Here is a 115,343-nt window from a genome sequence, read left to right on the forward strand (position 1 = left end):
GACAAGTCATTCCCTACGGCGTCGCATGTGGTGCCCGAGGTGGTGAAGACCAAGGCCGCCGACGGCCTCGAAATCAGCAACACGCTCTTCCTGCCAAAGAACCTCAAGCCCGGTGACAAGCGACCAGCCATTGTGTTCGTGCATGGCGGACCGCGGCGGCAGATGTTGCCAGCCTATCACTACATGCAGTTCTACCACTGGTCCTATGCCGTGAACCAGTGGCTCGCTGATCAAGGGTATGTGGTGCTCAGCATCAACTATCGAAGCGGCGTGGGCTATGGCAAGAGTTTCCGGGACGCACCAAACACTCAGGGGCGTGGAAACTCGGAGTATCAGGATGTGCTGGCAGGCGCGAAGTACCTGCAGGCACGCGCCGATGTCGATCCGGCACGTGTTGGCATATGGGGGCTGTCGTACGGCGGTCTGCTCACGTCACAGGCGCTGGCACGCAACAGCGACATTTTTGTGGCGGGCGCCGATCTCGCCGGTGTGCACCTCTACGGCAATGTGATCGACTCCACCAATCTGGCTTTCAAATCCTCCGCCGTTGGCGCCATCGATGGCTGGAAGTCACCGGTGTTCCTCGTGCACGGCGATGACGACCGCAATGTGGACTTTGCGCAAACGGTGGGGCTCGTGCAGCTCCTGCGAGCGCGGAACATCTACCACGAGCTCATCGTCGTGCCCGATGATCTGCATGAGTCGATGATTCATGCAAACTGGATCGATACGTTCGATCGCATGGGCGTGTTCCTGAAGCGATTCGTGTGGGACAAGCGATAGCCGGTGGCGGGTCGCGGAGCTCTCCGCGACCCGCCATCGTGTCAGCGCACTGCCCCCGCTACACCCGCGCGCCGCGGATCCGCTCCCGCGGTCACACTCTTGCCGTCGATGCGAATCGCCGCGCCGTATCCTTCGCGCAACTCACCGCGCGCCGATACGAATGACAGGTCGTAGCCCAACCCCCGCAACCGCTGCACCACCTGCGGGGCAAAGCCGTCTTCGAGCTGGATGTTGTAGGGCGGATTGGAAGCGCCCGCTGGCGCACCGCCGCCGGGCAGAAACCGCGGCAGCTCGAGCGCAGCTTGTGGTCCGAGATTGTAGTCGAGCGCGCCGAGCAGTGTCTGGTACACCGCGGACGTGATCCAGGCATTGCCGGCTGCACCCACCGCAAACACCGGACGATTGCCTTTGTAGGCAATGGTGGGCGCGAGTGTGCTGCCATGGCGGGCGAAGGGCAAGCGCGATCCGTACTGCGTCGGATCGGTGCCGTAGCTGGTCAGTTTGTCGTTGCTGAGGAAGCCGAGGCCGGGTGTCACGTAGAAGTTGCCACCCCAGGTGCCCAGGGTCTGCGTCACGGCGACCACATTCCCGTCGGCGTCGGCCACCGTGTAAGCTGTCGTGCCCGCCGCGTGGCACACGTCCATCTCGGCCGCGTGGTCGTCTCCACATGGCGAATCGGTGTCGAGCGACGTGGCGAACGCGTTGTTCGACGCATCACGTGTGGCATCACTCGTCGCATCGCCGGCCCCCGACGAGGTGGTCTTCGCCGCGGAGGCCTTGAGGCAGGGCAGAGTATCACCACGCACACTTTGTGGTGTGAGTGCCCGCGTGGCATCGAAACACTGCCAGCGCACCCGTGCCGTGTCCTTGTCCACGATGGTGGCGATGTCGATGGGCCAGAGTGCCGGGTCAGCGATCTTGCCACGCGACGATGGGGTGAGGAACCACGCCGACAGGGTGGCGTGCAACGTGCCCGCGTCATCCGTGTAGCGCTTGGGAGCGCGGTACTGCTCCAGCAGGTTGAGGCGTGCCACCAGATCGGCCCCACCGCTCACCGGCGGCGAGCTCGAACACACGCGGAACGTGCGATAGGTGCCGCACACCGGTTCCCGCTCATTGGCAAAGTAGCGGGCCAGATCACTGGTCTTCATCGCGTTGCCTTTGCCGCGCAGATCCTTCACCCAACGCTCGGCCACTTCGCCCTTGTAGAAGCCGTCCGCGCCTTTGCTGGCGATCTGTTCGAGCACCCACGCCAGATCCGGATTCCGCACCGTGTCGCCGGCGACCAGCGGCTTGCCATCGCGGAAGAACAAGGCGCGGCTGCCTTCGTACTTCGTGAAGTGTTCCCGCTCGGTGGCCAACGTGGTGGCGAGACCATCACTCACCGCATAGCCATCGCGTGCGGCGCGAATGGCCGGGGCGAGCAACTGCGCCCACGTGAGCTTCCGGCTGCCATAGCGCTGCCACGCGAGATACATCCCGGCCACCGTGCCAGGCACATTCACCAGCACCGGCCCATCGCTCGGATAGCGGCCATTCACGAGCAGGGACGTGTTGTTCAGTCCACCTTCTTCGGGCACACGGCTCATGAACTCGATGAGAGTGGGGTTGGCCTGTCCCTTGAGATTGATGACCATCTCTCCGTACCCGCCGATCCCACTGGCGTCCGGCTCCACCACACCCAAGGCAAAGCTCACCGCCACGGCGGCATCGATGACATTGCCACCCTGCCGGAACATCTCGAGGCCGGCTTCGGTGGCGGTGGGGTGCGCACTCGACACCGCGGCTCGGCCTGTGGCTTCACGACGCAACGCCGGACGTTGCTGCAAGGCAGCGTGCAGCACCTGCTGCAAGGCACTATCCGACGGCGCGGCCACAGCGAGTGGACGCCAGCGGTCGCGCACGCCGTGCCACGTGCTGCGTCCCGTCTCATTGGCCGAGCCGCTGAAGTAGAGTCGTGCGCTGCGATCCCACATGCGGTCGAACGCCGCAGCGTTGGTCGTCGCACGATCGGGCAATGCGGAGGCGGCGACTGTGGCGCGATCACTGTCCACCACACGCGGCGCGGTCACCTGATACACCCCGGGCAATGCACCACCAGAAAGCACTTGTCGTTCGTGCGCCGAACGGTCCACGCCCCGATCCGGATCGCCGTTGTAACTCACCACCACATCGCGCTGTTCGGCGATGGTGATGGTTGTGCCATTGGCTGACCAGTCGATGTCGCCATGGCTGCGAGAAGCCAGATTGAGATACGTGCTGCCGGTGACGGGCACCACGTACACGCCATTGCGGGTGGAGAGGGCGATCTGCGTCGTACCACCCCAGGCGAGATCTTCCAGTGTGGCATCCGTGCTCACGGTCGACTCACCACTGCCATCGATCGACAGTGCCACGGCCTTTCGTCCGGTTTCGGTCAGTGCGAGCAGGGCCACGCGTCGGCCATCGCTGGACATCCGAGGGCGGCGTTCGGTGCGCTCGGTCGTGCTCAGACGACGTTCGCGCCCATCGGCTTCACGCACCCATGCACGCGATTCGCCACCCAGTCCGCGCTGAAAGACGATCACGCCGTTGGTGCCCGCGCTCGGCGATACGTCGTGTGCCGACGAGGTGGTCAGACGGGTGGCGGCACCGCTGGGACGATCCCGCCCGTCGAGCGGAAGGCGCCAGATGTCATAGTGCCCCGCGGAGTCCGACGCGAAGTACAGGGCGCCGGACGTGAAGCTGGCGTCACGATGATACGCGGTGCCCGCGCTCACACGCGTGGTGGTGCCGTCTGCAAACCGGAAGTAGAGGTGGCCGTCCTGTTCAAACGCGAGGGTGCCGAGCGACGAGACGGCAGGGCGTCGAACCGGCGACTGGCGTTCGGTCACCGCGGTGCTGGCCGATTGCGCGTGTCCGATGGTCAATGGCACAAGAAGCGCCGACACGATGCTCGTGCAATACAGTACCGAGAGACGTGATCTCATCGACGGGCTCCCGATCGCCCCGCTCCCGCGGACGCGCGCTGGATGGTGATGGATTCGATCACATTGCCTTCCTGGATGCGATCGATGACATCGAGTCCGGAGATCGTTTCGGCAAACACCGTGTAGTCGTTGTCCAGGCGGACATTGTCTACGAGGTTGATGAACATCTGTCCATCGCCCGTATCGCGGCCTCTGGTGGAAATGCCGAAGGTGCCGCGACGGTGACTGCCGCCGATTTCATCGCGCATGAAAGAGGACGTGGCGGGATCGTATTCATCCGCTCCCGGACTGCCGCCCTGCAGCACGAAGCTCGAGACCACCCGGTGCAGTGTTCTTCCGTTGAAGTCACCGCGTTCGGCCAGCGTGACGAACGTGTGCACCGTGGCTGGTGCGTCTTCGGTGAGCAGGCGAATGCGGATAGTGCCGAGTCCACGCATGCGGATGGTCGCCGTGGCATCGCGCAGTGCACTGAGCGTCGCCTCACCGGGAAATGGCGCCGGGGAATAGCGCAGGGTGAGTGGACGTGTGGTGGAGAGGGCCTCCAGCCGCTTGGCTGCCGCGCCAGCGATCGCCGTATCAGCGTCGGTCAATAGCGAGGACATCCACGGCACATACTCGGTTGGACCGACGGCCGCAGCATTCAGCAGTGCCATGCGTGCGTCACGCCAGGTGGCCGGCTTGGTGCGCGTGATCCGATCGAATGCCGCGATGACCTGCTTCAAGACCTGATCGCGTTCAACACCTGGGACGCGCAGCGCCGAGTCGCGTAGCACATTGCCTGCCCGCATCAACAGGCCCGCGTGGTCGCGTGAGAGTGCGTGGTAGGCCTGGGCCGGTGTGGTCAGCGCCGCGATGGCCACGTTGGGGTCGCGGTCACTCGCCAGGCGACCCAAGACCACGGTATCGCGCAGGATACGCGCGGCTTGTGCAGCCCAGGCCCGTGCCTGCCACACCGGTGAGGCGGCCAGGGCCTGCGTGGGGCCCGCCGCGCGATCCGGCGCCACTTTGGCGAGGGCGACGGTCGCATGCGCTCGCTGCAGCCACGGTGCGTTGGCCTGCACCAGCGGCAGAAGCAACGCAGCATCACACTTCTTGTCTCCCAGCAGATCTATGGCAAGCAATGCCACATGCTGACTGCTGTCTCGCACCAGCGCTGCGGCCCGTGTGCAATCACCAGCGACACGCAGTGCCTGCCATCGCACCATGGGCGAGGTGTCGTCGGTCCACACACCGCCCAGCGCCACCGATAGACGGCGTACCTGCTCATCGCGATCCGCCAGTCCGGTGCGCACCACCACCGAATCGCGAAGGCCCATCGCCGTCATGGCCGGCAACAGAAACCGCCGCACTTCGACATCTGGGGAGTCGAGAAAGGCCTGCCGCATGGGGGAGAGCGCATCGGCAGACACCTTGTAGGCGCGGGCCGTACGGCGCGACCAGACTTCCAGTCCGCGTGCGACGCCCCGTCGTGCGACGAGGGACGTGTCACGCAGGCCTTCGATCAGCACTCGTTCTGCGGCCGCGTCGCCCGGTGCCGTCCGACCGTAGGCGGCGTAGGCCAGGGCACGTAATTCGGCATCGCGAAAACGGGTGAGCGGTCCCTTGCTCAGCAGCGAATACGGCGGTGCGGCAAAGGCGAGTACCCGCATGGCTTCGCGTTGCACGGCCAGTGGTGCCGAGTCGAGGGCCGCTGCGGCTTCCGTGGTGAATCGCGCTGGCTCCGAACGCATCACCGAACGAAACGCCAGCAGCCGAATCGAGGGATCGTCGGCTCGTAGCGCGGCAGCGAGTACCGGCCGCCCCTGCTCACGTTGGTACTCGGCGACCAGAATGTCGTATGGCGTGATCGTTCTGGACGGCGCGACGATGCGGGCGGGCTGGGCAGACGCAGCGCTGGCTCCCTGAAGCAGCGCAAAGACAAGAGGCCACATGGCGATTCGCAGGCGAGAGTGGGAAAGTCCGGTGGATATGCGGAGCCGTCCGGAATGCCGTAACTTGCATGGATCCCGCCTTCTGCAACATCACTTTCCGGAGAAACTCATGCGGCTCGTCTGCTCTCGGTGGCCCATCGCGGCCACCGGTGCGCTGCTCGCGTCGTCCCTCGTGTCCGTGGCCCAGGCCCAGGGCACCAACCGTTACGGCAACCCCGCGCGCGTGGCGCCGGCGCCGACCAAGGCTGCCATCGACGTGCGTGACCTGCAGATCCGCCTCTACCAGTTTGCCGACGACTCCATGCAGGGGCGTCAGGTGGGGCGGGCCGGCAACAAGAAGGGCACCGATTACCTCGCTGCTGAAGTGAAGCGCCTGGGGTTGGTGCCCGCTGGGGACAATGGTACCTACTTCCAGAACCTGCCGTTTCACCTCCGCAAATTCACCGACCATTCGCGGCTGACCGTCGACGGCAATCCACTGCTGTGGAATGCCGACTTCGTGGCCGTGCCCGGTCAGCGCGCGCCGCGATTCATCACGGATGCCGAGGTGGTGTACGGCGGCATTCAGGGTGACACGAGCACGCAGATTTCATCCGCGGCTGCGGCTGGCAAATTTGTCGTGCTGCTGCCGCCAGCCGGTGGCGCGCGGGCGTCGCAAGGTCAGGCCTTTGCCGTGCGTCCCGGATTTGCGCCGGCCCCGACACGTTTTGCCGACGCGGTGGCCGTGGCCACGGTGGATCTCGACGCGCTCACCCCTGCGCAGCGTGTTGCGATCAACGAACCCACCGCCGCATCGCAGATAGCCCCGCCGCGGGCTCCGCGTGCGGGCGCACCTGGCGCGCCTGCCACCACCGGGCCTGTGGACTCGCTCGTGTTGCTGAAACAGCAGCTCGCGGCACTGCAGCCGTCGGCCACCATCCGTCTCACGCGCGACGCGGCCTCACGGCTCTTTCACGGCGCCAGCGTAGAAGGACTCTCACCGGGCGCCAAGGGCGGCACGGTGTCGGCGGCGCTCGACTTCGTGGAGCTACCCACTGAGTGGGCCCGCAATGTGATTGCGGTGATCCCGGGCAGCGATCCGAAGCTCAAGCATCAGTACGTGGCCATCGGCGCTCACAATGATCATGTGGGCTTTGCGACGCCGGTGGACAAGGATTCCATCAAGGTCTTCAACGACGCGCGCATCAAGCTGCAGATCGCAAACGAAATGCGCGGACTCGGCCCCGAGCAGCTCTCGTCGATCAAGGTGAACATGGACAGCATCCGTCGTGTGCATCCCAAGCCGCGTCTCGACTCCATCAACAATGGCGCTGATGACGACGGCTCCGGTTCGATGGCGGTACTGGAAATCGCCGAAGCCATCCAGGCCATGCCGGTGAAGCCCAAGCGCTCCACCATCTTCATCTGGCACGCCGGTGAAGAAGCCGGGTTGTTGGGCTCTGCCTACTTCGTGCGCAATCCCACCGTGCCGATCGACAGCATCGTGGCGCAGCTCAACGTGGACATGATCGGGCGTGGCCGCACCGAAGATCTGCCTGGTGGCAGTGATGACTATCTCGGTGTGGTGGGCTCGTGGTTCGATTCCAAGGACCTGGGTGAACAGGTGCAGGCGGTGAACAAGAAACTCGCCAAGCCACTCGCCTTCGACTACAAGTTCGACGATCCGATCGCGTGGGCCGGTTACAACAACATCTACGGTCGCAGCGATCACTACAACTACGCTGTGCAGGGTATCCCGATCGCGTTCTTCTTCACGGGACTGCATGGTGACTATCACCAGCGCAGCGACGAAGCCGAATTCATCGACTATCCGCACTATGCGCGCATCGCGAACTATATCCGCGACCTGACGGTGGAAGTGGCCAACGGACCGCGCCCGCGGCTCAATGGCACCAAGCCGGCCAAGCCGAAGAATATCGTGCCGTAAATGAACATGTGGGGCGCCTCTATGAGGCGCCCCACATTGCTTTCACGCGATGGTCGCCTATCGGGAGCGGAGGCGCACCGTGATCAAATGCGAATTGAGCCCCGGATTGGCATCACCGAAGCTCGCATTGGACAGGTGATGCAGGGCATATCCCACGGCCAGTGCCCGCGACTTCGACAGCGGAATCTGCAGGGCTGCGCCCGGTGCGACCGTGAAATTGGCCTGCGTCGCGCGTCCGTAGGGCACCACTTTGTTGAACCACGCACCGCCGGCGGTGGTGTTCAGCAGAACATGCACGCGTGGAGAGAGCGGGATCTCTACTTCGGCGCCGAAGGGCGACACGCCAAATCCGTACACATCCCGCGTGGCATACCGCGCCATGCGCACCGGATCGAGTGCCTCTTCTCGGCTGCTTTGCAGGGTGGGCACCCGATTGGCTGGCGCGCCGGCTTTCACCAGCATCGCTGGCAGCGCCTCGCCCAGCCATGACACGGTGAGTGGCTGACCGCGCCAGGTCGTGCGAAATGCCGCGCGTGTGAACTGCACCGACAGTGCGCGCAGATCACCTTTCACCGCTTCGTTGTGCGAGGCCGTGCGCAGTGCCACGGCATCGGAGAACGCAAAATCCACCTGCACCGGGGCCCGACGCAACCACTGCGCTGCCCCCGGAGTCGGGAGCAGCGCAGTGGCGAGCAGCATCAGGATCACACGCAAGCGTGGATCGATCCGCATTACATGGCCGTGTTCTTGGTGCCGGCGTTCTTCACGTACTTGTCGAGCCAGGCCACCCAACGCGCCCACTGATCGAGCACCGTTTCCTTGGCGATCGGCCCGTGATCTTCGTACGGGTACATGTACAGCGAGGTGGTCTTGCCCAGCCCCATCAGCGCATGGTACAGGCGCGTGGAGTTGATCGGGTCGGTGCCCACGTTCTGGTCTTCGGTGCTGTGGTACATGAGCAGCGCACCGTTGAGCTGATCGGCGTACAGCATCGGCGACATCTCGAGGTACGTCTGACGGCCCTGCCACAGGTCACGACGCTCGCTCTGGAAGCCGTTTGGCGTGAGTGTGCGGTTGTACGCACCATCACCCGCGATGCCGGCCTTGAAGAACGGCGTGTGCACCATGGCGTTCACCGTGCTGAACGCGCCGTAGCTGTGGCCACCAAGACCCAAACGATGACGGTCGATGATCTGCAGCGTGTCGAGCGCATCGATGATGGCGGCCAGGTTGTTGCGCAGGTCCGCGACATAGTTGTCGTTCGGCAGTTGTCCGTCGCTGGCGAAGATCGGCGCATCCGGCTCCACTACGGCATAACCCTGCGTCACCAGGAACTGGAGCGAGCGTGGGCCAAAGCTCGGGAAGCGACGATCTGCCGCCGCACCCTGTGACAGTGTGCGATCGTAGGCCGCCTGATTGTCGTACTCGCGCGGATAGAACCAGAACATCGCTGGCAGACGTGTGCCGTCCTTGTAGTCGGCAGGCAGGGTGACGTTCACGTTGAAGCTGAAGCCGTCGGCGCGACGGGCCACCACCTTCTTCTTGACCGCCTTGCTGAGCTCGGGCATCACGTCGACGTTGTTCGTGAGCTGCTTCGCGTCCTTCGACGCGAGAGTCAACGCGAACGACTGCGGCACCATGGTCGGCGATTCACGCTGCACGATGGCCTTGGTGAAGTCGTCGTCGAGTGGTGCGGAGATGGTTTCCACCACATCACCGGTGCTCTCGTAGATCCGCGTACGGGCGCCTGTACGGATATCGATCTTCTCCACGTTGGCCTTCGGCGTACGCGCGGTGTCCTGCGGCGCGCCGATGGTGAACACCGACTTGCCGTCGGTGGACACCACCACCACCGCGTCTCCCTTGCTGCCTGGGCGTGTCACCAAACCGCCGGCCGCGGCGCGGCCAAATCCACCCGCCGCCGGGGCGGGGGCTGCCGCGCTGTCACCACGACCACGCGGACGCGGCGCGATCACGGTGAACTTGGCATTGTTTTCGTTGAGGAAGATCGCCTGTTCGTAGGTGCCGGCCGTTGCCGTCTCCGTCACGAACAGGATGGTGCCGGCATCGTTGAACCGTGCGGCGGTGATGCGGTTGGGCGTTTCGTACAGCACCGCGGCACCATTGGCGTCGAACGGTGCCTTCCACTGCATGAGGCGATCGGCACGACGCGCCGCGGCACTGTCCGTGCGGGCGGCAGCCGCATTGCCACCGGCCGCCGGCGCTGGTGCCAACTGCGCGTACAGCAGCGCGCCCGACGGAGCCCACGCAATGTTGCGCTTGCCCGTGTCCACCGGCACGCGGCCCGCCAGACGGCTCGGGTTCATCGGATCGACCGGATCCGTGGGATCGTCTGATTCACGCAGCGGCTTGTTCACGATCTCGCGAATCACCGCGCCCGTGCCATCCACGATCACGTCCCGTGTGCCGAACGACGACACCGGCAACACATACGAGAAGGGCTTCTCGACGTAGGTCACGCGGAAGTACTTGCCATCGGGCGACGCATCGAGCGCGCGGATCATGCCCGGCGCGCCGATCTTGCGGGCCGCGCGTGTCTTGGCATTGATGACGGCCAACTGGCCCGTGATGTGGTACGCCAGCAAGTCCTTCTCGTACGGCGTCATCACGAGATCGGCGTACGTACGTGTCTTGAGCTTGTTGCTTTCGTTGAGACGCACCATCGGGCCCGCCGCGAGCGCGGGTTCCTTGGGTTCGGCCGCCCGCGCGTCGGGCGTCAACACCACCACGAGTGACTGCCCATCGGCGCTCCATGCCGGTGTGGTGACCGTGGTGGCCAACACGTTGCGACCCGACACCGGCGTGGCCTTGCCGGTAGCCGCATCGGCGACGTAGAGCTGGGTGGCGTCATCGAAGAGCGCGAGAAACGCGATACGCGTACCATCGGGCGACCACACCGGCTGCGTGGTGCGCGCGCCGGCCGGCAGGGCGACCGGAATTTTGCGTCCCGTTTCCCACTCCAGAATTTCGAGGCCCGCATTGCTGCGCATGGTGATGCCACGCTCGCGATTGCCGGCCTGATCGATCTGGAAGCCGCCGAGATTGTGGTGTGCCTTGCCCACGTTCTTGAGCGAAGGGAGGCCATCGCTCACCGTGCGGGCGAAGTACTTCCGATTGCCGGGGCTCGGGGCGCTGAACGATGCGTTGCCTTCACGCGGCGCGGTCACCAGCCGGGCGATGGCTTCGGGCGGCGCGATGTATCCCTCATCGGCCAGCGGGTCGGCGGGCTTGGCAGCCGACGCCGCAGGTGCCGCGTTGGCACCGGGGCGGTTCTGGGCCGTCACCAAGGACGGCACAACGAGGAGCCCGACAGCGAGTGCCATCCTGCGGGCCAGAGTGGGCGACCACGTCAACGGACGACCGTCGACCAGGACGAGGGGAGAGCGCAACGAGGAGCGCATGGGCGTGGAGGCCTCAGGCAACGGGGAAACCGGACAGGGCGACAAAGTCCCTCGTTCCCTAACGCAACGGCCCCGTGAAACGCTTGTCCAGACACATTCGGATGCGATTTCGTCCGAATCGTCCTCGTCCGGGCCTCAGGGAGCGGCCTCTGGACACCTCGCACGCTCCCACCACTCGGCCTCCGCCACTCGCCCTCCCCTGCCGGTCAGCGCGGCCGGCCGATGTGGTTGAGCAGGATCCACACCGTGCCATTGTTCTCACTCGCCCGCCGGGCCGGATGCGCGATCCACTGCTGCAACCAAAGGACGTCCAGGCGCTTGGTGGCACTGAGCGGGATGCCCGTACCGAACGAGAACCGGTTCTGGTCGACTGCGAGTCCCCGGTCCGTGTGGTGGATGCCCACGAACACATCGTTCTGCAGCACCGCCGTCACGTCGCGCGTGCGGTACTTGAGGCCGGGCACGGGATAGGCGGCCCGCAACAGATACCGGGCCCGCTGCTGGTACCGATTCGCCCCCCGCGAACGGTCACCGTCCTCGTCGGTGAAGATGTCCGACAGCCAACGATGTTCGTACCGGTACCGATGCATCAGGTCGAACTTGCCCGGCCGCTGGTTCATCTGCGCGAACAGGAAGAGCTGATGGTCCCGCACCGGGCGGGCGGAGGGCAGTTCCCCATAGGGGGCCGTGGCTCCGTAGTTCACACCGCCACCCAGCCGCAGGCCGTCGGCCAGCTTGTACGTGAGGGTATTGCGGAACATGAACTGCTGCGGCTTGGAAAGCCCGTCGGTGCGACGCCACTGGATATCGCCCAGCACTGCCCAGCGCGGGCTGACCGGCTGGTCGTAGGTGACCGCCAGCCAGATGTGGTCATTCTGCCGCACAGTACGCCACGGCTCCTGCGCCTGAGCGCCGAGCTGGTGGGGGAGAACGATGGCCACGGCGGTCAGGGCCACGGCAAACACGCGGTTGGTGAGGCGGGAGAAGTGCATAGATTCCAATCTCGTCGATGAATTGTAACGACGCTACTACTTGCCCCACGCTCATGTCCGAATCAGCTCCCGAGACCAATTCCGCGCCCGAGTCGGTGGACGCCATTCCCGCGACCCCCGAACAGCGGCAGCGCCTCGATCGGGTGCGCGATGACCTGCTGCGCGTGCACCGGGCACTCCTGCACGTGGAACGCGAGCGCTACGAGAAGGTGAAGGGGCGGCTGGCCAACAACAGCGCGTTCCTCCAGCTCGTGATCAACGATCCGTGGTTCGACTGGTTGCGTCCCATGGCCCAGTTGGTGCTGCTCATTGACGAGCGCCTGGCCGACAAGAAGCAGTTGCTGGGCGCCGGAGAGGCCAAGGCCCTGTTCGACCGGTCGCGATTGCTGCTCCAGGCCGATTCGGAGGGTGACGCCTTCCAGCGGTTGTACTACCAGGCCGTGCAGCATTCGCCGGATCTGGCCGTGCTGGCCCGGCAAGTGGCGTTGGGGCTCGCCAGCGGGCTCGACGGCGGAAAGGCGTAACGCCTTTTGTCCCAACAGGCTGGACCCTGCGCGGTCCGGCCTGCATCGTTCTGGTATGCAATGCGCAGGGCGGTTTCGGGCCGCGCTGGCGCTGGCGGGTTTTGCGCTCGCTGTAGGTTGCGGGCGTCCTACCACACCTGCCCGTCCAGTCGCGCCGAATGTGGCGCCGCGAGCGGCGTTCATCGATCAGTTTGACGCGTTGTGGACGCGCTTCGACGACGTGTATCCGTCGTTTGCGTACAAGCGCGTCGACTGGAATGCGCAACGGGCGCGCTATCGCCCACGCGCGGAGCGTGCGCGTTCGCAAGATGAATTGGTGGCCGTGCTCATCGAGATGCTGGCACCATTGCACGACCGTCACGTGTGGTTGGTTGATCCACGGGGGCAGGCCGTGCCCACCTACCGCGCCAACGCCCTCACGAACTTCGATCGTGCGCGTTGGGAAGCCGCTATGCGTGACGCAAGCATCGTACGGCGCAACGAGATCGGTGAAGGGCTGGTGGGCGGCTATGCCTACCTCTACATCGGAACATGGCGAGCACCGGTCGACATCGACGCGCTCGACCTGGCGCTGGAGCGCGCCCGCGATGCGCAGGGACTGATCATCGATCTGCGCACCAACGCGGGCGGCAGCGACGGCACGGCAATGGCCTTTGCCGGACGGTTCACGCGCCGTGCGTTCCCCGCGTCCTACGTGGAGATCCGCACCGACCCGCGAGTCACCGATGTGGAGATGCCGTTGGCGCGCACGATCGCCCCGCGCGGCCCGTGGCAGTTCACACGCCCCGTCGTGCTCATCACCGGGCGTGGTGGACTCAGCGCCACCGAGAGTTTTGCGGCCGCCATGCGCACCTTGCCCCAGGTCACCGTCATCGGCGACACCACGGGTGGTGCGTCTGGAAATCCCGCCACCTTCGCCCTCGGCAATGGCTGGCAATTCACTGTGCCCCGCTGGCTCGAATACGGCCCTGATCGGCAACCCATCGAAGGGCGTGGCGTGGCACCGCATTTGGCCATGGCGTGGGACCCGGCCAGCTACGATTCGATGCGGGATCCGCTGATCGATGCGGCGGTCGGATTGCTAGGAGAGCGGACTGGAGTGTACCGTATCGCGCCGAGTGGCTCGGCAGATCCGCCGAGTCGACAACTGGACGTGCGCGATCGCCATTGAATGGTGGCGCCGCGCGCCCCGTGCCGGTGCCCTCCGCGACGCGAGCGCCTCATGAGTAAATCCAATATCCCCGTCTGGGATGACGGTCGCTGGACCCCGCTGCCCGCCTTGAATGGCGATGTCAGTGCGGACAGTTGTGTGATCGGCCTGGGCGGCACCGGCCTGACTCTCATCGAAGAACTCCTGCGCCGGGATGAACGCGTGGTGGGGCTCGATGCGGGCGATGTCGGCGCAGGGGCCGCCGGTCGCAATGGCGGCTTTCTGCTGGCCGGCGCCTATGACTTTTATCACGATGCGGTGCGCAAACACGGTCATGATCGCGCTCGTGCGATCTATGCGGCCACGCTGGCAGAACTGCCGCGCATTGCATCGGCCGCACCAGGAACCGTGCGGTTCACGGGTTCGCGTCGGCTCGTGGCCGACGACTGGGAACTCGAAGATTGCCGCGCGCAGCAGGCGATGATGCAAGCCGATGGTCTGGCCTGCGAGTGGGTGGAGGATGCACTGGGGGTGGGGCTGTTCCTCCCATCCGATGCGTCATTCAATCCGCTGGCGCGTTGCCGGGCACTGGCCCTGCGGGCCCGTGACGATGGTGCGCGATTGTTTGCGCGCACGCCGGTGCAGCAGATCGACGGGACGCGAGTGATCACGGCTCAGGGGTCGGTGCATTGTGCGCGGGTGTTCGTTGCCGTGGATGGTCGCCTGGAGTTGTTGCTGCCGGAACTCGCTGGACGGGTTCGTACCGCGCGCCTGCAGATGCTGGCCACTGCCCCAACGGCGGAGCGCACCATTCCATGTCCGATGTACTACCGCGAGGGATACGAGTACTGGCAACAGTTGCCAGATGGTTCGGTGGCGTTCGGGGGATTTCGCGATCGGGCGGGTGAGAGCGAGTGGAGCACCGATGCCACGCCCACGGCGGCGGTGCAGGACATGCTCGAATCGTTTTTGCGTTCCCACATCGGCGTCACGGCACCCATCACGCATCGCTGGGCGGCGTGCGCCGGATACACCGACACGGGACTGCCGGTCATCGAACAGGTGCGCGAACGGGTCTGGGCGCTGGGCGGATATTCCGGCACCGGCAACGTGATCGGTGCGCTGGCGGCGCGGGGCGTGGCGGCGGCTGCCCTCGACGGGGATCCATCGGGCATTCGCACCTTGCTCGGCGATCAATGGTCGACCGCCGTCACACATGGTGCGCTGCGTGATGACAGTTCCGGGGTAGGCCCTACGGCGTAGTTCTTCGCATTCACTTGGATCCATGACAACATCGCTGATCATCCGTCCGGCCACCGCGCAGGACGTATCCGTCATTCGTGAGCTCATCGAAGGGCTGGCCGACTACGAGCGCCTGCGGCATGAGTGCGTGGCGACCGACGCGTTGCTCACGCAGGCCCTGTTCGGCCCGCGTCCGTATGCCGAGGTGCTCATCGCGGAGTGGGAAGGTGCCGTCGCTGGTTTTGCACTCTTCTTCCACAACTTCTCCACGTTCCTTGCGCGACCGGGCATCTACCTCGAAGATCTGTTTGTCCGACCGGCGTTCCGTGGCAAAGGGATTGGCAAAGCCCTGCTGGTGCGACTGGCTGCGCTGGCGGTGGAACGGGACTGTGGCCGCCTCGAGTGGTCGGTGCTCGACTGGAACGTGGATGCCATCGGTTTCTACGAAAAACTCGGCGCGCGGCCGCAGGATGAATGGACTGTCTATCGCGTCACAGGCGACGCACTTTCGCAGCTCGCGACAGGAGGACCGGAGACATGAACGAACAGAGCGACGACGTGCGGAACAACGATCCGCAGAACGATGGCATGCACGATGATGCCGTGCGGGCATCGGACGCGCTTTCGCGTCGTGCGATGTTGGGTGCGCTCGCCGGCGGGGTGGTGGGCGGTGCGATCGGTGTGCGTGCACTGTGGCCACGCACGGCGATGGCTGCCGAGCCGCATGCGCTCGACGCGCGCCATACGCGCATCGACCGCATCGGATTGCAGTTGTATACCGTGCGTCGTGCGATGGCCACCGATCTTGAAGGCACCATCGCGGCGGTGGCGCGCGCCGGAGTTACCGAGCTCGAGTTCGCGGGCTACTACAACAAGGATGCGGCGTGGTGGAAGGCACTCCTCAAGCAGCATGGTCTCACCGCGCCCGCCACGCATGAAGCGCTACCGGCCACCGACGACGGGTGGGGCGCGGTGTTTGATCGCGCCAATGCGATGGGACATCGCTATGTGATCGTGCCGTCGGTCAACAATGAGTATCGTGGTTCGCGCGCCAACTGGCAGCGTCTGGCCGAGCGGCTGAACACCGGTGCCACCCGGGCGAAGGCCGCGGGATTGTCGTTCGCCTATCACAATCACGACTACGAGTTCACGCCCGTCGATGGCACCACGGGCTACGAGATTCTCACCACGCAGACCGATCCTGCGGTGATGAAGCTTGAGCTCGATCTGTATTGGGCCGTAAAGGCAGGGCACGATCCGCTGGCTATCATCGCACGTTGGCCTGGTCGCGTGGTTGCGTGTCATGTGAAGGACGCCGGACCGCCGCCTGAGCGTGTCATGATGGATGTCGGTGCCGGCACCATCGACTTCAAGAGCATTCTGACCAAGGGGCGCGCGTCGGGGTTGGCCCACTGGTTCATCGAACACGACAATCCCACGGATCCGCTCGCGTCGGTGAAAGCGAGCGCCGCCGCCCTCAAGGCGTTGTAGTCGCCACCGTCACGCTGTTTCCTCCCACACTCCCCACCTTCTGATGCAGATCCAGCCCCGCCGCCCCGAATACGATGTCTGCATTGTTGGCTCCGGCGCCGGCGGCGCCATGGCCGCATATGAACTCACACGGCAGGGCGCGCGTGTGGTGATGCTCGAAGCCGGACCATGGTGGGACAACACCAAGGATTCGTCGATGCTCAAGATGCCGTACGATACGGCACGTCGCGGCGGCAGCACGCCGGAGCGGCAATTTGGCGAGCACGATGCCTGTCTGGGTGGGTGGGATATTCCCGGCGAACCGTACACGGTCGCCGAAGGCTCGCAGAATTTCCGTTGGTGGCGCGGACGCATGCTGGGCGGACGCACCAATCACTGGGGGCGCATCTCATTGCGTTTCGGGCCGCATGACTTCAAGGCCAAGAGTCGTGATGGCCTTGGTGACGACTGGCCGATCGGGTACGACGACATCAAGCCATACTACGATCGTGTGGACCGGCTGGTGGGCATCTTCGGCAGCAATGAAGGGCTGGAGAACCATCCCGATGGTGAATTCATGCCACCGCCGGAACCCCGCTGCTACGAGAAGCTGGTGCAGCGTGCCTCCAAGAAACTCAATGTGACCTGCATTCCGGCTCGGCTCTCGATCATCACCAAGCCGCTCGGCATGCGCGCGCCGTGTCATTACTGCGGGCAGTGCAACCGCGGATGCATGACGAACTCCAACTTCACCGCGCCGAATGTGTTGCTGTTCCCGGCGCAGAAAACAGGGCGTCTCACCATTCTGAGCAATGCGATGGCGCGTGAGGTGACGGTGAACGACGCCGGCCTCGCCACCGGGGTGAGTTACATCGACAAGAAGACCGGGCGGGATGAACATGTGCGCGCCAAGGTGGTGGTGCTGGCCGCATCGAGTCTCGAGTCGAGTCGCATCATGCTCAACTCGAAGTCTTCACGATTCCCTGATGGCATCGGCAATTCCAGCGGCGTGGTGGGACGCTACATCACCGATTCCACCGGCACCGATGTGGCTGGGTATATCCCTGCGCTGGAAGGCATGCCCCGGCACAACTGCGATGGGGTGGGCGGTGGCCATGTGTACATGCCGTGGTGGCTGGACAACAAGAAGCTCGACTTCCCGCGGGGGTACCACATCGAAGTGTGGGGCGGGTACGGCATGCCGAGCTACGGGTTCATGGGCGGCATTCAGCGCTATCCGGACGGTGGTGGTTACGGTGCCTCCCTCAAGGAGAGCTATCGCAAGTACTGGGGCACGACCATCGGGTTTTCGGGACGTGGCGAAATGATCCCCAACGAGAAGTCGTATGCCGAACTCGATCCCGAACGGCGTGATCAGTGGGGCATCCCGGTGCTGCGGTTCCATTGGCAGTGGACGGATCATGAGTACAACCAGGTGAAGCACATGCAGGAGACGTTTCGGGCGTTGATCGCCGAAATGGGCGGCACCGTGTTCAATGCCATGCCGAGCAAGGAGCAGGGCTACGGTATCGCGACGGGTGGATCGATCATCCACGAACTGGGCACGGTGCGCATGGGTAGCGATGCAAAGGTGTCGGCGCTCAACAGTCAGTGTCAGGCGTGGGATTGCAAGAATCTCTTTGTCGCGGACGGTGGGTCATTCGTGTCGCAGTGCGACAAGAACCCTACCTGGACCATTCTTGCACTTTCGATGCGGGCATCAGAGTACATCACCCAGCAGCGCAAGGCGGGGGCCCTCTGATGGAACGCCGCGAGATGATGAAGCTGTTGGCCACCATGCCGATGGGTGCCTGGGCGCTTTCGCATAGTGATGTGGCCGATGCCGCCTTGCATACACACACCGTGCTCGATGAGCTGGAGCAGGCACAGCCACGGGCCGCGTTTGTGCCGAAGTTCTTTCAGCCGCTCGAGTGGCGCACCGTGCGCGTGCTGGCCGATATGGTGATCCCGCGTGATGCGCGATCGGGCAGTGCGACGGAAGCCGGTGTGCCCGAGTTCATGGACTTCGTGATGATGACGTACACGGGCAATCAGGCCCGTATGCGCGACGGATTGGGATGGCTCAACGCCGAATCGCGGGCGCGTTTTGGCAAGGCGTTCCCGGATCTCGCCGCGGCGCAGCGCACCGCGATTGTCGATGACATCGCCTGGCCCGCCAAGGCCAAGCCGGAGCACCAGGCGGGCGTCCGATTCTTCAATGCGTTCCGCGATCTGTGCGCGAATGGGTTTTTCACCAGCCGCATTGGTGTGAAAGACATCGGGTACATGGGCAATGTGCCCGTCTCTGCCTGGGCGGGTTGCCCTGCGCCGGCCAATCGCAAAGCGCTGGGGGGCGCGTGAGTCAGCGTGGGATGATGGGTCATCGTATCGCCGCCGCTCTGGCATTTGTGGCGGCGATGGTGGGTTCCGGTGTGAGTGCGCAGCGCGCGCCCATAGGTCCCGCCACCCGGTCGTATGTGCGGGTGGATACCGCTGTGGTCGCACTCACCAATGTGCGTGTCATCGACGGCACGGGCGCCGCACCGCGTGATGGGCAGACGGTGGTCATCCGCGATGGTCGCATTGCGTCCATCGGGCCGGCCGCGAGTGCCTCGATACCAGCGGGCGCGGTGACGATGGATCTGGCCGGCAAGACGGTGATCCCGGGTCTCGTGATGGTGCATGAACATCTCTACTACCCGGTGGGTGCCGGCACGTACGGCAACCTGACGGAGAGTTTCACGCGACTGTATCTGGCCGGCGGTGTGACCAGCATGCGCACCGGCGGCAACATGAACGGGATCTCGGAAATCCTGATCGGCAAATCCATCGCACGTGGCGACAAAGCCGGTCCGTGGATTGACGCCACCGCGCCGTATCTGGAAGGCCCCGGTATGGGCTTCAATCAGGTGCAGATCCTTCGTGATACGACCGACGCGCGCAAGCTCGTGGAGTATTGGGCCGATTTGGGCGCCACGTCGTTCAAGGCGTACATGAACATCTCGCGCGCCGCGCTCAAGGTCGCGGTCGATGCGGCACACAAGCGGGGACTCAAGGTCACGGGCCACCTGTGCTCCGTGACCTATCGCGAAGCGGCCGACGCGGGAATCGACGATCTGGAACACGCGTTCTTCGCGATGAATGACTTCGTGCCCAACAAGCCGGTCGATACCTGCGTGGGGCGGGGTGGTGCCGCGCAAAACACCATGGCCGCGCTCGACCCGGCCAGTCCGGAGGTGCAGGCGCTGTTCAAGTATCTGATCGACCGGAACGTGGCAGTCACCAGCACGCTCACGATCTTCGAGACGTTCACCCCTGGCCGTCCGCTGCCGCGCGGGCTCGATGTGTTGCTGCCACAATTGCGCGATGAGTATCAGCGGCGGCATGACGCCACGCAGCGCAACACGCAGTCGCCGTATCTCAAGTCGTTTGCCAAAGGTATGGCGATGGAGCGCGCGTTTGCGAAAGCCGGTGGTACGGTCATCGTGGGCACCGATCCCACGGGTGGTGGTGGGTTGGTGGCCGGATTCTCCAACCAGCGTGCCGTGGAGCTTCTGGTGGAAAGTGGCTTCTCCCCTCTCGAAGCCATTCGGATCTCCACGCTGAATGGGGCCACGTATCTCGGACGCGGTGATGTGACCGGTTCGTTGGTCCCGGGCAAGCTCGCGGACCTCGTGGTGCTCGATGGCAACCCGGTGCAGGACATCACGGCCATCCGCAATGTGGAGCTGGTATTCAAGCAGGGCGTGGGCTTCGATCCCAAGGCGCTGATCGAATCGGTGCGCGGCAAAGCGGGGCTTTGGTAGTCTCCTTTCCAGGAGTCGCACGATGAGTATGGCGCGCAGCATCCCGCGTCGCATGCTGTTGGCTGCTCTGCTGTGTTGGCCGATCGCCGCCGCGCACGCGCAACGCCGCTTTACCAACACGCAACGCTGCAGCGAGACACAACGTGCTGCAGGCTGTCTGATCGTGCTGGGTTCAGGGATGCCGGTTCCAGACCCCGATCGCGCGGGGCCCGCCTATGCGGTGGTGTTTGGTGATCGGGTGCTGTTGTTCGACGCTGGTGCCGGTGTGATGCGCCGTGCGGCGGCGGCCGGACTGCCGATCGACGGATTCACCCATGTCTTCCTGACGCATCTGCATTCCGATCACACACTTGGCTTGCCCGATGTGCTGCTCACGCCATGGGTCATGGGACGGCGAACGCCGCAGCGACTCAGTGGACCACCGGGCACGATGCGCATGGTTGACCGTATCGTCGATGCCTGGCGTGAGGATGTCGATGTGCGCGTGAGTGGACAGGAGCGCCTGCCACGTGTGCCTGGTGGAGATGTGCGCGAAATCACCGGCGGAGTGGTGTATGACAGCGCGGGCCTGAAGGTGACCGCCGTCCGTGTGCCACACGGCGCATGGTCCACAGCTTTGGCCTACGTCATCACCACCCCTACGCGCCGCCTGGTGCTGTCTGGTGACACCGGTCCCAGCCCCGAATTGCAGGCTGCCGCGCGCGATGCGGACGTGCTGGTGCACGAGACCTATCCGGAAGTGCGGCTCAAGCCCGAAGACCGTCCGGGCGGAGAAGAATGGCCGGCCTATATGCGCACCGTACACACCAGTGATCGTGAGGTGGGAGCCTTGGCCGCGGCGGCACGCGTGAAGCAGGTGGTGTTGTCGCATATCGTGCGCATGGGCGGCACAGATGACGAATTGCTCGAGGGTGTGAGGCGTGGTGGCTACAACGGCCCTGTCGCCATCGCCGCCGACCTGTCCGTGTGGTAGTTTCGAAATACCTACCTGACCAACTCTCCCGCACATCATGTCTGCCAAACGACTCGGTATCGGTTTCGTCGGCTCGGGGTTCAACGCCCGCTTCCACATGCAGGGACTGCGCTTCGTGCGTGATGCCGACGTGCTCGGCGTGTGGAGCCCGAACCAGAAGAATGCCGCGTCAGCGGCCCGCTACGCCCGTGAACTCGATGTGGGTGAGGCCAAGGCGTACAAGACCATCACCGACATGGTGGCCGATCCGGCTATCGATGCCATTTGGCTCAATGGGCCGAATCAGGCGCGCATCGAAAATGTCGAGGAGATCTGTGACGCGGTGACGTCGGGGAAGGGCACACTCAAAGGCATCGCCTGCGAGAAGCCGCTTGCCCGCACCGTGGCCGAAGCGAAGCAGGTGATCAAGCTGGTGGAGGGCGCCGGCATCATGCACGGTTACCTCGAGAACCAGTACTTCGCACCGCAGGTGGCCGTGGGACACGATCTGCTGTGGCGCCGCGGTGCGGCTACCACCGGTGCGCCGTACCTGGCACGTGCGGCAGAAGAACATGGCGGACCGCACGCACCGTGGTTCTGGAACGGTGCGCAGCAGGGCGGTGGTGTGCTGAACGACATGATGTGCCACTCCGCGCTCGTCGTACGCCAGTTGCTCACGCCACCGGGCAAGCCGCTGTCGTCATTGGCCGTGAAACGCGTCACCGGACGTATCGCGTCACTCAAGTGGTCGCGGGCCCCCTATGCGGCGCAGCTCAAGAAGTCGAGCGGCGTGGACTACACCAAGACGCCCAGTGAAGACTTTGCCAGCGTGACCATCGAGTTCGAAACGCCGGATGGCCATACGGCCATCGGTGAGGCAACCACGAGCTGGAGTTTTGTCGGACCGGGACTGCGACTCAGCGCCGAGTTGCTTGGCCCGGAGTATTCGATGCGCTGGAATACGCTCGACAGCGGACTCGATCTGTTTTTCTCACGCGCCGTGAAAGGCAAGACGGGCGAAGATATCGTGGAAAAGCAGAACGCCGAGATCGGGCAGATGCCGGTGGTGGTGAACGAAGCGATCGCGTACGGCTACGAAGCCGAAGATCGCCATTTTGTGCGCGCGTTCCTCGGCAAGGAGAAACCGCTGCTCACCTTCCAGGATGGGCTCGATGTCGTGCGCATTCTCATGCACGCCTACAAGAGTGCGGAGCTGGGCAAGACGCTGGAGTACAGCGAACGCGGTGTCGACAAATTTGTGCCGCAGGTGGCGCAGGGGACCTGGAATCCGCGCTGAGCGGTTTCGCTATGGTAGCCGTCGGTAGTTCACGTCCATCGCATCGAGCCGTGCCAGATGCGATGGCAGGCGGCGCAGGAAGTCGTTGAAGTTCCGGCGTTCCTTCCGGCTCCAGACCACCTCCGACAACGCCGAGAGCCGCGGGAACGCCATATACTCGGCGTGTTTGGGGTTGGGGATGTACTCACTCCACAGTTGGCCTTGTGCACCGAGCACATGTTTCGCTTCCGCAGCGCTGAGCTCCGAAGGAACGGGCTCGAACGCGTACGCCGAATCGAGTGGTGTGAACCCACCAATGGACAGCGGCTCCCTGGCATCCCGTGATTGCCGGTGGTCGAAGTAGGTGTAGCCGGCCGGCGCCATCACCACATCGTGGCCGGCCTTGGCTGCGGCGATGCCACCGGATGTGCCACGCCAGCTCATCACCGTGGCCTGTTCAGCCAGCCCACCTTCGAGAATCTCATCCCAGCCGATCATCCGGCGCCCCTGCGCGCTCAGGAACGTGTCCATCTGGCGGACGAACCAGCTTTGCATCTCGTGTTCGTCTTTCAGGCCGAGTGATTTGATGCGCGCCTGAATGGCGGGACTGGCTTTCCACTGCTTTTTGTCTGCCTCGTCGCCACCAATGTGAATCCATGGCGATGGAAACAGGGTGAGGACTTCGCGCAGCACATCCTGCATGAAGGCCACGGCACTGTCACTGGGAGCGAGGATGAAATCACTCACGCCAAACACCTGCATCACACCCGGTGTGGTGTCGGGTCGGCTGGAGAGAAACGGATAGGCGGTGATGGCGGCCTGTACGTGACCAGGCATCTCCACTTCCGGCACCACCGTGATCATGCGTTCGGCCGCGTAGGCCACGATTTCCCGAACGTCGTCCTGCGTGTAGAAACCGCAATGCCGACGGCCATCGAACACGCGCTTGGCCGGATCGGTGTTGTGCGAGCCGACCACCGTGGCCTCACGACAAGAGGCCACTTCCGTGAGACGCGGATACTTTTTCACCTCGAGACGCCACCCCTGATCATCGGTGAGATGCCAGTGGAATCGATTGAGCTTGTGGCGTGCCAAGAGGTCGATGTACTTGCGCACGAACTCTTTGGGCATGAAGTGCCGCGCTCCATCGAGATGCGCCCCGCGCCAGGAGAAACGTGGTGCGTCTTCAATGGACACCGCAGGAATGGCCCACACGGTGCCCGGCACCGGCGCGCGGCGATACACCGCCGGTGGCAACAACTGCTTCACCGTCTCGAGCGCGTAGAAGGCGCCAGCCGGCGCACTCGCGTGGATGATCACCTGTGATGGCGAAACCTCGAGCCGATACCCTTCAGCGGGCAGCGAGGACTGCAGGCGCAGGTGGATGCCGGCTGCGGACGTGGCCGAGCGCGTGGACACGGCTGGTTCGAAACCGAATGGGTCGGCGACATCACGGGCGAAGCGGCGAGCCACCGCGGCGAAGACCGGCGCCGCGTGCACCACGGTGGCTCGTGTGATGACATGGCGGCCTGTGCGCGCCACAAGCTGTGCCGGCTTCGGCACCAGCCCCAGCATCGACGCACCGTCCGAGGAAGCCGCAGACGATTGAGCGTGTGTGGCACGGGGCGTGGTCAGAACCAGCAACAGGGTCAACGCCAGCGCCTCAAACACACGCGATCGCCACGCCGGAGCTGATGTCACGCGCCCTCCAGGGCAAGAACGACATCCCGTACGATGGTGGGGTCGGTGGACCGTGCGTGTACCTCCGCCACACCCGTGTCGGCTACGATGTCCTGCACGTTGTCGCCGCGTACTCCACCGCCGGCCAGAATCACCAGGCGGTCGCCAGCCAATGCACGGAGTGAGCGCAACGTCGCAGCACCGGCCAATGCGGTCGGCGCATGACCGGCCGTGAGTACCAGGCCCACACCGGCCTCCAGAAGCGTGGCGAGGGCATCGGTGGCATCGGGGGTGCGATCGAACGCCCGATGAAACGCCACACGCATGGGGCCTGCCGCAGACACCAGTGCCTGCAACTGCTCGCGCTGGATATGGCCATCAGCACGCAGCGGTCCCACGACGATGCCGTCCATACCTGCCGCGCGCGCCGCCTCGATATCACGCACCATCACCGTGATATCGTCTTCGTCGTACACGAAGCTGTGCGTGTGAGGGCGGACCATCACATGGATCGGTACGCGCACCGCATCACGGCATCGCGTCATCAGACCCAGGGATGGCGTCGTGCCCCCATCCCCCGGCCCGCAGAGCTCGATGCGATCGGCACCGAATCCAACCGCCGCCGTGGCGGTGGGCACGGAATCACAGCAGGCTTCCACCAGCACTCGTCGCGTGCTGGTGGTGGGCGATGGCGCGGTCACGAGGTGGCGGTGCGCGAAGTCGAGGACGTGGGGCGGAACAGCAACAGGAATACGATGAACACCGCCAGAGCGAAGTAGGCCGCGTACTGCCAGATCGCGAGCCAATCATGCTTGAGCGCGCCGGCGGTTGGTTCGAGCACGTATTGGCTGACCACCTTGCCCGACACGGCAGCACCGATGAAGTACCCCACACCGTTGGTGATCAGATTGAGAAAGCCCTGAGCCGCCGCCCGCACTTTCGGACCCGCCCGCTCGTCGGTGTAGATCTGACCGGCCACGAAAAAGAAGTCGTAACACACGCCATGCAACAGGATGCCCAGGTAGACCAGCGGCATGACGGGCCCGCCGGCGCCATAGCCAAACGCGAAGTACCGCAGTGCCCAGGCCAACATGCCCACCAACATGATCCACTTGATGCCGAGCGAGCGCAGGGCGATCGGCAGGAGCAGCATGAAGCCGATTTCGCTCATCTGTCCGAACGTCTGGATGAACGCCGGCTCCGGTGCACCGATCTCGTTCAGGTACGGGTTGGCGAACGCGTAGTAGAACTGCAGCGGAATACACAGGAAGAACGACCCCAGCACGAAGATCACGAAGTCACGATGGCGGAGCAGTTGCAGCGCATCGAGTCCGATCGCGTCACGCAGGCTGAACGGCGCACCGGCCGCCCTGGGTGGTGTGTGTGGCAACGCCAGTGCGTACAGTCCGAGCACGATGGAGCCACCAGCCGAGAGCAGCATCGGGGTGTTGAGCGCATCCGCCTTGAGCACCTTGCCCACGACGATGCCGGCCACGATCCAGCCGATGGTACCGAGCACGCGCACGATGGGGAAATCACGCGCAGCATCGGTGATGTGGTGGAACGAGATGGAGTTGGTCAGCGACAACGTGGGCATATAGCAGAACGCATACGCGAGCAGCAGGGCATAAAAGCCCGGCCACTCGGTCTGCTGTGCCATGAAGTACATCAACACACCACCGACCAGGTGCAGGATGGCCAGCAGTTTTTCGCTCGCGAAGAAGCGGTCGGCCACGATGCCGATGAAAAACGGCGATACGATGGCCGCGATGGCGGTGGCTCCGTAGGCGGCCCCGATATTGGTGTCGGAGAAGCCGCGGGTGGAGCCGAGATACGTGCCCATCGTGACGAACCACGACCCCCAGACGAAGTACTGGAGGAACATCATGATCGACAGCCGGCCGCGCGTGCCCATTATGGCAGCTCCCGGATGCGGAGGTTGCGGAAGGCCACCCGGTCACCGTGGTCCTGCAGCGCGATGTATCCGCGGGCGGCGCGACCATACCCCGTCCAGGTGGCGAACTTGCTGGCCTGCCGGCGCGTTTCCCAATCGGGTGAGCCGAGCTCGTATTCCACAGCCTTGATGCCGTTGAGCCAATGTTCGACGTGATTGCCGTTCACGATGAGGCGGATGGCATTCCATTCGCCCACCGGCTTCACGATGCCTGCCGGCGGCGCGTGCAGCGCGTAGTTGGCGCCTGCGGACGTGAGCGGATTTTTGCCGTCGGGATGTTTGGTATCGTCGAGGATCTGCATCTCCGGTCCGCTGGTATACGAAACCTCGGACGCCGGGTCGATGCGATAGATGATGCCGCTGTTACCACCGGCTTCCACCTTCCACTCGAGTTCGAGTTCGAAGTTGGTGTACTGTTTGTCGGTGGTGAGGTCGCCGCCGGGACCTGAGCGGACCAGCTCTCCATTGATCGCGCTCCATCCAACCACCGGCGCGCCCGGCGTTTTGTAGTTGTGCCAGCCGCTGATGGCTTGACCATTGAACAGCGATACCCACGCCCCAGGCGTTGCGGTTTGTGCTGTTTGTGCTGTTTGCGCGGGCGCGGCACCGGCCCGTACCCCACCGCCTATGGCGCCACGAATGGCTGACGCATCGCCGCTGGAGGATCGGGCACCACCACCGCCACAGGCGATAAGCAGGAGGGCGGCGGACGAAATGACGAGCGGGCGTATAGGCATCGGCCGGATCTGGTGTTGAGAAAGCGGCGGGGACGGAGCGTCTCGCATCGGGATGAACCGGGAAGAGTCCCTATGCTATGGTCGGCGCTGGCCGTGCGGAAGACACGGCCACAGCTTAGAGGGCCGTCCGTCACCGTCGACGATCCCTGTCCTCAGCCATTGTCCCGTTTCCGATGACCATCGCTTCTTCTGCGACCGACGCACAGCGCTATCCGATTGGCCGGTTCGAGCGGCCGTCCGATTTTACGGCGGACCAACGTGCCGCCTTCGTGGCGCGCATCGCCGCGCTGCCCGGCAATCTGGCCGCGGCATTGGCGGGTATCAGCGACGGCGCACTCAACGCCCCCTATCGGCCCGATGGTTGGACGATCCGGCAACTGGTGCATCATGTGGCCGACAGTCACCTGAACGCCTATATCCGGCTCAAGCTGACGCTCACCGAGCATGAGCCCACGATCAAGCCGTACGATCAGGATGCCTGGGTGGAACTGGCCGACATCGACTCGGTATCGCCACAGGTCTCATTGACCATGCTCACGGCCGTGCATGAACGCTGGGTGGCCACCATGCGCGGCATGAGTGATGCCCAGTTCGAGCGTGCGTTATATCATCCCGAAAATGGCCGCATGACGCTGGATCAGATGCTCGCGCTCTATGCATGGCATGGCGACCATCATGTGGCGCATGTCGTGAACGCCCTGCGTGCGTAACGGTGGGTCGTGGGGGCCCACCGTTCCCTACGGTCGGCCTTCCCAGATCCGTCCACCATCGCCCACCGCCACCACGGCGTCGTCTCCGGGCACACCAGACAGCGCATACAGCAGATGGCGCATCGGCGTTGTGAGGGTGCGCCATGCGCTGCCGTCGTAGCGCAGCACGGCACCGCTGTCGCCGGCCGCATACACCTCGGTGCCACTGCGCCCCCACAGGGCACGCAGATCACGTGGGGTGGGCTTGCTCAGTGCGCGCCAGGCGACACCATCGTAGCGCAGTGTGGTGCCCGAATCGCCCACCGCGAAGATGTCTGTCCGGCTCGTGCCCCACACGGCGCGCAGGCGACTGGTGGTGGGCACCGGCATGGGCGTCCAGCGGCCACCGTCGAAGTGCAGTACTGTGCCTGAATCACCGACCGCGTAGAGGTCGCTGGCGTCCGGCCCCCAGACCGCGCGCAGGAAGCGCTGCGTGCCACTCGCCTGTGGACTCCACCCGGCACCATTCGAGCGGAAAATGCTGCCACGCTCACCGACGATGACATGTTGTCCGTTGCCACTCCAGACGGCGCGCAACACGTACAACGTGGGGGGGGCATCCTTACGCCAGGTCGCGCCATCGTAGCGCAGGATGGAGCCCGTGTCGCCCACCGCCACGATATCCGACGGACCGTTGCCGCTGATGCCATAGAGATCGTGCGCCGGTGGCACCGGTTCGAGTGCCCACATCTGTCCCTGTCGACGGAACACGGTGCCACCCAATCCCACGGCAAACGTCGCTCCGCCGGTGGCACCCCAGGTTGCCAGCAGCGGCGGGTCCGTGAGTTCCGTGGTCGCCGTGGCCAGCAGGCCCGGACCACGCAAACGCACCATCGTGCCATACCAGCCGGTGATGCGGAGATCGCCGTTGCCGCGACGGGTGATCGCTCGCAGGTTCTGCCCATTGCCGATGGTCAAAGCGCGCCAGGTCGTACCATCGAAATGGTAGGTCGCGCCGTTGTTGCCCACCGCGTACACATCGTTGAATTCCCGGCCGCGAATCGCAAACAGATTGGCCGCGCCCGGCGTGCTCATCGCCGTCCAGCCTGACCCATCGTAGCGCACGATGGAACCACCGACGCCCACCGCAAACACGTTGTTCTCGCTGGTGCCCCACACATCGAAGTAGGGCATGCCGTCGGGAGAGGCCATGCGGCGCCACGCGAAACCATCGTAACGCAGCAGCGTGCCATTGTTGCCCACGGCATACAGCGCGTTGGTGCTCGCGCCCCAGATGCCCCACAGCTCGTCGCCCACACCACTGACCATCGGCTCGAGGGTGGCCCCGTTCCAGCGGAGGATGGTGCCACGGTCGCCGGTGATGTACACCTCGTTCGACGACAGCCCCCACACCTCGAGCAGGGTACCGGTGACGTTGCTGGTGATCCGGCGGAAGGTGTTGCCGTCACCGCGCATGATCAGGCCACCGGATCCCACCAGCCAGATGTCGGTGGGGGCGGCGCCCCAGACACCCACCACCGTCTCATTGTGCCCCAGCGAGACGTATTCCCACGGGCCGTCATTGCGCGAGCGCAGCAGGCCGCCGTTTTGCCCCACGGCATACGTACTGCCCGCGCCATCGTCCCAGATGCCGAGGAACGTCACGTCGGTCAGGCCAGGTCGCGCGGCACGCCACTGGGCGAGGCCGGGCGTGGCCGCGCTGATCGTCACCGGCACCGACGCGGCAACGGATCCGGTGGTCGCGGCGGCGGTGAGCTGGGCGTTGCCGGGTGAGACACCGCGAACGGTCCCACGTGCATCCACCGTGGCAACGGTGGGCGCGTCGGTACGCCAACTCACCACGGGATTCGCGATGAGCTGGCCGACGCTGTCACGTGCCTCCACCGTCAGCGTGCGCTCCTGGCCGGCCTGTAAGTTCACGGAGGCGGGGCTCACGATCAAAGACGCGATGCGCGCATGCGAGGGCTCCACGATCGGAGCCACACCTTTGTCATCGCGGCAGGCGCTCAGCATCAACGCGCCCAGTACCATCGGCCACAGCGCGCGCCGCACGGGCCGTATGGCGGATTCGGTACGGGACCGCAGCCCGGTGCCCTGGAGAAGGAAACTGGTCATTGAGCGGAGCCTAGTCCCCCAAACCCTGTCCCCGCAACGCCCACGTCGTACCTTGGAAGCCATCGCGTCTTTCACATTCTCATCCGTGACGTTGCCCATGTCCCGTGCTGCGGTTGAAAAGTCAGGTGTGCGAGTCGGTCGGCGCCCTTCGGCGCTCCGCCACACCTCGGCCCTCACGTGCTTCGCCACACTGGCGGCGACGTGGGTTGTTGCCGCCAGTGCCGTGGCCGAGCCGCTGAAGGCCCAGCCAGGCATACCCCGCACCTCCACACCGGCCCCCGAGGCGGAGGTGTATCTGGTGCCGCTCACTGTGCGCGGCGACACCATCCGCATCGGCGTGCCGGCCAACCTCACCCGGCGTGCGGGCTACGACAACCAGCCGGCCTTCGCCGCTGACAGCCGCTCCCTGTTCTACACATCGAACCGGGGCGATGGTCACACCGACATCTATCGCACCGACCTCTCCACCGGACTCTCGGTACCTGTCCGGCGCACGATGCCCGAGAGTGAGTATTCGGCCATGCCCACCGGCGACGGCAAGGCCATCACGGTGATCCGGGTGGAAGCCGACTCCACGCAGCGACTCTGGCAGTTGCCTCTCGATGGCGGCGAGGCCCGTGTGCTGTTTCCGGAGATCAAGCCGGTGGGGTATTTCGCGCAGCCCAATGACTCCACGTGGGCGCTCTTTGTGCTTGGTACGCCTGCTACGCTGCAACTCGCCCATCATGGTCGCGGCACCGGCGAGGTGCTGGCGCGAGACATCGGTCGCTCACTGCACCGCATTCCGGGTACCAACGCGGTGAGCTTCGTGCAAAAGGGCAGCACGCCATGGCGCGTGATGCGTCTCGATCCCGACACACGCCGTATCGAACCACTGGTGGAGCTACCGACGGGCAGTGAAGACGTGACGTGGGTGGACAGCACCACGTTGCTGGTGGGGAGCGACACGCGCCTGCTCAGATGGAGCCGCGGCAGTGGCACGGGCGTAAGTGCATGGCAATCGCTGGGTGACGTGGGCTTTGCACACCTGCATCACATTTCCCGTCTGGCGGTGAGCGCCAACCGACAGTGGTTGGCCATGGTGGCCGAAGCCACGCCACGTTCGGCCGCGTCGGCCAGCCGTTCTCCGGCCGCCACCTATGTGGACCGCATCGACGCGGCGTCCGTGCGCCGGGGAATCAACATCCTCGCGGCCGATTCCATGGAAGGACGCATGACTGGTTCGCGTGGCATGGAGCGCGCAGCCCGCTATCTCGAGAGTGCGTACAAGGCGGCGGGACTGGTGCCGGCCGGCGACTCGGGCACGTACCGGCAGCACATTCCGCTGCGCAAGGCGCAGGGGCCGAACCAGGTATCGGGCAGGGAACGACCAGCGCCCGTCGAATCCTGGGCGCAGTGGAACACGCTGCCCGCTGCTGATCGACTCCGCACGCAGAACATCGCGGGGCTGATTGTGGGCAGCGATCCGGCGCTGCGCGATGAAGTGGTGCTGGTCACCGCACACTACGATCACATCGGCGTGCGCGCGCCCGTGGACGGTGACTCCATCAACAATGGCGCTGACGATGATGCGTCAGGAAACATCGCGCTGATCGAAATCGCCAAGGCGCTGCGCAGTGGACCACGGCCCAAGCGTACCATTCTCTTTGTGGCCATCACCGGCGAAGAGGTGGGCGGCTTTGGCACGCAATGGTACCTGCGCCATCCCATCCGTCCGCTCGACAAAACGGTGGTCGATCTCAACATCGAGATGATCGGCAATGCCGACTCCCTCGCTGGCGGCAAAGGCAAGGCGTGGCTCACGGGTTATGAACGTTCCACCCTGGGAGACCTGCTGGCCGACAACGGCATTCCGCTGGTTCCCGATCCTCGGCCGGGGCAGAGCTTTTTCACGCGCAGTGACAACGCCGCATTCGCCCGCATCGGCATCCCGGCCCATTCGTTGTCGTCGTACAATCTCATCACGCCGTATCACTCTCCCAAGGATGAGCCCTCGGTGATCGACGTGGAGCACATGACGCAGGTGATCGCCGCTACGGCGCGTGCGGTGCGTCTGCTGGCCGATGGAGACCGTCCCATCTGGCATCCCGGTGGGCAACCGGAGGCACGGCGCCGCTGAACGGGGGCGTTGATGGCGGAAACGACGAAGGGCCGTGCGCTATCTGCACGGCCCTTCGTCGTTCACCACTGCACGTGTGAAACGGTCAGGGTTTGGTGACGCCGCGGAATCGCGGTGTGAAGTCGGGGAAGACCACCGACAGGTTCGTATTGCCCAGACGGTTCTGCACGATCTCGGCGAGGATGTCGCGATGGTCGAGCGTGACGCGCAGGTCCTGACCCGATTCGAGATTCTCACGCGCCAAACCGGGCCAGCCGTTGGTCAGCACACGCCCACCGGCGATCTTGCGTCCCATGGCGAAGGCCACATTGCCACGACCGTGATCCGTGCCGCGTGTGCCATTCTCGCGGGCATTGCGGCCGAACTCCGAGATGATCACCACCGTCACGCCCGACGCGGCGTTGCCCTGGATCACATCGGCGTGGAACGCGGCCAGCGCACGCGACAGGTCGAGCATCTTGTTGTGCATAAAACCGCCGTCGAGATCGGCCAGCGGTCCCTGCGTGGCATGTGTGTCCCAGCCGCCGTTGAAGGCGTGCACGGCCTCGACACCCACATCCGCCTTGATCAGCGCCGCGGCCGAACGCAGTGCCTGTCCAAAACCCGACGTGGGGTAGGTGGCACCGTTGGAGGGCGCATACCCCGAGAAATTGATGCGCTGCAGCAGCGCGATCGTGTTCGTGGAATCGAGCGCGTTGTCCGAAACCGGATCTGTGGTGGACGCATAGTTCTGCGCCAACCACTGTGTCCGCGCCGCTGTCGTCGTGCCACTGCCGCCAATGGTGAAATTGGCGGGGTTCGGGATGGGCAACGTCTTGGGGCCACCGACGAGCGTCTGCGGCAACCCGGATGTGAGGCCGAGGGCACGCAATGGCGCATCGGCGCGCAGCGGCGTCGATGTGGCCAAATGACGTCCGAGCCAACCGCCGGTGACGCGCGGATCTTTGGGCTTGCCCACTTCGATGTACCGCTGCGCATCGAAATGCGAGCGCGAATTGTCGACCGACCCCGTGGCATGTGCGACGAGCAGATCACCTGCCGTGTAGGCTGGCATCAGTGGAGCCATGCCGGGCGAGAACCCAAAAAAGTTGTCGAGCGCGACAGCTTTTGCGCCGTTGCCGGCGGCGTCGGGGCGCGGAACGGCAATGGTCGGCCGACCGGTGTAGTAGTCGGGATCACCGAAGGGCACGACCAACGACATGCCGTCGGTGCCACCACTCAGAAAAATCGAGACGATGACATCGCGCGAAGAATTGGCGCTCTGGGCGAGCACCACCTTGGGCAGCCACATCGGAAGCAGCGCGGTCACACCGACACTGCCTGCTACGCTCAGGAAATCACGGCGCGCGAGGGAGTTGTACTCGTTGCACCCGTGATGGTGATGATGGTCGTCGCTCATCGGTTCTGAATGCGGGTGAAGAGTGGAGCCAGAATTCGGCGAGGGTCATGATCGCCGATCGCGCTGCGAACGGTCACAGGAGTCATCAGTACCATTGGAACTCCTGCGCACAGAGTGCCAGAGACAGCGTCTCTCGCACCCGTGCGTCGTTGTAGGTGCCGCCCTTGAGATACGACAGCAACGCGGCACGCAGGCTGGTGGGGAACTCACCACCATAGAGGCGCGCGCCAATCTGAGCCACCACACCTTCCGCCGAATCGGGCGCGCGGAACAACATGGAGTCGACACGCGCCGTGGTGGCACTGTTCAGCACCGACAACGCCTGCGCATACGACCAGCGTGTGATGACCAACCCACTCCACCAATCGATGCGATCGGGGTATCCGTTGGGCTGCTCCCACTGGAAGAGGGGCATGCCCATTTGATCAGCGCGTGTGCGTACCGATCGGATGTTGGGTACCGACGTGAGGTCGGTCCCGAGCGCCCGCAACCCGGATACTGCGTAGTGGAACGGCCGCTTGTACTTGGCAGGCGCTGCCATGAGGTTCTTGCTGCTCAGAATCGTGCGGATCATCGCCGGGATGTCGCCGCCGGTGCGCGTGTACGTGGCCGCTGTGGCATCGACCACGGCAACCGGCGGCTCGTACGCCAGGAGCCAGCGTGCCATCTTCTGCGCGATGTACCTCGCCGTTGCCGGATGATCGAGCAGCATCTGAATGGCCACATCCCCTTCGGCCTGCATCTGCGCATCGGTGGCGGTGGTCGCCATCGCCGGAAACGTGCGACCCAGGAACGTCTTCGCGTTGCGATCGTGATACGACCGGATGAAGCGGAAGACGCCGTTGTTGGTCATGCTCCAGCCGGTCAGAATGCGCGAGAGCTCGGCCACATCGTTCTGTGAATAGCCGCCATCCACGCCGACCGTGTGCAGCTCCATGATTTCGCGCGCGTAATTCTGATTGGGCGTTGGCGTGCGGCTGGTGTTCTGGTCGAGGTAGAAGAGCATCGCGCCGCTGTGCGCGGAGGCCTTGAGCAAATCCGGGAACTTGCCGAGGGCGTACGGCCGGATGACCTCACGATCGTCGATCAGCTTGAGGAACCCGGCCTTGTTGATGCTGATCGTGAAGTGATCGGTCCAGAAATCGATCATGCGTTCACGCAACTGCGCTTTCGAGAACGCCGCGCGATACCACGCCGCGTCGGCCAACTGGGCAGCGACCTCACCACCGTCGGCGGTGCGCAGCATATCGGCTGTCATCTGCATCATGGGCAGACGTGAAGCGATCTGCGATTCCAGCACGGCATCATCCATCGCGGCCGGGCGCAACTGATAGTCGAGATAGCCGTTGTAGCCGAGTTGCCGCGCGAGTGCCACATCGGCCGGTGCAAGGCCCATGGTGATGCGGCGGACCAGTCGCAGCAGCGGATCCTGCCACTGCGCCGACGGATCGGTCCCTGGTGCATTGCCAGCGGGCAGTGGCTGAGGGCGCCCAACGGGTCGCTGCGCTTCTGCCGTGTTGCTGAGCGCGAGGCCGGCCGCAGCCGACGCACCCAGGGCGAAAAAACGACGACGACTGTGGGTCGCCGACGCGTGAGTGTCAGGGCCTTCGTCAGGAACTGACATGACACTCACGGATGACTCGGAATCGCTCGATGCCATGGAGGCGGACCAGGGACGTGGGGCATGCGAGATGGTCGGCGCGCCATGCACGCCTTCGTGTCATGGTGCTACGCCACCGACATCTCACCATATCCATAACTCAACCTTCCAGAGCGGCTGTCAATGAGCCGCGTCACAGAAGTGACAGATTGCTCCATCGGTGGTATGACGACCCGATCGCCATCCGGTTAACGAATTCGCGATGCGATAGATCACAACTCCGAGCATATCACGACGACATCACCAAACACATCACCAAACACATCACCAAACACATCACAGATGGCGTCACATTCGACGTCACAATGTGTGTCACAGTTCATGTCACATAGTGCGTCACACGGCGCGTCCTGCGCGGTGCTACGCGAGCGTGTCAGAGTACGCCGGCGTTCAGACCGTAGATGGCCTGCAGCAGGGCCAACGCCACAAAACCGACGAGGCCGCCAAGACCCAGGATGAGCATCGGCTCGAGCAATGCCACCACACGCGCGAGGGTGCGCTGAGCGTCCGTCTCCGATGCCGTGGCCGCGCGGGCGGCCAAAGGGCCCAAGGCGCTCGCCGCCTCTCCCGCTTCGAGCAACTGGCGAGACAGTGGTGGTAGCTGTGGGCCCAGCGCGCTGGCCAACGAGCCCCCCTCACGCACCTCGCGTTCGGCCGGCTCGAGGGCCGCCGCGAGGGCCACGTTTTGTACAGTGGCCCGTGCCAGCCCCATTGCGCGCAACAGGCTCACGCCGGAACCGAGCGCCAGGGCGAGCGTGCGCAGATATCGGGCGATGTCCAGTTGACGCTCCGCCGCACCAGACACCGGCAGCGTCAGACGCCAGGTGTGCCACTGGCGACGTCCTTCGGCACTTTGCAGCCATTGCCGAAGCCCCACCATCGCCACCACGGCCACCATCGTCAGCAACCACCACCATTGTCCCACCAGGGCGCTGACGCCAACCAGGAGCTTCGTGCTGGTCGGCAGTGGTGCGCCGGTGTCGGTCAGCAGGGCGGCAAACCGTGGCACCACCACGAGCACGATCACCAGAATCGCGATGGCCGACGACGAGGCCAGTAATGTGGGATAGGTGAGCGCCCCACGAACGCGGGCCCGCAGTTCCGCGCCCCGTTCCAGATACTCGGCCAATCCTTCGAAGGCCGAGGCCAGTGAACCGGTGGCTTCGGCCGCCGCCACCGTCGGAGCCATGATGCTCGGCAACGCTGATTCCGCCGCGCAGGCGGTCGACAACGATTCGCCGCGACGGACCGCATTCCTGATGCGGACAAATGGGGCGCGCCAGTGAACGTTTTCGCTCGATGCGGCATGGCTCAGCGCGCGATCGATGGGCACACCGGCCGCGAGCAGCGTCGCCATACTGCGTACCAGCGCGGCCAGCGTTTCGGCGTCCTGCCCGCTCACCCGCGACCACCATGCGCTCAGCACGTCGCCGAACCGGTCGACCATGCGGGGGGGGCGGTCCACGGTCGCCAACGTCGTGGCGTAGTTCACCATGACGGCGGCGTCACCGTGCACATTCGTTGATGTGGTTGTGGCCTGCGGTCGCAGGTCGATCACCCACAACGTGCGTGCCCTGAGTTGCGCCAGCGCATCGTCGGCGTTGGCCGCAGAGAGAACACCCTCCTGCTCGCGGCCCGTGGTATCTGCCGCACGGTAGTGCCAGCGCCCTTCGTTCACGCCGGGATGTCCGCATGCAGCACGTTCACCACGCGCCGCACTTCTTCGGGAGTCGTATGCCCGTCCCGCACGGCGCGCACGCCATCGGCCGCGAGCAACTGCATCCCCTCTGTACGGGCAATGTCGTGCAACGTTCGCGACGTGGCCGACTGCGCGATAGCCTCTCGCATTCGATCGGACACGATGAGCAATTCTGCGATGGCCATGCGTCCGCGATATCCCGTTTGTGCGCAGGCCGCGCAGCCACGGCCTGCAAACACCCGCTCGATGGATCCATCGAGCATCCGCCGCTCCTCGGCGTGCGCCTCCCGCCAGACACCGCAGGCCGGGCACACTCGCCGCACGAGACGCTGGGCCAGGACACCCTGCAGCGTGCCGGTCAGCAGGTACGGTGGCACACCCATGTCCAGCAGGCGCGCCACGGCGCCCACCGCATCGGTCGTGTGCACGGTGCTCAGGACCAGGTGTCCGGTGAGCGCCGCGCGCACGGCGATCTCCGCTGTTTCTGCATCGCGCATCTCGCCCACCAGAATCACGTCGGGGTCATGACGCAGGATGGCCCGCAACGCCTGCGGAAAACCGAATCCGGCGCGGGTGTTGGCCGGCAACTGTACCACGCTGTCGAGGCGGTACTCCACCGGGTCCTCCACCGACACCACCTTCACATCGGGGGTGCTGCGTTCGAGCAGCGAGGCGTGGAGTGACGTGGTTTTCCCCGACCCCGTGGGACCGCTTACGAGCAGCAGGCCGGCGCTGCGGGCCACGAGTGCACGCCAGGGGGCCAGGAGCGACGTATGGAGTCCGAGGCTCTCCAACGAACGCGGAGCGGCCGTATCGTGCCCGCCAGCGTCGAGCAGTCGCAGCACCACACTTTCGCCATGCAGCGCGGGTAGTGTGGACACACGCACATCCAACCATTGCTCCCCAACTCGCACCCGCACGCGACCGTCCTGCGGCAGACGACGCTCGGCGATATCGAGTTCGGCCAGCACTTTGAGGCGGGAAATGACCGCGGCGCGAAAGTCTGGCCCCAGACGCTGCACATCATGCAACACGCCGTCCAGACGCATGCGCACCCGCACACCATCAGCCGTACTTTCGAAATGCAGGTCGCTGGCGCCGGCGCGTGCAGCTTCGGCCAGCAGCGCGTTCACCACTTGTACGACAGGTTCGCGGCTGGCCATCGCCCGCAGATCGTCAGCGGCCACATCGTGATCCGCGGCTTCGGCTGTAGCCGGTGCTTCGGATGGCCGCGGTGCGGCAAGTAAGGCGGCGCGGATTTCCGCGGCTTCGTGCACCACCACCTCGATCTCGGCATCGAGATGCCGGGCCAGCACATCGCGCACGGCAACACTCAGGAAGCCCGTGGCAGCTACGCGAGCCACCCCGTCGGCCAGCGCGAGGGGCAACACCGCGTGTTCATCGAGCCACCGGGCCGGGAAGCGGCGCGCCAGTGGCCCGGCCGCGGCGGCGCGCAGATCGCGTGCGTCGGTCATGAGGGCTGTGGTCCGCTCAACGCGGCGGCGGACGACGGGTGAGCGGCGTGTCATCGAGAGAGCCCGGCGACCGATCTTCCATGCGCTTGCGGATACGCTCCCGAATGCCATCCGCATCGGCGTCCGACCGCACCACATACGGCGTGACAAAGATCGCGAGCTCGGTGCGTTGCCTCGTCGACGATTGGCGTTTGAACAGTGCCCCAAGCCACGGAATGTCCTTGAGAATGGGCAATCCCTGATCCTGCGTCGTGCGGGTTTCGCCAATCAGACCGGCGATGACGGCGGTCTGCCCATCACGCAACACGGCGCGAGTGCTGGCTTCGCGGGTCGAGATCACCGGCGCACTGAGGGCCGCGGCCACCGTCTGCGGCGTGAGTGAACTCACCTCCTGCAGCAACTGCACGCTGATGTACCCCTCGTCATTGATCGTGGGGATGATGGCGAGCTTGGTGCCCACGTCCTGATACTGCACGGCGCGATCGATGGAGATGTCGTTGCCGAGTCGTGTGGACGAGATGAACGGCACCTTGCTGCCGACGAGAATCGAGGCTTCCCGGTTGTTGGCCGCCATGATTTCCGGCGTCGCCAGTACCTGGACTTCGGACTTGGACGCAATCGTGCGCAGCAACGCCCGAACACCGGTACCATCGAGACGCACGACACGCAGCAGCGCCGATGTAGAGCCGGTGTCGGGAATCTCGGGATTTCCGAACTGGGCTTGCACATCACCGCCACGATTCACCGCGGCCCAGTCGATGCCAAATTCGAAGCCACGTCCCAGCGCGATCTCGGCGATGGTCACCTCGAACAGCACCTGCGCCGGCCGGATATCCAAGGCCTCGATCGTTTCCCGCAGCATCGGGAAATTGGGAGGCGCCGTGCGAATCACGAGCGAGTTGGTGGGTGTGTTGGCCACCACCGTGGTGCGACCAACCAACAGACCTGCTGCCGAGTCCCGTGCTACCGTGGCACCCGTCACGGGCGTGGCCGCGCCGGAGGAACTGGTGGTCTGACGCGTCCGAAACGTTTCCTGATCCCGCGCCCGGAAGGTGTCGAGGGCGCGCGAAAGCGAGCGATCGGACAATGATCCCGCGCCGGCGTTGGCGACCTGCACCCCGTACAGCGATCCCACCACGCCGGCCATTTCTTCCGCCGACGCGTATTTGAGATTCACCACGTAGGTACGCAGCCCCGATTCCCCATTGGGCGCGGCATCGAGTGTACGGAGTAGGTCGAGATAGCGCGCCATGTTGGCGCCGCGATCCACCAGGAGCAGCGCATTCGAGCGCGCGACGATTTCCACGCGTGCGCCCTTGGCGAGCACGGCCCGCAGGGCATCCGCTCCTTCGTCGGCCCGAATGGACTGCAGCGGCACCAACTGGGTCACGAGCCCCAGCGGTGGTGGGTCGGGGAAGGGGAACCCGGAACGCAGTGTGCCCGTCATGGGCGCCTTGTCGTTGGGCATCACCTGGGCCACGGTGCCGCTCGACACGAGCATGAGACCGTGAGCCTCCAATACCGACTCCAGCACCCGCTCGAGATCCGATGTGCTGACCGCACTCGGCGTCGCAAAGGTGAGACGCACATCGGGGATGTCACTCAGGATGACCGTACGCCCGAGCATCGTGGCCAACGTGCGGATCACATCGGCCAAACGCGCATTGGCGAAATCGAGCGAACTACCAGGCTGTGCACGCCCGGCCTGGCCGGTGGAGTCGGTCACACGTCCTGTCGCACTGCCAGACACACGTTGCGCCTGCAGTGCCGCCGGATCGGCGATCACCACCACGATGCTCAGGGCCGCCAGCAGGCCAATCAGTCGGCGATGCGATGCGCCCCACGGCGGACGACTGCGAATGCGATCAGGAAGAAGAGACATCACGGGCGCCGGGCGCTGGAGTCGGATGGGAGCTGTCGTTGCAGCCGCAGGGTGCGAACCCCACCGGCTGACGCCAGCACAACGTGATCACGGCCGATACTGCGAACGCGATAGGCGCCGATGCGATCGCCAGGAGCCACGAGGCGTGGCACCGTGGTCGCATCGTGCTCGCCATGCGGCACACGAAGAAGTGCTCGGGGTTCACCGTCACGGATGACGATGCCTTCGAGCAGGACGTCCGACGGGGACACGGCAGCATCGGAAGCCACATCCGATACCGCACGATCATCCGTCGCAGCAACACTGGGATCGTACAGGCCAGGGGCCACAAACGCCACGCGTGGTGCGCGGCGGGTCGCGCTGAACAGATTGCTGTTCACGATCTGCCCCGCCAGATCGCTCCCGCTGCTGCTTGGCACGTCAGACGTGCCCCCCGTCGCCACCGGCGCCGGTATCCTTGGTGAGGCGGGGGGCACATCTGAAGACACCGGCAACACTACCAACAGTGTCGCGCTCACCGTCAGCACGCCGGCCAGTATGTGCAACATCGAGACGGTCGTCGGGCGCTTCATTGGGCGCGTCCTTCGATCACCACCGGCGCGCGCACCGTCATCGTGACCTGCACCACATCGGGCGCGCCTCGCAACGCACTGTTCTGCTGGACGGTGAGTGCCGACGGCACCACCACGCGTGCGCCGTGCGTCAAGGTGCTGAGCAGCGTGGCGAGGCCGCGTACATCACCGTACGCCGAAACGGTGCCGTGCGCGGCGCCGGTGCTGTCGAGCGTGGGTGAGATATCCACGCGGGTCACTACGAGGCCGGCCCCTTCGCTGGCCTCCTGCAACAGGGCTTGCAGCGTATTGGCGGCCAGCGAGGCCGAAGGCGCATGCAATGCGCGTCGCGGTGACTCGGCGAGACGGCGCTCCGCCTCATTGGCCGCCGCGTCGAGAGCCGCGCTCCGTTCGACCAATCCGTGCAACTGTGCGACGCGATCACGCAGCGTTTCTATCTGCTGTTGCCCGTCGCGCCAGCGTCGCACTGCTGGCACGATGCCATAGCTGAGCAGTGCGCTCGCCAGGAGAACGATCACGGCCCCCATGACAACACGACGCTCCCGCCGTTCACGCGGTGCAGGAAGAGCTGGGTTGCGTACGGCGCTCATGGCGTGTGTCCACTCCCGGCACCCATTGGCGCCGAAGGTGTGCCGGAGAAACGGAAGCCAATGGAGAACGAATTGCGTGGCCGTCCGCCGTCCATGAACCGTGTGCTGGGAGCGAGCGATTGCACATCGACGATGGCCGAGTCGGCGTCGAGCAGAGGGACCAGGCGCGCAGCGTCTACCGCGCTGCCGTCGATGCGCCACCGTTCCCCGTTCCATTCGAGTCGTTGCACAAATGCATCCGCCGGTACGATGGCACCGATGCGGGCGAGCGCACCAAGCGGTGATGCGAGTGCATCCGCGTCGCCCGTCGCCGCGTCGAGAATGATCTGCTCCTGCTGCGCAGCGACCATACGCAACTGTGCGGCGCGCGGAGCGCTCGACAGGGCTTCCAGTCGGGCATGTTCAACCCGGAGCGCCGCAATCGTGCGGGCTTGCCGAACCGACAGCGCCCAGGCGAACAACAGTACCCCGGTGGCCACCAACGCCGCGGCGCGCCAGTGCCGTGCACGGCCTTGGCTCACCAGGCGTGCCTTCAATGTCGCGTCCAGCAACTGATCTGTGAGCGACACTCCATCGCGGGTGCCCAACAGGCGCCCGCACGTCGGCACATCGAGTGGCATGGCCGCACCGGTCGTTGCCCCGGAAGCGGTGCTTGCTGCAGCATCGGCACCGGCGCTCGCGATGTGGTCTGCTCTCGCGCTGTTGGTCGTGCGTGATCGCCGCACATCCGTGATGCCGCGTGAGGACACGGTCACCAGGCCCGATTCTCCTGGGCCGCATGGCACGGCCCAAGTGCCGGTGAGCCCACACAACCGAATGGCGGTGGGCAATGCCATCACGGCACGAACCGTCGCGATCGCATTGAATGATTCCCACCAGTCCCGCATGGTGGTGGCTTCACACGCGAAGGCCCACGCGCCATCGACCACCACGGCCAACGGTCCGTCGGTCACGAAAAACCGTTCGTGGTCGGCCAGGAGCATGCGGTGTTGCACATCAGACGCCACAGGAGGCAATGCTGGTTGAGCTGCCTCGAGGAATGCGAGCCCCACGACCAGCACCAGAGATGTGGGGACACCACCACTGTCTTGCAACAGCGACACGACGGCATCGGACACCCACTCGGGATGCTGCGGTTCCCATGCCAGTGTCTGCGCCGCACCGCGGTCGGGTATCACATGCAATTGCGCATGTTCGAGCACCAGGGTGGCCGTGCGCATCAGCGACTTGCCTCCCGCCACCGTACCAGCCGCAGTTCCGCATCCTGCACGGCAAACACCGCCTGGATTTCGCGCGTGAGCGCCGTGCCACGCTGCCAGCCACGGGCAATGACCACCACACGGGTTGGCCGGTCGCTCAATGAGCCACTGGCGGCGGCGAGCACCGAGGGCGAGGCCTGTCGGCGATCGATGGTTCCATCACCATCGATCGTGATCAGGTTGGCGATCGACCCCAGAGCGGCTGCATCCTCGCCGAGGAAGTCCTGCACCTCGTCCAGCGACTCAAAGGGGTGACGCACGCCGCGTCCCATTGACGTGCTGCCTATTGGCGTGCCACTGAACAAGGCGCGCAGGGAATCGCGGGCCCGGAGTGCTTCGTCCTGCGCAGAGGGGAGGCCCACACGCGGTGCACCGGCCTCGGCACCGCGCACCCGCGCGTCCAGGCGCTCGGCGATGCGCCGCGCCGTCGCTGCGTCTGTCGTGGTGCGGAGCAACGTCTCGATACCCTCCACACCGGCGTTGTTCAGATCGAGACGCGCGCTGGCATTCACCGCCGTCACGGCAAAAACGCCATCGTCGAGCGAATCCTGCAGCAGGACACGCCCAACCTCTCCCGTCCCATCGAACAATCCAGCAAACACGGCATCGACCGCCGTGGAGTCGCCGGTCTGTGTGCGCATGGCGTTCCGCAACTGTCCTTCGATTTCGGCCCGCGCCGCCACCACGCCACTTTCCGCCATGAGTCGGGCGACCGTTTGCGCGCGCCGATTGGCGACGATCGACGCGGATCCGCGTGCCCGCTGACTCGCCATCGCCGTGAGTGTCGCAAGGATGGAGATCGCAAAGAGTGTCGCCAACAGCGCCGTTCCTCGTCGCGTTCGGCGATGCGTGGTACCGGCGTGCCTCATGGTGACACCCCGGTGTTGGACAAGGTCTCCAGCGCTACGATCAACGGTGTCACGGTTGGCTCTGGGATCGATCGCCCATGCGGCTGCCATTGCAGCGCGATGGCAGCAGGTCGTGTTTGTGCCAACGGCCAGTCATGACGCCATTGTGCACCGCTGGTGCCCGTTGCCGTCTCCAGTACCTGGATGTCGAGCGCATCGACACCGGGAATGCGTGCGACGAGGTGACCTGGCGAATCTTCAGAGGCTCCGAGCGTGGCACCGGACGCGCCTCGTGCAAGCGGTGTCGCCTGCAGCATCAGGCCGGCACCGTCCTGTCTCACAACAACCTCCCACACCGCGCCGGTACCAAACGGCTCGCGCACGCCTTGCGACAGGAAACGCAGTTCCGGGCCAGTGGTCGTTGCGGTGATGGTCAACAGCGGACGATCAACACGCTCGGCGGGCGGTGCATGGCGCAGCATGTCCGTCAGGAGCGCACGCCACCGTGCGTCGGTTTCGCCATGCATCGCAAAGTTCTGCTGTGCTTCGGCGGTGCGCCGCGCCGCCCAGATGGCGCTCGCAGCCACGCCAGTGCTCACGGCCGTGAGCGACAGGGCGATCACCAGCTCGAGCAATGTGAAACCGGTACGCCGCCGCGTGGGGCTCTTCACCGCTCTGCTCCGGCGGGATGTGCTGTGGGCAATGCGCTCCCCACGATCTGTCCGTGGTCGACCAGCCTGGTGAGTCGCACCAGACGCCCATCCGCATCGCGCACGGATACTTCGATACGCTGCACAGTACTGGCGGCACCATGACCGTACGGAATCCGGTGCACATCCACACGGGCTTCATCGAGGCGGGCATCCTCGCGGCGTGCTGATCCACCTGTGGCAGCGGTTGCCATAACCGCTTCCGCGTGGGACAACGCACGCGATACGGAAGCGGCCCTGTGCTGCAGGGTTGCGGCGCCGTGGGTGCCTTCGAGGCAGGCCACCGCCACGACGGCCAGGATGACCGTGGCCAGCAGCGCCTCCAGCAGCGTCATGACGCACCGTCCGGCGCGCTACCAGGGGAGGCAATCCCCCAACGGCACTGCGTGAGATCAAAGGCGCGACCAGGCGCATCAGATGGCGCGGCGGAAAACGACACAGGCCGGCACGATCCCAGCGGGTCGATTTCGAGCTGAAAGGACGCTGGCAGGTCGGGCGCGTCAGCCGGCAGGCGTGGATCGGACACCAGACGGCCTGTTGCCACGGTGTCGACGGCGGTGGTGCGCTGGGCACCACGCACCACCCACTGGCCGTCGTCGTGCACCTCGAGCAGCAGGTGCTGGCTGCGCGCCACCGCGAGCGTGCGGGCTTTCGCCGTCAGCGCACTCCTCGTGAGTGCGCCCTCGCGGCCCGATGGGTCACCTCGCCACCACGTGACGGTCACCAACGCCGCACCGATGCCCATGATGGCGATCACCACCAGCAGCTCCACGAGGGTGAATCCACGGGAATCCGCACGCACGGCATCACGCTCCGAAGACGAAGTGTGCGCGTGATCACAGGTGGCGGATGGCGTCGAGGGCACATCCGCACAATCTCCGATCGCAACAGGGGAAGTCAACAAACCGGAGCAATTCCCGGTGTGACTTCCCCTCACTCGCACTACTTCTTGATCAGCGTCTTGACGGCGTCAGGAACCGCGAAGGCCGTGTCCGGCACATCGTTCACCGACACTTCACTGATCTTCAGCACGATCTTGCTGGGCCCAACCATCGCTTCGCTGCGCGTCGGAAACTTGCGGCCGGCGAAGTCTTTGTAGTCGCCCAGTACCGTCACCATGGTCGTGCTGCCCATGGCCGATTCCTGGGTCGCTTCCGAACCGATCAGCAGGCCACTGGCCACCGAGAAGTACTGCGTGCTTTCGCGGCCGGAGCCCTTACGGGTGAACTTGACCTGGTACGCCTGTTCTCCCGCGAAGCTCACCACACCCACGGTCTCCATCTTCGAGAACCGGTCGGCAGCCAGCAGCATGTTGCCGTAGAAGTCCGCCGCTTCCCGCGCGTCCACCAACTCCTTTTCCTCGAGGAGTCGCGGACCCTGCATGGGGTTCACCTGCCAGGCCACGTCGCCGTTGGTGCCCGACACGATCTCGCCGATACCAGGAATGCTGGCCTTCATCGACATCTTGTTCGGGGCCGCCGCATAGTTCTCGGCCTGCGCCTGTAGTCCCATCGAGGGCATTTCCATCACGCCGCTCTGCCGGAGGGACGTGATTGACTTGAACGCCTCAGCACCACCGATGGCGGTCAGATGCTTGGCGACGAGTTCCGACGCGGCGGGCAATGCCTGAGCACCCAGTCGATGCGGCGCGGACACGGCCAACGCCGCGAGGGCTGCGGTCATGGCGAGAGAGCGACCCATGGACCGGGCGAAGGGGCGAGCGATCGAAGAACGCAACGTCTGCAGCATATCGTGCTCCATCTGGGAATGGCGAGAATCGGAGAACTGCGAGCCGGTCAGGGGACCGGAGGACGCGACACCTGAGTGGCGGCCCAATGCAGGGCCGCCTGGAGTGCGGGATCGCGCCCCTCAACCAACGCCCGAGCCGTGGGCGGGGTCACATGATCGGGTAGAACACCGGCCCCCTCCACCGGTGTTCCGGTGGGGCCCACAAAGTCGGCGATCGCGTGGTAGAGGATGTCACCGTTGGGAAGGCGCTCGGGGACCGACGGCAACGCCTGACCGGCCGTCCGGGTGCCGAACACGGTGGCGCGACGATGACCCTGCAAGCCGCCGGCAAAAATCTCGGTGGTGCTCGCCGAGAGCTCGTCCACCACCAGCGCCAGCGGACCGGCGAAGGGTTTCACCGCGCGGGCACGGGTGTCCACCCGACGCGGATTCGTGACCATGCGCAGCGTCGCGCCGCGCTGATGCATGGTGCCCAAGGTGAGCACCGTGTCCACAAAATGGCCGGCAAAGCCCATCGACATGCCGCCCACCCCGCCCAGATTGCCCCGCACGTCCAACACGATCGCATCGGCGCTGCGCAGGGAGTCGATGGCGGCGTCGAACTGGGCACTCAGCACTGGCATCCACGTGTTGAAGCGGATGACCCCCACGGTGCGCCCGCCCTGTCGCACCCGCTCCCATTCCAGGTGTGCCACCATCGGGGGCAGGTTGCCGAACTTGGTCACCGTCCCGGGTGCGGCCGCAAAGGTGAGTGTGTGGGTCTGGAGTCGGTGCTTCCCGTCGGTCAGCGACACCGCAATGCGGTCTCCTTCGCCCCCATCGAGCAGGCGACTGGCCAGTTGAAAGGCCCGCAAGGCCACATGACGTGGGTCGGGGTCGTCGGGCAGCGCGGCGAGCCTCGGCGCCAACGGGCATCCATCCACCGCCTGCACCGTCCAGCCGGCCCGCACACCCGCAGCCCAGGCCGGACCGCCGCTGTCCACACCCGTCAGAACCATCGCTCCGTCGAGATAGCGAAAACGCCATCCCAGCGATCCGCCACCGCCTCTGGCGGGCTGCCCGGCGGTGGTGGTGTCTGCCGATCGGTCGTTGTCGGCCAACTCCTGGGGGATGATGGCAAAGTGCGATTGCCGCAGGCGCCCCACCATTTCTGACAGGACCAGGCGGAGTTCACCCCGGGTATGGGCTGCCGCCGCCCGCGGGCGCAGTTCCTCGCGCAGGGCCAGCCAATTCACGCCATTGTACGTGGTATCCCAGTGCGTTCGGCGGATGATGCTCCAGGCGGTGTCGAACGTGGCCACGGGATTCACCACCGGCTCGGCACTGCGGGAACGGGCGACCGGCGCGGCGGCCTGCCCGCAGAGGGACGGACGCGCGGTGTGGGGCTCCAAAGGCTCGACGCGCCGGAATACCGGTGCACAGCCTCCCACCACGACGACGGTCGTGGCAGCCAAGGGCAGGCCGAGTCGGACAAGCCGACCGGACCAGTGAGCTCTCTTGAGGGTCATGAAGGTCAAGTGTATCACGCCAAAGGCGGCGGAAGTGCCCGTGATCGTAGTAAATTTGTCGGAATTGGCGCTGTTTCAGTAACGACACCGGATCCTCTCGACCCGAGGTCGTGCATCCGATTAGGATGCATGGTTGTGTCGCAAAAGCCTGTCGCCTTTCTCCCAGTCATGTCCACACGCCTTCACGCGCTGCACGCCGCCGGCCAGTCGCTCTGGTTGGACTACATCGATCGTGTCATGCTCTCCAACGGAGACCTGACCCGCCGGATCGCCGAAGATGCACTCACCGGGATGACCTCCAACCCGACCATCTTCGAGAAGGCGCTGGCCGAAGGCGCCGCGTACGATGCCCAGCTCGCGACGGTGGACCCGACGCTGAGTGATCGCGACGCGTTCTTCGTGCTGGCAACCACCGACGTGCGGGCGGCCTGTGACGCCTTTCTCGGTGTCTATGAGACGACGGCCGGCGTCGATGGATACGTCTCGCTCGAAGTCTCGCCCGACCTGGCGCGTGATGCGGCCGGCACGGTGGCCGAGGCGCGACGCCTGTGGGCGATCGTCGATCGACCGAATCTCATGATCAAGGTGCCGGGCACGGTGGAGGGCGCGGAAGCCATCCGCACGCTCATCGCGGACGGCATCAACGTGAACGTCACGCTGCTGTTCGCCATCGACGCACACGCTCGGGTGATCGAGGCCTACATCGCGGGGCTCGAAGCACGCGCCGCGGCCGGCTTGCCGATCAACAACGTGGCCTCGGTGGCCAGCTTCTTCATCAGCCGTGTGGACTCGGCCATCGACAAGAAGCTCACGGCGATGGCGGCGTCGTCCAGCGCGCCGGCCGACGTACTGGCGCTCGAAGGCAAAGCCGCCATTGCCAACGCCAAACTCGCGTATCGTTTGTTCAGCGCGTCCTTCTCCGGTGCACGCTGGGAGGCGCTGTCGGCACTCGGCGCACGGGTGCAGCGGCCGCTGTGGGCCAGTACCAGCACCAAGAACCCGGCTTTCCGCGACGTGCTCTACGTGGAAGAGCTGATTGGCGCCGACACGGTGAATACGTTGCCGCCGGCGACACTCGAAGCGTTCCGCGATCATGGTGAGGTACGTCAGTCCGTGACGGAAAATGTCGCAGACGCCGACCGTACGCTGGCCGCGCTCGAAGCCCGTGGTGTGTCTTTGCAGGCCGTGACCGACGTGCTGCTCGCCGAAGGGCTGGCGTCGTTTGAGCAGTCCTTTGTGACGCTGCTGGGCGGTCTCGCCCGCAAACGCGCCACTCTTGCCGCCGGCACGCGCTGATGCCGATCGAACCGATGACCATTCCCCGTACGGGTCCTGAACGTGCCGCGGTTGACGCGCCGATCCCCGAAGTGTCCACGAACTTCCGACGCCCGCATGTGCCGCGCACGAAGATCGTGGGGACGCTTGGACCGGCCAGCAACACGCCCGAGGGCATCCGCGCGCTGATCGATGCCGGTCTCGATGTGGCCCGCATCAACTTTTCGCACGGCACGCACGAAACACACGAGCGCACCATCAAGGCGGTGCGTGAAGTGGCCGCGGCGGCGGGCCGCCCCGTGGCCATTCTCGCGGACTTGCAGGGGCCGCGTATCCGCATCGGTGCGCTGCCAGCGCCGCGTGAGCTCGAAGTGGGTTCGGAAGTGGTGCTGGTACCGGAAGATGTGGCCAGCGGCACCGAGATTCCGATCACGTATGCGGATCTGCATCACGATGTGAACCCCGGCAATCGGGTGCTCATCAACGATGGCCTGTTCGAACTCGTGGTCACGCGCGTGGACAGCCCGCGCGTATGGGCGACTGTGGTGCATGGTGGAACGCTCACCAGCAACAAGGGGATGAATCTCCCCGGCATCGCCGTGTCGGCACCGTCGCTCACCGAGAAGGATCGCGCCGACCTCGCGTTCGCGGTGTCACACGAGCTGGACATGATCGCGCTCAGCTTCGTGCGTCGTGCGCAGGATATCGAAGAGCTCCGCGCGCTGATTCCGCGCACCATGCTCATCGTGGCCAAGATCGAGAAGGACGTGGCCCTCGAGAATATCGAGGAGATCATGCGGGCCACGGATGCCGTCATGGTGGCCCGTGGTGATCTCGGCGTGGAACTGCCGTTCGAAGAAGTGCCGATTGCGCAGAAGAACATCATCGCGACGGCCAATCGCATGGGCCGCCCGGTGATCACGGCCACGCAGATGCTGGAGTCGATGATCGACAATCCGCGCCCCACGCGTGCGGAAGCCAGTGACGTGGCCAACGCCATCATCGATGGTACGGACGCCGTGATGTTGTCGGCCGAAACGGCCGCCGGCCACCATCCGCGGCTGGCCGTGGAAGCGATGCGCCGCATCATCAAGGAAATCGAGATTCATCCGGCCGCTATTCACCCGCGCAAGTTCGAGCGGCGTGTACTGGCCGGTGTGAACACCGAAGAAGCCATCGCGGCGGCCACGGTCGCGGCGGTACGCATGTTGGATGCACCGCTGGTGGTGGTGTTCACGAAGAGCGGCTTCACGGCGCGCATCGTGGCGTCTCACCGTCCCAGTGTACCCATTCTGGCGCTCACCGATGAACCGCGGGTGTGCCGACAGCTCGCGTTGGTGTGGGGTGTGGTACCACGCCTCGTGCCGACGGCGCGTGGCTATGACCACATGGTGGCAATGGCGTTGCGCGAAGCACTCGATCTCAACCTCGTCACGAAGGGCGACCGGGTGTTGGTGACCGCCGGTGTGCCGTTCGACGTGCCCGGGACGACCAATCTGCTCAAGGTCGAAACGGTGTGACCCACACCGCGCGGACTCCGGGGATGCGTCTCATCTTCCTGGGGACCGGGACGAGCTTCGGCGTGCCGCAAATCGGTTGCGGTTGCCCCGTGTGCCGCTCCGAAGACCCGCGCGACAAGCGCACCCGGTGCGGCGCCGTCATCGAAGTGGATGGCGTAGAGGGCCCGGTGCGCCTGCTGATCGATACGCCGCCCGAGTTGCGTCTGCAGCTCGTGGCGGCGGGTGTGTCGTCGGTGGATGCGGTGCTGTATACGCACGAGCATGCAGACCACATCCACGGGATCGATGATCTGCGCGCCATCACCATCCGCCGCACGAGTCCACTGCCGATGTATGGCGAAGCGCACACGCTGACCACGCTGGCGGCGCGCTTTCCCTACGTGGTCGACCCCTCGATGCGCCCACTGCCCGGCACCACGCGGCCCGAGGGCACACCGATTGCCGTCACACCCGGTGTGGCGTTCGATGTGCGTGGCGTGACGGTGTTGCCGTTCACCGTGCCTCACGGCCGCATCACCGTGACCGCCTATCGCGTTGGTGACATTGGCTATGTCACCGATGCGAAGACGCTGCCACCGGACGCGCTGGCCGCACTGACCGGTGTGCGCGTGCTGGTGGTGAATGCACTGCTGCGCCACACTCACCCGTCGCACCTGTCCATCGACGAAGCCATCACGATGGCGCGCCTGGTGGGCGCCGAGCGCACGTACTTCACGCATCTCACGCACGACAATTTTCACGCAGCATTGGCGGCCGAGTTGCCGGCTGGCATCGAGCCGGCGTACGACGGCCTCGTGGTGGATCTCCCCGAACGATCGCACTCATGACACTGACGCTCGATTTCACCAACATGATGGCCGGCGCGCTGCCAAACGGGGCAGGGATCACGGAGGCGCAGTGGCGTGAGGCGGCGGAGGCGTTCCGGTTGGCGCACCGGCAGGTGATGGGCCAGCAGGCGCAGCTCGGATTTCTCCATCTGCCCACCAACGAAGAGTTGCTGCGAGCCAGCGTCGCCGTGGCGCAGGATACACGCGGCCGTTTCGACGATGTGCTGCTGCTGGGTATCGGCGGATCGGCACTCGGACCCATCGCGTTGCGTACCGCCTTGTGCGCGCCGCAGTGGAACGCGCTCACGCTGGAACAGCGTAGTGGCAATCCGCGCCTGCATGTGCTCGACAACGTGGATCCGGCCACCATCGCCGCCACACTCGCCCGTCTCGACTTGTCGCGCACCCGCGTGCTGGTGGTGTCGAAGTCCGGTGGCACGGTGGAGACGATGGCGCAGTATCTGATCGTGCGCGAGGCGCTGGCTCAGGCCGTGGGTGAGGAACAGGCGCGTGCGCATCTGGTGTTTGTCACCGACCCGGAAGTGGGTTCGCTGCGACGCATCGCGCGCGCGGAAGGCATCACCACACTGGATATCCCGGCCAATGTCGGTGGACGTTTCTCGGTATTCTCACCGGTGGGTGTGCTGCCGGCGGCCATCATGGGCATCGATGTGCGTGCCTTGCTGGGCGGTGCGGCGCATGTCACGCTGCTCGCCGAAGGGGAAGATGTCGCCCGCAACCTGCCGGGTGCCTTTGCCGTGCTACAGTGGCTGTCGGACACCCAACATGGTCGACGCATTCAGGTGCTGATGCCGTATGCCGACCCCCTGCGTGATCTGGCGCTGTGGTTCGTGCAGCTCTGGGCTGAGTCTCTGGGCAAGATCCTGCCTGACGGTACGTCGGTGGGGCCCACGCCGCTGCCGGCATTGGGTGCTACAGACCAGCACTCGCAGGTGCAGTTGTTCATGGAGGGGCCGCAGGACAAGACGGTGACCTTCATCGCGGTACGTGGGCGCACGGATGAGGGCCGCATTCCCGCCCGTCACGCCGATATCCCCGAACTCGGCTACCTCGGCGGACACACCCTCGGCGAGCTCATCGACATCGAGCAGCGGGCCACCGCTGGCGCGTTGGCAGCCCGGGGGCGCTTCAACGCCACGTTGCACATCGATGCCATCGATGCCTGGCACCTTGGCGCACTCATGCAGACCTTCGAGCTGGCGACCGCGTATGCCGGCGCCCTGTATGGCGTCGATGCGTTCAACCAGCCGGGCGTCGAGCTGGGCAAACAGTTCGCGTATGCGATGCTGGGGCGCGCCGGCAGTGATGCCGCCCGCACGGAATGGGACGCTTTGCCCAAGCCGGATCCACGCTGGCGGTTGTGAGAGAGGGGTCCGCCGAGCGAGTTTGCGCAGTGGCGGGCTTGCCGCAGGGCTTCGTTTGGTAGGATGTTTGGAAGGTTGGGCACCTTCCTGGCCTGGTGGACAGGTCACCCGTCGCCAACCCTGACACCGCCCGGTGCTCTGCCGGGCAGGACCACTGAACTCCTCCATGACCGATTCGACGACATCCCCGGCTTCGCTGTTTGGCGGCGCCGTGAGCGTGGCCGATGGCCGCGTGCAGGTGCGAGACGCTGCGGCGCTGCAGAGCGCGCATCTCGACGCGCTGGTACAGCAGGCCGTCTTTGGCGCCACCGAAGGTGAGCGTGACTATGCGCGCTGGCTGATCTGGGAGATCGGACAGGCGGTGGGCGTGCGCGCCGCCTCCATCCACGATCTCTACATTGCGCGTGGCGAAGGCAAGTGTGCCGGATTCACGGTGCCGGCCATCAACGTGCGTGCACTGGCCTACGATACGGCCCGCTCCATCTTCCGCACGGCGAAGCAGATGGATGCCGGCGCGTTCCTGCTCGAGATCGCGCGGTCGGAGATTGCCTACACGGAACAGCGTCCCGCCGAATATGTGGCGGTGATGTTGGCCGCCGCCCTGCGGGAAGGTTTCCGTGGCCCGGTGTTCATCCAGGGCGATCACTTCCAGGTGAACCACAAGAAGTACGCCGTCGATCCGGTCACGGAAGTGAACGCGGTGAAGGCCCTCGTCACCGAGGCGGTTGCGGCGGGCTTCTACAACATCGACGTCGATACGTCGACCCTGGTGGATCTGTCGAAGCCCAACCTCGACGAACAGCAGCGCCTCAACTACGAAGTGTGCGTGGATATCACGCGCTTCGTGCGCGATGCGGAGCCGGAAGGCGTGACCATCTCGATCGGTGGTGAGATCGGTGAAGTGGGCACGGAGAACAGCACGCCGGCCGAGCTCGAAGCGTTCATGGACGGCTTCAACCGTACGCTGGCGGCGCAGGCGCCCGGCACGGCGGGATTGTCCAAGATCTCGGTGCAGTCGGGCACGTCGCACGGTGGTGTGGTGCTGGCCGACGGATCCATTGCCGACGTGGCGCTCGATCTCGATACGCTGGGCACGCTGTCCAAGATGGCACGTGATCGGTATCAGATGGCCGGTGCGGTGCAGCACGGTGCGTCCACGTTGCCGGATGGCGCGTTCAACAACTTCCCGCGTGTGGAAACGGCCGAGATTCATCTCGCGACGAACTTCCAGAACATCATGTACGATCACATTCCCGCGTCACTGCGTGAGGAGATCTACGCGTGGCTCGATGTGAACGCGAAGGATGAGCGGAAGGAAAAGGACAGCAACGAGCAGTTCTATTACAAGACGCGCAAGAAAGCGATCGGCCCCTTCAAGAAGAAGTTGTGGGCGTTGCCGGCCGATGTGCGTCAGGCGCTTGGTGCGGCCTATGATGCGAAGTTCACGTTCCTGTTCACGCAACTCGCCATCGGTGGCACGCGTCAGTATGTCGAGCAGTTCGTGAACGCACCGGTATTGCATCGCCCGCTGCCTGATGGCGCCTCGACGATCGTCGCGGCACCGGACGACGCGGATCTTTCGGACTGACGCTCGGTACGCAGTACGGGACACGGGCATCGGCGACTGGGCCGATGTCCGCCCCGGACTGCCGGCGCTGCCGTCACCACCTGGAGGTATTTCAACATGGCCCGTGGATACGACGACGATCGCGTAGTCGTCATCGAGCGTGACGAGAGCAGCAACGGCATTGGGATGTTGCTGCTCGGACTGGCAGTGGGTGCCGGTGCCGCGCTGCTGTTCGCTCCGGCGAGCGGTCAGGAGACGCGTGAACGGATTTCCCGCGAGGCCCGCCGCGCGGGTCGTCGTGTGCGCGACCTCACAGACGAATTCGGCGAAAAGGTTGCCGATTCGGTGGAGCGTGCCCGCTCATCGGTCGATGATCGGGTGACTCGTGCCCGTTCGGCGGTGCAAACGCGCGTCGATGCGGTGAACGAAGCGGTGGACGCCGGCCGTGAAGCCGCCGCGCAGGCTCGGGTGGATCTCGAGCAGGCGGTGGCGGACACCAAGCGTGCGTATACGGACGGCCGTCGCGCGTACAACGATCGGGTGCGGCGCCACGCCGATGACCTGACACCGAATGCGGACCAGCGCGCTGACGAGAATCCGACAGAAGGCTGAGAGCTGGTGGGACATTGCCCGCCGCGTCTGGCAACAGAGCGCGGAGGACAATGTCCCATTCCTCGCGGGTGGGCTGGCATTCAATATCCTGCTCGCGCTGGTCCCGTTTGTCCTGCTGCTCATTGGCGGCCTCTCGTTTCTGCTGGGCAACCAGCCAGCCGAAGCGGTGGACACGGTCACGTCGTTGGTGGGGCGATTACTCCCCAACGGATCCAATGCGGCTGATGCGCTCCTGCGTGGTGTCATCAGCGATGTGCTCGAAACACGCGGCGCCGTCACGTTGTACTCCGCGATCGGCTTTGCGTGGTTCTCCACGCGCCTCTTCGGCTCGTTGCGCAGTGTGCTTGCGCTCACGTTCGACGGCTCCGATCGCAGCATTGTGGCCGGCAAGCTGTTCGACCTGCTGGCCACCGCCGTCGCCACGCTGGCCGTGGTGGTGTACGTCGTATTCAGCGCGTATCTCGATCTCGCCACGACGCGCGGGCTGACGCTGCTGCGGGAAGTGGGATTGCGGGAGTCGGCCATGGGCGGACTGGCCTACCTGATCGGTCGCGCCCTCGCGGTACTGCTGGTCTTCGCCCTGTTTTCCGCGCTGTACCGTGGACTGCCCCGAACCCGGCCGCCGGTGCGGGTGGCTTTCGTGGGCGGCGCGACGGCGGCCGTGTTGTTCGAAATCGCGCGACACCTGTTTGCGATCGTCGTGCGCAATGCCGACCCCAGTTCGCTGTATACCGGCACCATCGCTGCCATCGTGGCCGTCGTGTTCTGGACATACTATGCAGCGTTCCTGTTTCTCATTGGTGGCGAAGTGGCGCAAGCCTACGACCTGCGTCAGCGGGAGCTGACGTTGCTCGAAGAGCCGCCGTTGCACGCCACCGTGAACCGGGTTGCCAGCACGACGCCTGCGATGACGCAGAAAGCCCAGAGCAGCAGCACGACCAAGCCCAAACCCCGTTCCTGATTCTCCGATGTCCCAGTCGTCCTACATGCTCGATCTCCGCAGTGACACCGTCACGCGTCCGACCGCGGCCATGCGCCGCGCCATCGCTGATGCCGAAGTTGGCGATGATGTGCTGGAAGGCGATCCGACGACGGCGCGACTGGAGGCCACGGTCGCGGAACTCCTGGGCAAGGAGCGGGCGCTGTTTTTTCCCAGTGGTACGATGGCCAATCAGGCGGCGGTCTGGGTGCACACGACGCCGGGCACCGAGATTCTGATCGACGCCGAAGCGCATATCGTACAGTGGGAAATCGCCGGCGCGGCCGCGCTGTGTGGTGTGCAGATCCGACCGGTCACCGCACGTGGCGCTGTGATGCAGGCCGACGATCTGCAGGCGGCGGTGCGCATGCCGTCGATTCATGCGCCCGAGGCCTCGCTGGTGTGTCTGGAAAACACGCACAACGGGGCGGGCGGTGTCGTCACATCGCTGGCAGACATGCAAGCGCTCCGCGATGTCGCTCGACGCGCCGGATTGCCCGTGCATCTCGATGGGGCGCGGCTCTGGAACGCGTCGGTGGCCAGTGGCGTCTCATTGGCCGAGCTGGCGAGCTGCGCCGATACGGTGATGGTGTCGTTTTCGAAGGGACTCGGGGCACCCGTGGGCGCCTGTCTGGTCGGACCGGCGGATCTCCTCACGAAGGCACATCGCGTGCGCAAGCGGCTGGGTGGTGGCATGCGGCAGAGTGGTGTGCTCGCCGCTGCGGCCTTGCATGGACTCGAATTCCATCTGGACCGTCTGGCCGACGATCACGCCGCGGCCCGGGAACTGGCCGACATCGTGGATGGTGCCGGGGGCGCGACCGTGGTGGCGCCTGACACCAATATCGTGATGATCGATTTGCCCACTCCGCGTGCGGCCGATGTGGCGGCCCGCGCGGCAGAGCTGGGAGTGCGCATCAGCGTCTGGCACGAGCGCCGCGTGCGCGCGGTGACCCATCTCGACGCGCCGCTCGAGGCCATTCGCGAGCACGGCATCCGACTCATGAAGGCGCTGGAAGACACCACGTCCAGACTGGATTGAGCGGTTTTCGATCGGTCTCTCGAACCTGTTTCAGATCGCTATCGACAATTCAATACGACACTGTCGGGCACGCCTTGTCCATCCATTGCGCTATTTCTGGCGGCGCATCATCGCACCGAAGATCGAAATGCTGTTTCGTGCCAATCTGGACTCGGCACACTGTGTACGCCTCTTCGGGACTTCTGCTGTTGTCGACAAAGATGGTTGCGTCTGCGATGGGGGCTGCCTGTTGCACAGCGAACTGGGTACGCGGAAACCGACTCTCCAGTTTATCAATGTCCACCGCATGACCGCCTTTGGCCACGCGAGCCAGCACTCGTCCGATCGACAAATGATGACTGCTCAACCCGACAAAGATCAGGATCACGAAATAGCCGTGGGTTTGCATGGCCCTGATCAGGTCAATTTTCGAGTCGATTTTGCCATGGGGCTGCACAATCCACTGCGAAAAGACCGTCTCCATCGCAAAGGGCACCGTTCTGGCCAGTGCCTGCGCCACAAAAGCCTCCACGCCCTTTTGCGCCACAACCATCCAATCCGCGTTGCGGTCCCGCAGTGATGTCGCCCAATCTGGCAACGGATCGCCCTCTGCGGCCTTCTCGGGAAGAATCGACATCATCATTCGGTCCGCATTGATCAGCGGAATCTGCAGCAAATCCGCAAGCACACCGTACCACATGGTCGACTTTCCCGAGCCGTTATGGCCGGCGAGTATCACCGCGAGCGGCTTGTTTGCCTGACTCTGAACCTGGAGCAGTGTGTCTATCGCCTGCCCCAGAGATTTCATGGCTTCGCTCGAAAGACGCCGTTCAGAAACTGTCCCGATTCGACCTTGTTGCCAGTTTGGCGAATAACGCGATCGGGGTCTTGCGGGTCGACCCGATACAAAGGGATCCCGGGTGTCTCAGAGATGGTCACGCCCACAGTTCGAATGCCGTCTGCGGCGCGCCGCAAAGCTTGTTGCCCACGCGCCACGTTTTGTCGTCGGACGCTCTCATGCGCGCGTTCGGTAGTGATTGTGACGTCTCCCACTTTGATGCTTACAAGGGAGTCGATGGAGGTTCCCAGTGGAATCGCCTCGGTGTTTGCCGCCGATTTGCTCGGTGTTCCCTTACGCGGTTTCGGCATCTTCATGCTTGAAAATCTAGTATGAGCTGGTAGCCTGTCCATATTCCGCGGAGCACCAGACAAGAAGGGGCAGGGCCGCGATGAGAGTTCCGCAGGCAGTACCAAACCGATCTACCGCTACTTAGCTTCCAAGGGTCCCGGGTCCCGGAGGGCGTCAGACCGCCAACTCCGTCAGGACCCCGAAGGTAGCAGCGGTACGTGGATCCTGTCGTCGCTTCGTCAGGCCCGGGGCACTGCGCGCGGTAAGACTCGCTCGATGAGCGGATCTGCCGCGCGCTTTTTTTTGCCCTCATTTCATCGCCGCGCCGACGGCGCCCGGGGCTGCCGTCGGCTCGCTAGATTGCCAGCATGTCGCTCGCTCTCGCCCGGAAATACCGACCGCGCAACTTCGCCACGGTGGCGGTGCAGAACCACGTGGCCAACACGCTCAAGGGCGCCATTGCCCGCGGTCGCGTCGCGCACGGGTATCTGCTGTGTGGTCCGCGCGGCACCGGCAAGACCACGTTGGCCCGTGTGCTGGCCATGGCGCTCAACTGCGAGCGGCGCGGTGAGCCGGAGTTGCAGGGCGAGCCCTGCGGACATTGTGGTAGCTGCCAGCGTATCTGGAGCGGCTCGGCGTCCCTCGATGTCGTGGAGATCGACGCCGCGTCCAATCGTGGTGTCGATGATGCGCGCGAACTGCGCGAGCGGGCCATGTATGCACCGTCGGGTGACGATCGCTACAAGGTCTACATCGTCGACGAAGCGCACATGCTCACGCGCGAAGCCTGGAACGCGCTGCTCAAGATCCTCGAAGAGCCGCCGCCACGGGTGGTGTTTGTGTTCGCCACCACCGAGCCGCAGAAGATCGCCCAGCAGGCTGCGCCCATTCTTTCGCGGCTGCAGCGCTTCGATCTCAAGCGCATCGGGCCGGCCGAGATTCGCGAGCGCCTGGCAGCGGTGCTGACCGAAGAGCAGGTGGCCTTCGAGGCCGATGCGCTGGGTATGATCGCGCGTGCGGCCGACGGTGGCTTGCGTGATGCGCTCTCGCTCACCGATCAGGTGTTGTCGCTGGGCGAAAGTGCGGCCGTCACGGCTGATCGGGTGCAGACGGCCTTGGGGCTCATTCCCGACGACGAGTATCTCGCGTTGCTCGACATGGTCGCCGAACGGCGAGCGGTCGACGTCTTCGCGACCGTGCAGCGTCTGGCCGATGCCGGCGTGGATTTTGTGCTCGTGCTTTCCGGACTGGGTGACCTGCTGCGTGCGCAACTGGCTATCGCGCTGGGCGGTGTGCCACCGGAATTGCCGGAGCGCATGCGGGCCGCGCTCGATGAGCGCAAGCAACGTCTCGCCGCGAACGACTTGCTGCGCATGTTGCATGCCTTGCTCGAACTCGAGCCCATGTACCGGCGCAGCGGACAGCCGCAGTTGTTGCTCGAAACCTTGCTGGTGCGTTTTGCGCTGCTCGATCGCACGATCGAATTGCAGGAAGTGCTGCAGGGCTTCGGCAGTGGTGGACGGGAAGACCCGCCGTTGCGTCGCGCCGCACATGAGTCTCGTGTGGCGTCGGCGCATGCGTTGCCCCCGGCGCCGCCAGCGGTGATGGCGCCCGCACCCGCCGTGTCATCAACACAAGCGGCCGCTCAGGTGCTCGCGCAGGCAGTGCCCACGCCGCGACCGGCGACGCAGCAGGTGGCCGATGCCGCCGCCGCCGCGCAGCGGGCCGATCGTCAGGCGGCTCCCCGTGTGCCCACCACGCCCCCCACGGTCGAACAAGTCCTCAACCAATGGCGCGCCGTGGCCGACGCCATTCGGGCCAAGGGACGCGGGATGCTCGCACAGGCCGTGGAGCGATTGGTGCCGATCACCATCACACCGAACGGTGGGCTCACGCTGGGGTATGACCCGCTCGACGACACATTTGCCCAGGCAGCGGAAAATTCGCGCGCTGATGTGTTGGCCGCTGTGCAGGGAATCCTGGGCGGTGTGTCGGCGGTGGCCTTCAAGCCCTACACCCCGACCATCAGCGACAAACCGGCGCGTGACACCACCGTGCGTATGACCGCACACGATGTGCAGCGCCAGCGCACCGAACAGATCGCCTCTCGCAGTCCGTTGCTCGATGCCGCCGTGAAGGCGCTCGACCTCGAACTGCTCGACTGATTCCCGTCGTTCGCTCCGAACACGCTCCCCAAACCCATCACCGCTGTTTGTTATGGATCTTTTCAAGATGCTGGGCCAGTTCAAGGACATGCAGGGACGCATGCAGACCATGCAGGAAGAGATGTCGCAGCGCACCTTCAGTGCGCTGGCCGGCGGTGGCTTGGTCACGGCTGACGTCGATGGCAAGATGCAGCTCAAGCGCATCAAGCTCGATGCCTCGGTGGTGAACCCGGGTGATATCGAGATGCTCGAGGATCTCATCGTGGTGGCGGTGGCCGAAGCTCAGAAGAAGGCCGCCGATGCCATGCAGATGGAGCTGCAGAAAGTGACCGGGGGAATCGACCTCCCCTTCAAGCTGCCGTTCTGAGTCGCCGCGTTGCCGTCTTTGGGTTGAGCGGGTAGGCCATGTCGGTCATCGACGAACTCACGAACGAACTGGCGCGTCTGCCGGGCATTGGTCGGAAGACCGCCCTACGGCTGACGTATCATTTGCTGCGGCAGCCGGCGTCCCAATGCCGGAATCTGGCGGACGCATTGGTGGCACTCACCGAGCGTGTGCGTAGCTGTGAGCGGTGCCACAACCTCACCGAGTCCACCCTGTGCCATCTGTGCGCCGATCCGCGCCGGGATGCGGCCACGCTCTGTGTGGTGGAACAGGCCAGTGACATTGCGTCCATCGAGCGGGCCGGGGAATTCCGGGGTCTGTACCACGTGCTGGGCGGGCGCCTGTCGCCATTGGATGGCGTAGGCCCGGACGACCTGCATGTGGCGGACCTGCTGGCTCGCCTCGAGGCCGAGGGGGTACGGGAAGTGATCCTGGCCACCAACCCCTCGCTGGAAGGGGAGGCCACGGCGCTCTATGTGCAGCGTCAACTGGCAGGCTCTGCGTCGAGCCATGCGATCCGGGTGACCCGGATCGCCCGCGGGTTGCCCGTGGGCGGAGACCTTGAATATGCCGATGGTGTGACGATCGCCCAGGCGATCGCGGCCCGGCGGGAGATGTGATGGGGCGTTCCAAGACGGTGGGGTGGGTGCTGGCCAGCGTGGTCATCGGGGCGGCGGTAGGGGTGCTGGGGTGGAGCGTGCAGCTCCACCGGCACCGGCGATCCCTCTTTCACCCGGCTCCACGCAAGCGATTGGCGGCACTCGGTTACCTTCGCGCCCACCCGAGCGTTGATAGTGCGAGGCTACTCCGGGACTATCTGGCCTGGGAGTCGCATCCGCTGCTGCGGCGTCGGGCCCAAAGGGTTCTGCGACGCACCGAGCGACTGTTACGTTCTTAGCGCGGGGGCTTGGGCCCCCGTGGTGCCGGGCCTGTGACGCGGTCACCTGCGTGACGGTCGCCTCGGCGATCACTGCCTGAGTCTTTCGCCCATTTTGTACATGCCTATTGGCGCCGCCACCTGGTCGTTCACCGAGGACGATTTCGGGGCTATCACGATCACGCTTCAGCGGTTCCTGTACGACGCCAAGGCGCGCTGCGCCCTGCTGGTCGACCGGAGCGGTCAGCTTGTGGCGACGGTGGGCGAACCCCCCAATTTCGACGCCACCGCGTTTGCCACGCTCACGGCGGCCGATTTCAGCGCCAATGATCAGTTGGCGCGCCTGATTGGTGAGAGCGACTTCAGCGTCCTGTTCCATCAGGGAGAACGCGAGTCGATGTACCTGGCCGACATCGCGCGGCGGGTGATCCTCGTGGTGCTCTTCGACAATCGCACCACGTTGGGCCTGGTGCGGCTCCGCATGAAGAGTGCGGTGGAAGAGCTGACCCGCACGTTTGAAGGGGTCTTTGCGCGTGGCGCGTCGGCAGAGGCGGCCGCGCCGCCGGGGTTCCTGGCTGGGGCCGAAGACGAGATCGACCGACTTTTTCAGTAAGGACGCGCAGCGATGTCGATGATCAACTATGCGTCCCGCGAGATCAACTGCAAGATCGTGTTCTATGGGCCGGGGCTTGGTGGCAAGACCACCAATCTCGAGTACGTCTATGGCAAGGTCTCGCCCAGCACCCGCGGCAAGCTCATCTCGCTCGCCACCGAAACCGAGCGCACCCTCTTTTTCGACTTCCTGCCGGTCGATCTGGGTACGATCCGCGGATTCCGCACCCGATTTCACCTCTATACGGTGCCGGGTCAGGTCTACTACAATGCGAGTCGAAAGCTCATCTTGAAGGGTGTGGATGGAGTGGTGTTTGTGGCCGACTCGCAGGCGGAGCGGGCAGAAGCCAATCTCGAGTCCATGCAGAACCTGTACGACAACATGGCGGCCTACGGGTATGATCTGACCCGCATGCCGTTCGTGATTCAGTACAACAAGCGCGATCTCCCCAACGCGGCACCGCTGGAAGAGCTGCAGACCATGCTCAACCCGGGGTGGGAGATCACGGATCCCACGCGGATGCGTCCGATGGCTGATCCGTTCCGACCGGGTGAGTATCTGGTGAACCAGTTGCCAACCGGGGAGTGGGTGGAGCGTGTGCCGTATTTCGAAGGGGTTGCGGTCACCGGTGACGGTGTCTTCGATACCCTGAAGGCTGTCTCCAAGCTGGTGCTCAAGACACTCGCCTGATCGTCCCGTCGCGCGGACGGGGTGGGTGACGCGGGCACCGTCCTTCGGGCAGGTCCTACGGGACGCTGTTCTACGGACACTGTCCGCCCTCCGAGAGTCCCGCGCACGTGAACCTTCCCAACGCGATCACCGTCGGCCGCATCGCCCTGACGCCTCTGATTGCGTGGCTGCCGTTCACCACGTCGTGGACGGCCCGCCTGATGGCCTTTGTGCTGTTCCTGGTCGCCGCGATCACCGACTATTGGGACGGTCATCTCGCGCGGCAGCACAACATGGTCACGGATCTGGGCCGCCTGCTCGATCCGCTCGCCGACAAGTTGCTGCTCGTGGCCACGCTGGTGCCGATGTACTTCCTGCAGCGGCATCCGCAGTTCATCGTGCCCGACGCTGCTTTCCCGATCAACAGTGGTGTCAGTGCCAGTGTCGATGTCGCACCGTTCCTGTTTGCGACACCCTTTGGTCATGTGTCGCTGCCGCTCTGGATCGTGCTGGTGGTGCTGGGACGCGAAGCCTTCATGACGCTTTTTCGGCAGGTCGCGGCGCGGCGCGGTCTGGTGATCAGCGCCATCGGGCCGGCCAAGTGGAAAACCACCTTTCAGAGCATCTGGCTGGGGGCGGCCTACTTCTGGTTCTTTGCGCTGACGCTGGCCGTGCGTGAAGGGTGGGAGCAGGACGCCACCTGGCAGGCGTTCGCGTGGTTCAATGGTTTTGTGGGGGTGACCAGCATGATCGGTGCGGTTGCGCTCACCATGTACAGCCTGTGGTTGTATCTGCGCCGCTATGGCTCACAGGTGATGCGCCTGGCCTAGGCCGGGGCGCCCTTCATCGCTGCGTCCACAGCACCAGCGCACCACACACGGCCTGACCGCCTTTGTCGAATTCAGCAGGCACCTGCGCGGCCGAGTAGTACTCGGACGCCACCACGGGTGGACCGCCGGTCAGGAAGCCGATGTCCAAGGGCGATTCACCAATCCCGTTTGCGTACATCACCACATTGTCGACAATGATGTGCGGATAACATTCCGAACGAACGTCGCCGCGAAGACTGATCGCACCACGTCGTCTACCGGCAAAGGTGTAGCCCGAGCCGTAGATCGATTCGAAACGCACGATTCGCAAAAATGGCGTGTTGGTGGTCAACTGTGTCGCCCATTGCATCGGACCGTAGGCATGCAGCCTGGTCGAATCCATGAAGCGACCCCAGCCCCATCGTCGCCTTTGGTCGAATCCCCTCAGGTGCGCTTCGCGGGGCACTCCTCCGGCTTTGACCTCCACCCGGCCGAGCGTCGGAGGCAACAGAACCTCCAGCGCATCCAGCCCATCGTCGGGCACCACGAGCGGTATATCGAGCGGGGCAAACCCAAGGGCACGGATCAGCAGTCGATAGCGCCCTGGGAGGATATCCCACAGCGCGAAGACTCCCGAGGAGTCCGTGGTGGTCATGTTCCCATTGCCCACGAGCTCTACTTGGGCGCCCGCGATCGGTCGCTCGCCCTGCTCGGCAAGCACCGTTCCCAGCAAGGCCACGCGACTCGCCGTCTGAGCCTCCACCTTCGCGGTAGAGGTGGTGAGTATGGCCAGGACCAACAGTGCCGCCACGGCTATCGATTTGCACCCGTCAGTCCACATCAGGCCCTCGTGGTCATTGCCTCACGGTTTCTTCGGGAAACTACGGTCAGCGCGTCACGACGCCACGCCCAGTGCCCATTCTCGACCGACGGCCCTTGATTGCCTCCCGCGATCGGCCAACTTCGACATATGCGCGCCAGCCAACACCCCGCCGTCGTGGAGTTCCTCGACCGCTTCAGTGCCATGATGGAGCCGGAGGGATTGCCGCGCCCGGCCGGACGCATGCTCGGGCTGTTTTTTGTGGACGGCGGGCCCTTCACGGCCGAAGAGCTTTCGGAACGTCTGCAGATCAGTCGCAGCAACGTGAGCACCACCGTGCGGCTCCTGGAGTCCCTGGGCGTGGTGCACCGCACGCGGATGCCCGGTGAACGCACCGATCGTTTTCGCCTGCATGACGATCCCTTCGTGCCCATGCTGCAGGCGAGTGTCATGCGGGCGAATCGTATGCGGACGCTGGTCAGGGAATGCCGTAGCGCGCTCCCGGCGTCGCTCAAACCGGCGGCGCAGCGCCTCCGTCCGCTGGAACAGTTCTTTGGTCACGCCGCGGAATGGCTGGCCGGCATGGCCGGCGCGTGGCCCGGAGGCCGCCGCCCGCGCGGCTAGGGGAGTGGTGTCGGGTGCTCGTTTGATTCTATATTTCTGATAATTCAGAAATATCAGAAACATAGAAACGGGAGACTCATGCGCCGCATACAGTTTTTCGAGATCGCCGATCAGTCCTGGTGCCCACGCATCGTGCGCGAGGGTGTCACCGACTATCTGCAGCATGCCATCGACGCCGGGCGTGTGTATGCCCCTGCCGCGCCGGTGTTGGCACGTGTGCTGCGTGAATCGGGACGCGATGCGATCATCGACCTCGCGGCCGGTGGCGGTGGGCCCTGGCAATCGTTGCTCCCGGTGTTGCATGCGGGAGGGATCCATCCCACGGTGACACTCACCGACTGGCGGCCCAACACGACCGCCTTTCAGCGCACGACCACGCACACACACGGGCAGGTGCAAGGTCATGTGGATCCGGTCGATGCGCGTGCCGTGCCACCCACCCTGCACGGCGCCCGCACCATGTTCTCGGCGTTGCATCATTTTCGCGAAGACGACATACGACGCATGCTGCGCGATGCGGCCAATGCCGGTGAGCCGTTTCTCGCCTTCGAAGCCACACATCGCAGTGTGCGTGCGGTGCTGTTCACCTGTCTCACGCCGCTGATGGTGCTGTTGATGACGCCGGCGATCCGGCCGTTCCAATGGTCCCGGGTGTTGTTCACCTATCTGATTCCGCTCATCCCCCTGGTGGTCCTGTGGGACGGCATCGTGTCCTGTTTGCGGACCTACACACCGGAAGAGCTCGAGCGGTTGGCGACGAATAGTTCAGATGGTGACTATGAATGGCAAACAGCAGAGCTTGGTGATGGCCCATTGCCTGTGACGGCGTTGTGGGGGCGGCAACGCAATGAATCCATCACGAGGTGACGCGCATGCTGGTGCCGAGTTCATGCTGCACATGTGTAGCGCGGCCGCTCTAGGCCCAGGGTCCAAGTTGTTGCCATCATCGAAGAAAGGGAGCTTGTGCGCCACATCTTCGATGACGAAGAGCTCTTCCCTCAAGGAGTGGTGCATGAAACGAGCAGTATTGGCCGGTCTGGTCTTCCTCGCGAGCTCGGCAGTAGCGGGTGCGCAGACGGTTGTTGTCACCGGTAGTGGAACCATGTTCACCGAGCCGGCCGGCATCAATGTCAACGATGCGTCCTGTGCTGCCAACGGTGAGTGGTGTGCCCGCAACGTGCGCAATGGTGGCGCGGTGGGCATCACCAACACCTACACCCGCAGTGGCAATGGTGCTCTCGAGTTCTCGCTTCCTGCGAGCGGGAACTCCAAGGCCGACTTCGACTACCTGTTCACCAACGCCAATTCGTCATTCGTGCCGTTTGCACTGTCGAGCTTGACGAGCTTCGGGTATGACTGGTTCCGCGATGCGTCGAGCAACAACAGCAATGTGCAGCATCCCGCACTCCGTTTGTACATCGACTATGATGGTGCGCCGGGCGGTGCTGGTGGTTATCTGATCTATGAAGGAGCCTACAACGGTTACGACAGCGGCAACCCGGCTCCCGAGGGCAGTTGGCAGTCGGTGGATGTTTCGGGGAACACGACGCTGTGGGCCAACCGATTCGGTTTTGGCAACTGCGCCAACATGGTGGACATGCACTCGTTTGCTGACTGGCAGTCCGGCGCGTATGGGTGCGGCGGCGTCGATATCATGACGAGCGCTGTGGTGTACGGCTTCAGTGTCGGTGTGGGCAGCGGTTGGTTCGATGGCTTCAACGGCGCCGTCGACAACGTGCGCTTCCAGACCTCCAACATGTCGGAAGCCAAGGTGTACAATTTCGAAGTGGCCACCACGGTGCCCGAGCCTTCGACGTACGCTTTGATGGCGGCGGGGCTTGCTGGTCTGTTGGCCGTGAATCGTCGTCGCACGCGTCAGGCGAAGTAACAGACCGCAGACGACTCGCGGACAGGGCGCGGTGTCATGCAACTCGCATGGCACCGCGCTTTGGCATCGGCGCCTGCATTTGCATCGGCGTCCTTGTGCGTGCGCCCATGACAACCCAGACCGGCATGCCGACCGGTTGAGGGAGCCCGTCTCTCCCCGCAGTATATTTCCGCCATGGACATAGAAATTGTCACCATCGGCGATGAACTGCTGTTGGGTTTCACCATCGACACCAACGCCGCGCATCTCGCGCGCGAGTTTGCGGCACTCGGTGTGCGCATCGTGCGTCGGGCCACCTGTGGCGATGATGCCGAATCGATCGCCGCAGCGGTCCGTGAAGCGCTTGATCGCACCGGCGCCGTGATCACCACCGGCGGGCTGGGGCCTACGGCCGATGACATGACCAAGCCGGCCATCGCATCGATTTTTGGTCGGGGCATGGTGATGGACGCCGAGGTGTTGGCGAACCTCGAGCAACGCTGGCTCACGCGTTTTGGGCATACGTTGCCGGTGAGCAACCGCCAGCAGGCCATGGTGCCGGAGGGATGCACCATCCTTGCCAACCGGCATGGTTCGGCCCCGGGTATCTGGCTCGAAGATGACCACGGACGCTGGGTGGTGATGTTGCCTGGTGTTCCCCGCGAAATGCGCGGGATGCTGGCTGACACCATCCTGCCGCTCCTGCGCGATCGTGTGCCGAAGGACGGTCCGGTCATTCGCAGTCGTACCTTGCGCACGGCCAATATCGCCGAATCCGCGCTGGCCGATCGTTTGGGAGAACTCGCTCGCGGTGTCAACGGCATGCCGCTGGCCTTCCTGCCAGGCAATGATGGGGTGGATCTGCGCCTGACGTCCTGGTCACTGCCGTCGCGCGATGCCGAAGGAGCGCTCACACAGGCCGCCGCGCTGCTGCGGGAGAAGGTCGGGCGGTTCATCTATGGCGAAGGTGATGACGATCTCGCGGCGCTCATGCTCAGCGAATGTGCCATGCGCGATCTCACGCTCGCCGTGGCGGAGAGCTGCACGGGGGGCATGCTGGGGGAACGTCTGACCGCGATTCCCGGATCGAGTCGTACGGTGCAGGGCGGTGTCATTGCCTACGCCAACGAGGTCAAGACGCGCGAACTCGGTGTGCCGGCCGAAATGATTGCGGCACATGGCGCTGTGAGTGAACCGGTGGCCCGGGCGATGGCCGAGGGGGTGCGCCAGCGGTTCGGCACGGGCATCGGCATCGGGATCACCGGTATCGCGGGGCCTGACGGTGGCACCCCGGAGAAGCCCGTGGGTACGGTGTGGGTGGCCGTCGATGTCGAAGGGGATGTCCGTGCGGTGCGGGCGCTTCTGCCGGGAAACCGCTTCGAAATCCGGTATCGCGCGGCCCAATTGGCCCTCGACCGGCTTCGCCGCGCCTTTGCGCGTGAGGCCGGTGACGACGCAGTCGGATGGACGTCCCGCGGCTGACGCGGGGTGCTATCCTTCGTGCGGACGCACGGTGCCTGACTCTCTGAGTAAACTTTGAGCGGTCCCGACCGTAGGGACCCCTATGCCAAGACTTTCCTGCCATGACTGATCCCAACGCGACCGGGGCAGATACGCCCCTCGACTCCATCCTCGACGCGGTGAACGCCGATGCTTCGGCCGATTCAGCCGCGACAGGCACGTCCACGGACACGGCCGACGATCGCCAGCGCGAACTCGATGAATCGCGCGACAAGTACCTGCGCCTGGCGGCGGAATTCGAGAATTTCCGCCGACGCGCCGTGAAGGAGCGTCAGGAAGCAGGCTGGCGTTCTCAGGGCGATCTGGTGCGTGGTATTCTCGACGCTCTCGACGACCTGAATCGTTTTGCCAACGTCGACCCGGCCACCGTGGATTCCAAGGCGGTCGTGGAAGGCGTATCCCTGGTCGAAAAGAAGATCCTCAAGTCGCTGGCTGGCCATGGTTTCGAAGTGATCGATCCCACGGGGCACCCGTTCAATCCGACGCTGCACGAAGCCGTCACCACGACGCCGGCGGCATCAGCGGAAGAAGACGATCTGGTCGCTGCGTGTTTTCAGGCCGGCTATGTCATCAACGGTCTCGTGCTCCGTCCGGCGCGCGTGGTCGTCAAGCAGTGGGCCGGCGCCTGACGGCGCTGTTGCTCCTCACGTGAAGTGATACCAACCATTCGCGTCGTCACGTGCTCCGTGACGACTCCCGTCATACATGGCCAACGGCACTGACTACTACGCGGTTCTCGGGGTCCCATCGAGTGCGCCAGCCGATGAGATCAAGAAGCAGTACCGGCGACTCGCGAAGCAGTACCATCCAGACGCGAACCAGAACGATCCCAAGGCGGCCGATCGCTTCAAGGAAATCTCCGAGGCGTACAACGTCGTGGGAGATGCCGAGAAGCGAAAGCAGTACGATGACATGCGTCGTCTCGGCGCGTTTGGTGGCGTCGGCGGTTTCAATTCCGGCTCGGCGCGTCCGTCGTCCCGTCCGTCAGGGTTTGGTGGCACGGGGCCTGGCCAGGGTGGTCCGGGCACATTCAACGACTTCGATGTTGGTGGTCTGGGCGGACTCGGTGATCTGTTCTCGTCGATGTTTGGCGCCGGCGCCCGCGCCCGGAACAAGGGCCCCGAGCGCGGTCAGACCGTCGAGCAGACGGTGGAGATCCCGTTCCGCGTGGCGGCCACTGGCGGCAAGGTGCCAGTGGATATCGAGGTCAACGAAGAGTGCGCGGTGTGTCACGGCAACGGTGCGGCGCCTGGTGCGCAGCTCAAGCCGTGTACGGAGTGCAGTGGCCGCGGCGTCATCTCGTTCGGGCAGGGCAGCTTCGCGGTGAACCGGCCCTGTCCCGTGTGCGTGGGCCGTGGCAGCATCCCGAGCGAACGTTGTCCGACCTGCCGGGGTACGGGAGAAGCACGTGTGCGTCGCAAGGTGCTCATCAGCGTCCCGTCCGGTGCGGAATCGGGGCACAAGGTTCGTCTGCGTGGCCAAGGTGGCAAAGGCGCTGCCGGGGGCCAGGCCGGCGACCTGGTGATCACGTTCGACGTCCAGTCGGATCGCTTCTACAAGCGCGACGGGCTCGATCTCATTGCCACGGTCCCCATCAATGTGGCGCAGGCCACGTTGGGGTCCCGTGTGAGTGTGCGTACGCTCGATGGCAAGAAGGTGGCCATCCGCATTCCAGCCGGCACCTCGGCCGGAAAGCGGTTCAAGGTATCGGGGCAGGGGATCGAAAAGGACGGATCGAAGGGTGATCTGTTGGTCGAGGTCACGATCACTGTTCCCGGTGCGCTGAACGAAGCGCAGGAGAAGGCGATGCGCGATTTTGCCGAGGCGAGTGGCCTCAAGTACTGAGCCCGTGCGTGGTTCGCGCGGGCTTCATGGAGGAAGGCCGATGCGGAGAGCGGGAATCGCGTTGTTGTGTGCAGCACTGTGCGCGCCGAGTATAGTGCGCGCACAAGCGGACACGCGTCCCAGTGATGCACGCACCCCCGAGCGTTCTGCCCCTGAGTGGCAGTTCGAGCAGTGCATGGGGGGCATCACCTATGGCGCGCCGCTCAAGTGGGCGTTGTCGTACGGTATGGGGCTGGTGCGTGAGTCGGACAAACACGATCTCTGTTTTCTGGGCGCGGCAAAAATCGGATTTGGGGGTGCCAGTTTCTCCACGGGTCTCGCGAGCTCGCTGGGACCGTTTGGCAGTGGCACCGCCGTGACCGGCGGTGTGCTGCGCACCTTCAATGATCCGATGGGCGCACTGGCCAAACGCACCTACCTGGGCGGCTCAGTCCACGTGTGGCCGTTGCTGGGATTGGGTGGCGAGATTGGTGTGTATCGCCGCATGGGCACCGATGCACCGGGCACGACGCAGGGGCGCAACATGATCATCTGGTCGGCTGGCTTCGGGTTCTGATTGATGCCGGCCGCGGATCCGCTGCCGAAGCTGCGCGACGTGTGTCTCGCACTCGCCGAGGCGCATGAGGTGACGGCGTGGGGCGAACCGACGTTTCGCGTGAAGAACAAGTTGTTCGCCATGTATGCCAGCCCGCACACGCATCATGGGCAGGGACGTCCGGCGGTCTGGATCAAGGCGCGTCCCGAGAATCAGCGATTGCTCATCGAGGCGGACCCGTCGCGCTATTTTGTGCCGCCCTATGTGGGGCCCAGCGGTTGGGTGGGGGTGTGGCTCGACAAACGTCCGCGGTGGCGTGACGTGATGGAATTGCTGCAGGACGGCTATCGCCAGATTGCACCAAAGTCGCTCCTCGCGCGGCAAGGGGACCGGGTGTAGGTTCGCGCGATGGTTGCTGCTCCATCCTTCGCATCGAACGTGAGACGATCGCCACTGCGATCGCCGGGTGTCCAGGTCACGCTGGGTCTCGCACTGGGACTCGCCCTGGGCATGCTGCTCTCGCATGAACCCACGCCGTCGGCGTTCACCACATCATTGCTGTCCGTGCTGGATATCATCGGCACGGGATGGATCAACGCGGTGCGCATGACGGTGATTCCGCTCGTCGTGCCATTGCTGATCGTTGGTGTGGCGGGCGGCGGCGATCTGTCGGTCACGGGGCGCGTGGGCGCCAAAGCGTTTGCCTGGATGTTGGCACTGCTCGTTGCATGTGCCGCTTTCTCGGCGTTTGTCTCGCCGATCTGGTTCGAATCGTTGCAGCTCGATCCTGCGGCCACGGAACGGCTGCGGGCCACGGCAAAGATCGAGATTCCGCCATCGGATGCGCTATCGCTGCGGACCTGGGTGTTGAGTCTTATTCCACTCAATCCGATCAAAGCGGCAGCGGATGGCACGTTGCTGCCCGTCGTGCTCTTCACGCTGCTCTACGCGTTTGCGCTCGGTCGGGTGGACGACACGCCACGACAGGCGCAGCTCGCGTTTTTTCGCGGCATGGCCGACACCATGTTGGTGGTGGTGCGCTGGATGTTGGCGATCGGTTGGCTCGGCATTTTTGCGCTGGCCACGGTGCTTGGCCAGAAACTCGGATCGTCGGTGCTGGGCGCGATCGGCTTCTACATCATGGTGCTGATCGTGCTGCACCTGGTGGCCACAGCGGGCATTTACGTGGTGATTGCCGTGAATCGCCGTGTGCCGCTACGGGCCTTCGCGCGCGCCCTGTTGCCGTCGCAGGCGGTGGGCATGGGGTCGCGCAGTTCACTCGCGGCATTGCCGGCCATGGTGAAGGGCGCCACCGATGTGCTGCATCTGCCACCGACGGCGACGGGCTTTGTCTTGCCGCTGTGCGCCAGTGTCTTCAAGCTGACGAGCGCGATCTACTGGCCTATCGGCGCGCTGTTCGTCGCAAAGCTGTACGGCATCGATCTGTCGACGTCGAGCCTGTTGCTCGTGGCAGCGTCCAGCGTGGTGCTCAATTTCAGCACGCCCGGAATTCCCAGCGGGGGGATGCTGCTGCAGGTGCCGCTGTACATGAGCGTCGGTCTGCCGGTCGAAGGGATCGGCATCCTGATCGCCCTCGATACGCTGCCCGACATGTTCAAGACACTGCTCAATGTCACGGCCGACATGTTCGTGGCGGTCATGACGGTGCCACGCACGGTGGACGGATCGGCAACGGGTTGAACGACCGGGTCAACGACCGGCTCAACCCCAATCGTTGGCGTCGCTGATGTGGCCGACGGGGGGCTCGTTCCACACGTCCTGCTGACCACGTGGCAACGGCAGAATGTCATCCGATTCATCGGCCACCGGATGCAGGTCTGTTTGCTGCAGCAGGTCGTCGATGAACATCGGCCGCGTGAAGTGGAATCCCTGGACGATGGAGATGCGCGTATAGCGCGTCAGATACTCCAGCTCTTCCGCGGTTTCCACGCCTTCGGCCACGAGGTCCGCGCCGAGTCCCATGCAGAGCGATTCGATGGCGCGCAGGATGCCCTGACTGCGGGGGCGCTGATGAATCTCGGTGATCAGTGAACGATCGACCTTCACTTCGTCGACCGTCATGTCGGCCAGCATGGCCAGCGAAGAATAGCCGCTGCCAAAATCATCGATGGCCAGGCGGCCGCCGGCAGCTCGCAGTTGTGGCAGGACGCCCCGTTCGAAACGATGGGTCACCAGCACTGCATCTTCGGTCAGCTCGAGCATGATGCGATCGGCGATGCCACGGGCCTGCAGCCGCTCGATGAACTGTGTCATGAACGACAGATCACCGGCCTGACGCGCCGAGATGTTGACGCTGAATGAAACGTCGCGACCAAAACGTTCTGTCAGGATGGGCATGTGCTCTGCCACCTGATCCACCACGAACTCGGTGATGGCATCGAGCAACCCCAGTTCGGAGGCCAGTTCGATGAAGGAGTCCGGCATGTGCACCGTGCCATCCGAGTCCACCCAACGCACGAGGGCTTCGAATCCCACCACGCCCCGATTGCGCATGCCGAACTTGGCCTGGTACGCGACCCGGAAGCGGCGATCGCGAATGGCCATGCGCAACCGTTGCTCGGTGTCCATGCGAGCCGTGAGCGCGTGCCCCATCGAGTCATTGAAGTAGGTGGCACTGCCTTTGCGATCGCGCTTGGCGCGATACATGGCCCCGTCCGCGCAGCGACACAACGCTTCGTACGTGGCGCCATGCAACGGATAGATGCTGGCTCCCATCGACGCCGAGGTCATGATCTCGTGTCCTTCGATTTCGAAGGGCTGTTTCAGCGCCTCGATGACACGATCGATGAGAGGCGGGAGATCCGACTCGTCCTGCAGCGGATCGATCAACAGCAGAAACTCGTCGCCGCTGATGCGGGCCAGCGTATCGCCACTGCGAATATGCTGCGTGACGCGCTTGGCGACCGCCTTGAGCAGGGCGTCACCCAGCGCATGGCTGTAGTAGTCGTTGATCTGCTTGAAGTTGTCGAGATCGATGAACGCAAGCGCGAACATGCCCCCGTCGGTGTGTCGACGCAGCGACGACGCGACGATGTCCTGCATCCGCACGCGGTTCGGCAACCCCGTGAGCGGATCGTGGAAGGCGCGGCGTGACAAGTCACGCTCCAGCAGTTTCCGCTCGGTGATATCGAGTGCCGTAGAAACCAGCAGCGGATCATCCAGGATGCGCACCGGCTTGCCGGTCACGAGCAGCGTGCGCTCCTGACCATTGTGCAACACGGTGTATTCACCGGAGCGCTGCTCGCCGCTCTCGAGGTGCTCCTGGAATGCACGCAGGTGGCGATCGCTCTCGGCCTCATCATCCGCCCGCAAATCGAAGGGCAGGCCCGAGGCTTTGGGCAGGAGATCGGTGTGCGACCCGCGTCCCAGCGTAGGGGCAATGGCGTCATTGACCAGCAGCAGATTGCCGCTCTGATCCTGTACGACCACGCCCACCGGCAGCACGCCCATGAGCGCCTGCAGTAGCTGGGCATTCCGTCGCGTCGCCTGCTCGCTGGCCCGGAGTTGGCGCGTGATTTCACGCAGTCGCCGACCTTCCGCCGCATTCTTGTTCGCCGACCGGCTGGCGAGGGCATGCGACACCAGCAGCGAGAATCGACGCGCCAGTGTCACATCGGTGCGCTGGAAGCCTCCGTCGCCGGGCGCGCGCAGCAGGATCAGCACGCCGCGCTGATCATGCGCCCGCACAGGCAGGTGCAACGCGGATTGCTGCATGGCTCCCCGCACCCAGTCTGCCTGCGCATCATCACCCGCAGCCACCTGACACCATTCCCGCGTGGTTTCGTTCGAGAAGGTGGCAATCACCTTGTCGTCCATCACCTTGCGAAACAGCGTGTCGACGGGCCAGCGCGATCCCTGCAGCAGCGGAGGATCGGCGACGATGCACTCCAGTTGATCAGGTGCGTCGTCGGCATCACCCGGTGCGTCCCTGCGCTCGACGAGCATCAGGGCGCTGGAAAAGCTGAAGACCTTTCTCAGGGAGATGAACACACGCCCGAAAGGATCGTCATTGGCGTCAACGGCCAACAACGACTCGAGGGCATCGAGCAACGTCTGCGCCTGGACACCGCCCAGGGCCAGCAGCTCGTTCTCCCGACGCAATCGGAACAGCGCTTCACGCAGTTCTTCGGCGCTTTCGATGCCCGGTGACGGGATCTCCAAGGTGGCGTGTGCAGGCATGACGCCGCCCTCCTCAGGCGGCGAAGCTGACGGCGGAGATCATCAGATTTCCGTGCACGTTGCGATCGTTCAACAGTCCCTGTTCACCAAAGGTGAAGCAGCCGATGAACGGCGCATCGCCGAACGCCTGGCTCACGTTTGCGCTCACGTGGCGAATGTCTTCACCGACCGCCATGCGACAACCACCGCAGTACACGATCAGTCCACCGGCCAGAGAGGCCGTCGAAGGCAGGCCACGGCGGGCCTGCTCTGCGACACGACCCGCGCGTTCGATGAGACGCTGGCGATCGCCGCGCATGGCATACACGCGGTCTCCCACTTCGATGTTGCGGAACGTGCTGAGGGAACCGTCCTGGCCGATGGCCTCGGGGTGTACGAGCAGGTAGGTCGTCACGCCATCGATGCGGCCCGCGTCGGTGGCAATCGGCTGCATGGTGGTGTCCTGCAGGATCGTCCCCCCCGACGGCAGGTGCACGTCGAGCCGCTGGTCGAGCCAACGGCTGTACACTGCAGCGGCGGGTTCACCATCGATCGACAGGATGGTGCGACCTTCGCTGGCGGTGACCACACCACTGTCACCAGCCGGGGTGTACCCGATGCCAGTGACGATGCCATTGGGGCCGGCGGGCTCATAGCCGCCCTGGAACGCATATCCGACCTGGCTTGCCGGGAACAACACGGCCACGACCAGGCCATCGGAATGTGTGGAGTCGGTGCCAAGCTGGCGCCAACGACCCGAGACGTCATTGTCCGCCGCCGAACCGCCGATGATGGGGCAGCCGTCGCCGACGAGCCGCCGCAGGCCGGCGATCACGGCTTCTTCATTGCCAGGGGCCTGGTAGATCCAGATCAATTCAGGCAGTTGTCCTTCACAATCGCACGAGGCCAGCGCCTCCTTCAGCAGGCGTTCAGCGGTCGCCGCCGGATCGTCGCCCAAGGCACCGGCCGCTACGCCGTAGCTGCCGTCTGCGTCGTCGACGAGCAGCAGGCCAATGCTGTTGGCATCCCAAAGGCCCTGATCGGTGATGAATCCACCGGAGGAGCTGCCGCCCAGCAGAGCCGCGTCGGGAAAGCGCCCGCGGAGAAAGTGGCGCAGTTGTTCGTCATCGTGATCGCAGCCATAAAAGGCGATCACGAGCCGTGCGGACGCTTCGCTCGGAATCTGACGATCGAGTGCGTCGAGTGCCGCAGCGGTGGACGAGTGGCTGGCCGCGACGGTCTGAAGCTGTGGCACTGTGTATTCCCTGTATGGTTCGCGGCGCGGGAGCTACTCGGCGTCTCATTGTCCGCCTGGTACTGGCGTCAGCGGCAAAAAATGCGAGCGGGCCTCATCATCGGTCCGCCCACAGCCATGCTGACACTCCCGGCCATGTATACAGGGGTATTTCGGCAGGCGTCGCCGATTCTTGAGTCAGTCCCTGGTCTTACCCGACCAAATCCCGAAATTCACGCAACAGGCCAGGCCAGGCGCCGGTCAGGCGGCCAGAATAGGCAGTCTTTTGCCCGGCACGCGGTCGGGAGCGGCACGCATGCCACGTTCGATGATGCCGCCGCCAAGGACCACGTCGCCATCAAAAACCACGAGTGACTGACCGGGCGAAATGGCCTGCACGGCCTCGTCGAGCGCGAGTTCGATGCCCTGGGGATCCACCCGCACGATGGTCGCGGGGGACGGGCGGGCCCGATTGCGAACCTGCACCTGCACCTGTGCCCCAACGGGAGGCGCTTCGGCGAGCCAGTTGAGCTCACGGGCTTCCACACCGCGGCCCAGCAGGGCCTCGCGTGGGCCGACCACCACCGCGCGCTCCGACGGCACGATTTCCACCACGAACATCGGCTCGGCGAAACCGCCCGGCAGCCCTTTGCGCTGACCAATGGTGAAACGCGCGAAGCCCTGGTGTTCGCCAATGATCTCCCCACTCGCCAACCGCAGCGGGCCTGGCTGCAGGGCCGGCGCATCGGCGCCGAGGTGTTCGGCAATCACGCGCACGTGATCCCCATCGGGCACGAAGCAGATGTCCTGGCTTTCGATCTTCTCGGCCGTGCGCAGGCCAAAGCGGCGCGCGATGTCGCGCGTCTCCGCCTTCGTCTGTGCCCCGATGGGCAGCACGAGACGATCCAGCACCGGCCGATCGATGCCCCAGAGGAAATAGCTCTGGTCTTTGCTCGTATCGAGCCCCCGCACCATGACGGCCTGTCCATGACGGTGGCCGATGCGCGCATAGTGGCCGGTGGCGAGCCACGGCGCGTCGATGGCGTCGGCCTTGTGCAGGAGATCGCGAAACTTCGTGAACGTGTTGCAGCGCACGCAGGGGATGGGGGTGCGCCCACGGGCGTACTCCTGCACAAAATCGTCGAGCACATCGTGGCTGAAATGATCCACGAGGTTGGTCACGTAGTGCGGGATGCCAAGCTTTTCACACACACGACGTGCGTCGCTGGTGGCGTCGAGCGAGCAGCACGGGCGATCGGGCACATCGGCGCCGTCACCGTGCAGCTTCATCGTCACGCCCACCACGTCGCAGCCATGCTCCATGAGGATGGCGGCGGCTACGGACGAATCCACGCCGCCGCTCATGGCGACCAGCACCCGTGCGCCCTTGGGCGGCAGCCCGGCCATCACCAGACCAGACGTATCGTCAGACACTGTCATCGCGTCATGTCCACGCTTCAGAAGTCGACCACGGCAAACGTGGCTGCGGCGGACGGCGCATGACCACCACGCGCCTTGAGCGCGAGTGCGGCCAGCACTTCGACGGTGCGATCGACGCAGGCCTCGGTGCTCAGGGCCCCAAAGGACAGGCGCAACGCCGCATTGGCCAGCGACGTGGGCACCCCCATCGCCGTCAGCACATGCGACGCCGAGACACTCCCGCTCTGACAGGCAGAACCGGCGCTGCAGGCGATGCCGCGCAGGTCGAGCGCCATGAGCATCGATTCGCTGTCGGTGCCGGGAATGGAGCAATTGCTGATGTGCGGGGCACGTGCGGCGCCGGCGCCGTGAATGACGATATCGGGTATCTGCGCGCGCAGCGCCGTCTCGAAGCGTTCACGCAGTGCGCCCAGCCGCTGGCCTTCGATTTCGTGTTCGGCGAGCACCAGTTCGGCGGCTGTTGCAAGACCGACCGCGAAGGCCACGTTTTCCGTGCCCGGGCGACGACCACGGTCCTGCGAACCACCATGAAACATGGGTTCGAGTGGCGTGTCGCGACGGATGTAGAGCGCACCAATGCCCTTGGGAGCACCGAGCTTGTGTCCCGAGAGCGTGAGGAGATCAAACGGGGTGTGTCGCGCGTCGACAGCCACCTTGCCGAATGCCTGCACGGCGTCGGTGTGGAACACGGCACCCGCCTGTCGCGCGGCAGCAGCCAGTGCGGGGATGTCCTGAATGACCCCGACTTCGTTGTTCACCCACATCACACTGGCCACGGCGGTCTTGTCATCGAGCAGGGCGGCAAAGTGCTCGGCATCCACCAGACCATCGCTCGTGACGCGCACCAGATGCTCCTCACCACCTTCCTGGGCGACGCGGTGGACGGCAGCGAGCACCGCCTTGTGTTCGATGGGCGTGGTGATGGCCGTGGTGCGCCCGCTGGTGCGCTGGGTACGAAAGGCGCCCAGGATGGCGAAGTTGTCACCCTCGGTGCCCCCCGAGGTGAAACAGACTTCATCGGGATGCGCCCCGATACAGATGGCGAGTCGTTCGCGGGCTTCGTCGAGCGCCACACGGGCCTCGCGTCCCCATCGATGCACGCTGCTCGGGTTGCCAAAGCGGGGGCCAAAAAACGGCGCCATGGCGGACATGACCTCGTCGCGCACCGGTGTGGTGGCAGCGTGGTCGAGGTACACGGGCTGAGTCATCCCTTAAATTAGGGGGGTCGGCCAGAGAGAGGCACCCTTGACCCCGAGTCCGTCGGCACTCCGTCGATCCCGCTTCTGATACGGCTCCCGGAACATGTTCACGACCTGCATCCACTGCACGACCGATCTGGGCCGGAATGAAGCCTTCGAGGCGTTTCCGGTGGGCTCACGGCTGGCGTTCGACGCTCGGCAGGGGCGCCTGTGGGTGGTGTGTCGGCACTGCGCGCGCTGGAACCTCTCCCCGCTCGAGGAACGCTGGGAGGCGATCGAGGCCATGGAGCGCCGGTTCACCGATTCGCGGCTCCGGGTGAGCACCGACAACGTCGGGCTGGCACGGCTGCGCGAGGGGGTGGAACTGATCCGTATCGGCGCACCCCAACGGCCGGAGATGGCGGCATGGCGCTACGGCGACCAGTTCGGTCGCCGCCGGCGCCGGCAATTGTTGGTCACCGGTGTCATCGTGGGCAGTGCGACAGCCATCATCGGCGGGGTGATGGCCCTGGGCGCATCGGTGGGCAGTTTTGCGGGCGTGTACGCCAATGGCGGGCTGTGGCAGACGCTCATTCATGGCCGCCAGCGAAAGTCGATCGGCAAAGTACACCTGCCCGATGGCACGCTGGTGGATGTGCAGCGTCGGCATGCGCGCATGAGTGCGTTGCAGTACGCCTCGCCCGATGCGCCGCTGCAACTGCGCTTCGAGCATGTGGGCGGCACGTCGCTGCTGCTCGGCGATGACGCGATGCGTGTGGCGGCGCGGCTCATGCCCACGGTGAATCGTTTTGGGGGATCGGCGTCCAAGGTGCAGGACGCGGTGCAGTTGCTGGAAACCGCCGGTTCGCCGATGGGCGTGTTGCTCAACGCGCAGCAGCAGTCCGGATGGCGTGCCGGTGACAAGCAGTGGGGTGGTGACACACCAACCCAGGGTCGTGATCGGCGCACGATGGTGCAGAAGCTGCCCGGCACCCTGCATTCGCTGTCGGTGGAGCAGCGCCTGGCCATCGAGATGGCCGTGCACGAAGAAAGTGAGCGGCGTGCGATGGAAGGTGAACTGCAATTGCTCGAGCAGGCGTGGCGTGATGCGGAAGAGGTGGCGAAGATCGCCGACAACATGTTCACGCCTGCTGCCATCGAGTCGCGGCTCGATGCGCTGCGCCGCGAGCGCTGATTCCCACGCGTCCGCGCGATGTATCAGACCTGCATCCATTGTCTGCGCCCACTTGGCGTGAACGAGTCGATTGAAGCCTTGCCGGTGGGGCGTCGGTTGGCGTTCGACGCGGCGAAGGGTCGTCTGTGGGTGATCTGCCAGGCCTGCGAACGCTGGAACCTCGCACCATTCGAGCAGCGTTGGGAAGCGATCGAACAGGCGGAGCGTGTGTATCGCGCCACGCGGGTGCGTGTGAGTACCGATCACATCGGGCTCGCGCGTTTGCCCGACGACACGGAGTTGGTGCGGGTCGGTGCGCCACAACGTCCGGAGTTTGCCGCCTGGCGGTATGGCGATCAGTTCGGTCGACGTCGTCGACGCACCATTGTGATGAGTTCCGGTGCGGTCCTCGGCGTAGGTGCGGCCGTCGGTGGTGCCGTCGTCGCCGGTGCGGGCATCATCGCCATGTTGCCGCTGCTGCAACTGCTGAATGCCGCAGCGATTGTGTCCCGCACGCATCAGACACGTCGATCGTTTGTGTTGCCGGATGGTGGTGTGTTTGTGCCGGTGGGACTGCCGCGGCTCGTGAAGGGCGGCCCCGACGATTGGGGTGTGGATGTCGGCTATACGGTGTTGCGCAGACCGGACGATCCCAAGCCACTGCCGGGGTGGTTCGCGCCAAGCTGGGACGGAGAAGGCAAGAACGAAATGGGCCGACTGCAACTCTACGGCGCTGATGCCTTGCCATTGCTGCGTTGGGCCATGCCACGGGCCAATCGGGCGGGGGCCAGTCGTTCCACGATTGCCGAAGGCGTGCGGTTGATCGAGGACGCGGGGGGCCCGGACACGTATCCGGTGTGGGCGGCACAGCAGGTGCGCGGATGGGCCGCTCGTTCGTCGTTCGGCGACACCGGGGCTCTCGATGCGATTCCGGCGCCGGCACGACTCGCGTTCGAAATGGCGCTACACGAAGACAGTGAGCGGCGCGCCATGGAGGGAGAGCTCGCGTCACTCGAGCAGGCATGGCGGGACGCGGAAGAGGTCGCGGCGATTGCCGACAATCTGCTGGTGCCTGCGTCTGTGATGCAGCGGCTGGCGCAGTTCAAGCGTGCATTCGGACGCGTGTAGGGCCGCGCGGCTGGATCTTGATGTTGGCTGGCCAAGGGGCGCCCTTCGGGCGCGCTACCTGCAGGATCAACAGCCGGATCAAGCGGTCAATGGCGTTGCTGTATTCAATCCCCCAAAACGCCCGTCATATCCTGCAGTTATCCGGCTGTTGATCCTGCAGGTATCGCCGCCACAGGCGGCCCCACCAGGCCTCACCATACTCCAACACCAATCGAAAGCCCATCAGCCAACCCGCCGCCGCAGCAGCGCGCGCACGGGCGCCGCATCGGCGCCGATCACGGCAAGCGGCGGTGCGATCAGTTCATACACGCCGGTTTCGATATGACGCAGGTCGAGGTTCTCGAGCACGAACGTGCCACGCCCCAGCAAGGCGTGGTGTACGTCGAGCGACTTGCTCTGACGACGATCGACACTGGGAGCATCCACACCCCACAACTTCACGCCGCGATCCACCAGCCAGGTGGCGGCTTCTGCAGTGAGGGCGGGCCAATCGTCGGGAAAAATGCCGGCCGCCGATGTGTGCCCCGTGCGCAGCAGCACGCGGGACACGGCATGTTCTCCGATCAGGCGTTGCAGCAGTGGCAGGTCGATGTCTTGTGCCACCCCGTGCGAGGCTGGCAACGCGACCACCAGTGCTTCGCCGACGAACGCACCCAACTCGAGTCCATCGGAGGCCGGCCACTCGGAGTGCACATGCACCGGCGCATCGGCATGGGTGCCGACGTGAAAGCTGGTCGTGATCGCCGCCAGATTGACACTCTCACCGTCCTCGCGCCGCATGGTCCAGCCACAGGTGAACGGATGATCACCCGGCCATTCGGGCGTACCGGCACCGAGCGGTACGGAGATGTCATGCCACATACGATTCCTCAGCAACTCAGAACGTGGACACATCGAGTGTGGTGACATCGTCCACACGCATCGTTTCTTCCGTGTAGAACGGCTCACCGTAGCGCGCGCGGATCAGCGATCCATAGTGTGCCGCATGGTGAGTCACGATGTCGTACAGCGGCTCTCCATTCGGATACACTTCGCCCGCCTGTGTCGCGCCGTCGAACTGCGACCCGAAACACTTGATGGCGGCGAGCTTGCGCTCGAACTGCGTGGAGATATCGACCACGAAGGTGGGTTTCACGTAGTCTTCGCGATACGCGATGACATGCAGCAGCTTCGTGGGCCGGAACGCGGGGTGATCACCAGGGGCATACTTGGCGAGTCCGCTCAGGAAACACGCATCGCGCACCAGTTCGGTGGTCCGGCGGTGATCGGGATGTCGTCCGCGCAGGGCTGGGGCAATCACGATACGCGGACGCAGGGCCCGCAGCATGTGCACCAGGCGCACACGGGTGGCGTCGTCATTGGTGATGCCGGCGTCAGGCAGCCCGAGATTCTCGCGGACATGGATGCCCATCACCTGCGCCGAGGCGGCGGCTTCCGCCGCCCGCAACTCGGCCGATCCCTTGGTCCCCATCTCACCCTGTGTGAGATCGAGAATACCCACGCGGTGACCGGCATCGATCGCCTTGATCAGGGTACCGCCGCAGGTAAGTTCGGCGTCGTCACGGTGTGGCGCGACGGCGAGCAGGTCCAGAGACTGAGGGGAAGTCATATCGGAACGTACGCCGCCGGCAAAGAGCAGGGAAGCGTGTTCGGAAGGGCTCCCGTACTACGTGATCAGCGCCAGTCGCGCGGCGCGAGCATGGCGATGAGGCGTGCCTCGAATGACCCTTCCGCGTACTCCGGCGCGTACTGCCACATCGCGAGCGGTGGAAGGCTCATCAAGACACTCTCCACGCGGGCGTTGGTCTGCAAACCGAAGGTGGTGCCGCGGTCGTGTACCAGATTGAACTCCACGTATCGTCCTCGGCGCACCAACTGAAAAGTGCGTTCGGGTTCACCGTAGGTGGTGTCACGACGGCGGGTCACGATCGGTTCGTACGCTGCGGGAAGCACCCGGGCCACATCGCTCACAAATAGCGCCACGGCTTCGGCATCCAGACCGTGTGCGGGATCGTTGGCGCGCAGATGATCGAAAAAAATGCCGCCGACTCCACGCGCTTCATTGCCACGATGCGTGTTCACGAAATACCGATCACACCAGGCCTTGAAGTGATCGTAAAACGTGGCGTGATGCCGGTCGCACATGGCACCCAACCCACGATGAAAGGTGTGCGCGTCGTCCTCGTGCGGATAAAACGGCGTCAGGTCGGTGCCACCGCCAAACCAACTGTCGGTGAGCGTGCCCTGTTCATCCGTGAGTTCGAAATAGCGCACGTTCAGATGCACCGTAGGGATCATCGGACTGCGCGGATGCACCACCAGGCTGACGCCGGTGGCGAAGAAGTGCGTCGTGCCCGTGGCCGCCCCGACACCGCCCAAGCGCTGCGCTGCGGCATCCGGCAGCACGCCCATCACCACCGAACGATTGATCCCCGCTTTTTCGAACGTGATCCCGTCACTCAATACGCGCGCCACACCACCACCACCGCCGGGCCGTTCCCATCGATCTTCGCGAAACGTGCCACCCTCATCGAGGCGGGTGAAAAAGGCCGTCAGTTCGTCATGCAACCCTTCCATGCGCGACGCGATCTGGTGGCGCCGCAGATCACTGACCGAACTCCCGCTCTCGGGGCTCATGCTCAGCGATGCTCCGCGAGACGCTCTGGGGTCCACTCCCATTCTTTCACGGCATCCACGAATGCCTTTGCGTGTGCCGGCGGCACATCGGGCAGGATGCCATGTCCGAGATTGGCGACATGCCCAATGGGTCCGAACTCGGCGATCATGGCGTGAGCACGTGCACGGATTTCGGCGGGTGTGGCGTAGAGCGCACATGGATCGAGATTGCCCTGCATCGCCACATTGAACGGCGCGAGCTGACGGCGCGCCTGCGCTGGTGTGGTATGCCAATCCACCCCCACCGCATCCGCTCCCGTGGCGGCGGCGATCTCGCCCAGTGCCCAGCTCGCGCCGGGCGCAAAGACGATGACCGGAACGCCCGCTTCCCGTGCACGACGGGCAGCCTTGGTGAGATACGGCAACACGAAGGTGCGGAACTCCTGTGGCGACAGCGCGCCGGCCCACGATTCGAACAACTGGACCACCTGCGCCCCTGCGGCGACCTGCGCCACGAGGAAATCACCCACGGCTGTGGCCAGCCTGTCCAACAGGGCGTGTGCCATGGCGGGCTGCTCGAACAACATGCGCTTGGCGACCGCGAACTGCTTGGTGCCTTTGCCTTCCACCATGTAGGCCGCCAGCGTCCACGGCGCGCCGGCAAAGCCGATGAGCGGCACTCGATTGTTCAACGCGCGACGAGCCAGGCGCAGGGCATCGAGCATGTACCGCAACTGATCCTCAGGGTCCACCGTGCGAAGTCGTGCCACATCGGCCGGAGTGCGCAACGGGGACGGGAACTGCGGACCCACGCCTTCATCGAGCGTCAGGTGCATGCCCATCGCTTCCGGGATGACGAGGATGTCGCTGAAGATGATCGCGGCATCCACGCCGATGAGGTCCACCGGCTGCAGGGTGACTTCCACGGCGAGTTCCGGCGTGCGGCACATGGTCAGGAAGTCGGACCCGGCTCGCACCGCGCGATACTGCGGGAGATATCGACCAGCCTGGCGCATCATCCAGACAGGGGGCCGCGAGACAGGTTCACGGCGAAGGGCACGCAGCAGCAGATCGTTCATCGGAGACACGTCGGAAACTCACGAAGGACATCACGCCCTGACAGGCATGATGCACAGAGGCTCCCGTCCATCGGACGGGAGCCTCGGACTGCCCGAAACGTACTCGCCTGCACCTATCCGGCCGCCTCCGAATCTCTACGGAGGCACGCCATTCGCGTCGATATCGGCGGTATCAGGCCGCGGCGCGCGTGCGGGTCGACCCGCCTTCCCCGCGCCGTGCTTTGTGTGCCTGAGAGGACGCGTGTCGATTGGAGAGGACAAAATTGCCCACCAACTCATCGAGGCTGTGTGCCTGACTGGACAGCTCCACGGCGGCCGCGGCGGCTTCTTCCGCGTTGCTGGCCACGGTCTGTGTCGACGCGTTCATCAGGTGGGCCGCCTGCGTAAGCTGGTCCACACCCTGCGCCTGCTGCGTACTCGTGGCCGAAATCTCGTCGATGACACCGCTGAGCTGCCGAATCTGTCCATCGATATCGTCGAGTTGACGCTGCACCACACCCTGTCGCTGGTTGCCTTCCTGCGCGTGGCGCACGCTCTCTTCGATCATCGTGGCCGTGCTCTTGGCGGCGTCGGCACTCCGAATGGCCAGGCTGCGCACTTCGTCCGCCACCACGGCAAAGCCCTTGCCCGCATCACCGGCGCGAGCGGCCTCCACGGCCGCGTTGAGCGCCAGCAGGTTGGTCTGGAACGCGATCTCATCGATGGTCTTGATGATCTTCGCTGTTTCGACGCTCGATCGGGCGATGCGCTCCATGGCGATCGATAGTTGCGCCATCTCGGAAACACCCTGCGCCGTGCTGGTGTGCGCCGTCTGCACGAACCGACTGGCCTCGACGGTGTGCTGCGCATTGTTCCGCGCCATGGCCGCGAGTTCTGTCAGGCTGCTCGTGGTTTCTTCGAGGCTGGCCGCCTGATCGGCCGCACCGTGCGCCAGCGCATCGCTGCCGGCACTGATCTCGGTACCGGCATTGGAGACTTCCGATGCCGCGACGGCCACGCGCTGCAGCGCCGAGTCGAGGTTGCCCACGGCTTCGTTCAGCGCCGTCTGCAACACGAGATAGTCACCCAGATAGGTGCCTTCCATACGGGCGGTCAGATCGCGACCCGCTACCCGTTGCAAGGTGCCGGACGCTTCCTGCAGCGGCGTGCTGACGGCATCCATCACCCGATTGAGACCGATCGCGAGGTCGGCGTAGCTGCCCTCATGACGCTGGATATCCGCCCGACGGGACAAATCGCCGGCCCGCGCCGATTCATTGAGCGTGGCCGAATCGGTGACGATGGCCAGCACATTGCGCTGGGCCGCGTTGAGCGATTCGATCGACGCCTGACACGTGGCGATGATGCCGTTTACCGTGGCAGCCAGTTCGCCGAGTTCGTCCTCGCGTTCGATTTCGATGAGCGTGGTCGTCGCTTCGAGTTTGCCCGTCAGATCGCCGTGCGCCATGCCGGTGGCGATGCGCTCGATGCCGGCAATGCAGTTGCGGCGCAGCTTGGTCGCGCGGTCCGCAATCTCGTGCAGGGGAGCGAGCGTACGACGCACCATCGTGTACGCGGCGCCACCCGCACACGACAGCACCACCGCCGTGCCGATGAGCATCCAGCGCGTCAACGCGATGGCGGGATTGCCTTCGAGCGTCGGGAGCAACCACAAGGCGGCCAGATCACTGGCCAACGCGATGCCTGTGAGTCCGCCGATCAGAATCCCGACGCGTTGTGAGACAGACCTGGTGCTGGACATGAGACCACTCATTGGAGATTGGAGAACCGCGGGGGAACGGCGTCAGTCATTGACGCCGGTAAGAGCCATTGATAGGGAATATCGGCGCCCTCCCTGACAACGTGGCTATCATTTTTGTAAGTCTTAGGGCCTATGCGATTCTCTTGAGACGAGGGCCGTTGCGCGTTTCGTCGGCCCGAAAGCGCTCGACAGCACTGCCGAGCACCGCGGCGCGATCGCTGAGCTCCATGCTGGTGGCACTGCCTTCCTCGGCGTTGGCGGCCACGGTTTGTGTCACAGTGTTGATCTGGTCGATGGCCTTGGAGATTTGCTGCACGCCTTCCTGCTGCTGACCCGCAGCCGCTGCGACCTCCGACATCACCACACGGACCCGATCGGCCTGTCGTACGATCTCGGAGAGCGTGCCCAGTACCGTCTCGTTGAGGCGCACCCCTGCGTTGGTGCTCGACATCGACTCTTCGATGAGCGCCGTGGTGCTGCGGGCGGCTTCGGCACTGCGCATGGCGAGGCCGCGCACTTCATCAGCGACGACCGCAAATCCGCGACCGGCATCCCCGGCCCGGGCCGCTTCGACTGCCGCATTGAGCGCCAACAGATTGGTCTGGAATGCAATCTCATCGATGGTCTTCACCACGCGAGCGGTGGCATCCGACCCCGCCTTGATGCGGGTCATCGCATCGGCCAACTGCTGCATGGAGCGTTCACCGCCCGCTGCCGTATCGCGCGCCTGTTCCGCCAACGTACGCCCTTCTCGTGCGTGTGTCGCGCTGGACTGCGTCATGCTCGTGAGTTCCTGCAAGCTGGCCGCCACTTCTTCCAGCGAAGCGGCCTGACTGGAGGCGCCCTCGCTCAGCACACCACTGGCGTCGCGTAGCGAAGTGGACGTGCCCAGGATCTCGTCGGCCGACTGCCGTACCACGTGCATCGCGCCCTGCAGCTCCTGCAGCGCCGAATTGAAATGCACCTGCACTTCGGCGTTGCGGCCGGTGTAGGTGCCGGTGAGACGAACGGTGAGATCGCCCTGGGCCAGTCGTGAGAGAGCCGTGCTGATATCGTCGAGGAACCGCATGGCTTCACCCTTGAGGATGGCTTCGATGCGTTCCTGACGGGCGTTGGTGAGCGACGTGATGACGATGGCGATGTCGGCCTGCAGCAAGCGGTCGAAGGCCCGCTGGAAGCGATACAACTCCGCGGGGGTGGCGTCGCTGCGTTCCACGGCCGAGAACATGTGCTCGCGGATGACCTCGTACATCGCGACGTACCAATTCGAGTCCAGATCAATGCGTTCGTGCACCTGACCCACGAGGCGACGATAGGCGATGTAGCCATCGTCGATCACGCCGCTGAACATGGCCAGCAGATATCGTGTGATCAGCGGACGCTGGCGGTCCACCGAGGTATGCCGATCGAGAATCTCTTTGGTCGCTCTCGTGCCGGCGATGTGGGCATAAAAATCGTCGATCATGGCATCACAGGCGGCGCGGCACACGGATTCCCACGCCTGCACCACACCGAGGTCGGTATTGGTGAGCTTCAGGAAATCGAGACGGCGGCGCACTTCGACGTCGGTGACTTCAATGCGCCCCAGCGGATACACACGCTCGACGTTTTTCTTGGAGACGGAACGGAACCAGACCATTGCCTGCAGTCGGATGAGTCGCGACCGTAGAGTCCCCGACGTCGAGGAGTGGCAGCCCGGAAGCCGGGTGATGATCGCGATTGCCTACAGGCAGCTATCGGACGTGTGCACTACGATGTGCAGTCGCGGCGGCGTATTTACGCGATTGTAATTCACGATTTTTTTCGCGCGCCGATTCATCACGCCGGTACAGCGTGTCAGCAAGAAAAAATCCTGCTATTGGCATGGCGATGTGCGCAAAGCGGTCTCCGTACAGCGGTCTCCGTCGGCTATTCGTGTCGGAGCGCTTCCACGGGATCGAGACGGGATGCGCGCAACGCGGGCAGCATACCAAAGGCCACACCGGTCACGGCACTCGCCAGGACGGCGGTCACCATGATGCTTGTTGGTACCGATGCGGGCAGCGAGCTGTTGCTGCGGATGATCCACGCCAGCAGGGCACCGACCGCCAATCCGATGAACGCACCGATACTGGTCAGCGTCGCGGCCTCCACCAGAAACTGCCATCGAATGGTGCCCGCCGTCGCTCCCAAGGCTTTGCGGACGCCGATTTCGCGGGTACGCTCGGTCACGGAAATCATCATGATCGCCACCACACCAACACCTCCCACCAGCAATGCCACCGCCGACAGGGCGAGGCCCACGGCGAAGATGGTACCGAAGAGCTGGTTGAAGGTGTCCATGATGCGATCCTGCTCCACGAGATAGAACGTGTTGCGATCGCTTGGGCGCAGTCCCCGTCGTGCCCGCATCGAGGCCATCACTTCGTCCATCACCTCTGCCTGGCTGATGTCACTGCGGGGACGCACCATGAGCGTGAGACTTCCGCGAAACGCATCGAGCTGCCGCACGGCCGTGGACGTGGGCACGATGGCGCGCGGTGTTTCCGGCCCACGCCCTTCAAGCGAACGCAGAAAGCCGGCGCGTGGATTGTAGACGCCGATGACGGTGAACTGGCGACCACTGATCGTCACGGGCTTGCCGATCGGTTCGGAATCGCCGAACAACTGAGCCTTGAGGGTGTCGTTGAGCAGCACGACCGGTTGTCCTGCCTCATACTCGGCACGCGTGAAATTGCGTCCCGGGGCGATATCGGATGCGTTGACGGCCGGCCATTCCACGCTGTAGGCGTCGTAGCCCACGTTGTCCACGCGACTGTTGCGATAGGCGAAGTTTGCTTGCCCCGCCATCGTGCCGATGACTTCCTGCACACCCGGCAAGCGCCTGATCATGTCCCACTCGGCGAACGAGATGGGCGGATTGCGGCGATCGGGACAGTTCTCATCGGTGCCGTCGCAGGCGTTGATGCCGCTGCCGCGTCGCTGCACGATGAAGGTGGTGGCGCCGATTTCTTCGAGATCCTGCTGAAATGAAGCGCGGATCCCGTTGACCACCGCGCCCATGGCCACGACCACGAACACGCCGATCGCGACACCGGCAATGGTCAGCGCCGCACGCACTTTGTTGCCACGGATGGCTTCGAGCGCCATGCTCACTCCTTCGAGTGCGAGCAAGATGCCGTTCATGACCTCATTCCTGCCTCAGGGCGGCGATGGGATCGAGTTGTGCTGCACGGCTGGCGGGATAGAGACCGGCGGCGATGCCTACACCAGCACCGGTCACGAGCGCGGCCACGATCGACCACGGGGCAACAGCGGCCGGTAGGGGCGTGAGCGCCGCGATCAGTTTGGCGAGTCCAATACCCAGCGCGATGCCGATGGCCGCACCGAGCGTGCTGAGCGTGGCGGCTTCCACCAGAAATTGCGACAGGATGTCCGAGCGTTTGGCGCCGAGTGCCTTGCGCACCCCGATTTCGCGGGTGCGTTCGGCAACAGCCACCAGCATGATGTTCATGATGACCATCGCCCCGACCACGAGACTGATGGCGGGCAGCGCGGTTCCAAAGAGGACCAGGCGTCCCTTCAACTGCTTGATGAAGCCGAAGGCCGCATCCTGCGTCACGAGCCCGAAATTGTCCGCCTCACCGGCGCGGAGACCGCGAAATGCGCGTAGCGCGCTGCGCGCCGCTTCGACTCCCTCGGCGAGGTCGGCCTGCGACGGCGCCTGCACGATGAGCGAGGAGATATCGCGCATGGGGCGGATGATACGGCCCATCGGCGACGTGTACGGCGCAATGGCCATGCGATCGAGCGAGAACCCGAAGACGGACCCTTGTTTTTCGATCACACCGATGACGGTGAAGGGCACACCGCTGACACGAATCTGACGACCTTCGGGGTTGAGGCCGGGAAAGAAGTGCTCCGCGACTTCCACGCCGATCACCAGGACTGGTGATCCCGCGCGGACCTCCTGCTCGGTGAACGCGCGCCCCTGCGTCACGGCGAACTTCTTGATGGCGAAGTACTCGGCGTCGGTGGCGATGGCCTGTACCTGCCGCGGCCGGGCCCCTGGGGCGGCCCCGTACTTGAACGTCTCACTCGAGATCGACGATCGCATGGACGAGGGAAGCGCCGCGCGCACCACGTCGACATCCGTCATGCGCAGGAGCGGGCGACGGCGAGCCTCTCGCACATCGAATCCACGGTTGCCCCCGGGCCCCACGTTGTCGAAACGCCGGAGGGTGAACGTGTTGGTCCCGATCAGTCGCGAGGCAAAGTCCTCTTCGACATAGCGGCCCATGCCTTCCACGATGGAAACCACCGCGATGAGGAACATGACGCCGATCATCACGCCGAGCAGCGTGAATGCGCTTTTGAGCTTCTGGACCCGGAGCTGGTTGAAGGCCAGCCGGACTGCATCGAGGGTTGTCACCCCCTATTCTAACGTGCGCCGACCCATCGTGGGACGAATGGCGGGCCGGTACGCGACCCGCCAGAGGGCCTGACTCGAGATGAGGGGCTCGCTGGCCCTACTCGTGCCGGAGTGCTTCCACGGGATCGAGGCGGGATGCGCGCAAGGCCGGCAGCATGCCGAACACTACGCCGGTGGCGATACTGGCGATGATCGCGGTCGCGATGGCGGATCCGGGAATGGATGTGGGAATGGACGTATTGCTGCGTACGATCCATGCGAGCACGGAGCCGGCAATCAGCCCCACCGATGCTCCGATCGACGTGAGCGTCGCCGCTTCGACGAGGAACTGCCAGAGAATGGTCACGCGCGTGGCCCCGAGCGCCTTGCGCACGCCAATCTCGCGCGTGCGTTCGGTCACCGAGATCATCATGATGGCCACCACACCGACGCCGCCGACGAGCAGGCCAACGGCGGACAGTGCCAGTTCCACCATGAAGATCGCGCCGAAGAGCTGGTCAAACGTCTCCAGCATGCGATCCTGCGCCACCAACGCAAAGTTGTTCGGTTGCGCCGGCTTGAGTCCACGTCGTCCACGCAACATCTCCGTGACGGCGTCCATCACCACGGCCTGCTGAATTCCGGGGCGTGGCTTGACCATGATCAACAGCCCGCGCCGCCAGACGTCGAGATGGCGGTAGGCCGTCATCATCGGGAGAATGGCGCGCGGTTTGTCCGGTCCGCGTCCGTCCATCGACTTGAGAAATCCGGCCTTGGTGTGAAACACACCAATCACCGTGAACTGCTTTCCCTCTACGGCGATCTGCTTGCCGATCGGATCGGAATCGCCGAACAGACGGTTCTTCAAGGTGTCGTTGATGACCACCACCTGCGCCGCTCCATCGTGCTCCGCGCGGGAGAAGCTGCGGCCCGGTGAGATGTCTGCTACGTCGGTCTTGATCCAGTCGGTGCTTTGCGCATCGTAGCCGACGTTGGTGACGTGCCGATCCTTGTAGTCGAAGCTGGTCTGTCCGGAGAGCCATGCCGTGGCAGTTTCCACATCGGGCATGTTCCGGATCGTGTTCCACTCATCGAGCGTGATGGCCGGGTTGCGGCGATCGGGACAGGTGTCATCGGTGCCATCGCAGGAGTTGAATCCCACGCCACGTCGACGCACCTGAAACGAGGTGGCCCCGAACTCATCGAGGTCGGATTGGAAGCTCTGGCGAATGCCGTGCACGGTGGCCCCCATCGCCACCACGACAAACACGCCGATCGCGACACCGGCGATGGTGAGTCCCGCGCGTACTTTGTTGGCGCGGATCGCATCGAGCGCCATGCCGATGCCTTCGAGTGCGACGAACAATCGGTCGATGAATCGCATGGACTACTCCTGCCTCAGGGCGGCGATGGGATCGAGGCGCGCCGCGCGGCTCGCGGGATAGATACCCGCGGCGATGCCCACACCCGCGCCGACCACCAGCGCCGCCACCACGGACCACGGCGCCACGGCCGCAGGGAGCGGCGTCAGCGCGGCAATCGTCGCCGCGAGCCCAACACCGAGTCCGATACCAACGGCCGCGCCAACCACGCTCAGCGTGGCCGATTCCACGAGAAACTGGGACATGATGTCGCGCCGTCGTGCGCCCAGTGCCTTGCGCACACCGATCTCCCGCGTGCGTTCGGCAACGGCCACCAGCATGATGTTCATGATGACCATGGCACCCACGACGAGGCCGATCGCCGGCAGCGCGGTGCCAAACACCACCATCTTCGACTTGATCCCGTCGAAGAAGGCCAGCGCTTCGTCCTGTGTTTCCAACGCGAAGTTGTCCGCCTTGCCGGGCGGCAGGCGCCGCGCCGCACGAAGCACCTCACGCGCCGCATCCATACCGTCCGTGACCAGCACGGCAGAGGGAGCCTGTACCACCATCGATTCGATGTCCCCCCGCGGCCGAATGGCCCGGTGCAGGGGACTGGTGTACGGCGCGATGGCGAGTCGATCGAGCGAGAATCCGAAGATCGTCCCCTGTTTCTCGATCACCCCGATCACTTCGAACGGCGTGCCATTGAGTCGCAGCTCACGTCCGATGGGATCGAGCCCCTGGAAGAAGTGTTCCGCCACTTCCACGCCGATCACGATCACCCGTGCACCGATGTTGACTTCCTGCTGCCCGAATGCACGACCGCGCTCGAGATTGAACTTCTTGATCGTGAAGTACGAGGCTTCCGTCGCGACCGCCTGCACCTGGCGTGGGCGGTTGTAAGGCGAATTGGCGGACATGAACAACTCGCTCGCGATTGCCGACAGACTACCCGGCGGCAGCACTCCGCGCACCAGTGCCGCATCCTGTGGGAAGAGTCGCGGTCGGCGCTGGATCTCGCGCCAGTCGAGATTGTCATCCGTATTGAAGTCGTTCCAGCGGCGCAACGTGAAAGTGTTCACGCCGAACAGCTTGCCGGCAAAGTCGTTCTCCACGTAACGACTCATGCCTTCCACGATGGATACGACGGCGATGAGGAACATGACGCCAATGGTCACACCGATCAACGTGAAGAAGCTTTTCAGCTTCTGCACACGAATGGTGGCCAGCGCCAACCGGACGGCTTCGAAGAATGCCATCGGTGGTGCCTCCTGAATTGTGGTGCGACGGATTGTCGGCTACAGGCCCGGTGTCGGGCGTGAACTACTCGTGGCGCAGTGCTTCGACGGGGTCGAGCTTCGATGCGCGGCTGGCCGGCAGCATGCCGAACAACACGCCGGTCACGCAGCTCGCGCCCAGTGCGGCCACCACCGCCATCGGCGGAATGCTCGCATCGATGGGTGTGAAGTTCCGGATGAGGAGCGCGCCGAGCCATCCCACGAAAAGACCGATGGCGCCACCAATGCCCGTGAGCGTTGCGGCTTCCACCAGAAATTGCCACAAAATGGTGGCACGTGTGGCACCCAGTGCCTTGCGCACGCCGATCTCGCGCGTCCGTTCCGTCACGGAGATCATCATGATGGCGATCACCCCCACGCCACCAACGATCAGGCCGACGCCGGACAGGGCAATCATCACGAGGAAGAACATGCCGAAGATCGAGTTGTACGTCTCGAACAACTTGTCCTGCGTGATGATGGCGAAGCTCGACTCTTCAGCCGGTCGTGTACCACGCATGCCGCGCAATCCGGCCGTCACGTCGTCGATAACCTGATCACGCGACACGTTGCTGCGCGGCTTCACCGCCAGGCCGATATTGCTGGCGCGCGCACCCACATAGCGGATGAGCGCCTGCACGGGCATGACGGCCTTCGGACGCTCGCCACCCGACAGGAAGCTGCTGTTGTCCTTGTACACACCGATCACTTCGAACGGCACGTTGTTGACGAGCAGGGTCTTGCCGATCGGATCGAGTTCACCGAACACGCGCTCCACCATGAGCGTCGTGATCACGACCACCCGTGCGCCGGTCCGCGCCTCGGCGGACGTGAAGGCACGCCCGGGATACACATCCGGGGCGCCGATCGTGGTCCACTCGGCCGAGTAGCCTTCCACGGACGCCTGCGAGAGCTCGCGATCGCGATACTTCACCTTCGCACCCCAGTCGAGACGCTCGCCAACCGCTTCAACGGACGACAGGCGGCGCAGCATCTCCACTTCGTTCGAGCGAAGGGGCGGATTGCGGAGCCACTTGCACGTTTCATCGGAGCCGTCGCAGGCCTCGAAGGAAATGGGGTATCGCGTGACAAAAAACGTCGTCGGACCGGTGCTGGCGAAGTCCTTCTCGACCGACTTGTTGATGCCGTGCACAGCCGCGGAGATGGCGACCACCACGAACACACCAACGGCGATGCCGAGGATGGTCAGACCGGCGCGCACCTTGTTGGCGCGCACCGCATCGAGCGCGATGCGTACGCCTTCGGAAACGGCGGACAGGCGGGTGCTGAAGGCAGACATGACCTATTCCTGACGCAGGGCGGCAATCGGGTCGAGCCGCGACGCGCGACTGGCCGGATAGACACCGGAAACGATGCCAACGCCGGCGCCAAGGGCCACACCCACCACGATGGACCACGGCGCCACGCTCGCCGGCAACGGCGATACGAGCGAGATGAACTTGGCGAGGCCGATACCCAGCGCCACGCCGATGGCCGACCCCACCGTGCCCAGCGTACTGGATTCGATGAGGAACTGCAGCAGAATGTCGCGCCGCTTGGCGCCGAGTGCCTTGCGGATACCGATTTCGCGCGTGCGCTCGGCGACCGCCACGAGCATGATGTTCATGATGACGATCGCGCCGACCACCAGACCAATGGCGGGCAGGGCGACGCCGGCCACCACCAGGTAGCCTTTCATCTTGTTCCAGAACTCGAGTGCGGTGTCGGCCGTCTGCAGCGCGAAGTTGTCCTTCTGCGCCGGGCGCAATCGACGATTGGCCCGCATGGCCGCCCGCACGTCTTCCATGGTCTCGCGCATGGCCGGTTCACTCGGCAACTGGATCGCGATCGCGTCAACGATGTTCGGACGCGGATTCACGAGCCGGCGCACGGGTGACCGCCACGTGGTGACGAGGAAGTTGTCCATCGACATGCCGAAGATCTGGCCCTGCGTTTCGGCGATGCCGACGATGCGATACGGCACACCGCCCAGGCGCACCTCGCGATCGACAGGATCGAGGCCCGGGAAGAGGCGCTTGGCGGCGTCGATCCCGATCACGGCGACCTTTTCACCGCGGCTGAGCTCCTGTTCGGAGAGCACGCGCCCTTCCGACACGCCGAGCTTCTTCATGTTGAAGTAGTCACCGTCCACTGCGGACACCTGAACCTGCCGCGGCTTGCCACTCACCGTGGTGGATGCTGTGACCTGGCCATCGCTCACGATGTACCAATTGGCATCCGCCGGCAGGGCACTGGTGACGGGCTCCACATCGGTGATTTCGATCCGCGGCCGGCGACGGTACTCCTCCCACGTCGCGGCATCGACATCGCCGATGTTGATGTTCGGACGATTGCGCACTTCGAAGGTGTTCAGGCCGATCAGCTTCCCGACCAGGTCATCCTCCATGTAGCGCCCCATCCCCTCGACGATCGATACGACGGAGATGAGGAACATGACACCGATACACACTCCGAGCAGCGTGAACGCGCTCTTGAGCTTCTGGGTGCGGATGGTGCTGAGTGCCAGGCGAATGGCTTCGAAGAACGGCACAGAGGGATCGGCGAAAGGCGGAGTTTAGTGCGCGACGCTGACGCCGACGCGCTCGACGAACTGATTGCGACGCTCGTCGCTGGCGATGACACCGTCACGCAACACGACCACACGCCGTGCATTGGCCGCGATATCGGGTTCGTGCGTCACCATGACCACCGTCTGCCCTTCGCGCGACAACTCGTCGAACACCCGCATGATTTCCGAGGATGTCTGCGAGTCGAGATTACCCGTGGGTTCGTCGGCCAGCAGGATGGACGGACGGTTCACCAGCGCCCGGGCGATGGCGACACGCTGACGCTGACCACCGGACAATTCGTTGGGACGGTGGTGCATACGCTGGCCGAGCTGCACGCGCTCCAGCGCTTCCGTGGCGCGCTTCTTCCGTTCTTCCGCCGACACACCGGCGTAGACCAGCGGCAGCTCCACGTTTTGCAGCGCCGAGGCGCGTGGCAGCAGGTTGAACGTCTGAAAGACGAACCCGATTTCCTTGTTGCGCACGCGCGCGAGCTGGTCATCGCTCATCGTCGAGACGAGCATGCCGTTCAGCCAGTATTCACCGCCGTTGGGTGTGTCGAGGCAGCCGATGAGATTCATCAGCGTCGACTTGCCCGAGCCGGACGGACCCATGATGGCCACGTATTCGTTGCGTCGGATCGCGAGGTCGACCCCGCGAAGAGCGCGGACGATTTCGCCGCCCATGTCGTACTGCCGTGTGAGCTGGCGGGTGACGATCACCCAATCCTGTCCCGGGGTCGCTCCCGGGGCACCCACCACCGCACGCCGTTCGCCGGTCGTGCTGAGGCCGATTTCGTCCGCGCTGCTCATGACTTGCTTCCTGCCGCCGGCGCCTTCTTCTCTTCCGGCTTGTTGACCTTGATCAACGCGCCGTCCTTGAGTTCACGGATCGCCTGGTAGGTACCGGCCACGATCGTCTCGCCGGTCTTGAGACCATCCAGCACTTCGAAGTGACGCTCACCCGCGATGCCGACCTTCACAGGGCGGAAGGTGACCTTGTTGTCCGCGCCGACGATGAACACGCCTTCCACATCGCGCTTGCCCACTTCCTTCGTGGGCTGCCGTCCGCCGACAGCCATCGCGGAATCACCGCTCGGCAGGCTCTCGTTCTCGCGCACGGTCAGGGCGATGATCGGGATGCTCAGCACCTTGGTCCGAGTGGCCGTGACAATCTTGGCCGTGGCCGAGAAGTCGGGGCGGGTATCCACCGGCGGATTCAGGAGCTGCACCCGCACTTCGTAGTCGATGGCCTGGTCACCGGTGTTGGCGGTGGCGGTCTTCGTGACCGAGCTGTTGGAGATTTCCACGACCTTGCCGACAAACGTCGTGTCGGGGAAGGCGTCGATCTGGATGAGTGCCGAGTCGCCGACATTGATGCGCGCCACGTCGGTTTCGTCGACCTTCACCTTGGTCTCGAGCACGGCCATGTCGGAGATCGTCAGCAGGGTCGCCGCGTCCTTGTTCAGCGTGCCCATGATCGCCGTTTCGCCTTCTTCCACGTTCAGGCGGGTGATCTTGCCGCTCATCGGCGCCACGATCGTGGTGCGGTTGAGGGCCTGACGCGCGTCACGCACCGACGCCACGGCCTGCTCGACCGAGTAGTCGGCCGCTTCGGCGAGTGCCTTGTTCACTTCCATCTGCGTCTTGAGCTGCTCGATCTGTTCGACGCTCACCAGCGTGGGCGTGGACTGCTGGATCTTGAGCGAACGCTCGTAGTTGCGCTCGGCCTGGATCAGATTGGCGCGCGCCTGCGCCGCCTGCGCCTTGGCCGACGCCTGTCCGGCTTCGGACCGCTGCAAGGCCGCCGTGGGCTGCTCCGGATCGATCTGCAGCAGGAACTGTCCCTTCTTCACGATGTCGCCTTCCTTCACGGACAGGCGCACGATCTTGCCGGTCACGTCAGCCGAGACGTTGACCATGGTGCGGGGCTGGATCTGTCCGCTGGCGGTCACCGACGCCACGAGATCCCGCGCTTCCACCGCCTCGGTGCGCACTTCGACCGGCTTGGTGGTGTTCTTCTTGGCGGCGACAAAGGCCAGGGCGGCCACAGCGACGACGACAGCACCGCCGATGCCGTACTTCACGGTCTTGGTCATGAATGATCTCAGTTAGCGAAGGGGGCGACCGACGGCGTTCTCGAGTGCCGCGAAGGCCCGTTGCACGTCGTAAATGGCGGTGATGCGATCCGTGGCAGCGCGCTCGTAGTCACCACGCGCCTGCACGAGGTCCACGATGCTGATCGCGCCGACGCGATAGCGTTCCTGGGCCAGTTCGAGCGCCGTGCGCGCGCTGCGCACGTTCTCTTCCTGCATGGTGACCGTCTGCTGCGCGGTATTGAGCTGCAGATAGGCCGCCGTGACGTCCGACGAGATGCGCAGTTCCTGATTGCGCACTTCGATCTGGGCGTTACGCTGATTCACGCTCGCCTGTTCGATCTGCTGCTCGCGGCGGAAACCGTTGAAGATCGGCAGAGAAAACGTCGCGCTCAGGCCGTACGGGTTGCGCGTGAAATCGAGGGGATACTTGCCCTGCGAATCCCGAATCGCCTGTTCGTCGGCCGGTGTGAAGGCCATGCCCTGACACTGCGTGAGCCGGTTGTCGAGATTCAGGCGGGCCCGGACTTCTTCCGTGCGAATGCAGGAGGCCTGCGACGACAGCACACCAGCCAGTCCCTGTTGGATGAGGGCGTTGGTGTTGGTGTAGCGGTTGGTGAAGCCCGAGATGTTGGCCGACAGCGCCAGCGTCGGGATGTACCCGCTGCGGGCGGACGCGATCGAACGCCGCGCACTTTCCTGGCGCGTCCGTGCGGCATCGAGCGTGGGGTTGTCGCTGCGTGCGCTGGCGAGCACCGACTGCAGATCGAGCGTCGGCGTGGGAGCCAGGGCGGTGTCGAGTCGGGTCTCCAGCACCGGCGGCAAGCCGATCTGCTGATAGAGACGCACGATTTCGATGGCGGCCTGATTGCGTGCATTGAGCGCGGCCACGCGCTGCTGTCCGTGCGTGACCTCGGCCCGCTGCACATCGAGCTGCGTGCCGGAGCCCACCTGCAGGCGCGCCTGGGCCAACTGCAACTGCGCCGACGTGGTGGTCAGCAACGTGTCCTGTAGCTGCGCGCGTGCCTGCTGCTGCAGCGCCGCCATGTACTGCACCGTCACGTCGTTGCGCACCCGCTGTTCGGCGGCCTGGATGTCCGACTCGGTCGCGTCCTGGTTGGCCTTGACCGCCCGGCGGTCATTGAGCGCCGCCATGGACAGGTTCAGGCTCGCACCGGCGGAGACGTCGGTGGACAACTGATCGTTGGTCGAACCGAACCCCTGACCCTGGAAGAACGTCTGACGGCCTTCGCGATAGCTGCCGCCCAACGACGTGTTCACGGAAGGCAGGAACGCGCCGTTCGCGGCACGCACATTGGCCGCCGCGATGCGCCGTGAATTCAGGGACGTCTGCAGCGTCGGGTTGTTGCGACGGGCCAGAGCCAGAGCGTCCGACAAGGTCAGAATCGCACCGGCAGCCGGAGCGGCGGGTGCAGCCTGCGCTGCGGCCACCGAGGGCACCACTGGGCCGAGAAGGCCAGCGGCCAGCGCGACCGTCCTGAAGAGCACGTGAGATTTCACGGAAATCGTCATGGGACAAGCTGGGGGAGGGGAATGGACAGGGGGGCCTACGCCCCTCTCCAGTCGATTGTTTCAGGTGCGATCGATCAATGTTCGCATCGGGTTGGCGCGCTACCGTGGCACGTCGTCGCGCCGGGCATCCAGTCCACGGGCTGGAATGGAAATCCGCAGCAGATGCCCGTCGGGATCGGCCCACACCAGGCGGACTTCGCTGGAGGCCGTGACCACCCGCCACCGTTGGGCCATACGTCGCCCACCGGCAATGGTCACCGTGTCGGCAATGGATTCGAGCACGATGTGCACCGCCCCCTGACTGTTGGCCGCCGGGGTCAGGCTGGGTCGTGTCACCCCGTCACCTGGCATCCGCAGGGGCTGGCGGACAAACAGGGCATGTTGAATCAGACCGTCTTCTTCCACCACGACGGCGCCCGGGCGCAGCAGGTACTCACGTGCCGCCTCGCCCGTCAGGCTGCGGGCCAACGTGGTGAATCGGCCGCGCACCCGCTGCCCGCCGAGGCGGAGCGTCTGTTCCGTGCCCTGTCGCTCCTCCAGGGTGTACCGCATGGGGGTGCCTGCAGAATCCGCCTCCAGCCGCATGGCCGTGCGCCGATCACCCGTCGCCGACTCGGCGCGCAGCTCAAGGGCCGTGCCGTCCGCTCCCTTGAGCTGGTGGACGGAGAACTGCTCGCGTCCGACCCGCTGGCCACGCACCACAATGGTGAAGCTGCCCTCGTCGAGGCGCTGGGGCAGCGCACTGGTGGGCGGACTCGTGGACGCAGTGGCCTGCGCCTGCACCGCGGCGGCCGGCACGACCGAGGCGATCACCGCGAGGGCCGCAGCCCGGGTCCGGAGCGCGCGGGGGCGCGAAACGGGCAGGAACCGGGGGCGCAGGGCGGGGATGCGCGGAAAGGGCATCCATGAAAGATAATCAGCGGACAGCCTCGGCTCCGGTGGCAGAGTTTGGGCCCCCTTCGCCCTGTGGGTGACTCCGGGGTATTGTGGGGCAATGCGCCCCAGACTCCCCGTTGCCACACCATCCGATCGCTGGCCCGTCGCCTGGGTGTCGGCGTCGGCCGGGGCATTGGTCGCGCTCGCCTATTGGCAGCAGGATCCGGGCTGGCTGCGCCTCGCCGCCGCCGTGGCGGTGACCGCGTGGGCGGCTTGGTTGGTACCCACCGTCCGGCAGCCGCGCACGGTGGCGGTGCTCAGTGTCGCCGCCATTGCCACGGGCCTCCTGATCGCGTCCAGCGACACGGCCACGCTGGTGGCCTTGCGCAGCAATTGGGCCGGCTGGTCGGCGGCCGAACGGGAGTCGCGCGCGCAGCGGGTTGCCGCCAGCGTTACGGATGTGGCGGGGGTACTGCGCGACCTCACGCGACAACTGGCCGCCGATTCGACACTGATGGCCGAAGTGTCGACGGGACGGATTCGCTCGTTGAGTGCTCCGCTGCCACGCGGAGTGGAATCGGCACTATTGGTCTATCACCGGGGGGATCTGGTGGCCCGGGCCGGGCAGGCGCATACGGAGTTTCCGGCCTCCGATGTGCCGGGCGTGCGTCTGATCGATGGAGCATTCCACACATCGCTGGTGGCCCGCGATCGCTCGCCCGATGGACAGATGGAAGTGGTGGCCCTGGCTCTGGTGTCTTCGGCACCTCCAGCGGATCGTTTCGCCCGTCCGCTGCTGCAGACACTGCCCGGTGGCTTCGATGTAGCGCATACCGTCGTGGAGTCGCCGGACAGCGTGCATGTCGAGCTGGGTACCACCGTCGTCGTGGTGCCTGATGGCGCGCGTCGATTGGCCCGGGTGCGCGCCACCACGTTCACCGAAGGTGAGACGCGGTTGCGCTTCGAGCAGCGCGCGCGCATGCGCACGAGTGTGGCACTGGCGATTGCGATGGTCGGGATCCTGGTGGTGGCCTGGCGTCGACCGGCTGGCACGCCGGAGCGGATGGCGGCGGCGATTGCCGTGTTGGCGGGTGTATCGATGGCCCCGCTGACGGGGTTGTCCAACGTGTCTCCGTTGTTCGACCCGGCGAGTTATTTCGCACCCATGGGTGGCTCGCTCACGGCGACCATTGCGGCACTGCTGATCACGGCGGCGCTGGTGCTCGCGGTGCTGCTGTTTGCGCTCCGCACACGCGACGGTCGCTATTCCCGTCTGCTCTCGGGTGGGTTGGTGATCGCGCTGGCCTTTGGGGGGCCATTCCTGCTGCGCGATCTGGCCCGTGGTATTGCCCTGCCGGCGGCCGGCGCCGGATTTGGTCTCTGGGTGTCGTGGCAGCTCGCCCTCGCGCTGGTGGGGGCGGCGATTCTGCTGGCTGGTGCATCCGCCGGGCGTGCGGTGCTGGGGGGGCGGCGCGGACTGCCGCCGGTGGTGACCCTCCTGATCGCCGCCATCGCGGGTGGTCTGGCGCCTGCGCTGTGGGAAGCGCCAGGCACATGGCCGGCGTGGTATCCGGCGCTCTGGATCCTGGCCATTGTGACGTTGGCGCTCACGCGTCGCGGTCTGTCGCAGATCATGGCCGCGGCCGTGGTGGCCGGGGCCGGAGCCGCTACGCTGACCTGGGGCGCCACGGTGCGTGCGCGACTGGCGCTGGCCCAGCACGATCTCGAACGCCTGGCGGTGGTGGACGACAATGCGTTGCGCCTGCTGGAGCGTTTTGCCACGACGCTGCGTGACGAGACCCGCCCCGTGCAGCGCAGTGACGCGCTGCTGCGCCGCTATGCCGCCAGCGAACTCGCGTTGGCCGGCTATCCGGCCCGACTGGCGCGGTGGAGTGCCGAACACCCGGACAGCGCGGTGTCGGTCCTCGAACTGGCGCCGGTCAATGACACGTTGGGCGCGCAGGCGTATCTCGCCCAGTTGGCACGTCAGAGTGGGGCATTGGAGCTGCGTTTTGTGGACGACGGACCCACCACGCTGCTCATGGCGGCCGTACCGGCTATCGATGGCACCGTCACGACCATCGCGGTGCCACCACGCACCCGTCTCCTGCCCACCGATCCATTCGCCGCCTATACCGGTGTCACCGGATCCCGTGGCAGTGCGCCGCCGTATCGTCTCGAATTTTCCGGTGTGACGGCAGGCGACAGTGTGCCACGGGCGCTCAGTTGGCGACGACGGGGGGAAGCCATGCATGGCGATGGCGTGGCCGGTGGGGCATCCGGTGTGCGCGGCGTGCATGTGGAGGTGGACCTGCGTGGGCTCGATGCCTTGGTGCCGCGTGGGGCGCTGCTCGTGTTGCTCGATGTGGGTGTGGTGATGCTGCTGTGGTCGGCCACGGCATTGGCGGATGGCGCGCTCGGTCGGTGGTTGCGGGTGCGCCGCGTGCGCTGGTCCCGCTCGTATCGGGTGCGACTCTCAGGCGCTCTGCTGATGTTCTTCATCGCGCCCGCGGCCATCTTCGCCCTGTGGGCTTGGTATCGATTGCAGGATGACGACCGGGCCGCCCGTGAGCTCCTGCTGCGCGAGACGCTGCGTGTCGCGTCGACCGAACAGGAACAACGCATGCTGGGCACGGCCCCTTCGAGTACCGGTGCCCCGTTGTTCCTCTATCATCGCGGGATGCTCACTACGGCCAGCGATTCTCTGCTCGACGCGCTGGCGCCGCTCGGCCGACTGTCGCCGGTCACCTTCGTGGACGATGCGGCTGCCAGTGAAGAAGTGTTCACGACACGCCGGATTGCCGCCGGTCCGATCAGTGCATTGGTTGGCTATCGTCGCCTGGGCCGCAGTGACGATGCCGCACGCGCCGAATCGATGCTGGCCACACCGGCACGCGGTGATGAATTTGCACTCGACGCACGGCGTGAAGACCTGGGTGTGCTGGTGCTGTTCGCCACGATGCTGGGCGCGCTGGCGGCCGTGTGGTCGAGCGGCATTGCGGCGCGCGCGCTGGCGCGACCGGTGGGTGTGTTGCGGGAAGCGGCACTGGCCGTGGCGGCGGGCCGCGATGCACCCATGCTGGGCGCAGCACCGGCCACCGAGTTTGCCCCGGTGTATCGGGCCTTCGGACGCATGGCAGAAGATCTCGCGACGAGTCGCGCCGCACTCGAGGCCGCGCAACAACGCACCGCGGCCGTGTTGCAGCACGTGGCTTCCGGTGTGCTCGCCATTGTCGCGAACGGCGACATCATCCTCGCCAATCCGCGCGCTGAAGCGATGCTGGGCGTGGCCTTGCCCGCCGGACGGGCCTCGTTGTGGCAATTGCCGCGCCTCTTCGATGATCTCGTGGCACGAGCCCGTCGTTTTCTGGCCAGCGACGCAGAAGAAGACGCCTTCGACCTTGCGCTTCCGGCGCGCCAATTGCGTGCGCGTCTGACCCGCCTGCCCACCGGTGCTGTGCTCACGCTCGACGACGTGACCGAACTCGCGTCCGCACAGCGCGTGCTGGCCTGGGGCGAGATGGCCCGACAGATCGCGCACGAGATCAAGAACCCGCTCACGCCGATCCGTCTCGGCGTGCAGCATCTGCGTCGTGCGTTCCGCGACGGACGCAGTGACTTCGGACAGATTCTCGATACGAACGTCGGGCGTGTGCTGGCGGAGATCGATCATCTCGACGAGATCGCGCGCGCGTTCAGCAAGTACGGTACGGCGCCCGAAGACCGCATGCCGGCCGTGTCGGTGGACGTGGTGGAGGTGGTGCACGATGTCATCGCACTCGAACAGTTGGGTGATGAAGAGCGTCGTGACACCGTGCACTGGCTGGTGGAGCGTGACACCACACTGGCAGAGGGCGACACGGTGGCCTTTGCGCTGCGTGACGAGTTGCGCGAGGTGATGATCAACCTGCTCGAAAATGCCCGCCTGGCAGGGGCCCGCACTGTCACCGTGCGGGTGTCGCCGGCATCCGCGCCAGGGGGGTACGACCACGAGACACCACACCTCCCGCGCCTTGCCGATGAGCGCAGTCACGGGCTGGCTATCGAGGTGACCGACGATGGTGTCGGCATCGCCCCGGAGACCCTGCCGCGGGTGTTCGAACCGCACTTCTCGACGCGTACCAGCGGGAGTGGCCTGGGGCTCGCCATCAGCCGCCGACTGATCGAAGGGTGGGGCGGAGCGATTGGTCTGACCAGCGAACCGGGTGTGGGAACCGCTGTTCGCATCGTCCTGCGCCGCGCGCCCGAAGGCGCTGAGGCGGGACGCACGCTTCCGCGTTACTCTTGAGCATGACCCGGACATCACCCCTCCCTGACCATGCATCTACGCCGTGTCCGCCACCGCATTTGACGTCGTGGACATTGCCGCCGGGGTGGTCGTGGGGTGACGAAGGGGTGCAGCGCGAGCACCGTCACTATCAGGAAGTGGTGGACGCGCTGGGACGCTCGCTGTCACTGGTCAGTGCGCTCGATCCGGAACACAGCGAGTGGCTCAAGTACGAAGCGCGCGCGCTCGCGCACCGGAACCATCCGTCCATCCCCACGACGTATCACTACTGGGCGTCCTATGACGAAAGTCGGCGCGGCCCCGGGTATCTGCGTCGCTGGATCGGTGGAGAAACGGTCTATTCCCGGGTGTCGCGTCTCGGCACCGAGACCATTCCCTTCGCGTTCCAGGTTTTTCGCGAAGCTGCGAGCGCTTTGGCGTACCTGCACGACACGGCCGCCGCGCACGGTGCCGTGTCGCCCAGCACGGTATGGCTCACACCCGGCGGTCGTCTCTGGTTGTTGGGATGGGAGTGGGTGTTGCCCAAAGAGCAGCGTCCCGCGGGCCTGATTCCCGATCCCCAGTTCACCCCGTGGGCACCGGAGTGGGAGCCGGGTGAATGGCGCCCGACCGCATTGTCCGATCAGTGGCAGTTGGCCGCGATGATGTTTCTCATCGTCACGGGTGAAACGGCCCCGGAACGGAACGCGCCGCCGCTGTCGCTGCTGCGCCCCGATTGTCCGCAGGCGCTGGCCAATGTGCTCGAACGTGCGTTGTCGGCCGATCCCGCACATCGTTATCCGAGTATCGCGACGATGTTGCGTGAACTCGATCGCCATGTGTCGGTGCGTCCGGTCATCATCGGGCCGGAAGACGACGAACTGCCGAAAGAGTTCGATTCGCCGGAAACGCGTCTGCGCTGGGTCACGGCCGACGACTACGAAATCCTCTCGCCACTCGGCAAGGGTATGTTCGGCAGTGTCTGGCGCGCGCGCGATCTGTCCTTGTCGCGCGAAGTGGCCATCAAGGTGCTGCATCCGCACATCGCCAAAGATGATGTGGCCGTGGCGCGTTTCCGTCGCGAAGCCCGGCTGGCGGCTGGTCTGGCGCATGCGGCCATTGTGCCGATCTACGACAGCGACAGTCGCGGCGGTGTGGTGTGGTACACGATGGAGCTGGCCGAAGGCGGCTCGGTGGCAAATCTCGTGTCCCGCAGTGGTCCGCGTCCCTTCGAGGAGATCGCACCGCAGGTGGACGAAGTGCTCGAGGCACTCCATGCTGCGCATACCAGTGGCATCATCCACCGCGACCTCAAGCCGGAAAACATCCTCATCGATCGCTATCGTCGTTGGCGCATCGGTGACTTTGGTATCGCGTACGCCTTGGGTGACGAGAAGGCGGGCACCTCCGGCACGCCGTCCTTTGCCGCACCCGAACAGTTGCTGGGAGAATCGCAGGGACCGGCGACGGACTGTTATGCGCTGGCCAGCATCGTGTTCTTCGTACTCACCGGCCGTCCGCCGTTTGGTGATGGACCGGCAGAAACAGTGCTGGCACATCAGCTCTCCGATGATCTGCCGGCGCAGTTGCGCGAAGAAGGATTCCCCGAGGAGCTGGGCTCATGGCTCGTGCGTGGGCTCGCCCAGCGTGTGGAAGACCGTTTCGAAGACGCCGAGGAGATGCGGGCGGCGTGGCGTCAGGTGGTGCGCAGCATGCGTCGGGCGGGCGATCAGCGCCCGTGGTGGCGCCGTTTGCTGGAAGGCAGTCACGACGACGAAGAGCGCGAGTCCGGGCAGGATTGGTAAGAAGAGCTGCGGGCCTTTCTCACGGACGCCATCGCGCCCACGAGGACGATTCCCCGTGGGCGCGATCAACTCAGTGCAATAGGGACAATGCACACATTGTGTGTACCCGGGCCTCGTCAGGCCACGTGTGAAGCCGAGTGCGAGGGGGTGCCATAGCCGGACGACGTGCCGGTTCCGGTGATCGGTGTGACATTGGGCAGCGCCATGGCTGTGGCGCGCGCGACAGCGGCCACGTTGGCGGGAATCGTGTCGACCGACAGCGACGGCGCAATGTTCGAACCCACGCGAGTGCTCCGCCGCGGTGTGCGGGTCGCGCTCGGCGCCGGTGCCTTGGTGGCAGTTGGTACGGCGGCGCCATTCACTTTTGTCAGGCGACGGCGACGCTTGCGTTGATAGAGCAGTTGATCGGCACGGGCCAGCAGCTCAGAAATGCCGGCCGTGTCGGTTGGGCGCACGCGGGTGAAGCCGACGGTGAGACTGATCGTGGTCGGGAACGCTTCCGAAGCATTGAGGACGGCCAGGCGTTCGTCTACACGACGCTGGATGGCACGCGCACCGGCACCATCGGCATCGAGGGCGAGCACGGTGAATTCGTCACCGCCGAGTCGTGCGACGACGTCGCAATCGCGCACCGTGTCGGCGAGCAATCGCCCCACGGCCACCAGCGCCCGATCACCGACGGCGTGTCCGTACGTGTCGTTGATCTGCTTGAAGTCATCCATGTCGGCGTACATCACGACGGCGTCCTTGCCATGACGACGGGCCACACGAAGCTGCTGTTCAGCGAGGGCCAAGAAGCCACGGCGGTTGTAGAGACCTGTGAGATCGTCGGTGAGTGACGCCCGACGCAGACGACGCTCTTCACGCTTGTGCATGGAGATGTCGTGTACTGTCACGGCGAGACCATCCGATGTCGGCACGGCCTGATGCAATAGCCAGCTCGCCGACATGAGGCGACGGCTGACGCGCGTTTCTTCGACGAGCGGCGTGCGCATGGTGAGCACATCCGCGTAGCGCTCGAACAACGACGCGCCGATACGAATGGGGAGATCACGACGCAGGCGCTGTCCCACCAGTTCGCGGCCACCGCCGTAGACGAGCTGTGCACCGCTGTCATTCACGTCGGTGATCTCGAAGTCGACCAGCTCGCCGTCCGCTTCGCGTACCGCCTGCAGCAGGAACATGGCATCGACACTGCCGTGCATGGCCTCCTGCAAACGCCGCATGCGATCGTGCAACGCCGCATCGTCCTGCATCCGATGCAGCAGCTCCCGGTGCAGCAAGCGCCATCCCGCGATCGCCATCAACATGGCCAACCCGGCGAGGAACGGCGCCGTGCTGACCAAGCCAGGCACACCCAGGGTGCTGGCGGAGACGAAGATGATGATGGCGGAGAGCAGTGTGAGTGCGCTCCAGAAGGGAGCACGCAGGGCGATGCGGTCTAACATGGAAGACATGCGAGAGGGAGTGAGGAGTCAGCCAACCGTGATGGGTGGCGGGCTGCTTCCTCCAAGCCGTGGAGGACCGGCGACACGTCCCTCTTGGGCAACAGGCATGCCATTCATTAAGCAATAACCGACAGACCGCAGAAAATGGTGTCGGTGAGTGTGCGTAAACTATTGTGCAGTAGTCGATTGTAATTTTTCACGAGACAGGAAGGCGGTCCCGTGATTCGAGGCAAAATCCGGCATCAGCGGGGCAGTACCCCCGGGCATTACTGCCGAGTTCAGGAGGATGGAGAGGCGGAAAAAACGTCCGCCCGTCCATGCGCTCACGTCACCAAGTAGGGAATGAGCTGCCGCCCTTGCATGACCTGCATCACTCTTCGCCGAGCAAAAGCCGGGTTTCCAGCGCCGCATAGCGCTGGGCGGATTCACGATCGGGGGTCAGCAGCGATACCACGATGCCCGTGAGAAAGGACAGCGGGATCGTGATCAGCGCCGGGTTCTTGAGCGGGAAGATGGCGCTGCTCTTGTGCAGCAGGTCCACCTGGACGGCGGGTGACAGCGCGATGAGCACCAGCGTGGCTGTGGTGCCGACCACCATGCTGGAGGCCGCACCGATGGTGCTCGTGCGTCGCCAGAACACGCTCAACACGAGCGCCGGGAAGTTGGCACTGGCGGCGATCGCAAACGCGAGGCCCACCATGAAGGCCACGTTCTGCCCCTTGAACGCCACGCCGAGCGCGATCGCTACCAGGGCCAGGACAATGGTGGCGAGGCGCGCGACTTTCAGTTCTTCACCCGGCAACGGATGGCCTTTGCGGATCACGCTCGACCACAGGTCATGTGAGATGGCGGCCGCGCCCGAGAGTGCGAGACCCGCGACGACGGCCAGGATGGTCGCAAATGCCACCGCAGCGATGAAGCCCAGAAACGCACGTCCACCCAACAACTCGGCGAGCATCGGCGCAGCCATGTTGCCGCCAGCGTCGATGGACTTGATCACATCCGGCGTGACCAGCACCATCGCACCGAAACCCAGCACAAAGGTCATCAGGTAGAAGAGGCCGATGAGTCCTGTGGCGATGAACACCGACCGACGGGCGGCGCCGGCATCGGGCACGGTGTAGAAGCGCATCAGGATGTGCGGCAGGCCGGCAGTGCCGAACATCAGCGCGAGTCCCAGCGAGATGGCGTCGAGGGGATTGGAAACCAGGGATCCCGGTGCCAACACGCGGTCGCCGTACTGTTGTGCCGCAGCGGCAAAAAGCGCCCGCGGATCGAACCCGAAGCGGGCCAGCACCATGGTTGCCAACAGCGCTGCGCCGGCGAGCAGCAGCACCGCTTTCACGATCTGCACCCACGTGGTGGCGAGCATACCGCCGAAGAGCACGTAGGCCATCATGGCGAGTCCCACGATGATGACCGCCGTTTCGTAGGGGATGCCAAAGAGCAGACGAATCAGGCTCCCGGCGCCCACCATCTGCGCGATGAGGTAAAACGCGATGGTGGCCAGTGTGCCGTATGCGGCGCTGATCCGCACCGGCACCGGATTGAGGCGCGCGGCCACGACATCGGCAAAGGTGTAGCGTCCGAGATTGCGCAGCGGTTCGGCAATGAGGAACAACACGATGGGCCACCCTACCAGCCAGCCGGTGGAGTAGATCAATCCGTCGAATCCACTGGTGGATACCAGCCCGGCAATACCGAGGAACGACGCCGCGCTCATGTAGTCACCGGCGAGGGCAAACCCATTCTGCCCGGCCGTGACCGAGCGCCCCGCCGCATAGAAGTGTTCCGCCGTCTGTGTGCGGCGCGCCGCCCACCACGTAATGCCCAGCGTGATGACGATGAACACGCCAAAAAACCCGATGGCGACGGGGTCGGGTGTGCCGAACGTCGTGGCGGCGGCCTGCAACAGCGTGGTCATGGCGCACCTCCCTGGCTGGCCGCCCGATGCTGTTCCCGCAGTGCGCGCAGCGCCGGGTCATACACGCGGTTGGCCCACGACACGTAGGTGAAGGTGAGCAGCCAGGCGGCCACGATCACGAGTGCGCCCAGTACAATGCCGAGTGACAGTCCCTCGCCCACGCGCCGTCCCAGCAAAGCCGGGTTGAAGGCGACGAGCAGGATGAAGCCGAAGTAGACCAGCACCATCGAGATGGTGAGCAGCAGCGCCGTGCGCCACCGCTGGGCCGCGAGCTGACGGGTGGCCGCCAACGCGGCAGACTTGGGATCAGGCGTCATGGCGCGCGAAGGTACGGAGAGGCGATCTTATGCGATAGGGGATGGCGACAACCGTCGCCCGGCATTCACGGCACGACCTGATTCTTCGGTGAGTCTCTTGTGAGCATCCGCAAGTTCATGGCCATCGCGGCATTGGCCAACGCGATGGTAGCGCTGTACCTGCATCTCTGGAAACTTGGCCTGACCGGCTCGCTCGCCTGTACGGGCGCCGGTGGATGTGCCTACGTACAAGGCAGCCGCTATGGCTGGTTTCTCGGGGTCGACGTGGCCCTCATCGGGGCCATCGGCTACACGCTCATTTTTCTGACAGCGGTCGTTGGCTCGCTGCCGCAATTCGAAGATGTGAAGTGGCCCAATCAGGCGCTGCAGGTACTGGTGTGGCCTGCGGTGCTGTTCACGGTGCGCCTCAAGTACGGCGAGTTCGTGGTGCTGAAGGGCTTCTGCCCCTGGTGTGCCGTGTCCGCGGTAACGATGGTCGTCTTCGCGGTGCTGGTCATCCTCGACGCCAAGCGCCTCAGGGAACCTCAGCCTCTCCCAGCATGACGGCGTGCCAGAACTTGAGCTCTTCGCGGATCGGATAGCCCGGCATGGTGCGTACCACACGGCCATTGCGATCCACCGCGATGAACGTGGGGGTGCCGGCGTTCCGGAACGTGAGCAACACCTGCTCCGACGGCCCCGCTGGGCCAACCAGGGTGGCGCCGACAATCTTCTCCTTGGCGAGCATCGGTTCGCCTTCGGCGGCGCCCTCCAGCGTGAGCACGGTCAGGCGCGGCAACGCTCGGCCCTCTGACAGTTCGCCAATATCCTTGAGCGACTTCTTGCACCACGAGCAGGTGCGGGAATTGATCATCACGATCGTCGGTTGCCCCTCGACGATCAGTGGCACGGTTTTCCCGGCCAGGTTCTTCACCTTGTAGACACCGATGGCGTCCTGCAGACGCGGCGCCGTTTCCGGCGCGGTATCGGTGCCCGCCACGACGTGATGATCGCGCGACAAGTCGACGGCCGATGTGCGCCGTTCTGCCGTCGCCCGACGGGCGATCAGGACGGCACAAGACAGCGCCACGAGGGTGAGCGCGAGATTGCCTGGGCGAATGGGAGTGGCCATACCTCAAATCTACCGTGTCAGGCCGCCGATGGATCCCGGCGCCGTGCCAGGCCCGACCTGCGCGTCGGACTCGGACGTGCTGAACGCCGTGGCCACGATCCAGTCGCCGTCCAGATGCCACTGCGCGCGTACGGCGATGTCGGTGTCCCGCAGTTCGGGCAGCAACAACTGCACCGGGGCCTCGCCCCGGTCGCCGCTCTCGAAGGGCAATTCGAGTTCCACTTCGGTAAAACGCACGTAGCGATGCACGAAGGGGTCGATGGCCTTGTAGATGGCCTCTTTCACGGCGAAGTGAATCAGCAGCGCTTCCCGTTCGTGCAGCGGGTCCGTGGCCCGAGCCTGCACCCAGACGATCTCCTGCGGGGTCAGGATCCGGCGGGCGATCGAGGGGCGCCGCAGGTCGTCTGTGGTGGGACGGCGTTCGAGATCCACGCCGACATGCTGCAGCAAGCCCCCTTCGGGCACGCGTCGATGCCGAGGAGCAATCGCCGCCAAGGCGAGGGTGCGCTTGTGGCTCACCGATCCGGTGACGGCAGACGGAAGCTGTGGTCCGCCCCGAGCCGTGCGCAGAAACGCCATGTGCCGCAGCGACGCATCGGAGAGCAGACCGGACGTCTCGGCGCCCTTCGCGGTCGCCGTTTCTGTCGCCATCGGTATCGCGTCCCGCATCGCATGACGCAGTGCCATACGACCTGCGACGAACGTGCCGCGTCGTCCTTCGGGCATGGCAAGGGCGAGCTCCGCTTCATCACCGTGCAAGTGCCCGGCTTCCACCAATGCCCGGATGCCGGCATCGCTCATCAACGCATCGTCCACGGGGGCGCTGCGCAGCACACTGCCACCGAGTTGCGTCAGCAGCGGCGCGGACGCGAGGCGCGATGGTCCGGCCAACGATGCCTCATGATGCCGCATGCGCTCAGGCATACCGGATCAGATGCGTACGCGATTCACGGAGCGTGTCACGACATTTCCAGCCAGCAGTCCGGCTGCCAGTGAAATGCCGATGATCGCGACCCGGAATGCCGTGGCAATGCCGGTTTCGACTTCCTGATCGAGTAGCGAGGTCACCGAGCGGAACCCGATGGAGCCGGGAACCAGAATGAGCAGACCGGGGACCTGCGTGACCATCGCCACGCGACGTTTCATGCGCGCGAACAGGTTGCTGCCGGCGCTCACCACCATCGCGCCCAGGAACGCCCCGAGTTGCTCGCCCATCGCGGCGCCGGCGAACTTCGACGTGAGATACGCCGCGGTGCTGGCCACGACGATGGGCAGCGCGTGTCGGGGCTGGGCCTTGAGCAGCACCATGAACCCGAGAGGCGCTACCAGCAGCGCCACCCATTCTGCCCAGTTGGGCAGGGGCGCGCGTGAGGACAGGTCGGCCAAGTTGGGGAGCCAACGGCTCAGATCTTCACCCAGGGCCGCGCCGGCCTTGGCACCAAGAGCCAGTCCAAATCCCAAACCGAGGAACGTCACCAGCGCACCGCTCAAACGCGCCGTGCCCGAAGACAGGTGTCGGGTGGACAGTTCGGTCAGCGCCACGGTGAAGGTGAGCCCGGGCAGCATGATCACAAGCCCGGCCAGTGAGGTGGCATAGCCCGTCTTGGTGTGCAACACGCCGTCGAGGGTGAACGCCAACGCCGTGACCAGAAAGGCGGCGGTGGGTTCGACCACGTGCCGGGTGCTCTCCCGTCGGCTCGCGAAAATGGACACGATTGCGGTGACGAGGCCGAGCAAGGAGGCCACCACCACGTCGCCGGTGCGCACCTTGAGGAAACAGGCCACGGCCGCCGACGACATCACAAACGCCACCGGAACCAGCCAGGCCGCGTAGCGGGGAGGCTCCTTGGCCAGGGCGTTGATCTGGGCGAGGCCGGCGCGCGTGGAAATCTCCCCGTCCACGACCTGCCGCGTGATTTCTCCCAGGGTCGACAGGTGCCCGAGATTCGTGTCGCCCGGCTCCACGCGCAGCAGGTGGACCTGCTGCTGGTCGATGGGGCCAATGCCCACCATGATGCTGGTGGGGGTGGACATGAAATTGGTCTCGAGCCCGAGTTGCTGCGCGGCCGCAGAAAGGGCTGACTCGAGCCGATGCGCCGGCGTGCCGTGCTGATGCAGCGCGCGTGCCAGCTCGAGAATGAAATGGCTGGCCGCCGCGACCCGTTCCGCGGTGGGTTCCTTGTGGCGCCCGTCGGCAAACAGCGGTGGTCCCAGATCGGCAGCACTTTCGCTCATGGTGCGGAGCGTACGTGTGCCCAGACGCTCACGCAACCTCACCCGTGGCACATCGGGTGTTGGTGACATTGCCGTGTCGTGAACATGGCCCAATCCCGGGCCTCCGTGCTGTGGATCCGTCGACGTGACGGTATCTTGCAGGCACTGGTATCTCTGGCAGGAGTCGCGTGCGCCATGGCCGATGCCGGCTGCGCGACGGTGCGGTGCCCATTGCATCGCAGATCCACTGTATCCGACATGTTTCGTACCCTGATCCGCCGAGTGGCGCCGCTGGTCGGCGCCGTGCTTCTCACCACGGCCTGTGGCTCCGACGCGACGCCCGACATTCCGTCCAATCCGGCGGTCGAGACGTATGCTGCTTCGCTGGGCGTCAACATTGCGCAGATGACGCGCAAGAGTGACAACCTGTTCATCCAGGATCTGGTGGTTGGCACGGGCGCCGAGGCGATCGCCGGGCGTTCCATGGACGTGCACTACACCGGCTATTTCATCAACGGCAACCGCTTCGAGACCAGTGTGGGTCGCACGCCCATCAACCTCACGCTGGGCATCGGTCAGGTGATTCCCGGCTGGGATCAGGGATTGGCGGGCATGAAGGTGGGTGGCCGTCGCAAACTCGTGATCGGTTCGGCGTTGGCCTACGGACGTGGCGGATCGGGGTCCATCCCTCCCAACACCACGCTCGTCTTCGACGTGGAACTGGTCACGGTGCGGTAATGGCCGCGCGTGCGCTGTTCGTGGTGCCGGCGCTGGGGCTGCTCGTATTCGGAGCGCTCTCGTCGCACCTGCCGGAGCCGGTAGCGGGCCTGGGTGGTGACACGGCCGTCGCCACCCGTCTGCAGCCGCCGGTGGATTCGTTCGATGTACTGATCGTGGGTGGGTCAGTCATCGATGGAACGGGCAGCGCGTCGCGCACCGTGGATGTGGGGCTGAGGGGCGACCGGATCGTGGCCCTGGGCGCGAATCTGCCCCGCACGAAGGCGCGCACCGTCATCGAAGCGCGAGGGCGTGTGGTGACGCCCGGCTTCATCGATCTGCACGCGCATCTCGAACCGCTCCTGCAGTTGCCGCTCATGGAGAGCGCGTTGCGGCAGGGTGTGACGCTCGCAGTGGGCGGTCCTGATGGCAGCTCCTCGTTGCCGCTGGGCCCCTATCTCGACTCCGTGACCACTGCGAAGCCCGGCATCAACGTGGCGTATCTGGTGGGGCACAATGACGTGCGTCGCCGGGTGCTGGGCATGGCGGCGCGTGCGCCCGATGCCGCGGAGCTGGCCCGCATGAAGCAGTTGGTGGCCGAGGCGATGGGACAGGGCGCGTTTGGGCTGAGCACGGGGTTGTTGTATCTGCCGGGCACGTATTCCAACGTGGACGAAGTGGTGGCACTGGCCCAGGTGGCGAGCGACAGCAACGGCATCTACACGTCACACCTGCGCAAGGAAGGCATCGGTTTGCTCGATGGTGTGGGCGAGGCGATGGAGATCGGCCGCCGCGCGAAGATTCCGGTGGTGCTCACGCATCACAAGGCGGTGGGCCAGCAGATGTGGGGCAAGAGTGTGGTGACGCTGGCCATGGTCGACAGCGCACGGAAGGCTGGCATCGATGTGATGATCGACCAGTATCCCTACACGGCCACACACACCGGTATCAGTGTGCTGGTACCCAGTTGGGCGATGGCCGGTGGTGACGCCGAGTTCCGCAAGCGATTGGCCGTGCCGGCGCTCAAGGACAGCATCGTTCGTGGCATCGTCGACAACATCCTGAACGATCGTGGTGGTGGTGATCTGGCGCGTGTGCAGTTCTCGCGTGTGCCGTGGGATCGTTCGCTCGAAGGCAAGACGCTCAAGGACTGGGCAACGCGCGAGAAACTCGAGCCCACGCCGGAGAACGGTGCGCAGTTGGTGCTGCAGGCCATGCTCAAGGGCGGTGGCAATGCCATCTACCATGTGCTCGACGAGCAGGACGTGCGGCGCATCATGACCCATCCGCAGACGATGATCGCCAGTGATGGCCGGCTGTCGCGTCCGGGGGATGGTCACCCGCACCCGCGCGCATACGGCACGTTCCCGCGGGTCCTCGGGCTGTATGTGCGCGAGCAGAAGTTGCTGTCGCTGGAAAGTGCTGTGCACAAGATGACCCAGATGCCAGCCCAGCGACTCGCCATGAGCGACCGCGGCGTGCTGCGGGTGGGCGCCCTGGCCGATGTGGTGGTG

At 64.8% G+C, this 115,343-nt stretch carries 97 protein-coding genes and 1 other RNA gene (2 of these 98 running past the window's edge); 45 read left to right on the plus strand and 53 right to left on the minus strand.

The window, feature by feature from the left end; genetic code table 11:
- A protein-coding gene (locus tag GAU_RS05435; protein WP_012682554.1) for a prolyl oligopeptidase family serine peptidase crosses the window boundary here: on the plus strand, window positions 1-783 show its 3' end. It extends 1,503 nt beyond the left edge of the window; only the last 783 of its 2,286 coding nucleotides appear in the window; its start codon lies off the left edge, out of view; the stop codon is at window positions 781-783.
- Window positions 784-824: 41 nt separating this feature from the next.
- On the opposite strand, the gene GAU_RS20465 is transcribed toward GAU_RS05435, so the two are convergent.
- Window positions 825-3,752 carry a gamma-glutamyltransferase gene (locus GAU_RS20465; RefSeq protein WP_012682555.1) on the minus strand — a complete coding sequence of 976 codons (2,928 nt, stop codon included), beginning with the start codon at window positions 3,750-3,752 and terminating at the stop codon, window positions 825-827.
- Window positions 3,749-5,683 carry a peptidylprolyl isomerase gene (locus tag GAU_RS21800; protein ID WP_052574253.1) on the minus strand — a complete coding sequence of 645 codons (1,935 nt, stop codon included), beginning with the start codon at window positions 5,681-5,683 and terminating at the stop codon, window positions 3,749-3,751. The genes GAU_RS20465 and GAU_RS21800 overlap by 4 nt, the downstream gene beginning before the upstream one ends.
- Before the next feature lie 109 nt (window positions 5,684-5,792).
- Between GAU_RS21800 and GAU_RS20475 the strand changes: the two genes are divergently transcribed.
- On the plus strand, window positions 5,793-7,610 hold the full coding sequence (locus tag GAU_RS20475; protein WP_012682557.1) for a M28 family metallopeptidase: 1,818 nt from the start codon (window positions 5,793-5,795) through the stop codon (window positions 7,608-7,610).
- Between the two features lie 57 nt (window positions 7,611-7,667).
- On the opposite strand, the gene GAU_RS05455 is transcribed toward GAU_RS20475, so the two are convergent.
- The 3 genes from GAU_RS05455 to GAU_RS05465 all read right to left on the minus strand — a co-directional run bounded on the left by GAU_RS05455 (window position 7,668) and on the right by GAU_RS05465 (window position 12,024).
- Complete coding sequence (locus GAU_RS05455; RefSeq protein WP_012682558.1) at window positions 7,668-8,342, minus strand: acyloxyacyl hydrolase; 675 nt, start codon at window positions 8,340-8,342, stop codon at window positions 7,668-7,670.
- Window positions 8,342-10,954: a S9 family peptidase gene (locus GAU_RS05460; RefSeq protein ID WP_012682559.1), complete on the minus strand. Its 2,613-nt coding sequence runs from the start codon at window positions 10,952-10,954 to the stop codon at window positions 8,342-8,344. The genes GAU_RS05455 and GAU_RS05460 overlap by 1 nt, the downstream gene beginning before the upstream one ends.
- A 284-nt stretch (window positions 10,955-11,238) precedes the next feature.
- Complete coding sequence (locus GAU_RS05465; protein ID WP_012682560.1) at window positions 11,239-12,024, minus strand: DUF2490 domain-containing protein; 786 nt, start codon at window positions 12,022-12,024, stop codon at window positions 11,239-11,241.
- 53 nt (window positions 12,025-12,077) lie between these two features.
- Between GAU_RS05465 and GAU_RS05470 the strand changes: the two genes are divergently transcribed.
- Genes GAU_RS05470 through GAU_RS05515 form a run of 10 tightly spaced genes read left to right on the plus strand, consistent with a single transcriptional unit; the run spans window position 12,078 to window position 22,465 of the window.
- Window positions 12,078-12,548: a hypothetical protein gene (locus GAU_RS05470; RefSeq protein ID WP_083765471.1), complete on the plus strand. Its 471-nt coding sequence runs from the start codon at window positions 12,078-12,080 to the stop codon at window positions 12,546-12,548.
- Between the two features lie 55 nt (window positions 12,549-12,603).
- Entirely contained in the window at window positions 12,604-13,719 is a 1,116-nt protein-coding gene (locus GAU_RS05475) for a S41 family peptidase (RefSeq protein ID WP_012682562.1), read from the plus strand.
- A gap of 51 nt (window positions 13,720-13,770) precedes the next feature.
- The gene (locus GAU_RS05480; RefSeq protein ID WP_012682563.1) at window positions 13,771-14,961 is read left to right on the plus strand and encodes an NAD(P)/FAD-dependent oxidoreductase; all 1,191 of its coding nucleotides are present in this window, start codon (window positions 13,771-13,773) and stop codon (window positions 14,959-14,961) included.
- A gap of 22 nt (window positions 14,962-14,983) precedes the next feature.
- A complete protein-coding gene (locus GAU_RS05485; RefSeq protein ID WP_012682564.1) occupies window positions 14,984-15,481 on the plus strand; it encodes a GNAT family N-acetyltransferase in 498 nt (165 codons plus the stop codon).
- On the plus strand, window positions 15,478-16,431 hold the full coding sequence (locus GAU_RS05490; protein WP_052574254.1) for a sugar phosphate isomerase/epimerase family protein: 954 nt from the start codon (window positions 15,478-15,480) through the stop codon (window positions 16,429-16,431). The genes GAU_RS05485 and GAU_RS05490 overlap by 4 nt, the downstream gene beginning before the upstream one ends.
- A gap of 43 nt (window positions 16,432-16,474) precedes the next feature.
- A complete protein-coding gene (locus tag GAU_RS05495) occupies window positions 16,475-18,172 on the plus strand; it encodes a GMC oxidoreductase (protein WP_012682566.1) in 1,698 nt (565 codons plus the stop codon).
- Window positions 18,172-18,771 carry a gluconate 2-dehydrogenase subunit 3 family protein gene (locus GAU_RS05500; protein ID WP_012682567.1) on the plus strand — a complete coding sequence of 200 codons (600 nt, stop codon included), beginning with the start codon at window positions 18,172-18,174 and terminating at the stop codon, window positions 18,769-18,771. The genes GAU_RS05495 and GAU_RS05500 overlap by 1 nt, the downstream gene beginning before the upstream one ends.
- An 11-nt stretch (window positions 18,772-18,782) precedes the next feature.
- Window positions 18,783-20,216 (plus strand): amidohydrolase family protein, encoded by a 1,434-nt coding sequence (locus GAU_RS05505; RefSeq protein WP_052574255.1) that lies wholly within the window; start codon window positions 18,783-18,785, stop codon window positions 20,214-20,216.
- 22 nt (window positions 20,217-20,238) lie between these two features.
- Window positions 20,239-21,189: an MBL fold metallo-hydrolase gene (locus GAU_RS05510; RefSeq protein WP_012682569.1), complete on the plus strand. Its 951-nt coding sequence runs from the start codon at window positions 20,239-20,241 to the stop codon at window positions 21,187-21,189.
- Window positions 21,190-21,226: 37 nt separating this feature from the next.
- On the plus strand, window positions 21,227-22,465 hold the full coding sequence (locus GAU_RS05515) for a Gfo/Idh/MocA family protein (protein ID WP_012682570.1): 1,239 nt from the start codon (window positions 21,227-21,229) through the stop codon (window positions 22,463-22,465).
- A 9-nt stretch (window positions 22,466-22,474) separates the two neighbouring features.
- On the opposite strand, the gene GAU_RS05520 is transcribed toward GAU_RS05515, so the two are convergent.
- Genes GAU_RS05520 through GAU_RS05535 form a run of 4 tightly spaced genes read right to left on the minus strand, consistent with a single transcriptional unit; the run spans window position 22,475 to window position 26,815 of the window.
- The gene (locus tag GAU_RS05520) at window positions 22,475-24,145 is read right to left on the minus strand and encodes a beta-N-acetylhexosaminidase (RefSeq protein ID WP_012682571.1); all 1,671 of its coding nucleotides are present in this window, start codon (window positions 24,143-24,145) and stop codon (window positions 22,475-22,477) included.
- A complete protein-coding gene (locus GAU_RS05525; RefSeq protein ID WP_012682572.1) occupies window positions 24,142-24,825 on the minus strand; it encodes a copper homeostasis protein CutC in 684 nt (227 codons plus the stop codon). The genes GAU_RS05520 and GAU_RS05525 overlap by 4 nt, the downstream gene beginning before the upstream one ends.
- Window positions 24,822-26,039 carry a nucleoside permease gene (locus GAU_RS05530; RefSeq protein WP_012682573.1) on the minus strand — a complete coding sequence of 406 codons (1,218 nt, stop codon included), beginning with the start codon at window positions 26,037-26,039 and terminating at the stop codon, window positions 24,822-24,824. Before GAU_RS05530 ends, GAU_RS05525 begins: the two co-directional genes overlap by 4 nt.
- Window positions 26,039-26,815, minus strand: coding sequence for a 3-keto-disaccharide hydrolase (locus GAU_RS05535; RefSeq protein ID WP_052574257.1), 777 nt, complete (start codon window positions 26,813-26,815; stop codon window positions 26,039-26,041). Before GAU_RS05535 ends, GAU_RS05530 begins: the two co-directional genes overlap by 1 nt.
- Before the next feature lie 173 nt (window positions 26,816-26,988).
- On the opposite strand from GAU_RS05535, the gene GAU_RS05540 reads away from it, so the two are divergent.
- Window positions 26,989-27,525 carry a YfiT family bacillithiol transferase gene (locus GAU_RS05540; RefSeq protein ID WP_012682575.1) on the plus strand — a complete coding sequence of 179 codons (537 nt, stop codon included), beginning with the start codon at window positions 26,989-26,991 and terminating at the stop codon, window positions 27,523-27,525.
- Window positions 27,526-27,552: 27 nt separating this feature from the next.
- Here the strand turns inward: GAU_RS05540 and GAU_RS05545 are convergent, their stop codons facing one another.
- Window positions 27,553-29,640, minus strand: a complete 2,088-nt coding sequence (locus tag GAU_RS05545) for an Ig-like domain-containing protein (RefSeq protein WP_041265293.1) — start codon at window positions 29,638-29,640, stop codon at window positions 27,553-27,555.
- Between the two features lie 85 nt (window positions 29,641-29,725).
- Here GAU_RS05545 and GAU_RS21805 point away from each other — a divergent pair, with 85 nt between their 5' ends.
- A complete protein-coding gene (locus GAU_RS21805; protein WP_169307596.1) occupies window positions 29,726-31,759 on the plus strand; it encodes a M20/M25/M40 family metallo-hydrolase in 2,034 nt (677 codons plus the stop codon).
- Between the two features lie 85 nt (window positions 31,760-31,844).
- Here GAU_RS21805 and GAU_RS05560 read toward each other — a convergent pair whose 3' ends face one another.
- The 14 genes from GAU_RS05560 to GAU_RS05625 form a co-directional block, all read right to left on the minus strand.
- Window positions 31,845-33,158 (minus strand): DUF1501 domain-containing protein, encoded by a 1,314-nt coding sequence (locus GAU_RS05560; protein WP_012682578.1) that lies wholly within the window; start codon window positions 33,156-33,158, stop codon window positions 31,845-31,847.
- Between the two features lie 85 nt (window positions 33,159-33,243).
- A complete protein-coding gene (locus GAU_RS20485) occupies window positions 33,244-34,782 on the minus strand; it encodes a DUF1800 domain-containing protein (RefSeq protein ID WP_012682579.1) in 1,539 nt (512 codons plus the stop codon).
- A gap of 409 nt (window positions 34,783-35,191) precedes the next feature.
- Window positions 35,192-36,496: a type II secretion system F family protein gene (locus GAU_RS05570; RefSeq protein ID WP_012682580.1), complete on the minus strand. Its 1,305-nt coding sequence runs from the start codon at window positions 36,494-36,496 to the stop codon at window positions 35,192-35,194.
- The gene (locus GAU_RS05575) at window positions 36,493-37,992 is read right to left on the minus strand and encodes a GspE/PulE family protein (RefSeq protein ID WP_169307597.1); all 1,500 of its coding nucleotides are present in this window, start codon (window positions 37,990-37,992) and stop codon (window positions 36,493-36,495) included. The genes GAU_RS05570 and GAU_RS05575 overlap by 4 nt, the downstream gene beginning before the upstream one ends.
- A gap of 16 nt (window positions 37,993-38,008) precedes the next feature.
- A complete protein-coding gene (locus GAU_RS05580) occupies window positions 38,009-39,874 on the minus strand; it encodes a secretin N-terminal domain-containing protein (RefSeq protein ID WP_012682582.1) in 1,866 nt (621 codons plus the stop codon).
- On the minus strand, window positions 39,874-40,446 hold the full coding sequence (locus GAU_RS05585) for a hypothetical protein (protein WP_012682583.1): 573 nt from the start codon (window positions 40,444-40,446) through the stop codon (window positions 39,874-39,876). The genes GAU_RS05580 and GAU_RS05585 overlap by 1 nt, the downstream gene beginning before the upstream one ends.
- Complete coding sequence (locus GAU_RS05590; protein WP_012682584.1) at window positions 40,443-41,036, minus strand: GspMb/PilO family protein; 594 nt, start codon at window positions 41,034-41,036, stop codon at window positions 40,443-40,445. Before GAU_RS05590 ends, GAU_RS05585 begins: the two co-directional genes overlap by 4 nt.
- Window positions 41,033-42,256, minus strand: coding sequence for a hypothetical protein (locus GAU_RS22420; protein WP_169307598.1), 1,224 nt, complete (start codon window positions 42,254-42,256; stop codon window positions 41,033-41,035). The genes GAU_RS05590 and GAU_RS22420 overlap by 4 nt, the downstream gene beginning before the upstream one ends.
- Window positions 42,256-43,164 carry a hypothetical protein gene (locus GAU_RS05600; protein ID WP_012682586.1) on the minus strand — a complete coding sequence of 303 codons (909 nt, stop codon included), beginning with the start codon at window positions 43,162-43,164 and terminating at the stop codon, window positions 42,256-42,258. Before GAU_RS05600 ends, GAU_RS22420 begins: the two co-directional genes overlap by 1 nt.
- A complete protein-coding gene (locus GAU_RS05605; RefSeq protein ID WP_012682587.1) occupies window positions 43,161-43,814 on the minus strand; it encodes a PulJ/GspJ family protein in 654 nt (217 codons plus the stop codon). Before GAU_RS05605 ends, GAU_RS05600 begins: the two co-directional genes overlap by 4 nt.
- Entirely contained in the window at window positions 43,811-44,188 is a 378-nt protein-coding gene (locus GAU_RS05610; RefSeq protein ID WP_012682588.1) for a hypothetical protein, read from the minus strand. Before GAU_RS05610 ends, GAU_RS05605 begins: the two co-directional genes overlap by 4 nt.
- A complete protein-coding gene (locus tag GAU_RS05615; protein WP_169307599.1) occupies window positions 44,185-44,655 on the minus strand; it encodes a type II secretion system protein in 471 nt (156 codons plus the stop codon). The genes GAU_RS05610 and GAU_RS05615 overlap by 4 nt, the downstream gene beginning before the upstream one ends.
- A 140-nt stretch (window positions 44,656-44,795) precedes the next feature.
- On the minus strand, window positions 44,796-45,554 hold the full coding sequence (locus GAU_RS05620; protein WP_169307600.1) for a hypothetical protein: 759 nt from the start codon (window positions 45,552-45,554) through the stop codon (window positions 44,796-44,798).
- A 95-nt stretch (window positions 45,555-45,649) separates the two neighbouring features.
- Complete coding sequence (locus GAU_RS05625) at window positions 45,650-47,110, minus strand: S41 family peptidase (RefSeq protein WP_083765477.1); 1,461 nt, start codon at window positions 47,108-47,110, stop codon at window positions 45,650-45,652.
- Window positions 47,111-47,278: 168 nt separating this feature from the next.
- Between GAU_RS05625 and tal the strand changes: the two genes are divergently transcribed.
- The 8 genes from tal (at window position 47,279) to GAU_RS05665 (ending at window position 56,317) form a co-directional block, all read left to right on the plus strand.
- Window positions 47,279-48,406: a transaldolase gene (tal, locus tag GAU_RS05630; protein WP_012682592.1), complete on the plus strand. Its 1,128-nt coding sequence runs from the start codon at window positions 47,279-47,281 to the stop codon at window positions 48,404-48,406.
- Window positions 48,407-48,420: 14 nt separating this feature from the next.
- Window positions 48,421-49,905, plus strand: coding sequence for a pyruvate kinase (gene pyk / locus GAU_RS05635; protein WP_083765824.1), 1,485 nt, complete (start codon window positions 48,421-48,423; stop codon window positions 49,903-49,905).
- 23 nt (window positions 49,906-49,928) lie between these two features.
- Window positions 49,929-50,732 (plus strand): MBL fold metallo-hydrolase, encoded by an 804-nt coding sequence (locus GAU_RS05640; RefSeq protein ID WP_012682594.1) that lies wholly within the window; start codon window positions 49,929-49,931, stop codon window positions 50,730-50,732.
- A complete protein-coding gene (locus GAU_RS05645; protein ID WP_012682595.1) occupies window positions 50,729-52,117 on the plus strand; it encodes a glucose-6-phosphate isomerase in 1,389 nt (462 codons plus the stop codon). Before GAU_RS05640 ends, GAU_RS05645 begins: the two co-directional genes overlap by 4 nt.
- 166 nt (window positions 52,118-52,283) lie before the next feature.
- A complete protein-coding gene (locus GAU_RS05650) occupies window positions 52,284-53,705 on the plus strand; it encodes a class II fructose-bisphosphate aldolase (protein WP_052574261.1) in 1,422 nt (473 codons plus the stop codon).
- A 96-nt stretch (window positions 53,706-53,801) separates the two neighbouring features.
- A complete protein-coding gene (locus GAU_RS05655) occupies window positions 53,802-54,296 on the plus strand; it encodes a YtxH domain-containing protein (RefSeq protein ID WP_012682597.1) in 495 nt (164 codons plus the stop codon).
- On the plus strand, window positions 54,256-55,257 hold the full coding sequence (locus GAU_RS05660) for a YihY/virulence factor BrkB family protein (protein ID WP_012682598.1): 1,002 nt from the start codon (window positions 54,256-54,258) through the stop codon (window positions 55,255-55,257). Before GAU_RS05655 ends, GAU_RS05660 begins: the two co-directional genes overlap by 41 nt.
- Window positions 55,258-55,264: 7 nt before the next feature.
- Window positions 55,265-56,317, plus strand: a complete 1,053-nt coding sequence (locus tag GAU_RS05665; protein WP_197526049.1) for a threonine aldolase family protein — start codon at window positions 55,265-55,267, stop codon at window positions 56,315-56,317.
- Window positions 56,318-56,366: 49 nt separating this feature from the next.
- On the opposite strand, the gene GAU_RS05670 is transcribed toward GAU_RS05665, so the two are convergent.
- Window positions 56,367-57,104 (minus strand): zeta toxin family protein, encoded by a 738-nt coding sequence (locus GAU_RS05670; protein WP_012682600.1) that lies wholly within the window; start codon window positions 57,102-57,104, stop codon window positions 56,367-56,369.
- Entirely contained in the window at window positions 57,101-57,451 is a 351-nt protein-coding gene (locus GAU_RS22170; protein ID WP_156798921.1) for a hypothetical protein, read from the minus strand. The genes GAU_RS05670 and GAU_RS22170 overlap by 4 nt, the downstream gene beginning before the upstream one ends.
- Before the next feature lie 130 nt (window positions 57,452-57,581).
- On the opposite strand from GAU_RS22170, the gene ffs reads away from it, so the two are divergent.
- The 7 genes from ffs (at window position 57,582) to GAU_RS20495 (ending at window position 62,964) form a co-directional block, all read left to right on the plus strand.
- An RNA gene (gene ffs, locus GAU_RS21625) (signal recognition particle sRNA small type) lies at window positions 57,582-57,678 on the plus strand.
- Window positions 57,679-57,793: 115 nt separating this feature from the next.
- Window positions 57,794-59,590 (plus strand): DNA polymerase III subunit gamma/tau, encoded by a 1,797-nt coding sequence (gene dnaX, locus GAU_RS20490; protein ID WP_012682601.1) that lies wholly within the window; start codon window positions 57,794-57,796, stop codon window positions 59,588-59,590.
- Between the two features lie 52 nt (window positions 59,591-59,642).
- Window positions 59,643-59,957: a YbaB/EbfC family nucleoid-associated protein gene (locus tag GAU_RS05680; RefSeq protein ID WP_012682602.1), complete on the plus strand. Its 315-nt coding sequence runs from the start codon at window positions 59,643-59,645 to the stop codon at window positions 59,955-59,957.
- Window positions 59,958-59,995: 38 nt separating this feature from the next.
- On the plus strand, window positions 59,996-60,595 hold the full coding sequence (gene recR / locus GAU_RS05685) for a recombination mediator RecR (RefSeq protein ID WP_012682603.1): 600 nt from the start codon (window positions 59,996-59,998) through the stop codon (window positions 60,593-60,595).
- 378 nt (window positions 60,596-60,973) lie between these two features.
- Window positions 60,974-61,465, plus strand: coding sequence for a roadblock/LC7 domain-containing protein (locus tag GAU_RS05690; protein WP_012682604.1), 492 nt, complete (start codon window positions 60,974-60,976; stop codon window positions 61,463-61,465).
- 12 nt (window positions 61,466-61,477) lie between these two features.
- A complete protein-coding gene (locus GAU_RS05695) occupies window positions 61,478-62,155 on the plus strand; it encodes a GTP-binding protein (protein ID WP_012682605.1) in 678 nt (225 codons plus the stop codon).
- 107 nt (window positions 62,156-62,262) lie between these two features.
- Window positions 62,263-62,964 (plus strand): CDP-alcohol phosphatidyltransferase family protein, encoded by a 702-nt coding sequence (locus GAU_RS20495; protein ID WP_012682606.1) that lies wholly within the window; start codon window positions 62,263-62,265, stop codon window positions 62,962-62,964.
- A gap of 13 nt (window positions 62,965-62,977) precedes the next feature.
- Here the strand turns inward: GAU_RS20495 and GAU_RS05705 are convergent, their stop codons facing one another.
- Entirely contained in the window at window positions 62,978-63,784 is an 807-nt protein-coding gene (locus tag GAU_RS05705; protein WP_012682607.1) for a carboxypeptidase regulatory-like domain-containing protein, read from the minus strand.
- A gap of 129 nt (window positions 63,785-63,913) precedes the next feature.
- Here GAU_RS05705 and GAU_RS20500 point away from each other — a divergent pair, with 129 nt between their 5' ends.
- The 9 genes from GAU_RS20500 (at window position 63,914) to GAU_RS05750 (ending at window position 71,856) form a co-directional block, all read left to right on the plus strand.
- Window positions 63,914-64,387, plus strand: coding sequence for a GbsR/MarR family transcriptional regulator (locus GAU_RS20500; RefSeq protein WP_012682608.1), 474 nt, complete (start codon window positions 63,914-63,916; stop codon window positions 64,385-64,387).
- A 78-nt stretch (window positions 64,388-64,465) separates the two neighbouring features.
- Window positions 64,466-65,254 carry a hypothetical protein gene (locus GAU_RS05715; RefSeq protein ID WP_012682609.1) on the plus strand — a complete coding sequence of 263 codons (789 nt, stop codon included), beginning with the start codon at window positions 64,466-64,468 and terminating at the stop codon, window positions 65,252-65,254.
- 145 nt (window positions 65,255-65,399) lie between these two features.
- The gene (locus tag GAU_RS05720; protein WP_041265301.1) at window positions 65,400-66,275 is read left to right on the plus strand and encodes a PEP-CTERM sorting domain-containing protein; all 876 of its coding nucleotides are present in this window, start codon (window positions 65,400-65,402) and stop codon (window positions 66,273-66,275) included.
- 174 nt (window positions 66,276-66,449) lie between these two features.
- Window positions 66,450-67,736: a competence/damage-inducible protein A gene (locus GAU_RS05725; RefSeq protein WP_012682611.1), complete on the plus strand. Its 1,287-nt coding sequence runs from the start codon at window positions 66,450-66,452 to the stop codon at window positions 67,734-67,736.
- A 101-nt stretch (window positions 67,737-67,837) separates the two neighbouring features.
- Entirely contained in the window at window positions 67,838-68,404 is a 567-nt protein-coding gene (locus tag GAU_RS05730; RefSeq protein WP_012682612.1) for a nucleotide exchange factor GrpE, read from the plus strand.
- Window positions 68,405-68,480: 76 nt separating this feature from the next.
- A complete protein-coding gene (locus tag GAU_RS05735; RefSeq protein WP_012682613.1) occupies window positions 68,481-69,620 on the plus strand; it encodes a DnaJ C-terminal domain-containing protein in 1,140 nt (379 codons plus the stop codon).
- A 40-nt stretch (window positions 69,621-69,660) separates the two neighbouring features.
- On the plus strand, window positions 69,661-70,176 hold the full coding sequence (locus GAU_RS05740; protein WP_169307601.1) for a hypothetical protein: 516 nt from the start codon (window positions 69,661-69,663) through the stop codon (window positions 70,174-70,176).
- A 3-nt stretch (window positions 70,177-70,179) separates the two neighbouring features.
- Window positions 70,180-70,554 carry an MmcQ/YjbR family DNA-binding protein gene (locus GAU_RS05745; protein WP_012682615.1) on the plus strand — a complete coding sequence of 125 codons (375 nt, stop codon included), beginning with the start codon at window positions 70,180-70,182 and terminating at the stop codon, window positions 70,552-70,554.
- A 39-nt stretch (window positions 70,555-70,593) separates the two neighbouring features.
- A complete protein-coding gene (locus GAU_RS05750; RefSeq protein WP_012682616.1) occupies window positions 70,594-71,856 on the plus strand; it encodes a dicarboxylate/amino acid:cation symporter in 1,263 nt (420 codons plus the stop codon).
- A 21-nt stretch (window positions 71,857-71,877) separates the two neighbouring features.
- Here GAU_RS05750 and GAU_RS05755 read toward each other — a convergent pair whose 3' ends face one another.
- From GAU_RS05755 to GAU_RS05770, 4 genes are all read right to left on the minus strand, one after another.
- On the minus strand, window positions 71,878-74,355 hold the full coding sequence (locus GAU_RS05755) for a putative bifunctional diguanylate cyclase/phosphodiesterase (RefSeq protein WP_012682617.1): 2,478 nt from the start codon (window positions 74,353-74,355) through the stop codon (window positions 71,878-71,880).
- Window positions 74,356-74,368: 13 nt separating this feature from the next.
- The gene (locus GAU_RS05760) at window positions 74,369-75,589 is read right to left on the minus strand and encodes an FIST signal transduction protein (RefSeq protein WP_012682618.1); all 1,221 of its coding nucleotides are present in this window, start codon (window positions 75,587-75,589) and stop codon (window positions 74,369-74,371) included.
- Between the two features lie 240 nt (window positions 75,590-75,829).
- Window positions 75,830-77,008, minus strand: coding sequence for a tRNA 2-thiouridine(34) synthase MnmA (gene mnmA / locus GAU_RS05765; RefSeq protein WP_052574262.1), 1,179 nt, complete (start codon window positions 77,006-77,008; stop codon window positions 75,830-75,832).
- Between the two features lie 17 nt (window positions 77,009-77,025).
- Window positions 77,026-78,216: a cysteine desulfurase family protein gene (locus GAU_RS05770; protein ID WP_012682620.1), complete on the minus strand. Its 1,191-nt coding sequence runs from the start codon at window positions 78,214-78,216 to the stop codon at window positions 77,026-77,028.
- Window positions 78,217-78,310: 94 nt separating this feature from the next.
- On the opposite strand from GAU_RS05770, the gene GAU_RS05775 reads away from it, so the two are divergent.
- A complete protein-coding gene (locus GAU_RS05775; RefSeq protein ID WP_012682621.1) occupies window positions 78,311-79,381 on the plus strand; it encodes a hypothetical protein in 1,071 nt (356 codons plus the stop codon).
- Between the two features lie 57 nt (window positions 79,382-79,438).
- Window positions 79,439-80,488 (plus strand): hypothetical protein, encoded by a 1,050-nt coding sequence (locus tag GAU_RS05780; protein ID WP_156798922.1) that lies wholly within the window; start codon window positions 79,439-79,441, stop codon window positions 80,486-80,488.
- A 222-nt stretch (window positions 80,489-80,710) separates the two neighbouring features.
- Here GAU_RS05780 and GAU_RS05785 read toward each other — a convergent pair whose 3' ends face one another.
- The 16 genes from GAU_RS05785 to GAU_RS05860 all read right to left on the minus strand — a co-directional run bounded on the left by GAU_RS05785 (window position 80,711) and on the right by GAU_RS05860 (window position 100,053).
- Window positions 80,711-81,349 carry a cyclase family protein gene (locus GAU_RS05785; RefSeq protein ID WP_012682623.1) on the minus strand — a complete coding sequence of 213 codons (639 nt, stop codon included), beginning with the start codon at window positions 81,347-81,349 and terminating at the stop codon, window positions 80,711-80,713.
- A gap of 16 nt (window positions 81,350-81,365) precedes the next feature.
- A complete protein-coding gene (gene bshB1 / locus GAU_RS05790; protein ID WP_012682624.1) occupies window positions 81,366-82,097 on the minus strand; it encodes a bacillithiol biosynthesis deacetylase BshB1 in 732 nt (243 codons plus the stop codon).
- A gap of 65 nt (window positions 82,098-82,162) precedes the next feature.
- A complete protein-coding gene (gene hemF, locus GAU_RS05795; protein ID WP_012682625.1) occupies window positions 82,163-83,125 on the minus strand; it encodes an oxygen-dependent coproporphyrinogen oxidase in 963 nt (320 codons plus the stop codon).
- Window positions 83,126-83,127: 2 nt separating this feature from the next.
- A complete protein-coding gene (gene hemE, locus GAU_RS05800) occupies window positions 83,128-84,183 on the minus strand; it encodes a uroporphyrinogen decarboxylase (protein ID WP_012682626.1) in 1,056 nt (351 codons plus the stop codon).
- Between the two features lie 172 nt (window positions 84,184-84,355).
- Window positions 84,356-85,924: a methyl-accepting chemotaxis protein gene (locus tag GAU_RS05805; RefSeq protein ID WP_169307602.1), complete on the minus strand. Its 1,569-nt coding sequence runs from the start codon at window positions 85,922-85,924 to the stop codon at window positions 84,356-84,358.
- Window positions 85,925-86,054: 130 nt separating this feature from the next.
- Entirely contained in the window at window positions 86,055-87,563 is a 1,509-nt protein-coding gene (locus tag GAU_RS05810; protein WP_012682628.1) for a methyl-accepting chemotaxis protein, read from the minus strand.
- Between the two features lie 269 nt (window positions 87,564-87,832).
- A complete protein-coding gene (locus GAU_RS05815) occupies window positions 87,833-89,089 on the minus strand; it encodes an ABC transporter permease (RefSeq protein ID WP_041265303.1) in 1,257 nt (418 codons plus the stop codon).
- Window positions 89,090-89,093: 4 nt separating this feature from the next.
- Window positions 89,094-90,335, minus strand: coding sequence for an ABC transporter permease (locus GAU_RS05820; protein WP_012682630.1), 1,242 nt, complete (start codon window positions 90,333-90,335; stop codon window positions 89,094-89,096).
- Window positions 90,336-90,432: 97 nt separating this feature from the next.
- On the minus strand, window positions 90,433-91,698 hold the full coding sequence (locus GAU_RS05825) for an ABC transporter permease (protein WP_041265304.1): 1,266 nt from the start codon (window positions 91,696-91,698) through the stop codon (window positions 90,433-90,435).
- 3 nt (window positions 91,699-91,701) lie between these two features.
- Complete coding sequence (locus tag GAU_RS05830) at window positions 91,702-92,937, minus strand: ABC transporter permease (protein WP_012682632.1); 1,236 nt, start codon at window positions 92,935-92,937, stop codon at window positions 91,702-91,704.
- Between the two features lie 64 nt (window positions 92,938-93,001).
- Window positions 93,002-94,255, minus strand: coding sequence for an ABC transporter permease (locus GAU_RS05835; RefSeq protein WP_012682633.1), 1,254 nt, complete (start codon window positions 94,253-94,255; stop codon window positions 93,002-93,004).
- A gap of 3 nt (window positions 94,256-94,258) precedes the next feature.
- Complete coding sequence (locus GAU_RS05840; protein ID WP_012682634.1) at window positions 94,259-95,506, minus strand: ABC transporter permease; 1,248 nt, start codon at window positions 95,504-95,506, stop codon at window positions 94,259-94,261.
- Window positions 95,507-95,530: 24 nt separating this feature from the next.
- Window positions 95,531-96,334 carry an ABC transporter ATP-binding protein gene (locus GAU_RS05845; protein ID WP_083765481.1) on the minus strand — a complete coding sequence of 268 codons (804 nt, stop codon included), beginning with the start codon at window positions 96,332-96,334 and terminating at the stop codon, window positions 95,531-95,533.
- Window positions 96,331-97,620, minus strand: a complete 1,290-nt coding sequence (locus tag GAU_RS05850; RefSeq protein ID WP_052574263.1) for an efflux RND transporter periplasmic adaptor subunit — start codon at window positions 97,618-97,620, stop codon at window positions 96,331-96,333. The genes GAU_RS05845 and GAU_RS05850 overlap by 4 nt, the downstream gene beginning before the upstream one ends.
- A gap of 12 nt (window positions 97,621-97,632) precedes the next feature.
- On the minus strand, window positions 97,633-99,150 hold the full coding sequence (locus tag GAU_RS05855; RefSeq protein WP_012682637.1) for a TolC family protein: 1,518 nt from the start codon (window positions 99,148-99,150) through the stop codon (window positions 97,633-97,635).
- A gap of 99 nt (window positions 99,151-99,249) precedes the next feature.
- Window positions 99,250-100,053, minus strand: a complete 804-nt coding sequence (locus GAU_RS05860) for a hypothetical protein (RefSeq protein ID WP_012682638.1) — start codon at window positions 100,051-100,053, stop codon at window positions 99,250-99,252.
- 91 nt (window positions 100,054-100,144) lie between these two features.
- On the opposite strand from GAU_RS05860, the gene GAU_RS05865 reads away from it, so the two are divergent.
- Window positions 100,145-104,314, plus strand: coding sequence for an ATP-binding protein (locus tag GAU_RS05865; RefSeq protein ID WP_012682639.1), 4,170 nt, complete (start codon window positions 100,145-100,147; stop codon window positions 104,312-104,314).
- Window positions 104,315-104,373: 59 nt separating this feature from the next.
- Complete coding sequence (locus GAU_RS20505) at window positions 104,374-106,098, plus strand: protein kinase domain-containing protein (RefSeq protein ID WP_169307603.1); 1,725 nt, start codon at window positions 104,374-104,376, stop codon at window positions 106,096-106,098.
- Between the two features lie 116 nt (window positions 106,099-106,214).
- Here GAU_RS20505 and GAU_RS20510 read toward each other — a convergent pair whose 3' ends face one another.
- The 3 genes from GAU_RS20510 to GAU_RS05885 all read right to left on the minus strand — a co-directional run bounded on the left by GAU_RS20510 (window position 106,215) and on the right by GAU_RS05885 (window position 109,787).
- Window positions 106,215-107,555: a GGDEF domain-containing protein gene (locus GAU_RS20510; protein WP_012682641.1), complete on the minus strand. Its 1,341-nt coding sequence runs from the start codon at window positions 107,553-107,555 to the stop codon at window positions 106,215-106,217.
- Window positions 107,556-107,916: 361 nt separating this feature from the next.
- The gene (locus GAU_RS05880; RefSeq protein ID WP_012682642.1) at window positions 107,917-109,470 is read right to left on the minus strand and encodes a solute symporter family protein; all 1,554 of its coding nucleotides are present in this window, start codon (window positions 109,468-109,470) and stop codon (window positions 107,917-107,919) included.
- The gene (locus GAU_RS05885; RefSeq protein WP_012682643.1) at window positions 109,467-109,787 is read right to left on the minus strand and encodes a DUF485 domain-containing protein; all 321 of its coding nucleotides are present in this window, start codon (window positions 109,785-109,787) and stop codon (window positions 109,467-109,469) included. The genes GAU_RS05880 and GAU_RS05885 overlap by 4 nt, the downstream gene beginning before the upstream one ends.
- 99 nt (window positions 109,788-109,886) lie before the next feature.
- On the opposite strand from GAU_RS05885, the gene GAU_RS05890 reads away from it, so the two are divergent.
- Window positions 109,887-110,330, plus strand: coding sequence for a vitamin K epoxide reductase family protein (locus GAU_RS05890; RefSeq protein ID WP_012682644.1), 444 nt, complete (start codon window positions 109,887-109,889; stop codon window positions 110,328-110,330).
- Here GAU_RS05890 and GAU_RS05895 read toward each other — a convergent pair.
- From GAU_RS05895 to GAU_RS05905, 3 genes are read right to left on the minus strand one after another with little or no spacing between them, the layout of a single operon-like run.
- Complete coding sequence (locus GAU_RS05895; protein WP_012682645.1) at window positions 110,302-110,898, minus strand: TlpA family protein disulfide reductase; 597 nt, start codon at window positions 110,896-110,898, stop codon at window positions 110,302-110,304. The genes GAU_RS05890 and GAU_RS05895 overlap by 29 nt on opposite strands.
- 9 nt (window positions 110,899-110,907) lie before the next feature.
- Window positions 110,908-111,822 (minus strand): 4'-phosphopantetheinyl transferase family protein, encoded by a 915-nt coding sequence (locus tag GAU_RS05900; protein ID WP_012682646.1) that lies wholly within the window; start codon window positions 111,820-111,822, stop codon window positions 110,908-110,910.
- Window positions 111,823-111,828: 6 nt separating this feature from the next.
- Window positions 111,829-113,133, minus strand: a complete 1,305-nt coding sequence (locus GAU_RS05905; RefSeq protein WP_012682647.1) for a threonine/serine ThrE exporter family protein — start codon at window positions 113,131-113,133, stop codon at window positions 111,829-111,831.
- Between the two features lie 237 nt (window positions 113,134-113,370).
- Between GAU_RS05905 and GAU_RS05910 the strand changes: the two genes are divergently transcribed.
- Window positions 113,371-113,850: an FKBP-type peptidyl-prolyl cis-trans isomerase gene (locus GAU_RS05910; RefSeq protein ID WP_041265305.1), complete on the plus strand. Its 480-nt coding sequence runs from the start codon at window positions 113,371-113,373 to the stop codon at window positions 113,848-113,850.
- Window positions 113,850-115,343 carry the 5' portion of an N-acyl-D-amino-acid deacylase family protein gene (locus GAU_RS05915; protein WP_012682649.1) on the plus strand. 168 nt of this gene lie beyond the right edge of the window, so 1,494 of the gene's 1,662 nt are visible here — the first part of the coding sequence; it begins with the start codon at window positions 113,850-113,852; its stop codon lies off the right edge, out of view. The genes GAU_RS05910 and GAU_RS05915 overlap by 1 nt, the downstream gene beginning before the upstream one ends.

The sequence above is a fragment of the Gemmatimonas aurantiaca T-27 genome, from assembly GCF_000010305.1.
GTDB classification, from domain to species: Bacteria; Gemmatimonadota; Gemmatimonadetes; order Gemmatimonadales; family Gemmatimonadaceae; genus Gemmatimonas; species Gemmatimonas aurantiaca.

Excerpts from the sequence above, each read along its gene's own strand:
- GAU_RS05470 (WP_083765471.1), top strand. The coding sequence starts at position 12,078 with ATGTCCGAATCAGCTCCCGAGACCAATTCCGCGCCCGAGTCGGTGGAC.
- GAU_RS05900 (WP_012682646.1), bottom strand. The coding sequence starts at position 111,822 with ATGCCTGAGCGCATGCGGCATCATGAGGCATCGTTGGCCGGACCATCG.
- GAU_RS05745 (WP_012682615.1), top strand. The coding sequence starts at position 70,180 with ATGCCGGCCGCGGATCCGCTGCCGAAGCTGCGCGACGTGTGTCTCGCA.
- GAU_RS05910 (WP_041265305.1), top strand. The coding sequence starts at position 113,371 with ATGTTTCGTACCCTGATCCGCCGAGTGGCGCCGCTGGTCGGCGCCGTG.
- GAU_RS05715 (WP_012682609.1), top strand. The coding sequence starts at position 64,466 with ATGCGCCGCATACAGTTTTTCGAGATCGCCGATCAGTCCTGGTGCCCA.
- pyk (WP_083765824.1), top strand. The coding sequence starts at position 48,421 with ATGACCATTCCCCGTACGGGTCCTGAACGTGCCGCGGTTGACGCGCCG.
- GAU_RS05535 (WP_052574257.1), bottom strand. The coding sequence starts at position 26,815 with ATGCCTATACGCCCGCTCGTCATTTCGTCCGCCGCCCTCCTGCTTATC.
- GAU_RS05755 (WP_012682617.1), bottom strand. The coding sequence starts at position 74,355 with ATGCCTGCACACGCCACCTTGGAGATCCCGTCACCGGGCATCGAAAGC.
- GAU_RS05515 (WP_012682570.1), top strand. The coding sequence starts at position 21,227 with ATGTCTGCCAAACGACTCGGTATCGGTTTCGTCGGCTCGGGGTTCAAC.
- GAU_RS05805 (WP_169307602.1), bottom strand. The coding sequence starts at position 85,924 with ATGTCCAGCACCAGGTCTGTCTCACAACGCGTCGGGATTCTGATCGGC.
- GAU_RS05585 (WP_012682583.1), bottom strand. The coding sequence starts at position 40,446 with ATGAAGCGCCCGACGACCGTCTCGATGTTGCACATACTGGCCGGCGTG.
- GAU_RS05540 (WP_012682575.1), top strand. The coding sequence starts at position 26,989 with ATGACCATCGCTTCTTCTGCGACCGACGCACAGCGCTATCCGATTGGC.
- GAU_RS22170 (WP_156798921.1), bottom strand. The coding sequence starts at position 57,451 with ATGAAGATGCCGAAACCGCGTAAGGGAACACCGAGCAAATCGGCGGCA.
- dnaX (WP_012682601.1), top strand. The coding sequence starts at position 57,794 with ATGTCGCTCGCTCTCGCCCGGAAATACCGACCGCGCAACTTCGCCACG.
- GAU_RS05625 (WP_083765477.1), bottom strand. The coding sequence starts at position 47,110 with ATGACCCTCAAGAGAGCTCACTGGTCCGGTCGGCTTGTCCGACTCGGC.
- bshB1 (WP_012682624.1), bottom strand. The coding sequence starts at position 82,097 with ATGACTTCCCCTCAGTCTCTGGACCTGCTCGCCGTCGCGCCACACCGT.
- GAU_RS05495 (WP_012682566.1), top strand. The coding sequence starts at position 16,475 with ATGCAGATCCAGCCCCGCCGCCCCGAATACGATGTCTGCATTGTTGGC.
- GAU_RS05725 (WP_012682611.1), top strand. The coding sequence starts at position 66,450 with ATGGACATAGAAATTGTCACCATCGGCGATGAACTGCTGTTGGGTTTC.
- GAU_RS05845 (WP_083765481.1), bottom strand. The coding sequence starts at position 96,334 with ATGAGCAGCGCGGACGAAATCGGCCTCAGCACGACCGGCGAACGGCGT.
- GAU_RS05485 (WP_012682564.1), top strand. The coding sequence starts at position 14,984 with ATGACAACATCGCTGATCATCCGTCCGGCCACCGCGCAGGACGTATCC.
- GAU_RS05905 (WP_012682647.1), bottom strand. The coding sequence starts at position 113,133 with ATGAGCGAAAGTGCTGCCGATCTGGGACCACCGCTGTTTGCCGACGGG.
- GAU_RS05865 (WP_012682639.1), top strand. The coding sequence starts at position 100,145 with ATGCGCCCCAGACTCCCCGTTGCCACACCATCCGATCGCTGGCCCGTC.
- GAU_RS05680 (WP_012682602.1), top strand. The coding sequence starts at position 59,643 with ATGGATCTTTTCAAGATGCTGGGCCAGTTCAAGGACATGCAGGGACGC.
- GAU_RS05510 (WP_012682569.1), top strand. The coding sequence starts at position 20,239 with ATGAGTATGGCGCGCAGCATCCCGCGTCGCATGCTGTTGGCTGCTCTG.
- GAU_RS05730 (WP_012682612.1), top strand. The coding sequence starts at position 67,838 with ATGACTGATCCCAACGCGACCGGGGCAGATACGCCCCTCGACTCCATC.
- GAU_RS20475 (WP_012682557.1), top strand. The coding sequence starts at position 5,793 with ATGCGGCTCGTCTGCTCTCGGTGGCCCATCGCGGCCACCGGTGCGCTG.
- mnmA (WP_052574262.1), bottom strand. The coding sequence starts at position 77,008 with ATGACAGTGTCTGACGATACGTCTGGTCTGGTGATGGCCGGGCTGCCG.
- GAU_RS05505 (WP_052574255.1), top strand. The coding sequence starts at position 18,783 with ATGATGGGTCATCGTATCGCCGCCGCTCTGGCATTTGTGGCGGCGATG.
- GAU_RS05610 (WP_012682588.1), bottom strand. The coding sequence starts at position 44,188 with ATGACGCTGCTGGAGGCGCTGCTGGCCACGGTCATCCTGGCCGTCGTG.
- GAU_RS22420 (WP_169307598.1), bottom strand. The coding sequence starts at position 42,256 with ATGCGCACGGCCACCCTGGTGCTCGAACATGCGCAATTGCATGTGATA.
- GAU_RS05830 (WP_012682632.1), bottom strand. The coding sequence starts at position 92,937 with ATGGCATTCTTCGAAGCCGTCCGGTTGGCGCTGGCCACCATTCGTGTG.
- GAU_RS05475 (WP_012682562.1), top strand. The coding sequence starts at position 12,604 with ATGCAATGCGCAGGGCGGTTTCGGGCCGCGCTGGCGCTGGCGGGTTTT.
- GAU_RS05860 (WP_012682638.1), bottom strand. The coding sequence starts at position 100,053 with ATGCCCTTTCCGCGCATCCCCGCCCTGCGCCCCCGGTTCCTGCCCGTT.
- GAU_RS05490 (WP_052574254.1), top strand. The coding sequence starts at position 15,478 with ATGAACGAACAGAGCGACGACGTGCGGAACAACGATCCGCAGAACGAT.
- GAU_RS05650 (WP_052574261.1), top strand. The coding sequence starts at position 52,284 with ATGACCGATTCGACGACATCCCCGGCTTCGCTGTTTGGCGGCGCCGTG.
- GAU_RS05600 (WP_012682586.1), bottom strand. The coding sequence starts at position 43,164 with ATGAGGCACGCCGGTACCACGCATCGCCGAACGCGACGAGGAACGGCG.
- GAU_RS05850 (WP_052574263.1), bottom strand. The coding sequence starts at position 97,620 with ATGACCAAGACCGTGAAGTACGGCATCGGCGGTGCTGTCGTCGTCGCT.
- GAU_RS05855 (WP_012682637.1), bottom strand. The coding sequence starts at position 99,150 with ATGACGATTTCCGTGAAATCTCACGTGCTCTTCAGGACGGTCGCGCTG.
- GAU_RS05815 (WP_041265303.1), bottom strand. The coding sequence starts at position 89,089 with ATGAACGGCATCTTGCTCGCACTCGAAGGAGTGAGCATGGCGCTCGAA.
- GAU_RS05620 (WP_169307600.1), bottom strand. The coding sequence starts at position 45,554 with ATGGGTCGCTCTCTCGCCATGACCGCAGCCCTCGCGGCGTTGGCCGTG.
- GAU_RS05460 (WP_012682559.1), bottom strand. The coding sequence starts at position 10,954 with ATGGCACTCGCTGTCGGGCTCCTCGTTGTGCCGTCCTTGGTGACGGCC.
- GAU_RS05695 (WP_012682605.1), top strand. The coding sequence starts at position 61,478 with ATGTCGATGATCAACTATGCGTCCCGCGAGATCAACTGCAAGATCGTG.
- GAU_RS05670 (WP_012682600.1), bottom strand. The coding sequence starts at position 57,104 with ATGAAATCTCTGGGGCAGGCGATAGACACACTGCTCCAGGTTCAGAGT.
- GAU_RS20510 (WP_012682641.1), bottom strand. The coding sequence starts at position 107,555 with ATGTCTTCCATGTTAGACCGCATCGCCCTGCGTGCTCCCTTCTGGAGC.
- hemE (WP_012682626.1), bottom strand. The coding sequence starts at position 84,183 with ATGAACGATCTGCTGCTGCGTGCCCTTCGCCGTGAACCTGTCTCGCGG.
- GAU_RS05575 (WP_169307597.1), bottom strand. The coding sequence starts at position 37,992 with ATGACCGACGCACGCGATCTGCGCGCCGCCGCGGCCGGGCCACTGGCG.
- GAU_RS05660 (WP_012682598.1), top strand. The coding sequence starts at position 54,256 with ATGCGGACCAGCGCGCTGACGAGAATCCGACAGAAGGCTGAGAGCTGG.
- GAU_RS05720 (WP_041265301.1), top strand. The coding sequence starts at position 65,400 with ATGAAACGAGCAGTATTGGCCGGTCTGGTCTTCCTCGCGAGCTCGGCA.
- GAU_RS05655 (WP_012682597.1), top strand. The coding sequence starts at position 53,802 with ATGGCCCGTGGATACGACGACGATCGCGTAGTCGTCATCGAGCGTGAC.
- GAU_RS05530 (WP_012682573.1), bottom strand. The coding sequence starts at position 26,039 with ATGGGCACGCGCGGCCGGCTGTCGATCATGATGTTCCTCCAGTACTTC.
- GAU_RS20465 (WP_012682555.1), bottom strand. The coding sequence starts at position 3,752 with ATGAGATCACGTCTCTCGGTACTGTATTGCACGAGCATCGTGTCGGCG.
- GAU_RS05735 (WP_012682613.1), top strand. The coding sequence starts at position 68,481 with ATGGCCAACGGCACTGACTACTACGCGGTTCTCGGGGTCCCATCGAGT.
- GAU_RS05500 (WP_012682567.1), top strand. The coding sequence starts at position 18,172 with ATGGAACGCCGCGAGATGATGAAGCTGTTGGCCACCATGCCGATGGGT.
- GAU_RS05590 (WP_012682584.1), bottom strand. The coding sequence starts at position 41,036 with ATGAGCGCCGTACGCAACCCAGCTCTTCCTGCACCGCGTGAACGGCGG.
- GAU_RS05880 (WP_012682642.1), bottom strand. The coding sequence starts at position 109,470 with ATGACCACGCTGTTGCAGGCCGCCGCCACGACGTTCGGCACACCCGAC.
- GAU_RS05645 (WP_012682595.1), top strand. The coding sequence starts at position 50,729 with ATGACACTGACGCTCGATTTCACCAACATGATGGCCGGCGCGCTGCCA.
- GAU_RS05665 (WP_197526049.1), top strand. The coding sequence starts at position 55,265 with ATGTCCCAGTCGTCCTACATGCTCGATCTCCGCAGTGACACCGTCACG.
- GAU_RS05885 (WP_012682643.1), bottom strand. The coding sequence starts at position 109,787 with ATGACGCCTGATCCCAAGTCTGCCGCGTTGGCGGCCACCCGTCAGCTC.
- GAU_RS05580 (WP_012682582.1), bottom strand. The coding sequence starts at position 39,874 with ATGTCTCTTCTTCCTGATCGCATTCGCAGTCGTCCGCCGTGGGGCGCA.
- hemF (WP_012682625.1), bottom strand. The coding sequence starts at position 83,125 with ATGAGCCCCGAGAGCGGGAGTTCGGTCAGTGATCTGCGGCGCCACCAG.
- GAU_RS05455 (WP_012682558.1), bottom strand. The coding sequence starts at position 8,342 with ATGCGGATCGATCCACGCTTGCGTGTGATCCTGATGCTGCTCGCCACT.
- recR (WP_012682603.1), top strand. The coding sequence starts at position 59,996 with ATGTCGGTCATCGACGAACTCACGAACGAACTGGCGCGTCTGCCGGGC.
- GAU_RS05545 (WP_041265293.1), bottom strand. The coding sequence starts at position 29,640 with ATGACCAGTTTCCTTCTCCAGGGCACCGGGCTGCGGTCCCGTACCGAA.
- GAU_RS05560 (WP_012682578.1), bottom strand. The coding sequence starts at position 33,158 with ATGAGCGACGACCATCATCACCATCACGGGTGCAACGAGTACAACTCC.
- GAU_RS05785 (WP_012682623.1), bottom strand. The coding sequence starts at position 81,349 with ATGTGGCATGACATCTCCGTACCGCTCGGTGCCGGTACGCCCGAATGG.
- GAU_RS20500 (WP_012682608.1), top strand. The coding sequence starts at position 63,914 with ATGCGCGCCAGCCAACACCCCGCCGTCGTGGAGTTCCTCGACCGCTTC.
- GAU_RS05480 (WP_012682563.1), top strand. The coding sequence starts at position 13,771 with ATGAGTAAATCCAATATCCCCGTCTGGGATGACGGTCGCTGGACCCCG.
- GAU_RS21800 (WP_052574253.1), bottom strand. The coding sequence starts at position 5,683 with ATGTGGCCTCTTGTCTTTGCGCTGCTTCAGGGAGCCAGCGCTGCGTCT.
- GAU_RS05810 (WP_012682628.1), bottom strand. The coding sequence starts at position 87,563 with ATGGTCTGGTTCCGTTCCGTCTCCAAGAAAAACGTCGAGCGTGTGTAT.
- GAU_RS20485 (WP_012682579.1), bottom strand. The coding sequence starts at position 34,782 with ATGTCAGTTCCTGACGAAGGCCCTGACACTCACGCGTCGGCGACCCAC.
- GAU_RS05690 (WP_012682604.1), top strand. The coding sequence starts at position 60,974 with ATGCCTATTGGCGCCGCCACCTGGTCGTTCACCGAGGACGATTTCGGG.
- GAU_RS05705 (WP_012682607.1), bottom strand. The coding sequence starts at position 63,784 with ATGTGGACTGACGGGTGCAAATCGATAGCCGTGGCGGCACTGTTGGTC.
- GAU_RS05465 (WP_012682560.1), bottom strand. The coding sequence starts at position 12,024 with ATGCACTTCTCCCGCCTCACCAACCGCGTGTTTGCCGTGGCCCTGACC.
- GAU_RS05640 (WP_012682594.1), top strand. The coding sequence starts at position 49,929 with ATGCGTCTCATCTTCCTGGGGACCGGGACGAGCTTCGGCGTGCCGCAA.
- tal (WP_012682592.1), top strand. The coding sequence starts at position 47,279 with ATGTCCACACGCCTTCACGCGCTGCACGCCGCCGGCCAGTCGCTCTGG.
- GAU_RS05835 (WP_012682633.1), bottom strand. The coding sequence starts at position 94,255 with ATGTCTGCCTTCAGCACCCGCCTGTCCGCCGTTTCCGAAGGCGTACGC.
- GAU_RS05775 (WP_012682621.1), top strand. The coding sequence starts at position 78,311 with ATGTTCACGACCTGCATCCACTGCACGACCGATCTGGGCCGGAATGAA.
- GAU_RS05770 (WP_012682620.1), bottom strand. The coding sequence starts at position 78,216 with ATGACTCAGCCCGTGTACCTCGACCACGCTGCCACCACACCGGTGCGC.
- GAU_RS05825 (WP_041265304.1), bottom strand. The coding sequence starts at position 91,698 with ATGCGATTCATCGACCGATTGTTCGTCGCACTCGAAGGCATCGGCATG.
- GAU_RS05895 (WP_012682645.1), bottom strand. The coding sequence starts at position 110,898 with ATGGCCACTCCCATTCGCCCAGGCAATCTCGCGCTCACCCTCGTGGCG.
- GAU_RS05740 (WP_169307601.1), top strand. The coding sequence starts at position 69,661 with ATGCGGAGAGCGGGAATCGCGTTGTTGTGTGCAGCACTGTGCGCGCCG.